This is a genomic window from Paraburkholderia sp. RL18-101-BIB-B (assembly GCF_046026985.1).
In the GTDB taxonomy this organism is placed as follows: Bacteria; Pseudomonadota; Gammaproteobacteria; order Burkholderiales; family Burkholderiaceae; genus Paraburkholderia.
The window spans coordinates 1-114,183 of the sequence record NZ_JARESV010000024.1 but is presented as its reverse complement, the minus strand read 5'-3'; the positions used below and the strand labels follow the sequence as shown (position 1 = coordinate 114,183).

The following is a 114,183-nucleotide window of genomic DNA, read 5'->3' as shown; positions in this document are numbered from 1 at the left end:
CGCTAGTGCTCGAGGCCATGAGACACAGATCGGCCAGAACCAGCCACCGAAACTTAATCTACGACCGTCCGTTTCCGATTCAGCTTAAGACGGCCGGTGAGGCTTACCTATCTTGCGTAGCAATCGAAACCGCTGATTAAACAGCTCGCGCTGGCGGGAACACTTTGGTGTTTGCATATGCAGGTAACCGACGCTGCCATCGCTTCGCTCTGGAGACTCGCTATACGCGGTCCCGTACAATGAGTCGTTTCGAATCCCGCGACAGATCGCACTTTGCTCCAGCCTCCAGCGCCATGAATCACGATATTGAACACGCTCTCGCCGCCGCGCAGGAGAACCTCATGGCCGGTCGGCTCGACGATGCCGCAGGTCTGCTGCTCGGCATTCTGGCGAGCGTCCCCGACCACGGCGAAGCTCTTGCAGGTCTCGGTTATATCGCCGCCAACCAGGGCGATCATGCATGCGCAGCGGAGTACCTGATGCAGGCATCGGCGCACATGTCAATGTCTATGGATCAGCTGAACTTCGCCGCGCAGGTGTGTCAATTGGCGCAGCGTCACGATGCTGCGATAGCGCTGTTCGAGCGCTGCCTGACCCAGTTTCCGAACCATGCCGCCTCGTTGTACGGTGTCGCAATGTCGCTGATACAGCTTGGCGAATCGCAGCGGGCACTTGAGCTGTTGGTGCATCTGTGCAAGATCCAGCCACAATCAGCCGAAGCGCATTACAACCGTGGAACGCTGCTCGGTACGATGGCACGCTATGAGGACGAACTGGATGCCTACCGGCAGGCGATCACGCTCAAGCCGCGTTTCGTACGCGCATACGTTAATCTCGGGGTCGCGTTGCGAGATCTCCGGCGCTTTGATGAGGCATTGCTTCAATTCAAGAAGGCGCTTTCGATCGATCCGAACGACGCCGGCGCGCGCACCAATCGAGCTCAGACGAATTTGCTGCTCGGCCAATTCGAACACGGCTGGCGCGAATACGAATGGCGTTGGCGCGATGGCACCTGCAGCCACGGTTTTTCGCAGAACACCCTATGGACTGGCACCCAACCGATAGACGGCAGGACAGTGCTCGTTCATCATGAGCAGGGGTTCGGCGACACGCTGCAATTCGTGCGTTTTGTGGATCGGCTCAGTGCAGCTGGCGCTCACGTCGTGTTGCGTGTTCAGGATGCCCTGTTGCCGCTCCTCCAAAATTATCGGGGTGCGGCCGAAGTCATCGGTGAGACAGGGCAAGTGCCACATTTCGACTATCACATTCCAACCCTGAGTCTGCCGTTTGCGCTCAAGGTTCGTGCACCCGATCTCGCGCTATCCGGTGCATATGTGCAGGCAGACGGTGCGCTTGTCCCTCAATGGGACGATTTTTTTACAGGCTCCATTCGACGGCCGAGCATTGGGATCGTGTGGTCGGGAAGCCGTACGCATCTGAATGATCACAATCGGTCCATTTCGCTTGAGCAACTGAAGCCGGTGTTCGATGCCGACGCGGATTTCTTCGCGTTGCAACCGGATGTACGCGACAGTGATCGCGCGTGCCTCGCGCAACTTGAGCAGCGCGGGGTGCTGCGCGATGTTTCCGGGCGGCTCACCACGTTCGCTGAGACTGCTGCGCTGATCGCTCGCCTCGACCTCGTCGTCAGCGTCGACACAGCTGTGGCGCATTTGGCGGGGGCGCTTGGGAAACCCGTATGGATTGCTCTGCCGTTCATGCCGGACTGGAGATGGCAACTCGACCGAAGCGATAGTCCGTGGTACCCAAAGGCGCGGTTGTTTCGACAAACGACGCGAGGCGATTGGACTGGCGTAGTTGCAGCGCTTCGCGCAGAGATCGACGCATTGCGGGGCGCCTGAATGGCGAGCCGCCCGACAGAGAGCGCCCCATCCACTGCTCGCTGCAAGTTCGGGTCGCAAATTTGGTCGCGCCTGCTCCGTCGTGCCCCTTGCCCGCTTTGAGCGACTAAGGCGCGTCGGATTGCCGGGTCCAGACAACGGAGAATACTTGCCGTCGATCGAGTGTCCAATTTGAAGCCCTCTTACGGACATTCGTCACGGTGATTCGACAGGCGGTTGCGGGTCGGTAGACCCGCAGTTCGCGGAAGAATGGGCCGATCTCGGCGTAGGGAAGCGCGGCGTGGTGGCCGTCCTTCTGTACCTTCGACGGCGAGGCCAGCAACTGATCCAAGTGACCGTTCCAGCGAGCTGGATTCTCGCCGGTACGCAGGCCGCTCACCTTGGCCCAGTCCATGATGTTCTCAATCCGGCCGCGCAGGCGCGATGCGGTCTCATTCTTCGTGAGCCAGATCGGTTGCAGGACTCGCATGACCAGGTCAGTGTCAACGTCGGCCGGCCGAAGTGTGCCAATGAACGGATACGCATACGTCGCAAGCGTGTTCTCCCACTGCTGGGTGTGCTTTGGATTTGCCCACTCGGCTCGACGGGCTTTAATGTATGCCTCTGCGCATTGTTTGAATGTCAGGGATCGGGCCGCTTCGACCTTGCGACGAACCTTCTCTTGCTTTCGTAGCGTGGCAGGATCGTCGCCACGCGAAACAGCCGCGCGGTGTTCATTGCGAGCCCCACGCGCTTGCTCTAGTGTGACGCGCGGATACGGGCCGATCTGAACCAGTCCTTCCCGACCGTCAGGCTTCGTGTATCGAAACTGCCAGTACTTCAATCCGGTGGGCTTGACTTGCAAAGCAAGGCCGCCACCGTCGTTGAGACGATACGTGCTGGCACGTGGCTTAGCTGAGCGGCATTGCAAATCGCGTAGAAGGCTCTCAGGCATCGTCGTCAAACCCGCGTCAAAAAGTACCCGAAAAAGTACCCGGGAAATTGCGGAATTTTACGACTTTTCTTGGATGCTTGTGGAGGTATCGAATCGCCGCAAAGCCTTATACGTCTTGGCTTTGCGGGACTTTCTGGAAACTTCTGAATGTTAATCCTGGCGGAGGCGGTGAGATTCGAACTCACGGAAAGATTGCTCCTTCGCCGGTTTTCAAGACCGGTGCCTTAAACCACTCGGCCACACCTCCAAGCCCTAAATTGTAACCTGAAAAAACGTCGCTGCGGCGCCCGGTCGATCCGCAATCACTGCGGATCTTTCAGAAACAGCTCTTGCAAATCGTTCAGGAACGCCTGGCCGAGCGGCGTCGGTGCAATCTTTTCGTGGTCGCGCGTGATCAGCTTGCGCCGTTCGGCTTCCTGCAAGGCCGGTTCGATCGACGTCATCGACATCCCCGTCCGCTCGATGAACCGATGCACCGGAAACCCTTCCACCAGCCGCAGCGCGTTCAGCATGAACTCGAACGGCAGATCGCGCGGCCCGACTTCATGCTCTTCCTGCACCGCCGTACCGGCCTTCGCCTGCTCGATGAAGGTGGTGGGATGCTTGTAGCGCGCCTGCCGCAGCACGCGATTCGGAAACGACAGCTTCGTATGCGCGCCCGCGCCGATGCCGAGATAGTCGCCGAAGCGCCAGTAGTTCAGATTGTGCTTGCTCTGCCGATGCGGCTGCGCATACGCCGACACCTCATAGCGCTCGTAACCGGCAACGAAGGTGCGCTCGTGAATCCAGTCCTGCATGTCGGCGGATGCATCGTCGTCGGGCAGGGCGGGCGGAAACTTCGCGAACAGCGTGTTCGGTTCGAGCGTCAGGTGATACAGCGACAAATGAGGCGGCGCGAACGACAACGCTGTCTCGACATCGGCCTGGCATTCGGCGAGCGTCTGCCCCGGCAGCGCGAACATCAGGTCGAGATTGAAGTTATCAAACGTGGTCGAGGCCACTTCGACGGCATGGCGCGCCTGCGCCGAGTCGTGAATGCGGCCGAGCGCCTTCAGATGAGCCTCGTTAAAACTCTGGATGCCCACCGAGAGCCGGTTCACGCCGCTCGCGCGAAACTGCGCGAACTTGGCGGCTTCGAAGGTGCCGGGATTGGCTTCGAGCGTGATTTCCGCGTCGGCGTCGAGCGGTAGTAGCGCGCGCACATCGGACAGCATGCGATCGAGCCCGGCCGCCGAAAGGAGGCTGGGCGTGCCGCCGCCGATGAACACCGTATGCACCTGGCGGCCCCAGACCAGCGGCAGCGCCATCTCGAGATCGGCGCGCAACGCGTCGAGATATTCGTTCTCGGGGAACGTGTCGCCTTTCCACTCGTGCGAGTTGAAATCGCAATACGGACACTTGCGCACGCACCACGGAAAATGCACGTACAACGCCAGCGGCGGTAGCGACGTCAGCCGGATGCTGCCCGGCGACGTGAAGGCCTTGATGACGCCGTTGCCGATATCGGCGGGCGCCGGTTTGATCGGAATCACGCTTCCTCCGTCAGACGCGCGAGCAGTTGCCGCAACGCAATCGCGCGATGGCTGCTGGCGTTCTTCACCGCCGGTTCGAGTTCGGCGGCGCTCGCATTCAGCGACGGCAGGAAGAAGTACGGGTCGTAGCCGAATCCATGTGCGCCGCGCGGTGCGTCCAGCATTTCGCCATGCCAGCGGCCTTCGGCGATCAGCGGCTCGGGATCGTCCGCGTGACGCACCAAAGCCAGCACGCAGAAATAGTAGGCGCGGCGATCGGTCTCGCCTTGCAACGCCGAGACGAGGCGCGCGTTATTCGCCGCGTCGCTCTTTTCGCCGCCGGCAAGTTGCGCGTACCGCGCCGAATAGACGCCCGGCGCGCCGCGCAGCGCGCGCACACAAAGGCCCGAGTCGTCGGCGAGCGCGGGCAGGCCGGTCAGTTTCGACGCATGGCGCGCCTTGGTCAGCGCGTTCTCGACGAAGGTCGGATGCGGCTCTTCGGCTTCCGGCACGTTCAACTCGCCTTGCGGAATCAGTTCGATGCCGGCCGCGCCGAGCAACGCCGCGAACTCGCGCAGCTTGCCGGCGTTGTTCGACGCCAGCACGACTCTCGTCAACGGCGAAGCGGACACGGCCGCGCCATTGTTTTGACTCACTTCATTCACCCTTTTTGCTCCAGCGCTGCTTTCTGCTTCGCGATCAGCGTATTGATGCCGTCGCTGGCCAGATCCAGCAGCGCGTTCATTTCGTCGCGCGAGAAGGCCACACCTTCAGCGGTGCCCTGAATTTCAACGAACCCGCCCGCGCCCGTCATCACGACGTTCATATCGGTGTCGCATTGCGAGTCTTCGTCGTAGTCGAGATCCAGCACCGGCAGGCCGTCGTACACGCCCACCGAAATCGCCGCGACATAATCAGCAATCGGCGAGCTTTCGATGCGGCCCGTGGCCAGCAGTTTGGCCACCGCATCGTGTGCCGCCACGAACGCGCCGGTGATGCTGGCCGTGCGCGTGCCGCCGTCGGCCTGGATCACGTCGCAATCGATATGCAGCGTGCGCGCGCCGAGCTTCTCCAGATCGAACACCGAGCGCAGCGCGCGGCCGATCAGCCGCTGGATTTCCTGGGTGCGGCCGGTCTGTTTGCCGCGTGCGGCTTCGCGGTCGCTGCGCGTGTGCGTGGCGCGCGGCAACATGCCGTATTCGGCGGTGAGCCAGCCCTGGCCTCGGTCGCGCAGAAACGACGGCACGCTCTCGGCAATGCTCGCGGTGCAGATCACTTTCGTATCGCCGAATTCGACCAGCACCGAGCCCTCCGCGTGCTTCGTGTAGTGGCGCGTGATGCGCACGTCGCGCAGCTGATTGGCCTTGCGGCCGCTGGGGCGTTGGGTGTCGTTGGTCATGTTGGGATCGGTCAGGAAGAAAAGCAGGAGGGAAAGCGCGATTTTACAGCCGATCGGCCGGGGCGGCTGCCCGCATGTGCGTTGGCTCTTCAAGGGGCGCCATCGCGGGGCGGCCTTTCCGCCAAAAATGGGATAATGCCGTTTCCCCGCCCCGCGTCTCGTACACGCCGGGCGATTCGACTCTCAGGCCATCGTCGAGCGCATGGCCACAATCGCGAGAAATACGATGATCTACAGCATGACTGGCTATGCGAGCGCCACGCGCGAACTCGTCGCGGCCTCGGGCACAGGTGGCGTGAGCGTATCGGTCGAACTGCGCACCGTGAACTCGCGCTTTCTCGATCTGAACTTCCGCATGCCGGAAGACGTGCGCGTGTGCGAACCCACGTTGCGCGAGATGCTGATGAACAAGCTGTCGCGCGGCAAGGTCGATATCCGCATCAACCTGCAACGCAGCGAACAGTCCGCCAACGCGGGTTCGATCAACCACGACGCGCTCACGCAACTCGCGCTGCTCGAACGCACGGTGCTCTCGACGTTTCCGGAAGCAGAGCGGCTGCGCACGGGCGAGATTCTGCGCTGGCCGGGCATTCTGGCCGAAAGCGGCGTGGCGCCTGAAGTGCTACGCGACGCCGTGCTCGCCTGCGGCAAGCAGGCCATCACGGACCTGATCGACGTGCGCGCCCGCGAAGGCGCGCAACTGGCGACCATGCTGATCGCCAACGTCACCGAAATGGAAACGATCGTCACGAAGATCACGCCGCTCGTGCCGGAACTGATCGCCAAGCATCAACAGAAGATTGTCGAACGCTTGCAGGAAGCGCTCGGCATCGCCGCGCCGGATACCGCCGCGACGATCGTCTCGCGTGAAGAGATCAACGAGCGGATTCGCCAGGAAGTGACGATGTACGGCATTCGTATCGATATCGCCGAAGAATTGTCGCGTCTCACGGCTCACCTGAACGAAACGCGTCACGTGATCCAGAAGGGCGGCAAGGTCGGCAAGCGCCTCGACTTCATGATGCAGGAGCTCAACCGCGAAGCGAACACGCTCGGTTCGAAGGCCGCCGCGAAGGAACTGGCGGATTCGTCGATGACCCTGAAGCTGCTCATCGAACAGATGCGCGAGCAAGTACAGAATCTGGAATAAGGCTGGAGCACCACCGACATGACCGACCATCACCACACACGCGAAACGCCGCGCAATCCGTACGCCGGTGCTTACCCCGGCAACCTGTTCATGGTCGTCGCGCCTTCGGGCGCGGGCAAGTCGACGCTCGTGAACGCGCTGCTCGCCGGCGACGACGCGATCCGTCTGTCGATCTCGTACACGACGCGTCCGCCGCGTCCGAAGGAGCAGGACGGCGAGCACTACCACTTCACCACCGTCGACGATTTCATGAAGCGTCACGATGCCGGCGAGTTTCTGGAAAGCGCGGAAGTGCACGGCAACTACTACGGCACCTCGCGTGTGTGGATCGAGGACCAGATGAAAAACGGCCATGACGTGCTGCTCGAAATCGACTGGCAGGGTGCGCAGCAGGTGAAAAAGCAGTTTCACAACGCGGTCGAAATTTTCATTTTGCCGCCATCGCTCGAAGCGCTCGAAGAGCGTCTGAAGAAGCGCGGCCAGGACGAGCCGAACGTGATCACACGCCGGCTGCTCGCGGCCGGCAGCGAGATGGCGCACGCGGCGGAAGCGGAGTACGTGGTGATCAACGAGAAGTTCGAACGCGCGCTCAGCGAACTGCAATGCCTCGTGGCCGCGACGCGTTCGCGCTTCGCCTCGCAATACGCGCGCCACACGCAGCTTTTCGTGCAGCTCGGCATTCACCTGCCACACGCGTAAGCGCGGCGGTGTACCGAGCACATAAGGTAGAATAAGCAACATACTGAGAAGGAACCCAACATGGCCCGCATTACCGTCGAAGACTGCCTCAAACAGATCCCGAACCGTTTCGAACTCGCGCTTGCCGCAACCTATCGCGCGCGTCAGCTCGCTCAAGGCCACACGCCGAAGATCGAAAGCCGCGACAAGCCCACTGTCGTCGCACTGCGCGAAATCGCAGCCGGCCAGGTTGGCGTCGAAATGCTGAAGAAGGTGCCTGTTTAAGTAAGGCGCACTGCTCCGGTTTCGATTACGCGTTTGCCATACCTGTTTGCGACACGCTTTTGCAACACCTTTGCCGCACGTAAGTGCATCAACGTGCAGACCGGCGTCCAACCCTAACCGCTACGGAGGCGAACATGAGTGCTACCCCGCCCACCGCCACGGAAGTGGAACACGACGCTGACTCGCCCTCGTCTGCACGGAAGTACATCGACGCGGTCCTCGAACAGTCGTTTCGCCATCTGTTCGGGCCGACCGCCACGCCGGAGCAACCGCGCCGGCATGACGTCGTCTCCATTGCCAAACTGACGTCCGCCTTGTCCGGCTATCTGCAGCCGGAAGAGATCAAGGACATCAAGTCGGCCTTCCATTTCAGCGACGAAGCCCACCTCGGCCAGTACCGCCAGAGCGGCGAGCCGTACATCACGCATCCTGTCGCCGTCGCGGAAATCTGCGCCGGCTGGAACCTCGACGCCCAGGCGCTCATGGCCGCGCTGCTGCACGACGTGATGGAAGACCAGGGCGTGACCAAGGCCGAACTCGCCGAGCGTTTCGGCGCGAAGGTCGCGGAACTGGTCGACGGCTTGTCGAAGTTGGACAAGATGGAGTTTCGCAATCGCGAGGAAGCGCAGGCGGAGAACTTCCGCAAAATGCTGCTCGCGATGGCGCGCGACGTCCGCGTGATTCTGGTCAAGCTCGCCGACCGGCTGCACAACATGCGCACGCTGGGCGCGGTGCCGCCGGAAAAGCGCCGCCGCGTGGCGCGCGAGACGCTGGATATCTACGCGCCGATCGCTCACCGGCTCGGCTTGAACAATACTTATCGCGAGCTGCAGGACCTGAGCTTCGCGAACTTCAACCCGCACCGGTACGCCACGCTTGAAAAAGCCGTCAAGGCGGCGCGCGGCAACCGGCGCGAAGTGGTCGGCAAGATTCTCGAATCGGTGCAGCGCGCAATTGCCGACGCGAAGCTCGACGCCGAAGTCACCGGCCGCGAGAAAACCATCTTCAGTATCTACAAGAAGATGCGCGACAAGCAGTTGTCGTTCTCGCAAGTGCTCGATGTGTACGGGTTCCGCGTCGTGGTGGACAGCGCGTTGGAGTGCTATACCTGCATCGGCGCCCTGCATGCGCTGTACAAGCCCGTGCCGGGCAAGTTCAAGGATTACATCGCGATCCCGAAGGTGAACGGCTATCAGTCGCTGCACACCACGCTGGTCGGCCCGTTCGGCGCACCGATCGAGTTTCAGGTGCGCACGCGCAAGATGCACGAGATCGCCGAAGCGGGCGTGGCCGCGCACTGGCTGTACAAGAACGGCGGCGCGGACCTGAACGACGTGCAGAAGCGCGCGCATCAGTGGCTCAAGTCGCTGCTCGATATTCAGAGCGAAGCGGGCGACTCGAGCGAATTCCTCGAACACGTCAAGATCGACCTGTTCCCGGACGCGGTCTACGTGTTTACGCCCAAGTCGAAGATCATGGCGCTGCCGCGCGGCGCCACGGCGCTCGACTTCGCGTATTCGATCCACAGCGACCTGGGCAACCAGTGCGTCGCGGTGAAGATCAACAACGAACTGTTGCCGCTGCGCACCGAGTTGAAGAGCGGCGACATCGTCGAAGTCATCACTGCGCCGTATTCGAAGCCGAATCCGGCGTGGCTCGGCTTCGTGCGTACCGGCAAGGCGCGCTCGGCGATCCGCCATTATCTGAAGACGATGCGGCTGAACGAGTCCGTTCAACTCGGCGAGCGTCTGGTCGACCAGGCGTTGAAGGGTTATGGGCTGGCGCTCTCGGATGTGACGCCGGAAGCGTGGGAAAAGCTCGTGCAATGGACGGGCAACAAGAACCGTCAGGAAATTTTCGCGGACATCGGTCTCGGCCGGCGTGTCGCGGCGGTCATGGCCAAGCGCATCGAAGTGCTGATGAGCGGCCGCGACGCCGACGACGACGGCTCGCGCTCCCACTCCGATTTGCCGCACGCGCCGCCGGTCGTCATTACCGGCACCGAGGGCATGTCGGTGCAACTGTCCGCGTGCTGCCGTCCGATTCCGGGCGACGACATCATGGGCTATATCGGCATCGGCCTCGGCATGGCGATCCACACCACGGATTGCCGCGTCGCGCAACGAATCCACCGGCGCGATCCGGGCCGCTGGATCGACGTCGCCTGGGCACCGCAACCGGGGCGTCTGTTCGACGTCGCCGTGAAGGTGCTGGTCAAGAACACCAAGGGCGTGTTCGCCCGCGTGGCGGCGGATATCACCTCGGCGGATGCCAACATCGTCCACATTGCAATGGACGAAGACCTGTCGCAGGAATCCACGGTGTTGCGCTTCGTGATCCAGGTCAGCGATCGTGTCCACTTGGCCAACGTCATGCGCCGGGTGCGCACGAACCCGGACGTCATGCGCATCGCGCGCGAGCGGCCGAGCGAGGAAGGCCATCACCGTCACGACGGCGGAATGCGCATCGACCGCGAGCGAGCGGATTACTGACCTTTCGTTTGACGCCTTGGGGTGGCCTCAGGGCGCTTCATTTCCCTCTTCAAATCTGAACGCACCGGCTACGCGCGTAGTCTCATCTGAAACTCAGGGAGAATGTTCGTGAACGTATCCGACCTCAACGGCCTGGCACTTGACTACTGGGTCGCCCGCAGCCTGCACGACTTCGTGCGCGAAATCTACTTTACCGACAGCGGCGAAACCGTGGCGGTTCGCGGCAACGACCGCGGACGTCCCTGGGATGGCCGTTTTACGCCTTCTACGTCATGGGAGGCTGCGGCGGCCGTGCTGGAGCGCGCGCAGCGGCTCGAAGTGCGTGAGCGCAGCCACCAGGGCGCGGCTCACTGCATCGCGGAATTCGAAGGCGGCCACCGAACCGTGGAAGGTCGGGGCGACTCGCTGCGGATCGCGCTGCTGCGGGCGTTCGTCGAGAGCCGTTATGGCGAAACCGTGGAGAATGTGCTGCATGAAGCACAGGCGCTGGCCGGCGATCGGGCGCAACCAATCGGTGAGCGGGAAATTGGCGGCGAGCAGGCGATGGCGGCTTCGTTCGGCGATGTGCCGAACCCGGATGGGCAAATCGGAGATATTCAGTCGGCGCCGCGATAAAGGGGCGTGTTTGGTTGCCGCCAAGGCCTTCGGGTGCAGCGGAACCCAAGCGAGGCCGGAACCGACGGACAAAAACAAAGGGCCTTCCGATCGGAAGGCCCTTTATAGGTGGTGCGGCTGGCAGGATTCGAACCCACGACCCCTTGGTTCGTAGCCAAGTACTCTATCCAACTGAGCTACAGCCGCACGCTAAACGGTGATGCTTACTGCACTGAAACTGGGGCAAAACGTAAGGGCCTCCCCAGAGGGAGGCCCTCGAATAAGTGGTGCGGCTGGCAGGATTCGAACCCACGACCCCTTGGTTCGTAGCCAAGTACTCTATCCAACTGAGCTACAGCCGCACGCAGAAACGAGATTATAGCAAAGGTTTCGAAAAAGGGAAGCATGTAACTGCGATTTGTCTCATAGTCGTGATCGTGTACCCTTGATAGGCAGTCGTTTGCTGCAGTTACCGGATCATCATGAACAAGGCCTTTGTCAAAGAGTCGAGCGAAGAGAATGACGACGATCTCGACGTCGCCCAGCCGGACGTTCCCGCTGGTACGAAAAACTACATCACGCCCGCCGGCTACCGGCGCATGCGCGATGAACTACTGCATCTGATCGACGTCGATCGGCCGGAAGTGGTCAAACTGGTGTCGTGGGCGGCCTCGAACGGCGATCGCTCCGAAAATGGCGATTACATCTATGGCAAGCGCCGGTTGCGCGAAATCGATCGGCGCATCCGTTTTCTGACCAAACGGCTGGATCTCGCTGAAGTCGTCGACAGCAGCAAGCAAGAGAATGTCGACCAGGTTTTCTTCGGCGCGGCTGTGGAGTATGCGACGGAGGACGGCGAAGAGCATATCGTGACGATCGTCGGCATCGACGAGGTCGATCTGGATATCGGCCACGTGAGCTGGATCTCGCCGATTGCGCGCGCGCTGCTGAAGGCGAAAGTCGGCGATACGGTCACGTTGTACACACCGGCCGGCCAGCAGCCGATCGACATACTCGACGTCAAATATCCGCCGCCTGATACGGGTGGTTAAGTCACGGCGGACAGGCTTCGTCTCGTTCTCGCCGATCATCTCCCGCCTTAGGCATAAAAAGGCACAAAAAAAGGCGCCGCGAACGGCGCCTTCGAGACCACGGGTGTAACCCGCAGCTTTAGAAGCGGTGACGCAGACCTGCGGTCACAGCGACTTGCTTGTTGTTGCCCGAAGCGGCCAGACCGTTGATATCGGCATCCACGACTGCGTTTTCGTTGACTTGCTGATACTCGCCTTGCAGGTACACGTCGGTACGCTTGGACAGCGCGTACGCGGTTTGCAGGTTGAACTGGTTCCAGTGCGGACGCGTGCCAGCCAGGCTCGCGCGGGTGTACGTGTACGAACCGGCAATGCTGACCGCCGGCGTCAGCGCATAGCGAGCGTTCGCTTCAAAGTTCTGGAAGTGAGCGCTGTTGTTGCCGAAGGCGATGCCGTTGGTTTGACCCGATGCGCCAGCGCCGATACCGGCCAGGCTCGACAGGTTCGTTTGCGAATACACGAGGCCGACTGTTGCCGGGCCGAACGCGTAGTTAGCACCCGCGCCCCACGTTTGCTGGCGGCCGGCGAAGAACGTGTTGTCGCTCGACACCGCGCCACCCGAATTGAATGCAGCAGCCGCGCCGGTCGCGCCGTTGCTGTTCAGTTGCAGGTAAGCGGCGGCGACGTTCAGGCCGCCCCAGTTGTACGACGCACCCGCGCTATAAGCGCGGTTGTTCGCGAAGCCGTCGGCCTGGTTCGAGAAGCCATACAACGCGCCGAACTTGAAGCCGCCGTAGTTGGCGCTCTGGTACTTGACCGAGTTGTTGACGCGGAACGAGTTGTTCAGGTTGTCGTTGTCGAACGGATGCGCGAACTGCGTGCCGCCGTATTGCGTGCCGGTCAATGCCAGCGGGGCGACGTAGTCGACCATGCTGTCGTATTGACGGCCCAAGGTGACGGCGCCGAACTGATCACTCGTCAAACCCACGAAGGCTTGACGGCCGAATTCGCGGCCGCCTTGCTTGAGCGTGCCGTCATTGATGCCGAAGCCGTTTTCCAACGTGAAGATGGCCTTGAGACCACCGCCCAGATCTTCAGATCCACGCAGGCCCCAGCGGCTGCCGTTCACCGAACCGCTTGTTTCCTGCCAGTTGCTGTGACCGTGCTGGTTGTTGGTATAGGTGATGCCGGCGTCGATCAAGCCGTACAACGTCACGCTGCTTTGCGCATGCGCGGCCGTTGCGAAGACGCCCGTGAGGGCGGCGACCATGAGTGTCTTTTTCATCTTGTAACTCCGAGAGCGAGAGTGGGCGTTGAACCCAGGCTTAGGGAGACCTTTCACGCGGGCGCTGCGAGAGGCGTAATCCGAGTGAGTTGCGCGCTCAACAAAATCGCGCTGGTTTCCGGTTAGGCAGAGTGTAGAGAGACACTTCGCGCAATGGACGTTCCGATTTCCGCAATAAAGTATTACGCGTTCGGAAACGATATGTGAATCTGGTTTAGGCCTTATAAATAAAGGCTTCCAGCGATTTTCACGAGAGGGCAGCGATGCGAGGATGGCGTTGCGTTGCTGATTCGCGACACTAATCGATGCAAAAAAACAACGTAATAAAACGTAAAATGAGATTGTTGTTGTTACTGAAATAGATGATTGTTGTTTATGTGAATAATCGAAATGGAGTCGAGCCGGTATACTGAAATTTCTGCTTTCCGAAGCGGACTTTTTCGTTGACGAAAAAGATCTCCAAACTTTTGTCGGCGCGACTTCCCAGTCGCGCTTTTTTTTCGCCTGTGTTCCGCCGATTGACGACGCGGTCAGTGGGCAGGCGCTGCGCCGTCCACTTCGTTCCAGTCGTCCGCTACCGGGACGCTCCAGTCTTCCATGACATAGCGCCGCGCATCCATGGGGGACGACAGCAGGTTCTGCCAATGATCTCCGTGCCACATGGGATCGATTTCGAAGATAGACGGCGTGGCCGCGACCGGTGTGGATTGTTCGGAAGCCGTGTTTGCGTGCGAGTGGGTCAGCCAGATAAAGAGGCGGCTGATTTGGTTGAACAGCATGGCAATCTCCCTAATGCGCGTTGCTACTACTACTGAATCCGATCTTCCTGCCGTGAGCGCGGTGCAGCAAGTCGGACAAACACTTACGGAAAACATCTTTTGTTACATATTTTCAACAATGTGCTGAAAATATCCCCGCTATAGCGCATTTCCGTAGTCAGATGGGTAATATTGACTTGGTCTGATTATTCGGATCGCAGTGAATCTATGCGCTCGGGATTTCTAAACCAAGAAGCGCAGGCTTATCGCATAGTGTGATAAGCGCATATCCAGAATTCGCTCGACGACAATTCTTCATTCCCCGTATAACGGCAATGCTGAATTTCGACCGCCGGATTTGATTGCGTGGCGCGGCCGTGATATTCGGCTGAGGGCAATGCCCGATATTGATAAATCCTCGAGGGAAACTGGAAAATGGAAACTGGTATCGTCAAATGGTTCAACGATGCTAAGGGCTTTGGCTTCATCACGTCGGATTCGGGCGGCGAGGATCTCTTCGCGCACTTTTCGGAGATTCGCGCGGAAGGGTTCAAGTCGCTGAAGGAAAACCAGCGCGTCTCGTTCGACGTCAAGGCCGGCCCGAAGGGCAAGCAGGCGGCGAATATCCAGCCGCTGTAAGCCTGTCAACGTGACTCGGCGCTCGGCCGGGCGGTAGAACGAACGAAAGCCTTCGCAAAACGCGAGGGCTTTTTTATGCCGAATTGTTGTTGGCCGCGGCAATCGTTTTTAACCATCTGGTTCGGAATGTTTTGAACGGCCGGCCAAAATCTCCCGAATGACTTCTCTGTCATTTCCCGGTGTCCGCCGTGAAAACATAATGATTTCTGCTTTGCGGGAGGCTTGCCGCTCACGCCAAAACAGGAACATTCCGCCTCAAGTCAGTTGACGTAATGCGATGCTATCCGGGTACTCGGCCGCCAACTGGTGCATACTTGCCGCAAAGCCACGCGTCCAAAGTCTCCTTTTCCATGTCTGAACAGTTTTTGCCGGAACCGGCCCTGGATGGTCCGATCGTCTTCGTCGACCTTGAAACCACTGGCGGCTCGACTGCCGAGCATCGCATCACCGAAGTCGGTGTGGTCGAAATAGGGCCTGCCGGCGTGTCGCGCTGGAGCAGTCTGGTCGACCCTCAGCAGCCGATTCCCTCATTCATCCAGCAGCTCACCGGCATCACGAATGCGATGGTGCGGGGCGCGCCGACCTTCGACGCGATCGCGCCGGCTCTCTTCGAGCGTCTGAACGGCAAACTGTTCGTCGCGCATAACGCCAGTTTCGATCGCGGTTTTCTGCGCGGCGAGTTTCGCCGGGTGGGGCTGGCGTTCGATCCGGACGTACTGTGCACCGTGCGCCTGTCGCGCGCGCTGTTTCCGGCGGAAAAGCGTCACGGTCTCGACGCTTTGGTCGAGCGTCATGCGCTCGTGCCGTCCGATCGCCACCGCGCGCTCGCCGACGCCGATCTGATCTGGCAGTTCTGGCAGCGTCTGCACGGCCTCGTGCCGCTCGACGTATTGCGCACGCAGATCGAGCGCACTACGCGGCGCTACCGGCTCGCGGGCGACATCACGGAAGATCTGCTCGACACGGCGCCGGCGGGTTGCGGCATCTACGCGTTCTATGGAGAAGAGGATTTGCCGCTGTATGTCGGGCGAAGCGTGCGCGTGCGCCAGCGGCTGCGTTCACATTTGACCGGCGAGCGGCGCTCGTCCAAAGATATCCGGCTTGCGCAGCAGGTGCGGCGCGTCGAGTGGCGCGCAACCGGCGGCGAATTGGGCGCCATGCTCGCGGAGGCGCAGTGGATCGCGACGTTGCGCCCCGGCCATAACCGGGTACCGCGTGTCGCCAAGAGCGATCCGGCGGACGCGCCCTGGCCGTTCGAGGGGCCGATCGTGTTCGAGGAGCGCGAGGAGGCGTCGCAGGCTCGTGCGTTTCATGTCGTCGACCGTTGGTGTTACGTGGGCCATGCGGCGTCGCTCGCGCAGGCTGCGGAGTTGCATGCGTCGAGCGCAGCGGGATCGTTCGAGCTGTCGACGTATCGCATCTTGCAGAGCCATCTCGCCCGCGGTTTGCGTGTGATGCCCTTGAGCGTGTCGAGCGGAACGGCGCTGGCGAGGCTTGCCTGACGGCGTTCGTCGGCTCGGCTTTCAGCGGCTTCGTTTTCAGCGGTTTGATGTTCAACCGATAGCCTGCCGTTCAAAGCGGATTCAAGCGCGCGCGCCAACACCGCGGCCAATAATCCCAGCCTGAGACCGTGCGCTTTACCCCACTCCGAACTAACCCGTCGCGCCCACACCGCCCGTTTCGCACACGTGCCCAAGCGCGCGAGTCAACGCGCTCGAATGAGCCGAGTCATAGCGAGTCAGCGATTTCCAGTTAGCCAGCGATTGCGCGACGCGCGACGGACAATCCTGCGCCGCACGCAACGGCTGCACGCGTGCAAGGCCGGCCACGAGCGATTGCGTCAGTCGGTCCAACTGCGGTCTCGTGCTGGTCGCCAGATCGGGAGCGGGTCCTTGCGGCGCCTGGCCGCCGCGCCATGTGGCGAACAGCGCGTTTTGCACCTCCTTGCTGGCGTCGATCTGATCCTGAAAGAAAGCACGGGCGAACGCCGGGTCGACGTTTGCGGCGACGGCGCGCTTTTCGACATCGGCGAGGAGGGCGTTCTCGCGCGGCGTGTCGGTAATGTCCTGGTGATTGACCCATTTCCAGCGCGCCACGGGTTCCGCGAGCGCGAGGCGTTGGGAGGCCAGCGCGATCAGATTGGTGAGCGCGGTATCGTCACCATCCGCGATGGCGGGAGCGGGCGCCAATGCAAGAGCAGCCAAAAGCGCGAGCGCGCATGACGCGCCGAAGCGGTACGAACGGTTCATGGAAGATGACAGTGGCCGAGCGGCCGCAGGGGAAAAACCAGAAGAATAGACGATGCGCCGAACGTGCGTCTGCGTTCCGGCGGAAATCTTCGGAAGGACGCTTGAATAGGCGAGCAAAAACACACGCCGGGCCGCACGGCCAGGCGTCGTCCGAATCAGACGGACTCACCCCGCGTCACGAATCGAGCCGAACACGAGCGGTCAGACGTGTGCATACAACCGCCGCGCGCCGGACGCGCGGACGTCGATGCTGCATCGCGCCACTGCCCCGTTACTTCGAGTCGCACGACTTGCGTTGTTCGTCGAAAAAGGCGCGAACGTGCTCCGGCAGTTCTGCACCCAAAAACTCGACGCCAGCGGGTTCCGGATCCGGGCAAAAAACTTTATCCGGGGTCGGAACTTTCGGTGGTTTGGCATCCATGATCTTTCTCCTTTACAAACCGATTATCGGCCTCGGTCCCCGTTTTGCACCAGCGCCTGATGCGGGCCACATGTTGTGTGTTGCTTTAACGGCACAGCCCGACAATGGAACGGAATGTTTGAATAGAATTTATCGGTTGACTGCTAATGCGCTGATTTCGCTTTCACCGGTCCCAGTCAGTCCGATACTTCCCGCTATTCCCTTCCTATCTTTGTCCCACGGGCTGTTCAGCAACCCGCCCTCGCTTTTGCGCACTCCACATTCATATTGGCCGATATGAATCCAATTGCCGTGGATTTTTGTGCACTGCCGCATCGGCAGGATTTTCTTCTTAAGTGGCCGAACGTTCGTTAATTACCGTTTCGTTCAGTACGCGCCATTCGGCCCCCTAATCTTTTGTAAACGAACCATTCTCGAATTTCGTTGACGGCTAAAAACATTTTTTAAGATTTTTTGCCTGAATAAGAAAACCTAACGTTCGGCAGCGAACGCTGGGCATTCGTCAGACGCTATTTCTACGCTGTCGGCACCGGGATTTTCACCGACGCGGAGTAAGCAGCCGGTTTATCAGTCACTTCGACCTGTCCGTGAATCCGCGCTTGATGACCGTCCGCAAACATGTAGTACGGGAATGGACGGGCCGGTTCCGACACGGCGTCGAGCCGCGCGATCAGTTCCGGCGCCAGCGTGAAGTCGAGCGAGCCGAGTGACTCCTGCAACTGCTCCGGCCGCGTCGCGCCGACGATGATGCTGGACACGCCGCGCTTCTGATGCAGCCAGTTCAGCGCGACTTGCGCCATCGGCCGGCCGGCGAGATTGGCGATGGACTCCAGTTCCGCCACGATGCGAAAGTTGCGTTCGGTCAGTTTGTCAAATCCCGGCGGCGGCGCGCTGGCCATGCTGGCGAGACGGCCGTCGCCGGAAAAACCGCCTGTCGCGCCGCTTTGCGAAGGCCGGTACTTGCCGGACAGCACGCCCATGCCGAGCGGACTCCACGGCACGAGCCCCATGCCGAGATTGGCGGCGAGATCGGCGAACTCATTTTCGGCATTGCGTTCGATCATCGAGTATTCGAGCTGCATGGCCGCGACCGGTTCGAAGCCGCGCCAGTCGGCGAGCGTCTGCGCGCGTCCGGCGAACCATGCGGGCGTATCCGACAAGCCGACATAGCGGATCTTGCCAGCGCGCACGGCGTCGTCCATTGCGCGCATGACTTCGTCCACCGGCGTGATGCGATCCCACGTGTGGAGGTAGTACAAGTCGATGTAGTCCGTGCCGAGCCGCTTGAGCGAGCCGTCCAGCGCGCGCAGCAGGTTCTTGCGATGGTTGCCGCCCGCGTTCGGGTTGCCGGTCTCGGCGTTGTAGCCGTACTTGGTCGCGATCACGAGCCGCTCGCGCAGGCCGCGCGCCGCGACGAACTTGCCCAGCCATTTCTCGCTCGTGCCCTCCGTGTAGAGGTCCGCGGTGTCGATGAAATTGCCGCCGGCATCCACGTACAGATCGAACAGCCGTTGCGCGGACTTTTCCTCGGCACCCCAGCCCCATTCGGTGCCGAAAGTCATCGTGCCGAGCGCGATCGGGCTAACGCGCAAGCCTGAACGGCCGAGCAGGGTATAGCGATTCATCGTCATGTCAGTCTCCTTGGGCGGTGTCGTAGGAAAAATTGAATCCATGGCCTATCGTGCGCCGATTCTTTTCGTGGAAAAATGCCGCTTGTCTGCAAGGATTGTGAAGTCCGGCTTAACAATGGAGGCGACGATGGATCCTGCGCAATTGCCGGCGTTGATGGCGTTCGTGAGCGTGGCGCGTCACGGTAGCTTCACGCACGCGGCCGCCGAGACCGGCGTGACGGCGTCGGCGCTGTCGCAAAGCATCCGCTCGCTCGAAACGCAATTGAATGTGCGTCTGTTCAACCGGACGACCCGGCGCGTAGCACTGACCGAAGCCGGCGCGCAGTTTCTCGCTCGCGTGCGACCGGCGCTGGGCGAACTCGAGGCCGCCTTCGAAGCGCTCGACGAAACCCGCGACCAGCCCGCCGGCAATTTGCGCATCAATTTGCCGCGGGTCGCGAGCGAACTGCTGGTGCTGCCGCATCTCGCGGAATTCACGCGCCGCTATCCGCAGATCCGTCTCGACATGACGCTCGACGACGGCATGGCCGATGTCGTCGGCGAAGGCTTCGATGCGGGCATTCGGCTCGGCGAACGGGTCGCGCAGGACATGGTGGCGGTGCCGTTGAGCGGCGAGATTCGCATTGCGGTGGCGGGCTCGCCGGGCTATTTCGAGCGCTATGCACCGCCCGCGACGCCAGCCGATCTTGCCGCGCATGACTGCCTGCGCTACCGCTTTGCGTCGAGCGGCGGCATCTATCGATGGGAGTTCGCGCCACCCGATGATCCGGCGCGCGTGTTCGAAGTCGAGACGCGCGGCGCGCTCGTCACCAACGACTTGCGCACGATGGTGCAAGCGGCCGAGCAGGGCGTGGGTCTGCTGCACGTCATCGAGGACTACGTACGCGATCAACTCGACGATGGCCGCCTAGTGCGCGTGCTCGACGCATGGTGTCCGAGCTTCCCCGGTTTCTATCTCTACACGGCGAGCCGCGCGCAGATGCCGCTCAAACTGCGCGCGCTGATCGATTTCCTGAAGGAGAAGCGCGGCGCTCGCTAGCGCGCACGCTTCTTTCGCCTTCACGCTGCGAGTTGTTGCCGCAGATACTCGGCGGTGCGGCTTTCCTTCACGCGCACGATCTCGGCCGGTGTGCCGTTCGCTACGATCTTGCCGCCGGCGTCGCCGGCGCCCGGGCCGACATCGATGACCCAGTCGCTTTGCGCCGCCACCCGCATGTCGTGTTCGACCACCACGACGGTATTGCCGGCATCCACGAGCCCCTGGAGTTGCACCATGAGCCGGTCGACGTCGGCGGGATGCAGGCCGGTGGTCGGCTCGTCGAGGATATAGAGCGTGTCGCCGCGTTGCGCGCGTTGCAATTCGGTGGCGAGTTTGATGCGTTGGGCTTCGCCGCCGGACAATTCGGTGGCGGGCTGACCGAGCCGCAGATAGCCGAGGCCGATGTCGCGCAACACTTTCAGCGCGCGCATCACGCTGGGCTCGTCGGCGAAGAAATCGCAGGCGGCGTCGACGGTCAGGCCGAGCACCTCGGCGATGTTTTTATCGCGCCATGTGACTTCCAGTGTCTGCGTGTTGTAGCGCGTGCCGTGACAGGTCGAGCAGGGCGCATAGACGCTTGGTAGAAACAACAGTTCGACGCTGACGAAGCCTTCGCCTTCGCAAGTCAGGCAACGGCCTTGCGCCACGTTGAACGAGAAGCGGCCTGCGCTGTAGCGGCGCTTGCGGGCGAGCGGCGTGTCGGCGAACAGCTTGCGCACGTGGTCGAAGAGGCCCGTGTAGGTAGCGAGGTTGGAACGCGGGGTGCGGCCGATCGGTTTCTGATCGACGCGTACGAGTCGCCGCAGCGCGCCCATGCCCTCGACGATGTGGCCGCCGGTCGGCGCGGTTGCGGCGGCGAGCAACGGGTCTTGTTCGTCGGCGTCCGGATTGTCGAACACGCGTCCAAGGTGGCTCGCGACGAGTTCCGGCAGCGCCTGGCTCACGAGGCTCGACTTGCCCGAGCCCGACACGCCCGTGACCGCAGTCAGGCAGCCGAGCGGAAACTCGGCGTCCAGTCCGTGCAGATTATTGCGCGTGATGCCCGCGAGCCGCAGCCAGCCAGCAGGTTCACGCGACGCGCGCTCGACAGGCGCGGGCGGCGCGAACAGATGCCGGCGCGTTTGCGACGCTTCGACCTTCGCGAGACCGGCGGGCGGCCCGCTATAGACCACATGGCCGCCTGCTTCGCCGGCCGCGGGACCGACGTCGACGAGCCAGTCGGCGCGCCGCATCATCTGCAAATCGTGTTCGACGACGAACAGCGAATTGCCCGCGGCCTTCAATCCCTGCAGCGCGCTGAAGAGCGCTTCGCCGTCGGCGGGATGCAGGCCGGCCGATGGCTCGTCGAGCACATACACGACGCCGAACAACTGCGACGACAACTGCGTGGCGAGCCGCAAGCGCTGCAATTCGCCCGATGACAGCGTAGGCGTACTGCGCTCTAGCGCGAGATAGCCCAGACCCAGATCGACCAATGTCGTCAGGCGTTCGAGCAACTCGGCTGCAATGCGCTGCGCGGCGACGCGTTTTTCTTCGGAGAGGTTAGGCGTGCGCCGCACGTCGGGCGAGGCTTTGTGCGCGGAACCACCGGCGGCGATCCGTTTGTCGACGGCATCGCGCATGGCGCTCTTGCTGAGCACACTGCCTTTGGCGGCGGTTTGGCCCGGGTGTGTTGCATCGGCTTGAGGCCATTCGCCGCGCGCGATCGGTTCGAGCATCTCGGCAAGCCTGGCGAGCGGCAACTGGGCAAACTCGCCGATATCGAGTCCGGCGAATTTCACCGACAGCGCTTCTTTCTTGAGCCGCTTGCCATGACACGTCGGACAGACGCTACCGACCATGAATTGCGACACGCGTTTTTTCATCAACGCGCTTTGAGTGTTCGCGAACGTGTGCAACACGTAGCGGCGCGCGCCGGTGAAGGTGCCCTGATAGCTCGGCTCGTCGCGGCGCTTGAACGCGGCGCGGGTTTCCTTAGGCGTGAGGCCGGCGTAGACGGGCGCGGTCGGCTGTTCGTCGGTGAAGAGAATCCAGTCGCGGTCTTTCTTCGGCAAGTCGCGCCACGGCTTATCGACGTCGTAGCCGAGCGTCACCAGAATGTCGCGCAGATTCTGTCCGTGCCAGGCGGGCGGCCATGCGGCGATCGCGCGCTCGCGAATGGTCAGCGAGTCGTCGGGCACCATCGATTTTTCGTTGACCTCGTACACGCGGCCGAGTCCGTGGCAAGTCGGGCAGGCGCCTTGCACGGTGTTCGGCGAGAAATCTTCGGCGAACAGCATGGGTTGCTTCGGCGGATAGTCGCCGGTGCGCGAATACAGCATGCGCACGAGGCTCGACAGCGTGGTCACGCTGCCCACCGACGAGCGCGCGCTCGGCGTGCCGCGCTGCTGCTGCAAGGCGACCGCGGGCGGCAGGCCTTCGATGGCGTCGACCTCGGGCACGCCGACCTGCTCGATCAGGCGTCGGGCATACGGCGCGACCGATTCGAAATAGCGCCGCTGTGCCTCGGCGTACAAGGTGCCGAATGCCAGCGACGATTTGCCCGAGCCGGACACGCCGGTGAAGACGACCAGAGCATCACGCGGAATCTGCACGTCGACGTTTTTCAGATTGTGTTCGCGAGCACCGCGCACGCGCACGAAGCCGGTGAATGCGGGGGCGTCGGGAGAGGGCGGTGTCGAGCGAGGCTTGCTGCGGATGGCGTCCATATCGATGAATAACGGATAAGCGCGGCCCGGCGGATCGGGCGAACGCTGGTGAGGTCGCACGGAACATGCCCGACGATGAAGTTGCGATGATGCCATTGACGGTGGCGCGCGCACTGAGTCAATCGAGCAATCGCCGCCTATCATTGAAGCGACTATCCGCGCCCAGAGTGCGGTGGATAACGGACGCGCCACGGCCGGCGCGGAAGATGGCAGTCTTCGCCCTTCAGAGAGTTCGCCATGGAAAACGCTGTGTACTGGAAAGGTCGTCAGGTCGGAATCGAGTGTGACGGCCGGATTTTGTGGTTCTCTTCGGCGCCGCAGGAAGCGGTCGCGGCCTACGGCACTCAGCAGGCAGAGCCGGCGCGAGCGGAAGATTCCGTTGTGGCACGCAACCTCGGCGTGACAGCGCAATTCGATCGGCTGGATTTTCGTGGGTGATCCGCGACACGAGCAGAATCGGAAAAGCACACGCAGAAAAACAAAAAGCCCAGTCGCGAGGACTGGGCTTTTTGCTTGAATCTTGTGGTGCCGGAAAGAGGAATCGAACCCCCGACCTTCGCATTACGAATGCGCTGCTCTACCGTCTGAGCTATTCCGGCATCAGGAGAAACGAGATTATAGGGACTTCTTTATCGGCTTGGCAAGCCCCTGAACTCACTTTTTTGTTTCGAGATGGTAGCGGGTCACGCGGTCCACCTCGTTCTTCGAGCCGAGGAACACCGCCACGCGCTCGTGCAGGCTTTTCGGCTGGATGTCCAGAATGCGCTTCTCGCCGTTGGTCGCGGCGCCGCCCGCCTGCTCGACGATGAACGCCATCGGATTCGCTTCGTACATCAGGCGCAGCTTGCCCGGCTTGTCCGGCGTGCGCTTGTCGGCCGGATACATGAAGATGCCGCCGCGATTCAGGATACGGTGCACGTCCGCCACCATCGACGCGATCCAGCGCATGTTGAAGTCGGCCTGGCGTGAACCGTCCGTGCCAGCCTTCAACTCGCCGATGTACTGCTGGACCGGCGGATACCAGTGACGCTCGTTCGAAGCGTTGATCGCGTATTCACGCGTTTCGACCGGAATGCGCATGTCGCTTTGCGTGAGCACCCACGAGCCGAGTTCGCGGTCGAGCGTGAAGCAGTTCACGCCGTTGCCGGTAGTCAGCACCAGCACCGTTTGCGGACCGTACACCGCGTAGCCCGCGGCGACCTGCTGCGTACCCGGTTGCAGGAACGACTGTTCGGTGGGCTGCTGGCCGTCCGGGCAGCGCAGCACTGAGAAGATCGTGCCGATCGACACATTGACGTCGATGTTCGACGAGCCGTCGAGCGGATCGAACACGAGCAGGTATTCGCCCTTCGGATAGTTCGCCGGGATCGGGAAGAACTGTTCCATTTCCTCGGACGCCATGCCGGCGAGGTTGCCGCCCCATTCATTCGCTTCGAGCAGGATTTCGTTCGACAGGATGTCGAGCTTCTTCTGCACTTCGCCTTGAACGTTCTCGCTGCCCGCCGTGCCGAGCGCATCGCCCAGCGCGCCCTTGCTGACGTGGTAGCTGATCGCTTTGCACGCACGCGCAACGACTTCGATCAAAAGGCGCAGATCGGCCGGCAGGTTGTTGGTTTCGCGCTGCTGCTCGATCAGGTACTTCGTGAGAGTGGTACGACGTTGCAAAGCCATGCTGTACTCCGGGAAGGCTTGAGGAATATTCCGATTTTAACCGTTCGTTGTGTCGCTTCCGTGCTTTTGCGCGAGAACCGTGTAGGGCGACGCCGCCGGGCACACCGGTGCGGCTGAAATTCAGGCTTTGCGGCGCGCCTTGCCGGCCGTGAGCTTGCCGCTCGCGCTCGCCGCGAGCGCTGCGGCACGGGCGTGTTCGGTCGAAACCTTCGGCATTTTCGGGCGGTCCGCCTTCGGCATGGGTTCGATCTCGCGTTCGATCTGTTCTCCGGCGGCCACGGTGGCGACGCGCAGGTCGTAGGCGATTTGCAGGTTGAGCCAGAACTGCGCGCTCGCGCCGAAGTAGCGCTCGAGCCGCAGCGCGGTGTCGGCCGAGACGGCGCGCTTGCCGCGCACCACGTCGTTGATGCGCGGAGCCGGTACGCGCAGCGCAAGCGCGAGCGCGTTGACGGACATGCCGAGCGGTTGGAGAAACTCGCTGCGCAGAATCTCGCCCGGATGGATTTCCGGGATGCTGTCGCCCGTGTCGATGTCCGAGAAATCGATGCTGCCCAGATCGGAGCGTTTGATGACCATGCCGGTCTCCCAATAATCAGTGATAGTCGACAATCTCGACATTCATCGCTTCCCCGTCGACGAAATGAAAACAGATGCGCCATTGCGCATTGATCCGAATACTCCATTGCCCGCTGCGCTGGCCTTGCAGCGCTTCCAGCCGGTTGCCGGGCGGCGCATGCAGGTCGCGGATGGACTTCGCGGCGTCGATCACAAACAGCTTGCGGCGCGCGAGCGCCTGCATGTGAAGCGGCAATGAGTACACGAATTTGCCCTGAAAGATTCTCGCCGTAGCTTTGTCGCCGAATGTCGTGATCATGGGATGATATAACGCATCGCGTTAAACGTAAACCGTTAAGTGATGCGTTTACTTTCACTCCGCCGACGCGAGTCGAACAGTCGTCCAGATGGCTAACGTGATTGCCGCGCGCCGCCGCGCCGGCGAACGCAGGACGAAAAAAAGCCGGCAACACGCGCCGGCTTTTCGATGCGACAAAGGCGCTCAGGCGAGCATCACGCCAACGCTTTCTCTACGATCTCGCGCACGTCGCGCGATTTCACCTGGGACGCCACTTTCTCCAGCGCCGCGCGCATGCCGTCGCGCAGTGTCGGCGTAAAGCGGCGCCACAATTCCAGCGAGCGGGCGAGGCGAGCGGCCACTTGCGGATTGATGGCGTCGAGCGCGATCACCTGATCGGCCCAGAACGCGTAGCCCGAGCCGTCTTCGGCATGGAACTGCGCCGGATTCGCCGCGCAGAAGCTGAAAATCAGCGAGCGCGCGCGGTTCGGGTTCTTCAGGTTGAAAGCCGGATGCGCCATCAGCTTGCGCACGATGTCGATCACCGTACGTTGCGCGCTGCCACGCTGCGTGGCCTGCAAGGCGAACCACTTGTCGATGACGAGCGGCTCCTTTTCGAAGCGCCGGTAGAAATCGTCCAGCGCCTGCTGCGCTTCGGCGCTGCCGCCATTGGCCGCCGACGCATTAAGCAGCGCGGAGAGCGCCGCCGAGCGGTCGGTCATGTTGTTCGCCGCATCGTATTGCGCGGACGCGAGACGCACGGCCTCGGCCGGATCGTCCAGTTCCGCGAGGTACGACAGCGCGAGGTTCTTCAGCGCGCGATGACCGGACGCTTCCGGCGTGGCCTCGTACGCGCCCGGCGTGCGGTGCTGCTCGTACACCTTGAGCCAGTCGCCCTTGAGCGCATTGGCGAGACGCTTGCGCACGAACTGCCGCGCGGCATGCACGGCCGCCGGATTCGATTCGGCCATCTGCTCGGCCAGATACGCTTCCGAAGGCAGCATCAACGCGAGTTCGCGGAACGAAGGCGAGAGGGTTTCGTCGGTCAGCACGCGTGCGAACGCGGCGACCACGGAGTCGTCGAGTTGCAGCGGCACGCCGGTGGCGGCGCGTCCGGCGAGCGTGAGCAGCTCGCGCGTGGCGAGCCGTTGGCCGGCTTCCCAGCGGTTGAACGGATCGCTGTCGTGGGCGAGCAGGAACGCCAGCTGTTCCGCCGAGTAGTCGTATTCGACGATCACCGGCGCCGAGAAATTGCGCAGCAGCGAAGGCAGCGGCTCCTGCGCCACGTTGACGAACGTAAAGGTCTGGTCCGTGTGCGTGAATTCGAGCACGCGCGTGGTGAAGGCCGAGGCCGTGTTTTCGCCCTGCAATTGCAGCGGCAGATCCTTGCCGTCCTTGCCGATCAGGCCGATCGCGAACGGAATCAGCAGCGGACCTTTTTGCGTTTCGCGCGCGGCCGGCGCGCCTTCGCCGTAGCCTTGCGTGAGCGTCACGCTGTAGCGTTGCTGCGCGGCGTCGTAGTGGGTGCGCACGGAAACGCGCGGCGTGCCGGCCTGGCTATACCAGCGCTCGAACTGCGTGAGATCGCGGCCGTTCGCGTCGGCGAGCGCGTGACGGAAATCGTCGCAGGTCACGGCCTGGCCGTCATGACGCTTGAAGTACAGGTCCATGCCCTTGCGGAAACCGTCGCGGCCGAACAGCGTCTGATACATCCGCACGACTTCCGAGCCTTTCTCGTAGACGGTCATCGTGTAGAAGTTGTTGATCTCGACGTAGCTTTCCGGGCGCACTGGATGCGCCATCGGACCCGCGTCTTCCGCGAACTGCATCTGGCGCAGCACGCGCACGTCCTCGATGCGCTTGGTGGCGCGCGCGGCTTCGTCCGTTGCACCGCCCGCCATGTCGGCCGAGAACTCCTGATCGCGGAACACCGTCAGGCCTTCTTTCAGGCTCAGCTGGAACCAGTCGCGGCACGTCACGCGGTTGCCGGTCCAGTTGTGGAAATACTCGTGGCCGACCACGGCCTCGATGTTCGCGAAGTCGGTGTCGGTGGCCGTTTCGGGGTTCGCCAGCACGTACTTCGTGTTGAAGACGTTGAGCCCCTTGTTCTCCATCGCGCCCATGTTGAAGTCGCTCACCGCGACGATCATGAAGCGGTCCAGATCGAGTTCGAGCCCGAAGCGCTCCTCGTCCCAGCGGATCGAATGGATCAGCGAATCCATCGCATGACGGGTCTTGTCGAGGTCGTGCGGCTCGACCCACACCTGCAGCAGCTTTTCCTTGCCCGAGCCGCTCTTCACGCGCTCTTCCAGGGCGACCAGCTTGCCGGCGACCAGCGCGAACAGATAGCTCGGCTTTCTGAACGGATCTTCCCAGCGCGCGAAGTGGCGGCCGTCCGGCAAATCGCCTTCTTCGAGCAGGTTGCCGTTCGACAGCAACACCGGATAATCGGCCTTGCTGGCGCGCAACGTGACCGTGAAGGTCGCCATCACGTCCGGACGGTCGAGGAAATAAGTAATGCGGCGAAAGCCCTCGGCCTCGCACTGCGTGAAGAAGTTGCCGCCCGACACATAAAGGCCCGACAGCGTGGTGTTCTCAGCCGGATTGCAGAGGCTCGTGAGCGTCAGTTCGAACTGGTCCGGCACGTTGTCGAGCAGCAGGCCGTGTTCGTGCGCGTGAGCGTTGGCGAACGGCTGGCCGTCGATCTCGGCGCTGACGAACTCCAGTTGTTCGCCCATCAATTCCAGATGCAAGGCGCGCGATGCCTCCGGATTGCGGCGCACGCGCATCGTGTTCCGGACAACCGTGCGTTCGGGGACGAGATCGAACTCCAGTGCGACGGTGTCGATCAGGAAGGCGGGCGGCGCGTAGTCGGCGCGGCGGATCACATTGGGCGTTGCGGTATCGGCCATGGCGTTCTGTAGTGTTGGAACTCGAGTCGGCGAGCGCGCTTCTGGCGTGCGGGCCGGGCATGTCGAGCCATTGTACAAAGCCTCGGAGAATTGTGCGGAGCGAACTTTTTACCGAGTCGCCTGGTCAGCGTATTATCGGGCGCCCGCGTGCGGGAAAGCCTGTGCGTCGACGAGGCCGGGTTTGGCGGAGAATACAGAGGCAATTCAAAAGCTTCACGAGGTAGACCATGAAAATCGATCGATGGACCCGCCGCGCCACGCTGCTGATAGCCGCGCTGACGGTGCTGCTGTCCGGCTGCACGACCTACGTGACCACCCAGGTCACGGCCTTCTCCGACTGGAGCGGGAACGACGCCACCCGAACCTATGCGTTCACGCGAGCGGCGGACCAGCAGAATAATCTCGAACTCAGCACCTACGAGCGCTTTGTCGCGAACGAACTCGCCACGCATTCGTTCCGCCAGGTCGACGCCGCGCAGGCGCGCTATCTGGTCGGGCTCTCGTATGGAATTCGTTCGGACATGGTGACGGTCTCGGAGCCGGTGTATTACAACCCGTGGCCGGCGCCGTACTGGGGTTGGGGCCGGCCGTTCGATCCGTGGGGCCCATGGGGCGGGTATTCGACCACCTACGTGAACCAGAGCTATCCGATCTTCACGCACCTGCTGGGCGTGCGGATAACCGAGCGGGCGAGCGGCAAGGAGGTCTACAACGTGACGGCGCGCAATACGGGCGGCGAGTCGTCGCTGGTTCGGGCCATGCCGTATCTGGCGCGTAGCGCGCTGGCCGATTTCCCGCTTGGCAACGGCGTGGTTCATACGGTGAAGATTCCGGTCGGCCAGAGCGGCGGGGCATCGAACGAAATGGTGGCGACCGGTACAGCGCCCGCCGCCGCACCGGTGCCGGCGTCCGATGCGAAAGTCGTTCAGTAAATAGTACCTGCGTGGCGGTGCGCGTCCAAATCGTGGCATCGGTAGCATGCAAACGGCTCGACAGTTCACCCTGCCGGGCCGTTCGGTTTTCAGCGCCGGAGAAAACGCGAAGCTCCGCGCCCGATACCGGATTTCGGCATCCGTGCCACGGCAATTTGCATCTCAGAAACGGCGCACTCGAACCGGCCATGCGATGCGCATTTCAGGACGAGGCCGGCTAACGACGCAAGCTGCTTCCAATCTGAAACACTTTTTAAGAAAGTAAATTGAAAGTATTGACGCATTTCGGCGAAATATTTCTTTGGCAGATCGGCGGCAAGCCGCGCTGCTGATGGGCAGAGGCTCCGTTCGAAATGCGGAAAATGGTGCCGGAGGTCCATGCCATCGCTATTCAGCCGGGCGTCGCATGTGAGATACGGATACAGATGGATACGTCTTTTGTGGCTGATTTATCCCAGAATATTCAGTATGATTCCGCCGACCATAGGGAGCCGGAGACAATCCTTCAGACTAATTGACAAAGGCGCCTAAATAATCGGGGCCAAGTGCCGTTAATTCGCTGAACCCTATATAAGAAGATTGGATTGACCCCGGCTGGAGATTGCCGGTCCGCGCGGCGCGTGCACGCTGTGACGGTGCCGTATTCCGTCAGGCGCTTCAGCCTCTCCTCGCTTCTACGCGCGAACACCGATATGCCCGATCTGCACTGGACCATTCCGGTCGCTCGCTGGTCTAGCTGGCCTGCTGCCGCATCTGCCGCACCCGATATCGGCTTCATCGAGCCGATCGTGCGGCGTCGTCTGAGCACTCTGTCGAGAGTGGCGCTGAAAGTTGCGCACGATTGTGTCGCCAAGGACGCGGTGCGGGTCGTGTTCGCCTCGCGCCACGGGGAATTGCGGCGCACGACGGACATTCTGCGCGCCATCAGCGCGGGCGAGCCGGTGTCGCCAACCGCGTTCAGCCTGTCGGTGCTCAACGCCATGACCGGCATATTCGGCATTGCCCGCAGCGACCGCTCCGCGGCGAGCGCGATCTCGGCCGGCGCGGAAACGCTCGGTTACGCGCTGCTGGAAGCGCACGCGCAATACGCCACGCAGCCGGATTCGCCCCTGCTGCTGGTGTACGCCGATGAACCGGCCGACCCGGCGTACGGCACGATCGAAGACGAAGTACAGGGCGGCGCGATCGCGATCCTGCTCGATAGCGAAACGGCGACGGGCGAGCTGGTGTGCACGGTATCGCGCACGGACCAGCCGGAATCCGAGCCGACGCACGAAGCGAGCGCAAGCGCCACCTCGGAAACCCTCTTCGCGACCCAGAGCCAGGCGCTGCAGCACTGCCTGGAAACCGGCCTGCCCACCGCCTGGCAAAACACCGGCGCCACCTGGCATTGGAGTTGGCATGACCGCGCGGCTTGATTATTTCTGGCGATTCTGCGCGACCGGCATGGCCTTCGTGGTCTTCGGCGTGTGCGGCGTGCTGTTCTCGGTGGTGGTTTTTCCGCTCGCATGGGTGTGGCCGCACCGCGCGTCGCGCCAATTTGCCGTGACGAGCGTGATCCACTGGTTTTTCCGCGCGCTGGTCGCGGTATTGCAACGCATCGGCGTGATGGAACTGGAAGTCTCGGGCGTGCAGGCGTTGCGCGCGGGCGGCCCGGCGATCGTAGTCGCGAATCACCCGACCTATCTCGACGTGATGGTGCTACTGTCGCTCACGCCGCATGCCTGCTGCGTGGTGAAAAACGCGCACTGGGGCAACCCGTGTTTCTGGGGCATCGTGCGCTCGGCCGAGTACGTCAGCAATGCCGATCCCGCGGAACTCGTCGAGGCCGGCGCGAAGCAACTGGCGGCAGGCTATACCATGATTATTTTTCCGGAAGGCACGCGCAGCCCGGCGCCGAACCGGCTGCATGCGTTTTCGCGCGGTTTCGCGCACATGGCGCTGAAGGTCGGCGCGCCGATCGTCCCAGTGCTGATGGATTGCGATCCGCCCGCATTCACCAAGCAGATGCGCTGGTACGACGTGCCGGCGCGCGCGTTCAGAATGCGCGTGAACGTGCTCGAACCGCTCGGCGTCGACCAGCTCGCGGCCCATGACACTCCACCGGCTCTCGCGGCGCGCAGCGTGACGAGCGCCGTCGAAGCACACATTACTCAGCACCTGTTCGATTATGGATTCTTTAAAACTGGAAATTAAACAGCTCCTGATCGAAGCTCTCGATCTGGAAGACCTGAGCCCGGCCGATATCGACGACGATGCACCGCTGTTCGATACCGACGGTATCGGTCTCGATTCGATCGATGCGCTCGAAATCGGCATCGTGCTGCGCAAACAATACCAACTGACCATCGCAGCGAACGACGAGCGCACGCGCGAACACTTCCGCTCGATCAGCACGCTGGCCGCGCTGGTGGCAAGCCAGCGCGAAGCGGTGCACGCTGTGAACGAAACAACCAGAAAGGGGGAGTAAATCGTGTCCGAGGCAGAGATTCTGGAGCGCATCCGCGCCATCTTCAAAGAGAACTTCGCAATCGAGCCCGAGCGCGTCACGCCGCAGGCGCATCTGTTCGAAGACCTCGATCTCGACAGCATCGACGCCGTCGACCTCGCGATCAAACTGCAGGAGATGACCGGACGCCGCATCAAGCCGGAAGAGTTCAAGTCGGTGCGCACCGTCGGCGACGTGATCGGTGCGGTCGAATCGCTGCTGGCGGCACAAGGCTGATGCCATCCGTGCGCTCGCGAACGCAAGCGGCGGCGGATCGGGCCGCCGATGCCTCGCCCGGCACTGAGCGCCACCTGGGCAAAACCGTCGTGCAGGTGCTGTTAAAGCTCGCGTACCCCGCGTTGATTCTGTGCGCGTGGAAATGGGACACGCCGCGCTACGTCGGCTGCATGCTGTTTGCGATCCTGTGGCTGCAGCGCTGGGCCGGCAGCGGCCCGGTCGCGACCTCGTTGCGGCGGCTTTCCACAATCGACTGGACCGTGGTCGGTTTGCTGAGCTGCGCGTCGGCGGCGATCGTGTTGACCAATAGCGAGCTGCTGCTGCGTCTTTACCCGTCGCTCGTCAATCTGGGCCTGTTGATCGCGTTCGGGGCGACGCTCGTGCGCGGGCCGTCGATGATCGAAAAGTTCGCGCGCCTCGGCAATCCGAACCTGCCGCCGGGCGCGGTGCGCCATACGCTGCGCGTGACCCAGGTGTGGTGTGCGTTCTTCGCACTGAACGGCGTGTTTTCCGCTTATACCGCGCTGTATTGGAGCCGCGCGAGCTGGTCGCTCTATAACGGCGCGATCGCGTATGTGCTGATCGGTGTGCTGCTGGTGGCCGAGGTCATCTGGCGTTATCTGGTCGTGCTGCCGCGCGCCGCGCGTTCGGAGGCGGCATGATCGCGTTGCATGATCTGTTGTCGGTAGCTGGTGGGACTGCCGTGGTGCATGCGCCCGTATGTCGTGACGGCGCCGCGCTGCTCGATCGCGCGGCGTTTCGCGCGCGCGTCGCCGGGCTGATCGCGCTCGTGCAAACGCAAGCTGCTCAACGCTACGCGTTGTGCATCGACGATCCGTTCGATTTTGCCTGCGCGCTCTTTGCGCTGTTCGCGTGCGGCAAGGAGCCGGTGATTCCGGCCAACTCGACGCCGGGCTATCTCGCCGATCTCGCCGACGCGTATGAAGTCGTGCTGACCGACGCGGATTTGCCGCCATTTGCAGCCGCTGTCGAAGGCAAGGCCGAAGCTGCTGCAGCGCATACGTTCCGCGCGACTTACGCAATCGACCCACAAGCTCCGCTCAGGCTCTACACCTCAGGCAGCAGCGGCCGCCCCAAGCCGATCCGCAAGACGCTCGCGCAATTCAACGCCGAAGTGCACACGCTTGAAAAGCAGTGGGGCGCGCTAGTCGGCGACGCGACGATGCTCGCGAGCGTGCCGCATCACCACATCTACGGTTTGCTGTTTCGCGTGCTCTGGCCGCTTGCAGCCGGCCGTGCCTTCGACCGCGCGGTCAGCATCGAGCCGTTGCATCTACAAGCGCAGATCGACCGATGCGGCGCAGCGGTGATCGTCTCGACGCCCGCACAACTGTCGCGCTGGCCCGCGCTGCCCGGCTTCGCCGACCTGACGCCGGCGCCGCGCGCGTTCTTTTCATCGGGCGGTCCGCTCGCGCTCGAAACCTCGCAGGAATACGCCGCAGCCTACGGCGCGGCGCCGCTCGAGATTTACGGCAGCACGGAAACCGGCGGCATCGCGTGGCGGCGCCAGGATCAGACCGATGCCTGGCAACCGGTGTCGGGCATCGAAGTGCGCCGCGACGAAGACGGCGCGCTGAATGTCCGCTCGCCGCATCTCGATCACGCCGGCTGGCATCGCACCGACGACAAGATCGCCTTCGACGCCGAGGGCCGCTTCCGCCTGCAAGGCCGGCTTGACCGCGTGCTCAAGCTCGACGGTAAGCGCGTCTCGCTGCCGGAACTGGAAGCGCGCCTCGCGCTGCATCCGTATGTGGCGCAAGCGGCGCTCGTGCCGCTGGAAGGCGCCTCGCGCGAGCGCGTCGGCGCCGTCGTGGCGCTGACCGAAGCGGGCGGCGCGGCCTTGCGCGACGACGGTCGCGTGGCGCTCGCGAAAGTCCTGCGCCGGCATCTCGCCGAATATTTCGACGTCGTGGTGCTGCCGCGCCACTGGCGTTTTCGCGTCACGCTGCCGTTCGACGCGCGCGGCAAACTGCCGGTGGCCGCCGTGGCGGCCGCGTTCGAACCGCGCGTCGAAGGCATGGAAGTGCTGGCCGAAGCGCGGAGTGGCGACACGCTGCACTACGAGTTGCGCGTGCCGCCGACGCTCGTGCATTTCGCCGGCCACTTTCCCCGCCTGCCGATTCTGCCCGGCGTCGTCCAGGTCGACTGGGCGATGCGTCTGGCCGCCGAGCATGTGCCAGCCGTGCGCGCGGTGGCGTCTATCGATCGTTTGAAGTTCATGGCGCCGGTGTCGCCGGGTGCGGTGCTCAAGCTCACGCTCGCGCACGACGCGGCGCGCCGGCGCGTGCAGTTCGCGTACCGCGTGAGCGGCCGCGACTGCGCGTCCGGCGTGATCGTCTACGGGGAGGGCGCGTGATGACCTTCTCTCCATGCATCGTCATTCCGATCTACAACCATAAGGACGCGATCGGCGCGACCGTCGCGCATCTGGCGGTTCACGGCCTGCCGTTGTTTGTCGTCGATGATGGCAGCGACGAGGCCACCCAGCAGGTGCTCGCCGCGCTCGCGCAGCAGTACGCGGGACAGCTCACGCTGCTGCGCCTGGCGGTCAACGGCGGCAAGGGCGCGGCGGTGATGGCGGGGCTGCGCGCCGCGCGCAAGGCGGGCTACACGCACGCGTTGCAGATCGACGCCGACGGCCAGCACGACGCCACCGACGTGCCGCGTTTCATCGAAGCGGCGCGCGCCGAACCGGGCGCGGTGATTCTCGGCCGCCCGGTCTACGACGAGAGCGTGCCGAAAGCGCGTCTCTACGGCCGTTACCTGACGCACGTCTGGGTGTGGATCGAAACGCTTTCGCTGACGATCCGCGACTCGATGTGCGGCTTTCGCTTGTATCCGCTGGCGCTCGCCTGCGATCTGATCGACAGCGTGCAACTGCCCACGCGCATGGACTTCGACATCGAGATTCTCGTGCGCCTGTATTGGCGGCGCGCCGCGTTCCGCTCGATTCCGACACGCGTCACCTATGCAAGCGACGGCGTCTCGCATTTCGACGTGCTGTGGGACAACGTTCGCATCAGCCGCAGTCATACGCGGCTCGTGTTCGGCATGCTGTGGCGTCTGCCGATGCTGCTCGCGCACAAGGTGATGCCGCGTCGTTCCGCACTCGCGGACGGGCAGGGCAACGAGAACCAACAGGACTGGTGGCGTATCGCCGAACGCGGCAGCCATCTCGGCATGTCGCTGCTCGCGCTCAGTTGCAAGCTGTTCGGCCGGCGCTTCACCGCGCTGTGGCTGCATCCGATCGTCGCGTATTTTCTGCTGACGGGGCGCGCCGCGCGCGAGGCCTCCAGCAACTACTTCAAGCATCTCGGCGAGGCCGCACCGCATGGCGATACGCCACGTCCGGGCTGGCTGTCCGCGTACCGCCATATGCTGGCGTTCGCGCAATCGGGCTTCGACAAGCTCGCGGCATGGTCGGGCCGCGTGAACAACGCCGACGTCAAATTCGAAGATCCTTCGGCATTCGAAGCGTTGGTGGCGAGCGGCAAGGGCGCGCTCGTGATCGGTGCGCATCTCGGCAATCTGGAAATGACCCGCGCGCTCGCCGCGCAGGGCGCTTATGCCAAGGTCACGGCGGTCGTCTACACGGAGCACGCGCGTCGCTTCAATAGCGTGCTGGCTTCGGCCAATAGCGGGTTCGCGAAGCATCTGCTCGAAGTCAGCGACTTCGGACCCGAGACCGCGATGATGATGCAGGAGCGCGTCGATGCCGGCGAGCTGCTGGTGATCGTCGGCGACCGCGTGCCCGCCCACGAAGCGGGGCGCACGACCGAAGCGCAATTTCTCGGCTCGACCGCGCCGTTCGCGCAAGGTCCGTATGTGCTCGCGCATGCGCTGGGCTGTCCGGTCTACCTGTTCTTCTGTCTGAAAGAGCGCGACGGCTACCGTCTCTATTTCGAACCGTTCGCCGAGCGCATCGACCTGCCGCGCCGCGAACGCGCGCAGCATCTCGCCGCGTGGGCGCAGCGCTATGCCGTGCGTCTCGAACACTATTGCCGCAAGGCACCTTACCAATGGTTCAACTTCTTCGATTTCTGGGCCAGCCCCAAGCGAGGCGCGAATGGCCGAACATGATCTGATCGATGTGCCGAACCCAGGCGCGAACGTGAACAACGCGGCAGTCGTAATAGGCGGGCGCAAGCTGACGATCGAAGAGGTCGTCGCGATTGCGCAGCATCGCGCGCCGGTCGCCTTGAGCGACGATCCGGCGTGGCGCGCGCGCATCCAGCGCGGCGCGGATTTTCTGCGCCGTCATCTGGCCGCGGGCGCGACCGTGTACGGCGTCAACACCGGTTACGGCGACGCCTGCGTGGTCGACGTGCCGATGGAACTGGTCGAAGCCTTGCCGTTGCAACTCACGCGCTATCACGGCTGCGGCATGGGCCAATATCTCGACGACGCGCAAACGCTCGCAGTGATCGCCGCGCGGCTCAACTCGCTCGCTTACGGTTTTTCCGGCGTGCGTCCGGTGTTGCTCGAACGTCTGGCCGATCTGGTCAATCATCGTGTGCTGCCGCGCATTCCGTCGGAAGGTTCGGTGGGCGCGAGCGGCGATCTCACGCCGCTCTCGTATGTGGCCGCCGCGCTTGCAGGTGAACGCGACGTGATGTTCGAAGGACATCTGCGCGACGTGCGCGAAGTGTGGACCGAACTCGGTCACACGCCGCTCACGCTCGCACCGAAAGAAGGGCTCGCGCTGATGAACGGCACCGCCGTGATGACGGGCCTCGCCTGTCTCGCGTTTGCGCGCGCCGATCATCTGACGCGGCTCACGGCGCGCCTGACGGCGTTGTGCACCGTCGCGCTCGACGGCCGCGCCGCGCACTTCGACGCGATGCTCTTCGAAGTGAAGCCGCACGCCGGCCAGGCCGAAGCGGCGGCATGGATTCGCGACGACCTGTCTGGCCGCGACGACACGCCGGGCCACCGTCTGCAGGACCGTTATTCGATTCGCTGCGCGCCGCATGTGATCGGCGTGGCGCGCGATGCGCTCTCGTGGGTGCGCCGCGACGTCGAGAACGAACTGAACAGCGCGAACGACAACCCGCTGATCGATCCGGACAACGAACGCGTGCTGCACGGCGGCAACTTCTACGGCGGCCATATCGCCTTTGCGATGGACTCGCTGAAGGTCGCGGTCGCCAATCTCGCCGATCTGATGGACCGGCAACTCGCACTGCTGGTCGACGTGAATTTCAACAATGGCTTGCCGCGCAATCTGTCGGGCGCGGGGCCCGCGCGTGCCGCGATCAATCACGGTTTCAAGGCGGTGCAGATTTCGTCGTCCGCATGGACCGCTGAAGCCTTGAAGAACACGATGCCCGCGAGCGTCTTTTCGCGCTCCACCGAGGCGCACAATCAGGACAAGGTCAGCATGGGCACGATCGCCGCGCGCGACTGCTTGCGCGTGCTGGAACTGACCGAGCAGGTCGCCGCCGCGCACACGCTCGCGACGGTGCAAGCCGCGCGTCTGCGCTTGAAGATCGACAGCGCGACGCCGGTGCCGGCGCCGCTGCAAGCGTTCATCGACAGCGTCGGCGCGCAGTCGCCGTTCGTCGACGAAGACCGCGCGCTCGAACACGAGTTGCGCGCGCTGACCGCGCGCATTGCCGCGTGCGATCTGGCGAGCGACTCTCGCGGAGGATCGAGCGCATGACCGGTTCCCGCAAAGTGCTGAGTGCGAGCGCGACAGTGGAAGTGCCGTTCCACGATGTCGACGCGATGAACGTGTGCTGGCACGGCCATTATCTGAAGTACTTCGAGATCGGCCGCGCGGCGCTGCTGCGCGCGTTCGACTACGACTATCGCGAGATGCAGGCTTCGGGTTATCTGTGGCCGATCGTGGAAGCGCATCTCAAGTACGTGAAGCCGGCCACCTACGGTCAGCAGATCGAAGTGCGCACGCAACTGCTCGAACACGAAAACCGCCTGAAAATAGGCTATGAAATCGTCGATTGCGCGACCGGCACGCGGCTGACCAAGGGTTATACGATCCAGGTCGCGGTCGATGCCGCCACTCAGGAGTTGCAGTTCGTCTCGCCGCCGGTCGTGTTCGACAAGCTGGAGCGCGTATGGGGACGATGAATCTGCGCGCTGCGATCGCCGGCACATTGAGTGCGCTGAGCGTGCTTGTCGCGACAGTCGTATGGATGGAGCCCGCATCGGCAGCGTCCGCCGCATCGACGAAAGAAGCCGCGCCTGGCAACCCCGCGCTCGTCTCGCAGATCGCCGCGCACCTCGCGCAGGCCAAGGGCGTGCGCGCGCAATTCACGCAGACGCAAACGCTCGCCGCGATGAAGCAGCCGCTCGTCAGCACCGGCTCGCTGCTGTTCTTCCGCGAGCGCGGCGTGGTCTGGCAGATCGACACGCCGTACAAAGCCACCTACGTGATCACCGATGCCGGCGTGACCGAAGTCAACGCCAACGGCCAGCGCGTCACGGCTCACAGCGCGCAGGGCACGCGCGGTGTCGCGCAAGTCTCGAAGATGATGCGCGCGATGCTCGGCGGCGATCTGTCGGCGCTCTACTCGCAATTCGACGTGCAGGCGGAAGGCAGCGCCGCGCAGTGGCGCATGCAACTCACGCCGAACCAGCCGCAGATCGCGCAGTCGATCAAAGGTCTGGAGATGAACGGTGGCGACTATCTGCAGCGTTTGCGCATTACGCTCGCGAACGGCGACGTCACCCAACTCGACTTCACGAAGAGCGCGGCCGTGACCGAACTCACCGCGGCTGAACGCGGTCTGCTCGGAGCGCCGTAATGGAAATGCTGCAACAGCGATCCGCGAAACAGGCGTGGGGCATGCGCACCGCGTGGCTGCTGCTCGCGCTCGTTGCCGCGCTGTATTGCGGCTGGCGGTTCGCGGGACCGTCGCCGCTGCAAACCAATCTGCTCGCGCTATTGCCGGCGACCGAGGCCGATCCGGTCGCCGAAAAGGCAGTCGATACGCTGGCGAGCGCGCTGGGCGACCGCACCGTTTTCCTCGTCACCAGCAACGACGACGCGCACGCGAAAGCCGCGGCGAAACAACTCGGCGCGTCGTTGCAGAAGAGCGGCGCGTTCGGTTCGGTGACGGCGGAATTGCCGCCGTTCGATCTGTCGCAGATCGCTGCGCTGTATATGCCGTATCGCTTCGGCTTGCTGGCGCCGGCGGACCGCGCATCGCTCTCAAACGGCGCGGCGAATACCACATTGCACGACACGCTCGCCCAGCGCATCTACAGCCCGCTGCGCGGCGGGCTCAGCACGCCGCTCGCCGACGATCCGTTCGGCTGGCTCGAACACTGGCTCGGCGGCCTGCCGCTCGCTACATCGAATCTCGAACTCGAAGACAACATGCTGGTTGCGCATCGCGGCGCCGCCACCAGCGTGCTGATCGTCGCGACATTGCCGGGCTCCGCGTACGAAACCAAGACGCAGCGCGCGGTACTCGCAGCGCTCGCACGAGGCGAAAGCGCATTGAAGCAAGCGTTCCCCGATGTCTCCGTGGCGCGAACCGGCGCCGTGTTTTACGCGGAATCGGCGCGCAGCGCATCGGAACATGAAGTGCATCTGATCGGCGTCGCGTCGCTGTGCGGCATCGCGCTTCTGATGATGTGGGTGTTCCGCTCACCGCGTCTGTTGCTGCTCGGTTTCGTATCGACCGCGCTCGGCATTGTCTGCGCGCTTGCGGTGACGATGCTGGTATTCGGCAAGCTGCATCTCTTGACGCTCGTGTTCGGCGCCAGCCTGATCGGCGAGGCCGTCGACTATTCGATTCAATACTTCGTGGTGTATCTCGGCGCGCAGCGCGGCTGGGACGCGGCTCGCGGCGCGCGCGCCGTGCGTCCCGCGTTGAGCGTGGCGCTCGCGACGAGCCTGCTCGGCTACGCGATTCTCACGTGGGTGCCGTTTCCCGCACTCAAGCAGATCGCCTGCTTCGCGATTGCCGGCATTACGACGGCGTTCGCCTCCGTGCTGTGGCTGCTGCCCGCGCTGCTCACGTGCGCGCCCAAACGCAGCCCGAAACGCGTGTTTGCAGGCGCGGCGCGCTTGCTGACAGTGTGGCATCGCACGATCGGCGGCAAGCGCGCGTGGTTGGTGGCTGCGCTGTTGCTGCTGCTGGCGATTCCCGGCTGGCTGCGTCTGACCAGCGACGACGACATCCACCTGCTGATCCAGCGCGATCCCGCGCTCGTCGCGCAGGAAGACAAGGTGCGCGAGGCCGTCGGCGTGGATAACAGCGCGCAGTTTTTCGTCGTGCGCGGCGAGACGCCGGAACTCGTGCTGCAACGCGCGGAAGCATTGGGCACGAAACTGGACGCGTTGAACGGCACTGCGAACAAGGTCGGCAGCTATCAGTCGGTCGCGCAGTTCGTGCCGTCCGCGAAACAGCAGAATGAAGACCGCGCGTTGCTCGCACAACACGTGTTCAACGACCGCGCCGCGTTGCGCGCCACGCTCCTGCAGGCCGGCTTCAAGGACGAAGTCGCCGACGCCTGGATCGCCTCATACGCCAAACCACAAGCGCCGCTCACGATCGACAGGTGGCTCGCGGCGCCGTGGTCGCAACCGTACAAACATCTCTGGCTCGGCGAAGTCGATGCATCGACGAAAGCCTATGCCGCGGTCGTCATTCCGCAGGGCGTGACGCCGCAGAATGAACCCGCGCTGATCGCGACCGCGCAGGGGTTGCCCGGCGTCATGTTCGTCGACAAGGCCGCCAGCGTGTCGAAGCTGTTCGGCGCGTATCGCGTGGATAGCGGCTGGTGGCTCGGCGGCGCGCTGGCCCTCGTGCTCGTTTTGCTGATGCTGCGCTACCGTGTGCGCGGCGGCATCGCCGTGACCTTGCCGGTGCTGCTCGCCGTTGGCGTCACGCTTGCCGTATTCGGCTACGCGCAGGTGCCGCTCAATCTGTTCAATTGGCTGGCGCTGATGCTCGTGCTCGGCGTGGGCGCAAACTATGCCGTGTTCCTGCGCGAAGGCTGCCTGCGCGCGGACGCGGATCTCGGCGCGGTGTGGACGGGCGTGCTGCTGTCGGCGGCCACCACGCTGTTGTCGTTCGGCATGCTCGGCATGAGCGCGATGCCCGCGCTGAAGAGTTTCGGCGCGACACTCGCGCTCGGCATCGCGGTATCGGTATTGCTCGCGCCGATCGGCATGCCATCGGAATCAAGGAGGGCCGCATGAAAGCCCCATCAGTTTATTTGCACGCGCTCGGCATGATCAACGCGCTCGGCGGCGACCTCGACAGCATTGTCCCGGCGCTTGCCGCCGGCCGTTCGCCCGGCATGGCGAACGCGCATACGGGGATCGGCGAGGCGTTCGTCGGCAGCGTGCTCGCGCCGCTCGACCTTGCGCCGCCCGCTGAACTCGCCCGTTACGACTGCCGCAACAACCGCTTGCTGCTCGCCGCGCTGGCGCAGATTGCCGCCGCTGTCGAAGCGGCGCGCGAGCGCTACGGCGCGCATCGCATCGGCGTGGTGCTCGGCACCAGCACGTCGGGCATCGAGGCCGCCGAAGCCGCGTTCGTCTATCAGGCGCAAGCGGGGGATCTACCCGCGAACTTCAACTACCGGCAAATGGAAATCGGCACGGCGGCGCCGTTCGCCGCCGCCGTGCTCGGCGTGCATGGTCCGGCGTTCACGATCTCGACCGCATGCACATCGAGCGCGAAAGCCTTCGCGTCGGCGCGCCGGCTGCTGCAGTTGCAACTGTGCGACGCCGTCGTGGTGGGTGGCGTCGATTCGCTGTGCGAGCTGACGGTGCAGGGTTTCGCCTCGCTTGAATCGACCAGCAACGTGCGCAGCAATCCGATGAGCCACAATCGTTGCGGGATCAATGTCGGCGAAGGCGCGGCGGTGTTCCTCATGAGCCGTGACGAAGCGGCGGTGCGGCTCGCGGGCGTCGGCGAATCGAGCGACGCGCATCACATTTCGTCGCCGGACCCGCGCGGCGTGGGCGGCGAACTCGCGCTGCGCGCGGCGCTCGCCGATGCGGGCATCGAGCCGTCGGCGATCGGCTATGTGAATCTGCACGCTACCGCCACGCGCAAGAACGACGAGATGGAAGCGGGTTTGATGTCGCGAGTGTTTGCACAAGGCGTAGCGACGAGCGGTACCAAGCCGTTGACCGGCCACCAGCTCGGCGCGGCGGGCGCGACTGAACTCGGCTTCACGTGGCTCGCGCTCGCGCATGACAACGTGCCGCTGCCGCGTCATCTGTGGGACGGCGAGGCCGATCCCGCGCTGCCTGCACTGGACCTGGTCGTTAGCGAACGCTTCATGCCGCGAGGCGGCGTGCAATACGCGATGAGCAATTCGTTTGCTTTCGGCGGCAGCAATGTCAGCCTCGTCCTTGCCCGATGAGTTGCCCGATGAGTTGCCCGATGAACCAAGCGATGAACCCGACGCCCACCGTTGACGAACTGGTCCAGCAGCCGATCGAAGCGATCATCCCGCATCGCGGCACCATGTTGCTGATCGACGCCGTGGACACGTTCAGCGAAGAAACGCTCAGCGCGCGCGCCACGGTGCGCGCGGACGCATGGTATGCCGACGCCGACGGCGCCATGCCCGCGTGGATCGGCATCGAACTGATGGCGCAGGCGATCGCCGCGCACGTCGCGTTGCTGGCCATGCGCGGCGGCGGCCGCGCGCGGCCCGGCGTGCTGCTCGGCTCGCGCAGCTACAAGGCATTGCAGCCGTCGTTCGCGGGCGGCGCGCAGCTCTCGATCCACGTCGCGGAACTGCTGCGCAGCGAAGAGGGCCACGGCGCTTACGAATGCACGATCCGGCACGGCGACGCGAGTTGCGCCGAAGCCGTCATCAAGGTTTTTCAACCGCGCGATTTTCAGTCATTCATCGAAGGGGGTTTCAGTTCATGAGCCGGCGTGTTCTCGTTACCGGCGCAAGCCGCGGCATCGGCCGCGCGATTGCGTACAAGTTGGCTGCCGACGGCTTCGCGGTATCCGTGCACTGCCGCACGGGACGCAGTGAAGCGGACGCGGTTGCGACGGGCATCGCCGCGCAGGGCGGCACGGCGCGCGTGCTGCAGTTCGACGTGCGCGAGCGCGCCGTGTGCCGCGAAGTACTCGAAGCGGACGTCGCGGCGCACGGCCCGTACTACGGCATCGTGTGCAGCGCGGGCGTGACGCGCGACGCCGCGTTCCCCGCGCTCACCGAGGAAGATTGGGACATCGTGATCGAAACCGGTCTCGACTCGTTCTATAACGTCGTCCATCCGTTGACCATGCCGATGGTGCGCGCCCGCAAGGGCGGCCGCATCGTCACCATCGCTTCGGTGTCCGGCGTGATGGGCAACCGCGGCCAGGTCAACTACAGCGCGGCGAAGGCCGGCCTGATCGGCGCGAGCAAGGCGCTCGCCGTCGAACTGGCGTCGCGCAACATCACCGTCAATTGCGTGGCGCCGGGTCTGATCGAGACCGGCATGCTCGACGAAATGCCGCTCGAGCAGGCGCTGAAAACGGTGCCGATGAACCGCGTCGGCCAGCCTGCCGAGGTGGCGTCCGTGGTCAGCTTCCTGATGTCGGATGCGGCCTCGTATGTCACGCGTCAGGTGATCGGCGTCAACGGCGGGATGATCTGATGAAGCGCGTCGTCATTACCGGCATGGGCGGCGTCACGGCGTTGGGCGATAGCTGGGACGTGATCGAAACGCGTTTGAAGAGCGGCGTGAACGCCGTGCGCCGCATGCCCGAGTGGGATTACTTCGAATCGCTGCATACGCGGCTCGCGTGTCCGTTGCCGGGTTTCACGGCGCCCGCGCATTATCCGCGCAAGAAGACCCGCTCGATGGGGCCGGTGTCGATGTATTCGGTGCGCGCCAGCGAACTGGCGCTCGCCGACGCGGGCCTCGCCGACGATGCCACCATCAAGGACGGCCGCATGGGCGTCGCGTATGGTTCGTCGTCCGGTTCGGTGCAGCCGATCCGCGCGTTCGGCACGATGCTAGAAACCGGCTCGATGAGCGACGTCACGTCGAACAGCTACGTGCAGATGATGCCGCACACCACCGCGGTCAACGTCAGCCTGTTCTGGGATCTGAAAGGGCGGATCATTCCGACCTCGTGTGCGTGCGCGTCGGGCAGCCAGGCGATCGGCTATGCGTACGAAGCGATCCAGAGCGGCAAGCAGACGCTGATGCTGGCCGGCGGCGCGGAGGAACTGTCAGGGCCGGCTGTCGCCGTGTTCGACACGCTTTACGCCACCAGCACGCGCAACGACGAACCGCATCTGACGCCGCGTCCGTTCGACGCCGCGCGTGACGGCCTCGTGGTCGGCGAAGGCGCGGCCACGCTGGTGCTCGAGGAATACGAGCATGCAATGGCGCGCGGTGCGCGGATTCACGCGGAGATCGTCGGTTTCGGCTGCAACTCGGACGGCGCGCATATGACCCAGCCGACCGCCGAAACCATGGCGCTAGCGATGCAACTCGCGCTCAACGACGCCCAACTGCCGCCTGAAGCGATCGAGTATGTGAACGCGCACGGCACCTCGACGGATCGCGGCGACATTGCCGAAAGCCATGCGACCGCACAGACCTTCGGCGCGCGCATGCCGATCAGCTCGCTCAAGAGCTATGTCGGCCACACGCTCGGCGCGTGCGGCGCGCTCGAAGCGTGGTGGACCATCGAGATGATGAAGCGCAACTGGTATGCGCCGACCTTGAACCTGGAGAACGTCGATCCGGCCTGCGCGTCGCTCGATTACATCGTCGGCACGGGGCGTGAGATGGACGCCGGATACGTGATGAGCAACAACTTCGCGTTCGGCGGCATCAACACGTCGCTGATTTTCAGGCGCGTTCGATGAGCGTGGCTTTGCAACGCGTGGTCGTGACCGGCATGGGCATCGTGTCGTGTCTCGGCAATACGCTCGATGAAGTCTCCGCTGCCTTGCGCGAGGGCCGCTCGCGGATCGAGCGGATCGACGCGTGGCGCGAGCGTGGCTTCGCCTCGCAGGTCGCAGGCGTCGCCTCGGTCGCGCACGAGCCGCCGTTCGAGCGCAAGCTCGAACGCTTCATGGGCGACACCGCGCGCTTCGCGTGTCATGCCGCGCGCAAGGCGATCGACGATGCGGGGCTCGACGCTGCGCAGTTGCGCTCGCCGCGCGTGGGCACGGTGATCGGTTCGGGCGTCGGCAACATGTCCACTTACGACGCGGCCATGGCGATCGCGCATGCCCGTGGCGTCGACAAAGTGCCGCCGTATACGGTGCCGCATGCGATGAGCAGCACCGCGTCGGCCAATGTCGCGCAGGTATTCGGGCTCGAAGGCGTCAGCTATTCACCGTCGTCGGCGTGCACGACTTCGGCGCTCGCGATCGGGCAGGCGATGCAATTGATCCAGACCGGCCGACAGCAGATCGTGCTGGCCGGCGGCAGCGAGTCGCTGCACGACAACATGACGCTGATGTTCGACGCGATGGGCGCGTTGTCGCGCCGCTTCAACGACACGCCGCAGAAGGCATCGCGTCCCTACGACACGGAGCGTGACGGTTTCGTGATCGCGTCGGGCGGCGGCGTGCTGGTGCTCGAATCGCTCGATCACGCGCTTGCACGCGGCGCGCGGATCTACGCGGAGCTCACCGGTTTCGGCGACTGCACGGACAGCGGCGGCATGGTCACGCCGCGCGCAGCGGGGATCGCGCGGGCCATGCGCGGCGCGCTGAACGAAGCGGGCAAACGGCCTGACTACGTCAACACGCACGCACCGTCGACACCGCTCGGCGACCTGGAAGAACTGCATGCGTTGAACGAGGTGTTCGGCGCGGCGTTCGATCATCGCGTGCCGGCGTTTTCGTCGACCAAGGGTATGACGGGGCATCCGCTCGGCGCGTGCGGCGCGCACGAGGCGATCTACACGCTGCTGATGATGCGCGACGGTTTCATCGCGGGCACGGCGGATATCGACACGCGGGAGCCGGCTCTCGACGGCATGCCGCTCGTGCGCACGACGCGCGAGGCGCGCATCGGCACGGCGATGTCGGTGTCGTACGGGTTCGGCGGCAGTTGCGCGAGCCTGATGTTCGAAGCATGACAGGGCGGCTGAAAACGGCCGCGACTTTATAAAAAAACGAGGGCGATAAGAATGAAAAGAGCAGGTGCATTGGGCGCGCTGGCAGTCATGGCGCTGACGCTGGCGGGTTGCGCCACGCAGGTGAAGTCGCTGCCGCTCGCGGCGGCGGGCGGCCAATCGCGCGGCAACGTGCCGGTGTATTTCGGTCAGCAGGACCACCCGGCGGTCAAGAGCCGGTTGGGCGACGTGTCGTACTCCGTGCGGATCGCGCGCAAGGTCGCCGGTCCCGACGACGCTTGCCACGAAGCGCTCGCCGACGCCGTGCAGAAGCTGCGCGCCGCGGCCAGCGAACGCCACGCCAATGCCGTGATCGATGTGTCGACGCGTTTTCATAGCACCGAGAGCAACTCGTCGACCGAATTCACTTGCGGCGTCAGTCCGAGCGCCGCCGCGATCGCCGTAAGCGGCCAGCTCGTCGTGCTGGAATCGAACTGAGCCGAATCGGGCCGATTGAAATAGAACTCACAGAGCAACAACAACCACCAAGGAGTCTCAATGAAACGCCATCTGCTGTTTGCCGCATTGTTTGCATCGTTTGCCACGCTGAGCGCCACGCCGGCTTTTGCCCGCGATACGGTCAACAACTATCCGGTCGATCAGGCCTTGCAAAGCGAACCCGGCAAAGTGAGCGAAGACATCGCACTGTACTTCGCGGGCCAACGCCATCCGTCTGTCGTGAAGACGATAGGCGAATTCGCGACCAACAAGAAGACCAACGCGTTCGGCAAGAGCGATTTGCAAGCCTGCCAACACGTGTTCCTCTCGGCGGTGATCGAGTTGCAGGAACGCGCGCGCAAGGAAGGCGGCAACGCGGTGATCAATATCAAGAGCAACTACAAGAACGAATTGCGTGAGAGCGCGACTGAGTACACCTGTGGCGCGGGCGCGGTGATCGCCGGTGTCGCGTTGACGGGCGAAGTGGTGACGTTGCGCAAGTAACACCTGGTCGGCGCAAGTCCGTACGGGGGTACGTATGCGCGCGAGGAAAGCTGGAAGGCGGCATGCGCGCCGCCGCCTCGCGCTGTTTTACCGCACCTGGCCCGCGCCTTGCTGCGCATTAACCGGCTTTGACCGCCGCCACATTGACCAGCGTTTCACGACGCTTGCCGGGTTGCGGATGGGTCAGGCCGAGCCGTTCGAGAAGACCGAAGTCTTTCGCGCGGCTCCACCAGAGGTAGGGCAGCGAGACATTGCGCTCGCTGAAGCTGAAGCCGCCGCGGCGGATCATGTCGAGGTAGCCGTCGGCGCTTTTTTGCACGTGCATCGGATGACGGAACAGCAGCCGGATCACCCACGATTTGATGTACGCGTCGGTGGATTCGGCGAACAGCAGCACGCCGCCCGGTTTGAGCACGCGGCGGAACTCGGCGAGCGCGCGGTCCTGTTCGACGAGGTGATGGAAGGTTTGATGGCAGAACACGATATCGGCGCTCGCGTCGGGCAGCGGCAGTTTCGCGCAGTCGCCGTGCAGCAGCTCGATCTCTGCTAGCTTGTCGCGGCAGGCGCTCGCTGCCTGAGCGGCAAGCGTCAACGACGGCTCGTGGAAGTCGATGCCGACGAGGCGGCGCGGCTTGAACGCCTCGGCGAGCAGACGGAAGGAAATGCCCTGGCCGCAGCCGACGTCGACGATCACCGACGCCTCGGGCAAGGGCGTGTCGATCAGGCGTTTGAGGTCGTTGATCGCGACCCGCAGCACATGATGTTCCCAGGTGTAGGTACGCAGGAACCAGATCCCGAAAGCGGTTTCCGGCACGAATGGCACACTGGATGTTTCGGATGGCGACACGCTGGGCTCCCCGGCGAAATAGCGTTCTTGCTGTGCCCCGCGAAGAGTCCCGTCGGGGCGTTGAAGTGCAATTGTAACGAGACGTAAGGATGCAGCGAAACGCTGCTCCGGGCAAGCCAAACGATTGAGGCAAATTTGAGTACACATTCGTCAAAGCGCACGACCGTCGATGTCGTGATCATCGGTGCCGGACCGGCAGGCGCGGTCGCGGCTGCATTGCTGCGCAAGTCCGGGCGTTCCGTGCTGGTGCTGGAGCGCCAGCACTTTCCGCGCTTTTCCATCGGCGAGAGCCTGCTGCCGCAGAGCATGGCCTATCTCGAAGAGGCCGGCATGCTGCAGGCCGTGGTCGAAGCGGGCTTCCAGTACAAGAACGGCGCGCATTTCGTGTATCGCGATCAGTCGTCGGCGTTCGACTTCCGCGACAAGCATTCGCCGGGTTGGGGCACCACCTACCAGGTCGAGCGCGCGGTATTCGACGATATTCTGATTCGCTGCGCGGCGGAGCAGGGTGCCGACGTGCGCTTCGGCCATACCGTGCGCGCGGTTCATCCGGGCGTCACGCCTTTGGTCGATGTGGTCGACGAAGCGGATCACGCCTATCAGATCGAAGCGCGTTTCGTGTTCGACGCAAGCGGCTTCGGGCGCGTTTTGCCGCGCCTGCTGAATCTCGAAGCGCCGACGCGGATGCCGACGCGCGCCGCGATCTTCACGCATGTGCAGGACGGCATTCCGGCCGGCATGACCGACCGCAACAAGATTTGCGTGGCGACGCATCCCGAACACCGCGATGTATGGTTCTGGATGATTCCGCTGGCGGGCGGACGTTCGTCGGTGGGCTGTGTCGCCGAGGCGAGTTTCCTCGACGTGCCGGAGGCGGAGCGCGATACGAAATTGCGCGCGCTGATCCAGCAGGAGCCGACGCTCAACCGCCTGATCGGCAACGCGCCGTTCCTGATGCCGGTGCGCCACATCGGTGGCTATGCGGCGAACGTTGAGCGTCTGCATGGGCCGGGGTACGCGCTGCTCGGCAATGCGGGCGAGTTTCTCGATCCGGTATTTTCGTCCGGCGTGACGATCGCGCTGCGCTCGGCGCAACTCGCGGTGCAGACCTTGAACCGGCAACTGGACGGCGCACAGGTCGACTGGTCGGCCGCTTACGACGTGCCGTTGCGCAAGGGGATCGATACGTTCCGCGCTTTCGTCGAGCGTTGGTATTCCGGTGCGTTGCAGGACATCATTTTTTATCCGGACCAGACGCCTTCGATTCGCCGCATGATCAGCGCGGTGCTGGCGGGTTATGCGTGGGATGAGTCGAATCCGTATGTCGCGGATCCGGTGCGTCGGTTGAATGCGTTGCATGAGGTTTGCATGCAGCGGTGAGCTAGCTGCGAAGGCTGGGCAAAAAAACGGCGCTTCGAAATTGAAGCGCCGTTTCTTCATTCAGCCGCGTAAATCACTCAGCTCAAGCCGCGATCCTGGCCGCGCTCGACGCATGCCGCCGCATATCGTCGCGACGATGCACGCGCTTGCCGGCGGCATACGTCTCATAGATCGCACGATCGTCGCCGAGCAGCGCGAACGCGAACAACAGTTCCTCCAGCGTTTCGGTGCGCGCGGTGCGGCGCGCGAGCAGCGGCGTCGCGCGCGGATCGAGCACGACGAAGTCCGCTTCCGACTTCGGCTTCAACGTGCCTACCTTGTCCGCCAGATCGAGCGCTTCGGCCGCGCCGGCCGTTGCCAGATAGAACATGCGCGTGGCCGTCAGATGATGGCCGCCCAGACGCGCGACCTTGTGCGCTTCGTTCATGGTTTGCAGCATCGAGAACGACGTGCCACCGCCGACGTCCGTCGCCAGTGCGATCGGCATGCCGGCTTCATCGGCCTTGTCGAAGTCGAACAGGCCGCTGCCGAGGAACAGGTTCGAGGTCGGGCAGTGCGAGGCGACCGTGCCGGTTTGCGCCATGCGTTTGCGGTCTTCCTCGTCGAGGTGAATGCAGTGGCCGTACACCGCGCGGCGGCGCAGCAGACCGTAGTGATCGTAGATGTCCAGATAGCTGCGGTGACCGGGGAACAGATCGGCGACCCATTTCACTTCATCGTGATTTTCCGCGACGTGGCTCTGGATGAAGATGTCCGGGTGCTTGCCCGCCAGCACGCCGCACGCTTCGAGTTGCGCTTCGGTCGAGGTCGGCGCGAAACGCGGCGTGAGCGCGTACATCTGGCGGCCGCGATTGTGCCAACGGCCGATCAGCTCGGCGCTGTCGTCGTAGCCCGATTGCGCGGTGTCGCGCAGGAACTCGGGGCAGTTGCGGTCCATCAGCACCTTGCCGGCCACCATGCGCAGATTACGCGCTTCGCTCTCGGTGAAAAGCGCGTCGGCCGATTCCTTATGGACCGTGCAATACACGAGCGCCGTGGTCGTGCCGCACGCCAGCAGTTCGTCGACGAAAAAGCTCGCGGTGTCGCGTGCATAGACCGCATCGGTGAAGCGGCGCTCGGTCGGGAACGTGTACGTCTCGAGCCACGGCAACAAACCCGGCGCCGGCGACGCGATCATGTCCGTCTGCGGATAGTGAATGTGCGTATCGATGAAACCCGGCACGATCAGCTTGTCGCGCATCTCCTGCACCTGGGTGCCGGGCGCGAGTTGCGGCGCGAGCGCGGCATAGGCGCCCGCCGCCACGACATGGCCGTCTTCGACGATCAGCAGGCCGTCCTCATTGAAGACCGCCGCGTTGGGCGATTGCGCGGGATCGCCGTTGAAGGTCAGCAGTTGCGCGCGGAATGCCGATTGGGCTGCTTTGGCCGGGTTGGCAGATTGAGTCATGGAAAAACCGTCTCCGATTGTGGAAAGCTGCACAGTCCGGGCGACGGTTCGATCATGGCTCTCACATGAGCTCATGCCGCCGCCGGCTGCGATACATCGGCCCGTCAGTGCGGACCGCTTGGGTGCCAGTGCGCGTCGAGCTTCGCGATCAGTTCGCTGCGTTGCTCGGGCGTGACGAACGACGCTTCGAAGCTGTTGCGGATGATCGTGTAGACCTCGGCATCGTTGAGCTTCAACGCGTCGATGGTGGCGAAATAGTTGGCGTTCACGTAGCCGCCGAAGTAAGCCGGATCGTCGGAATTGACCGTCACGGCCACGTCGCGATCGAGCAGGTCTTTCAGCGTGTGCTTGGTCAGGTCGTCGAACACGCACAGTTTCAGGTTCGACAGCGGACACACGGTCAACGCGACGCGCGAATCAGCGAGACGCGCGACGAGCGCCGGATCTTCGATGCTGCGCACGCCGTGATCGACGCGGTCCACTTTCAGCAGATCGAGCGCTTCATAGATATACGAGGGCGGGCCTTCTTCGCCCGCATGGGCGACGAGTTTCAGGCCGAGCGCGCGCGCCTTGGCGAACACGCGCTCGAACTTCGAAGGCGGATGGCCGCGTTCCGACGAATCGAGACCCACGCCGATCAGGCGATGCTTGTATTGATCGAACAAAGGCAGCGCTTCTTCGAAAGTGGCGAGTGCGTCTTCTTCGGACAGGTGGCGCAGGAAGCACAGAATCAGCTTGCTTGTCATGCCGCGCTTTTCCGCGTCGGCGAGCGCGCGTTCAATGCCGGCCACGACCGTCGCGATCGGCACGCCGCGCTCGGTGTGCGTCTGCGGGTCGAAGAAGATTTCGCTGTGAATTACGTTGTCGGCGAGGCAGCGCTCGACGTAGGCCATCGTCATGTCGTAGAAGTCCTGCTCGTGCAGCAGCACGCTCGCGCCCGCATAGTAGATGTCGAGGAACGATTGCAGGTCGGTGAACGCATAGGCGGCGCGCAAAGCTTCGATCGAGTCGTAGGTGAGCTTCACGCCGTTGCGCTCGGCGAGCGCGAAGATCAGTTCGGGTTCGAGCGAGCCCTCGATATGAATATGCAGTTCGGCCTTCGGTGCCAGGGCGGTTTTTTCGGCCAGCGGCGTGGGGGTAGCGGTCGTTGTAGTCATGGTCGGTCAGGTTTTCGTTGGAGTCGGTTCGGGCCGGATGCGTAAGCGTTGTGTCGACGTGCCGCGCTTCAAACCGTCTGCGTGGCGTGATGCATGCCCGCGTTCGCCTCGACGGCCTGAAGCACCTGTGCCGCCGCCGAGATCGCGATGATCTCCGGCGACTTGTCGACGATGCCGTCCACGCCGAGCGGGCACTTCATGCGCGCGATCAGCGACGGATCGAGACCGCGCGCGGCCAGCCGGTGTTCGAACTGCTTGCGCTTGCTGTGCGAGCCGATCATGCCGAAGAACGCGAAGTCCCCGCGCCGCAGAATGCGCTCGGCCAACTCGAGATCGAGCGCATGGTTGTGCGTCATCACGATGAAGTACGTGTTCGGCGCGGCCTGGTCGATGGCTTCGTCGGGGGCGTCGTTTGGATCGATCTTCACGTTCGGCGCATGCAGCGATTCCGCGGGCGGAAACTGCGCGTCGCGTTCGTCCACCCAGCGGACCACGCAAGGCAGCGTGGCCATCACGCGAACCAGCGCGGCGCCCACGTGACCGGCGCCGAACAGCACGACCGAGAAGTCGCCGGGCGCGATGGTTTCGGTGAGCAGCGCGCCGCTGTCGTCGAAACCCGCGCCGTCCCACAGCAGGCAGTCAGCGGCGTCGACGCCCGGCTCGGGGTCGGACAGCATCACCGCATCCGGTGCGGGGCCGAATGATACGCTACGCACCGTCGAAAGGCCGGCGGCCACGCGTTTCGCCAGCGACGTGATCCAGCCGAGGTCGCCCACGTCGAGCCGCTCGAACGCGACAATCACCGCGCCGCCGCAGCATTGCCCGAGGCTCGGGCCGAGCGCGAAGCGCTCCAGGCGGCGCATGTGCGGCGAGCGCATGCCGTCGCGCAGCACCTGGCGCGCGGTCTCGATGGCTTTCCATTCGAGGTGTCCGCCGCCGATGGTGTGCTTCGCCGAATCGCGCGTAACGATCATCTTGGTGCCGGCTTCGCGGGGCGCCGAACCTTCGACGCGCGCGACCGTCACCAGCACGGCGGCATCGCCGTGCGCGAGCAGTTGTTGCAGGTCAGGTAGCCAGGGCTGCATCCGGCGTTCTCCATACGTGGCCGCGCGGGGTGTCCGTGCGGCCGGTTGAGTGTGGCCTGGTGCGTTCGTGTCGCGTTAGGCCGCGGGTTATTTTCTCAAGCTGTCGTGTCGGTCGCCGCCGGTTCCGTTGCCGGTTGCGGCGCGGCCGGTGGCTGCAAGGCGTCCAGTGCGTCGAGAATCGCTTCGGGCGTGGCCGGTGCGCGCAATGCCGGCGCCTGTTGCGCGTCCGGCACGGCGGCCGCGATCGCGTCGCGAATCGCGAGGAACACCGAGAACGGCAACAGCAACGGCGGCTCGCCGACGGCCTTCGAGCGGAACACGGTCGGCTCGGCGTTGTGGTTCTGATAAAGCTGCACGTGGAACGCGGCGGGCGTGTCGCTCACCGCCGGAATCTTGTAGGTCGACGGCGCGTGCGTCATCAGACGGCCATCGCGGTTCCACCAGAGTTCCTCGGTGGTGAGCCAGCCCATGCCCTGAATGAAGCCGCCTTCCACCTGGCCGATGTCGATGGCCGGGTTGATCGATTGGCCGGCGTCGTGCAGCACGTCCGCGCGCACGAGTTTCCATTCGCCGGTCAGCGTGTCGATCACGACTTCCGAGACCGCCGCGCCATATGCGAAGTAATAAAACGGATGACCGGTCAGCGTTTTCGCGTCCCAATGCACTTTTGGCGTCGTGTAGAAACCGTCCGACCACAACTGCACGCGCGCCAGATAGGCGGCGCCGACCAGTTGTTCGAAGGGCATTGCTCCACCGTTCACCGACACCTCGCCGCTGGTGAATTGCACGTCGTTCGCCGCACCGCCGAGTTGTTTGGCCGCGAGTTCCGCGAGCCTGGCGCGAATCGTTTTCGCCGCGGCTTCGGCGGCTTTGCCGTTCAGGTCGCTGCCGGTGGAAGCCGCGGTCGCCGACGTGTTCGCGACCTTGGATGTATCGGTTGCCGTGACCCGCACGCGGGAGAGCGGCAAGCCGAACTCGTTGGCGACCACTTGCGCGACCTTGGTGTTGAGCCCCTGGCCCATCTCCGTGCCGCCGTGATTGACGAGCACCGAGCCGTCTTTGTACACATGCACCAGCGCGCCGGCCTGATTCAGAAACGGCACGTTGAACGAGATGCCGAACTTCACCGGCGAGAACGCGATGCCACGCTTGAGCACCGGACTGCTTGCGTTGAAGGCCGCGACCGCTTTGCGGCGCGCGCGATAGTCGCTGGTGCCGAGCAGTTCATCGGTCAACGGCGCGATGATGTTGTCTTCGACACGCTGTCCGTACGGCGTCGTGTCGCGCTCGCCAATGCCGTAGTAGTTGGCGAGGCGCACGTCGAGCGGATCGCAGTTCAACTGACGCGCGATGCTGTCGAGCATCACTTCCATCACGAGCGCGCCTTGCGGACCGCCGAAGCCGCGAAACGCGGTGTTCGACTGCGTGTTGGTCTTGCAGCACAGCGCGACGATGTCGACATCGGACAGGTAGTACGCGTTGTCGAAGTGGCAGACGGCGCGCGTGGCGACGGCGCCGGAGAGATCAGCGGAATAGCCCGCTCGCAACGCGATTTCGACGCGCGCGCCGAGAATGCGGCCGCTGTCGTCGAAGCCCGCTTCGTACGCGTAGACCGCGTCGTGGCGCTTGCCGGTGATCATGAAATCGTCGTCGCGGTCGGCGCGCAGTTTGACCGGACGGCGCAGCCGTTTCGCCGCTAGCGCTGCCACGCAGGCGAACAGCGCCGATTGCGATTCCTTGCCGCCGAAGCCGCCGCCCATGCGCCGGCATTCGCACACCACGTTATGTGCCGGCCAGTCGAGCATATGCGCGACCACCTGCTGCATTTCGCTCGGGTGCTGCGTCGAACTGTAGACGAGCATGCCGTCCATTTCCTTCGGCACGGCGTACGCGATCTGGCCTTCCAGATAGAACTGTTCCTGGCCGCCCACTTCAAACGTGGCGCTGATGCGATGCGGTGCGGCGGCGATCTTCGCATCCGGCTCGCCGCGTCTGAGATGCAGCGGCGGCAGCACGAATTGCTTCGCAGCCTTTGCATCAGCGGGCGTGAGGATGGCTTCGAGCGGTTCGTAGCGGACCACGTCGTCGCTTTTTGCCAGCGCGGCGGCACGGCGGGCGAGTTCATGGCTTTCGGCGATCACGGCGAACACCGGCTGGCCGAGATACAGCACTTCATCGACGGCGAGAATCGGGTCGTCGTGCAGCACCGGGCCGCAATTGTTCTCGCCGGGAATGTCTTCGGCGGTCAGCACGGCGATCACGCCCGGCGCTTTCCTGACCGCGTCGAGATCCATCGACACGATCCGCGCATGGGCATGGCGCGACAGGCCGAGCGCAGCATGCAGCGTGCCTTGCAACTCGGGTACATCGTCCGTGTAAGTGGCTTCGCCGCTCACATGCAGCGCGGCCGATTCATGCGGCAACGATACGCCGATCGATGCGTCGCTTTCGTGAGCGACGTGCCTCGCAGCGTGTTCGACGAAAGCATCGGTCCGGTTCATCACGACGGCTCCTTCGCAACGGCGGCGTCCGGCGCGCCGGCTTCGAACGCGAACGCATTCACGTCGAGGAGGGCGAGCGGCGCGTCATCGCGCGTTTCGAGGTGGAAACGCCACAGCAGGTTGCGCGCCACCTTCAGTCGATAGGCGCTCGAAGCTCGCATGTCGGTGAGCGGCTGGTAATCGGCGACGAGCGCATTCATGGCTTGCCGCGCGGTGCTTTCGTCCCATGTTGCGCCATTCAGGACGGCTTCGGTTTGCGCGGCGCGCTTCGGCGTGGCCGCCATGCCGCCGAACGCGATGCGCGCCTGCTGAATGGTCCCGTTTTCGCCGAGGTGCAGCGCGAATGCCGCGCACACGGCCGAGATGTCCTGATCGTAGCGCTTCGACACTTTGTAGGTGCGAAAGCGCAGATTGCCCGCCGGGCGCGGCACGCGCAGCGCTGCGACGAATTCCCCGGCGGCGAGTGCGGTCTTCTGATAGCCGAGGTAGAACGCGTCGAGCGGCAGCGTGCGCGTTTTCGGACCGTGGCGCAGCACGACTTCGGCGCCGAGCGCAAGCAGCGCCGGCATCGAGTCGCCGATCGGCGAGCCGTTCGCGACGTTGCCGCCGAGCGTGCCGGCATTGCGGATCGGCAGCGACGCGAAACGCGTCCACAGTTCGGCGAGTTCGGGGTAGTCGACGGCGAGCGCCGCGTACGCGTCTTCGAGCGTGACGGCCGCGCCGATCGTCAGCGTCTGCGCATCACGCTCGATCGTCTTCAATTCGGCGACGTTGCCGACATACAGAATGTCGCCGAGATCGCGGAATTGCTTGGTGACCCACAGGCCGACGTCGGTGCTGCCGGCGAGCAGCCGTGCGTGCGGATGTTCGGCGCGCAGCTTCGCGAAAGTATCGAGCGAAATCGGCGCATAAAAGGCGGGCGAGCCGAACGTGGCGCCGCGCGTGTCGGGCGCACGGTATTCGAAGGTGTCGCGCCGTTGCAGCTCGCGCAATTGATCCACCACGGCCCGACGGTCGAGCGTCACGCGCGGGTATTGCGGATAGTCGAACATCTTCTGCGAGGCGTCGACGATCGGCCGGTAGCCGGTGCAACGGCACAGATTGCCGGAGAGCGCGGCGTTGATTTCATCACGGGTGGGCAGACCGGCGGCGGCCGGCTGGTTTTCGTACAGCGCCCACATCGACATCACGAAGCCGGGCGTGCAGAAGCCGCATTGCGAACCGTGGCAGTCGACCATGGCCTGTTGCACGGGATGCAGCGCGCCGTCGGCGGCGCGCAGGTCTTCGACCGTGAAGAGCGCCTTGCCGTCCAGCGTCGGCAGGAACTGGATGCAGGCGTTGACCGCTTTCAGCGCGAGGTCGCCGTGCGCATCCAGTTCGCCGATGACGACCGTGCAGGCGCCGCAGTCGCCTTCCGCGCAGCCTTCCTTGGTGCCGGTGCAATGCAGATCCTCGCGCAGGTGCTGCAGCACGGTGCGCGACGCAGGGACGCCCGCGACCTCACGGACGGACCCCTGGTGATAAAAGCGGATGGTTTGCGTTGTCATGGCGAATCCGAAAGACAGTGCGGACCGGGCGCGCGTTACGCATGGGGTCGCGCCAAAGCCGGCCTCGCGCACGTAGATCGCCATCCAATTCCGAAGATAGCATTACCTTGTCCCAAAAATATTTCCCATGTCGTATGAAGCTTATTCGGAAGCGGTCATGAGATAAGTACGATTCGCGCTAAGGCGGGAAGTTGCGTGAGACGGGACGGAAGGCGGAAAGCCAGGCGGGGTGGGGTGTTGCGGGGGAAACGGGCGGTCATTGCACCGCTAAACACGGTTGTTGCGGGCAAAAAAACGCCGAATTTCGGGCCGCCTTGTTTGGCGGCACGCAATCCGGCGTTATCTCTTGCGGCAAAGCAGGGCAAAAAACCGCTAATCAGGCGATCCGGCGACGATTGCGGACCAGCGTCAGCGCCAACGGGATGAAAGCGATCACGAATGCGACCAGCGACCATTGCGGCAGCGTCAGACCCAGGATCGGCGGATAGGCCGTTTCGCACAGCCCGGCGACCTTGAACACGCCCGGCAGCCAATGCGCGGGCGGCAAGCTGTCGACCAGCGGCTGCAGCGCGTCGAAGCCGCAGCTAAAGCCCGGATTCGCCTGAACATACACATGGCGCGCGGCCGTCACGATACCGGCCAGCGCCGACAAGGCCGCCATCACTTCCAGCAGACGCACGCCGCGCCAGCTGTTAAAACGCGCGCCGAGGAACGCGAAGATCGCAATCAGCAGGAAGAAATACCGCTGGATGATGCACAACGGGCACGGGTCTTCGTGCAGAAAATACTGCAGATACAGCGCGCCGCCCACGAGGGCAACGCAGATCAGGCCAAGCAGAACCAGCAGGGAGCGCTCGCGGCGCAGCATTGCAGTGTCGTTATTCATGGATCGTGTGGCTGTCTCGAAACGGAAAGGGCGGGTGCCCGCGATTCTAGCGCGAACCCCCGCCCCCCAGCTTATCCTGCTTTTACGACGTATTTCCTGATCAGCGAATCGACTTGAGCACCGCTTCGGCGCCGCGGCCGATGGCCAGCAAGGCGTCGTCGGCGTGCGGCGCGCCGGCCAGCATCAGGCCGACCGGTGCGTCGCCGCGCAGATGGCACGGCAGCGACAGCGCGCAGGTGTCGAGGAAGTTGAACACGCTCGGATTGCGCAGGATCAGCGCGTTGGTGCGGCCAAAGGCGTCATCGTCGTCGACCAGTTCGGCGACGCGCGGCGGCACCACCGGCACCGTCGGCGCCACGACCGCGTCGAAACGCTGCCACAGCGTGCGGGCGGCCTCGGCGAGCATCGTCTCGCGTTCGGCGAGCAGGTCCAGATAGTCGGCGGCGCTGGCCGGCTGGCCCTTCAGAATGCGCACTAGCACGCGCGGATCGTATAAGTCGCGATGCTTTTCCAGCAACGGACGATGCCACGCATACGCTTCGATCGGCGAGAACCCGAAGCGGTTGATCTCGGGCAAACGGTCGAGCGGCGCGAAACGAACTTCGCTGACGATCGCGCCGGCCGCTTCCAGATGCTTGAGCGCCGTGTCGATCGCCGCAGCGACCGCCGGCTCGACGCCGTCCGTGACGAAATTGGTCAGCACGCCGAGGCGCACGCCTTCGAGCGGACGGGCGGTCGGAATGCGCGGTTCGAGCCCGGCCAGCATGCGGTCGACCAGTGCGCAGCACGCCACGGAAACGCCGATCGGCCCGAACGAATCGAGGGTCGACGAAAGCGGCACGCCGCCCTGTTTGGGAATCCGGTCGGCGGTCGGCTTGAAGCCGGTCAGGCCGCACAGGGCAGCCGGAATGCGGATCGACCCGCCGGTGTCGGTGCCGAGCGCGACGGCCGCCATGCCGTCCGCGACGGAAGCCGCCGCGCCCGACGACGAACCGCCCGAAATCCGCTCGTCGCCCTTCACTCCGCGCTGGTACGGCGACAGCGGGTTGCCGTAGTGCGGGTTCAGGCCAAGTCCGGAAAACGCGAACTCGCTCATATTGGTCCGGCCGACGATCACGGCGCCCGCGCGCTTCAAACGCGCGACCGCGACGGCGTCCGTCTTGGCGGCGGGGGCGTCGGCGAGCACCGCGGAACCGGCGCGGGTCGGTTGGCCTTCGATATCGAACAGGTCTTTGACCGACACCGGAATCCCGGCGAGCGGCGAAAGCACGGTGCCGGCGGCGCGCAGACGGTCGTGCGCGTCGGCGGCGGCGCGGGCGCTGTCGGCATCGACATGCATGAAGACGGCGGCGCCCTGGCCGGCCGGATCGGCGATCCGTTCGAGCGCAGTCTCGACGAGCGCGCGGCTCGTGGTGCGGCCGGTGGCGAGGTCGGCGGCAAGTTGGGCTAGCGGCGGAAAGGGTGTGAATTCAGTGGCCATGATGTCGGTAGAAATCCGGTTGAACCGGGCAATGCCGGTCATTGGGCTAGATGCGTGAGCTTGGATGCGGTGGCTTGAATGCGGTCGATCACATGCGATTGAAGAGTGTCGCGCGAAACGCTTCGATATGCTTTTGCACCGATTGCCGCGCGCCTTCGGCATCGCGTTCGCGCAGCAGACCAAACAGTTCGAGATGTTCCTCGTGCACGTCTTCCAGATGATGCGGCTCGGACAGCGAAATGAACCAGAAGCGCAGCGAGCGCTCGTGTAGCCCGCGCAGGATGTCGGCCAGCACCGGGTTGCGCGAGGCGGCTGAGATCGCCAGATGAAACTCGCGGTCGATATCCATCATGCCTTCGATATCGTGCGCGGCGACGCACACGGCCGAGCGGTCCAGCAGCGCCTGCATCGCGTCGTAGTCGTGCTGTTGCGCGTGGCGCGCGGCCAGCTCGACGCAGTAGCTTTCGTTCACGAGGCGCACGTCGATGATCGCCAGCACGTCGTCGAGCGAGACCGGACGGACCATGATGCCCTTGCGCGGCATGATGGTCAGCATGCCTTCGTGCACCAGCCGATGCAGCGCTTGATGCACCGGCGTCCTGCCGATGCCGGTCAGCGCCATCAGTTCCGCTTCGTTGAGCACCTCGCTCGGCCGCAGGCGCATGGTGATGATCTCGCGCTTGACGAACGCATAGGCCTGCTCGGCGAGACTCGCGGCAGCGGTCGCGCGGGCGGGCGTGGAAGGGCGGGCAGTCTGCAAAAGCGTCATGTGAAGTGGAAGCGGGCGATGTCGTCCGCATTGTAGAGCAAGGTTTTGCGTGTACGACGCGGGCAAATCAGGCGCGGCTCGGCGAAACCGTCGCCGCATGCTGCACCTTCACACGCGGCATCATCAGCGTGACCAGCCCGCCGACGATCAGCGCCCCCGCGATCAGCACGAGCCCGAACGTCACGCTATGCGTCGCGTCCTTGACGATGCCGAGCACATACGGGCTCACATAGCCCGCCAGGTTCGCGATCGAATTGATCACGGCAATCCCGGCGACCGCGGCCGAGCCTTGCAGGAAGGTCGTCGACATCGACCAGAAGATGCCGAAGCCCGCCAGAATGCCGATATACGCGATCGACAAGCCCGTGACCGCGAGCGGAATCGAATTGGTCACCGAGGCGCTGCCGAGCAGGCCCGCCGCGCCGATGAAGCAGCACACGGCGTAGTGCCAGCGCCGCTCGCCGGTGATGTCCGACGAGCGCCCGATCAGGATCATGCCGATGCCCGCCGCCAGATACGGAATCGCGGTGACGAAGCCATTGGTGACGAGGTTCGTCACGCCCAGATCCTTGACGATCTGCGGCAGCCAGAACGAAAAGCCCGCATTGCCCGTGACGAGACAGAAATAGATCAGCGTGAGCAGCCAGAAGCGGCCCGAACGCAACGCCACCGAGAGGCTATGCTCCGCGCCGGCCGCCGCGGCAGCGGTGTTTTCCCGCGCGAGACGGCCGAGAATCACGCGCTTTTCGTCGTCGCTGAGCCAGGCGGCTTCGGCGGGCGTGTTACGCAGCACGGCGAGCGCCCAGAAACCGGCAAGAATGGACGGAATGCCTTCGATCAGGAACATCCACTGCCAGCCACGCAAACCGTGCGCTTCATGCAGCGCCGACATCAGAAAGCCCGACAACGGCGCGCCGATGATGCCCGCCACCGGAATCGCCGCCATGAACACGGCCACCATGCGCGCGCGTCGGTCCGACGGAAACCAGAAGGTCAGATAGAGCACCACGCCCGGCACCAGACCGGCTTCGGCGACGCCAAGGAAAAAGCGCAGCACGTAGAACATCGTTTCCGAGCGCACGAACATCATCAGACACGACAGCAGGCCCCACAGCATCGTGATGCGGGCGATCGTGGCGCGCGCGCCGAACTTCTTCAGCAGCAGATTGCTCGGCACTTCGAACACGAAGTAGCCGAAGAAAAAGATCCCCGCGCCGAGTCCGTACGCCGCGTTCGACAGGCCGAGGTCGCCGGTGAACTGCAGCTTCGCGTAACCGATGTTGACGCGGTCCAGATACGACAGCACGTAGACGAGAAACAGGAACGGCATGATGCGCCACGTGATCTTGCGCAGGGCGGCGGCTTCGAGCCACGCGTCGGAAGACGCGTCGGCGGCGGATAGCGAAGGGGAATTCATGGGTGCCTCATTCGACAATAGGTAGCGCGCGCACGCGATAGGCGTGGCGCAGCGTGCGGTTCAGGACGGGATCGTGCAATTCGAGTTCGAGCGCGTCGCCGTCGGCCATGCCGACGATGCCACCCTGTACCGCCAGCGTGCCGCAGAACATCGCCGCGCCTTGCGCGAGCGGCGCGCGCGTGAGCAGATCGGCGGCCGGCAGCAGCGATGCCACGCTGCCTTGCTGATAGACGCGCCGCTCGCCGTTTGTCACTGCGTAAGCGCGCAGTTCGAGCTGGTCCCAGTGACCGGACACATCGTCGAAACGCCAGGCGTCGCGCGACACCGGCTTGGGGCAGATCTGTTTGGAGACGGTGACGCCATAGGCCTCGACTTCGCGGTCGGTGTGGTCCGAACCGACGCTGACGAGCAGGCCCGCTTTCGAATGCACCAGCACGCATTCGGCTTCGCCGCTCGACTTCACGCCGACCACGTCGATCTGTTCGGCCTGCGTCAGTAATTCCGCGCCGAGGCGGTAGAAGCACGGCGTGGTGGACGGCCGCTTCACGCCGAGTTCAGCCAGTTCGGCGATGTGATGCTCAATCGCGGCCTGATCGCGGCCGGCCCAACCGGCAATAGTCAGACGATTCACCTCGGCGATCGCGGCGCGACTGCCGCCGGACCGGTCTACAACATTGAAGGACACCTGCTGCATTGCTCGACTCCAAAGGAAATATGCTGCAAATATTATTGTGATATTTCACAGGAGTCCAGCGTGTCAAAAACATTCTTCTGCGTGGCGGATGAGATGTGCGGCTCGGCGGCAGTCCGATGCCGTACGGACGTTGGCGCGCGGCGGCTTGTCGTGCTGGTTTGTTAAACTGCGTTTTTCAACATTACTTTTTGTAAGGAACGCATCCATGCACCATGGCATCGGCTTCATTCAGGACCTGGCGGTCGTGATGGCGCTCGCCGGCGTCGTCACCGTGCTGTTCCATCGCCTGAAACAGCCGGTGGTGCTCGGCTACATCGCGGCCGGCGTGATCATCGGGCCGTACACGCCGCCGTTTCAGCTGATCCACGACGAGCAGACCATTCAGACGCTCGGCGAACTCGGCGTGGTGTTCCTGATGTTTTCGCTCGGCCTCGAATTCAGCCTGCGCAAACTCTTCAAGGTCGGCGCGACGGCGATCGTCGCAGCACTCTCCGAGATCGTGCTGATGCTGTGGATCGGTTACGAGATCGGCAGCGCGTTCGGCTGGAGTTCGATGGATTCGCTGTTCCTCGGCGCGATCCTCGCCATCTCGTCGACCACCATCATCGTCAAGGCGCTCTCCGAACTGGGCCTGAAACGCGAGAGCTTCGCGCAACTGGTGTTCGGCATTCTGATCGTCGAGGACATTCTTGCCATCGCGATGCTGGTGCTGCTGTCAGGTATCGCGCAGACGGGGCAATTGAGCGCGGGCGTCGCCATGGTCACGCTCGGCAAGCTGCTGCTGTTCATGACGGTGTCGCTGGTGGTCGGCATTCTGGTCGTGCCGCGCGCCTTGAACTACGTGGCGCGCGCGAAGAGCGACGAGATGCTGCTCGTCTCGGTGCTCGGGTTCTGCTTCGGCTTCTGTCTGCTGGTCGTGAAGCTCGACTACAGCATCGCGCTCGGCGCGTTCCTGATCGGCGCGATCATGGCCGAATCACGCCATCTGCATCGGATCGAGCATCTGATCGCACCGCTGCGCGACGCGTTTTCCGCGATCTTCTTCGTGACGATCGGCTTGATGCTGAATCCGGCCGTGCTGGTCGACTACGCGTGGCCGATCGCGGTGATCACGGTCGCGGTGATCGTCGGCAAGATCGTGTCGTGCGGGCTCGGCACTTTTCTCGCCGGCAAGGACGGACGCACGGCGATGCGCGTCGGCATGACCGTCTCGCAGATCGGCGAGTTCTCGTTCATCATCGCGTCGCTCGGTTTGACGCTGAAGGTGACAAGCGCGTTTCTGTATCCGATCGCGGTGGCGGTGTCCGCGTTGACCACGCTGTTCACGCCGTATCTGATCCGCGCGGCCGACCCGCTGACGCAGCGCCTCGGTCACGCCATGCCGCGCACGCTCGCTAACGTGTTCGGCATGTATGGACAATGGCTGCGTAGCTTGAGCACGGGAAGCGGTGAACCCACTTTGTTCAGCATGACGCGGCGGATCATTCTGCAGATCGCCGTCAATCTGGCGCTCGTCGCCGCTATTTTTCTGACCGTGTCGTATAGCGCGCCTTATACCAGCGCGTGGCTCGCGCACTGGTTGAGTTCCGAGCCGATGCAGCGCGTGGTGTTATGGAGCGTCGCGCTGGTCGTGTCGATGCCGTTTCTGGTGGCGGTGTACCGCAAGACCAAGTCGCTCGCCTTGCTGCTCGCCGAAGTCAGCGTGCAACCGGCAACGGCGGGGCGCTTCACGAGCGCGATCCGCTACGCGATCTCCGATCTGGTGCCGGTGGTCTCGATGGTCGGCGTGTTTCTGCTGGTCGCGGCGCTTTCCGGCGGCATTCTGCCGCCGACCGGCCTGCTTGCCGCGGTGCTGGTCTGCGCCGCGTTGCTGCTGGCGCTGGTCTGGCGCTGGTGCGTGAAAATCCACGCGGCGATGCAGATCGCCTTGCGCGAGACATTTGAAGAGCAGCCGGATCCTTAAGTCAAACTTGCCGGCGGTTCTCCAGGTTGGGTTCCTCATGGCCCCGCAACAATGTGAGCAATTGTGTGCGGGTTTGCGGCGCTTGCCTCGCTAGCGGATAATCAGGGCATATTCATTCGTTCGCGTGAAGGCGCCTGTCTGACTGTCATGAGCGAAAACAAACCTGAAAATGCCGGCAAGCCCGGCAATCCAACGCCGCCTTCGCCGTCGCCCGCGCCGTCCGGAACGCCCGGCGTGTCGACACCCGGCTCCACGCCGGCCGATCCGGCAGCCTCGCTACCCCTCTCGCACGAAGATGCCATCCGGTCTCCAATCAAAGACAAGGTAACGCCGCCGGGTGCTCCAGCCGCTCCTACGCCCGCTGCGTCCACCGCGACGCCGGCCGCCGAGGCGGCTGCCGTGCGATCGTCGACGGACGATCCCAACAGCGCGTCGGCCGTCACGCCCACCGATCCGCAAACGGCGCGGCGACGCGATGCGGCCGAAGCACGCAGCGCGGCTGCGGCATCCACCGCGAAGCAGGAGGCGGCGGTTCATGAACATGAAGCGCGGCGTGCCGGTGTCCATGCGATGAGACCGCCGCCGACGGTCGGAAGCAGCGAACCTGTCGACGGCGAACTGGTCAGTTCCGTTGAAGACGCTACCGTGGTCGAAGAGGTCTCGGCCTCGTCCGAACGTCGGGCTGGCTCGCCGCCGCCGGGGTTCGGCGCGGCGCCAGACTTCACCGCGTCCAACCCGCCGCCGCCCAATGCATTGCCGCCGTCGCCGCCACGCTATCTGAAGCACAATGATTCGGCGTGGACCGTGTTCGGCCGGATCGTCGCGGCGCGCGCGCGTCAGTTGTTCGATCGTGCCGGCCAGCGGATTACGCAGCGTACGCTGCGCATCGGCGTGTCGGCGCGCATCTTCCATCCGGAGCCGGGCGCGAAGGGTCTGCGGGGCAAGACGCTGCAGTATCTCGAGGAATCGATCGCGCACTGGGTGATGTCGCGCGACGTGCTGGTGTTCATGATCCCGACGGTCGGTCATCAGGGCATGCTGCATCCGAGCAATATCCGTTTGCGCGATTATGCGAAGCATCTCGACGGGCTGCTGCTGCAAGGCGGCGCCGACGTCTCGCCGCAGTCTTACGCGGAACAGGCAACCAGCCACGAGTGGCCCGGCGACCGCGTGCGCGACATGTACGAACTCGAACTGCTGCATGAGTTCGTCGAATCGGGCAAGCCGGTGCTCGGCGTGTGCCGTGGCTGTCAACTGATCAACGTGGCGTTCGGCGGGACCTTGTATCAGGACATCGCCACCGATGTGCCGACCGCGGGTACGCACGTCAATGAGAACTACGATCAGCATCGGCACGGGATCCACTTTCCGGACGGTTCGACGCTCGCCAACATGTTCCCGGGCCGGCGCGATGCGATCGTCAACTCGATCCACCATCAGGCGGTCAAAACGCTCGGCCGCGATCTCAATATCGAAGCGGTGTCGGCGTCAGATGGCATCATCGAAGCCGTGCGCTACCGGCGCGCGCCGTTCGTGATGGGCGTGCAATGGCATCCGGAGTTTCATCGCGCGGGCGGTCCGGAGTTGCTCGACTGCACGCCGTTGCTCGATACGTTCCTGCGCGTGGCGCGCGAGACGCGGTTTTGAGGTTGCGGGGCTGGTGAGTTGGGGTTGGATGGCCGAATGTTTGGTTTGTTAGAGGCGCGCCGCTGCGGTTTGCAGCGGTGCGCCTTTTGTGTTTTTCTCTTGCTGTTTTTGATGGCTGGCTTCTCGCTGGCCGTTTGTATCAGTCTGCTAATTCGTGCGGCATTTCTAGTTTTCGGAGTCGCGGACATCTCGCCGATATCGGGATAGATAGTCAGGAATGCGAGGTTTTTATTGACCCGAGTGCGCGCATCTCAGTATCAGTCACTCTATCTCCATATTGCGAATTCACTTACGGCTGAATTCGTACAACCTTAGCGTAAATTCCGATTCGTCCGCACGAGACGGAACGTCGCATTTTCGTCTTATCCGAACTCGTTTATTTCGCGATGGATGGGCCGACTTGATCAAATCATTCGCTGGCGATTTATCTCGATTTAAAGTCCGTCCGTGTGGCATTTGAATGCTTCGCTTAAAGGGGAATCCGCGCGATAATCTGCGGCTGTTTTGGATTCGCATGGAGCATGCACGTATGAAGTATCCCTTATTAGTACGGCGCGCCATGCTGCTCGCGACCTCGTGTGCGCTGTTGCAGCAGGGCGGTTTCGTGCTGGCCGCGCAAGGCGACGAGGCCGCGCCGATGGTCGGCACACGGCCGGCCATCAACACCCTGACGCCGCAGCCCGTGGCAGATGCGCTGCGCAACGCGGCATCAGCCACGTCGGCCGCGCCGGCCACGGCCGGCGATGCGCAAGGTAACGTCGCCGAACTGATGCAGATGATTCACGATGCGAAGCTGAGCGAACTACGCACCACGTATAACGGCAGCTACGGCGCCAGTCTGTTTTTCTATCCGCGGGAAATGACGTATTACGTAGCGTTATTTCAGGACAAGCATTTCTGGCGGGTGATCAAGTCCGAGGACGCGGCGCGCGCGGAAGCGATCTATGCGGGCTTTGCCCAGCAGACCGCGCAACTCGCGGATGTCGAGATTCGCCGCACGCAGTTGCAGGCGCAGAAGGCATACATCGAAGACGTCATTGCGATGTCCGAAGATCGCGCGAAACGCTTGCAAGCCGATCTCGACGTGGCGCGCACCCAGCAGGCCAAGGTCAACGACTATCAGCGTCAAACGCAAGGTGAAGTGGCCGCGCTGCACGCGGACAAGGAAAGGGCGCAGGCGCAGTTGCGCCAGGTGCAGGGCGAAGTGATGCAATTGCAGCGGCAAACCGAAATGGGATTGCCGATTCAGAAGTAAATGCATCAACGCAAAAAAGCCCGGCCATTCGTGAATTCGTGAATTCGTGAATGTCCGGGCTTTTTTTGTACTACGCCACCTGTCCGATCGTGTCGTGCCTACTTTGCGAATTGATCCGGAACGTCGGTCACGCGTCGCTGTGAAAGATGGTTCATCCATTCGGTCCCGCTGGTGCCGGACGCATGGATTGACGAGCCGGTGCGCGGCATCGGCGCCGTATCGCGGACGTGTGTTGCAGCGGACATCGTTACCCCCGCGTATTCGTCGACACCGAGCCGAGCCGGGCCGAGAGGTGAATAGGCTCCGGCAGCCGACGGCTTCAGCGACACGTTTGCCGCGACTTTCGGGAGCGCGCCGCGTGCGATGTCATCAGCAATTGCCGCTGCGTGCGACGTTTGGTCTGCGGCGGCGAACCGCGCGGTGCGCGGGGGGATTGCGCCGTATTGCCTGCCGCTCTTCTCGCGAATGAGCTTACGGCGATGTGAGACGGCTTTGTCAGCGAAGCCATGCGCCGGAGCGAAGCGCAATGCGGGCGCTGAAGTCGAAGCAGGTATCGGCACTGTCGCGGCCGCAGGACTGGATGCCGCCGCGAACCGAGGAGCCGCGCTCGGGAGTGCAGGCATTGATGCCGCGACTGCCGCAGACGTGCCTGCCGCAGCGCTATCCACTGCGCGAGCGGTAACTGCCGCCGGTGGCTGAAATTTCGCCGGCTGCGAGTCGCGTTTGTCCGAGGCCTTGCCCGCGAAATCCACATGAGTGGCCGTGTCACGATGCATCAGATGATCGAACCCGATCCATCCCAGCATCGCAGCGCCGCCGAGCACGCATGCACCGCCCGCCAACGCACTCCAATGATGGCCGGACCCGCGCGCCGCCGTCGCGTACGCATGCAGCGGAAACGGCGGGACGGCCGCAGCGGACGCAGCCATTTGCGCAGCGGCTTCGAATGGTGTTTCAAGCACCGGAGCCGGCGCCGCAGTTGCGCGCCGCTCGTCCGACGGCGACCATCGGCAAAGCGAGCGAATGGCCTGATCGCTCATGCAGAACGTGCGCAGCATGGCGGCGTAGAGTGCCTTGAGTTCCGCCCGCAAACTGTAGCCAGGCGGAAGCAGTGCCCAGTCCCGGCCGAACGACGCCGGCACATGACCGAGCGGACGCGAGCGCGGCATGGCCAGGTAGCCTTGGATCGGGGTGAAAGGAATGGTGGACATCGGTCTTTTCCAGCGCCTCTTAAAGGGGCCGCCGATCGGCGGTCCCGGGATCTGCGGGGGACTCGGGCCTCGGTGCGATGCGCGTTGGAATACCAGACATGCACGCCGTACGTCGACGCCGAACCGCAGCATTGCGCTCTGGACGAGCACACGGGCGCATGGGCGTGTCACTGTGAAGCCGTAGGGGTGCGAAGGATGATACTTCGATGCGCCCGACTTACTGACTGGAAATCTCCGAAGAGATCCGCCGATTCGTCCGGGTTTAAGTTAAACCCGGACGACGCTCAACCGGGCCACGCTTGTCCTATCGATCGAGCCTGTAAACGTAGCGCAACGCTGTAATATCCACGCCGCCCATATGATCCGGTTCGGCGCCGACGAACTGCCAGCCTTGCCGTTCATAGAAGCCGATCGCCGGCGTATTCCCTTCGAGCACATACAGATAGAGTTGCGTCTCGCCCTGCGCGCGAGCCCAGTCCTCGGCGGCATGCATCAGCAGCTTGCCGACGCCGATGCCCTGATAGTCCGGCAGCGTGTGCAGGTTATCGAGCAGCACGCCCCACGCAGATTCCGGTTGACGTTCGACACAAACAAAACCCGTCGGCTCGCCCGCGAGTTCGGCGATCAGGACGATGCGGCGTTCGCCGCCGGGCGCGCTCAGGCGCGCTTCCCAATAGGCTGCGCGCTCGCGCGTGACCTGGCCGTCGAGAAATGCGTCGGGCAACAGGCTGCGATAGGTGGCCTGCCAACTTGTGCTGTGGATCGAAGCAATGAGCGCGGCATCCGCGAGAGTTGCGGGGCGCAGCGAAAGAGCGGGGGTGGTTCGCATCGGGGTAGTGATCTGCGGAAATGCCTGACTGCAAATGTTAGCGCGACGGCCGGCGACACGTGTAAGGAAACTGTATGCATTACGCGACAGCGGCTTCAACGGTAACATTACGTGGAGCGGGCGCCGCATGATTCACAACGTTTACCCTGATACCGTGAGAATGCGTTCAGCATGAAAATGCAGCGCCCCCGGGCGCGTTGTTCTATCCGCCCGAGGCATCCGCTTTGCCGAACCCAGTGGATCGTTTCAACTGCCTGCCCGCCACCGGTTCTTTCGTGGCGACAGGCCCATCAGAGAATGTCATGTCTACTGCGTCACACGCCACTTCCTCATCCCAAGAATCCAAGGTCAAGACAGTATTCCGCGTTGTCAGCGGTAACTTTCTTGAGATGTACGACTTCATGGTCTACGGCTATTACGCTTCGGCGATCGCCAAGACCTACTTTCCGAGCGGCAACGAATTCGCCTCGCTGATGCTGTCGCTGTCGGTGTTCGGCGCGGGCTTCCTGATGCGACCGCTCGGCGCGATCGTGCTCGGCGCATACATCGATCATCACGGCCGGCGCAAAGGCCTGATCCTCACCCTCGGTTTGATGGCGCTCGGCACGCTCACGGTCGCGTCGATTCCAGGTTACGCGACGATCGGCTTGCTCGCGCCAGTGCTCGTTCTGGGCGGCCGGCTGTTGCAAGGTTTCTCCGCCGGGGTCGAACTGGGCGGCGTGTCGGTGTATCTGTCGGAGATCGCCACCAAGGGCAACAAGGGCTTCTACTGCGCGTGGCAGTCGGGCAGCCAGCAGGTTGCCGTGGTGTTCGCCGCGCTGATCGGTGTGTTCCTGAACAAGCTGTTGCCGGCTGACCAGATGACCGCGTGGGGCTGGCGCGTGCCCTTCCTGATCGGCTGCCTGATCGTGCCGTTCCTGTTCCTGATCCGCCGTTCGCTGCAGGAAACCGAGGAATTCAAGGCGCGCAAGCATCATCCGAAGATGGGCGAGATCATGAAGACGATGGCCGCCAACTGGGGCATCGTGCTGGGCGGCATGGGCATGGTGATCATGACCACCGTGTCGTTCTACATGATCACGGCGTACACGCCGACCTTCGGCAAGGAAGTGCTGAAGCTGTCGTCGATCGACACGCTCGTCGTCACGGTCTGTATCGGCCTGTCGAATCTGATCTGGCTGCCGCTCGCGGGCGCGCTGTCCGACCGTATCGGACGGCGTCCGGTGCTGCTGGCGTTCACGATTCTGACCATCATCACCGCGTATCCGGCGCTGCAGTGGCTGGTGGCGGACCCGTCGTTCGCGCGTCTGCTGGAGGTCGAACTGTGGCTGTCGTTCCTGTACGGCAGCTATAACGGCGGGATGGTCGTGGCGCTGACTGAAGTCATGCCGGTCGAAGTGCGGACCGCCGGTTTCTCGCTCGCCTACAGCCTCGCCACGACGATAGGCGGTTTCACGCCGGCCATCTCGACGCTGTTGATTCACACTACCGGCAACAAGGCGGCGCCGGGTCTGTTCCTGGGCGTGGCGGCGATTTGCGGGTTGATCGCGACGTTGGTGCTGTATCGCACGCCGGAATCGCGCAATCAATATCGGACGGCCTGAGCTTCACCGTTCACGATTCGGCCGGGCAAGTAAAAAACCCCGCGTTCTCACGAACGCGGGGTTTTTGTTTTTTGGCACGGCGGCGGGGTGACGGCTGATTTCGCCGAGCGGCGTTTGCGCTAACCGTTGCGCAATTCGTTCGCCACGGCCTCGACGACGTCGCCCCACGCGCCGGGTTGCGGTTGACGCACCAGCGACGCGCCCGGATACCACGGGCTGCGTGTCTCGCCGGCAAACCAGCGCCAGTCCGCGGCGAACGGCAGCATCAGCCAGAGCGGCTTGCGCAGCGCGCCGGCCAGGTGCGCGATGGACGTATCGATCGACACCACCGCATCGAGCCGTTCGATGATCGCCGCCGTGTCCGCGAAGTCGCCGATCCGCTTGTCGAAGCGATGAATCGACGCCGCGCGCGGATGCGCGTCGAGCGCCGCGCGTTCGTCGGCGCTCAAGGCGGGCTGCAGCACGATCCAGTCGATGCCTTCGAGTGCGAACAGCGGATCGAGCGCGGCGAGCGGCATCGAACGCGTTTCGTTTTGCTGGATGCGTCCCGACCACGCAATGCCGATCTTGCGCTTCGCCTGGCCGCCGAGCGAGCCGCGCCATTTGCGGCCATAGGCGCTCGGCACGCTGAGGTAGGGCGTGCGCTCCGGAATGGTGTCGAAGGTCGTGCCGAGTGCGAGCGGCAGGCTCAGCAGCGGGCATTGCAGATCGGCGGCGGGGCGCGGCGCGCCCTGGGCGATCAGCGTCACGCGCCAGGCTTGCGCGGCAGGGGTCAGCAAGGGCAGCAGCTGCGGCTGCACTTCGAGCACGACGCGCGCCGCGCGCTGCGCGACGAGGGGGACGAAGCGCACGAATTGCAGCGTGTCGCCGAAACCTTGTTCGGCATGGACCAGCAGCGTACGTTGCGCGATCGGCTCGCCGTGCCAGCGCGGCAGCGTCTGGATCACCGGCTGTGCCATGGTTTGCAGACGCCATTCGTACTCCGGCAGCCCGCGTGGGAAGTCGCGCAACGCGAGCCACGCGAGCGCGCGGTTCAGGTGCGCGGAGGCGAGCTCGGGGCGCAGACGCAGCGCCTGATCGAAAGCGCGCACGGCCGGGCTATGCGCACCCAGGGCCTGGTGCGCGGTGCCCAGACTCAGCCACGCGAGCGCGAATTGCGGATCGAGACCGACGGCGCGTTCGAGATACGGCAGCGCCTCGGCGTGGCGTCCCATTGCCGCGAGCGCGTTACCCATGCCGAAGATGGCTGGCGGCAGGTTCGGCTGCAAGGCCAGCGCCGCCCTGAACGATGCAACCGCGTCGGCATGGCGGCCGGTGGCGTCGAACGTGTTGGCGAGATTGAAGTGCGCGGCGACGAAGCGCGGCTCGGCCGCCAACGCCGTCTCGAAACACGGCACCGCCTCTTCCGCGCGACCGAGCGCGTTCAGCGACATGCCCATGTTATTGAGCGCGCCGGCATGACCGGGACGCAATTCGAGCGTGCGCCGGAACGCGGCGATGGCTTCCGTGTGGCGTCCGAGCGCGTGCAGCGCGTTGCCGAGGTTGTTATGCGACGAAGCGTCGTTCGGTTGCAGGCGCAACGACTTTTCGAACGCGTCGGCGGCGTCTTCATGACGGCCCGCGGCGGCGTATGCATTGCCCAGGTTGTAGTGCGCCATCGGAAACGATGGCGCGAGTGTCAGCGCATTGCGGAACTGTTCGATGGCGCCGTCGATCTGGCCCAGCGCCTTCAGCGCGTTGCCCAGGTTCAGTTGCAGCGCGGCGTCTTCCGGGCGCAGGTTCACCGCGCGCCGCACGAGCTCGGCGGCTTCGGCGTGCTGGCCCTGCTGGTGGCGCAGGACGCCCAGCAGGTGCAACGCATCGACGTGCGCGGGATTGCCGTCGAGCGTCGCGCGGTAGCCGCGTTCGGCGTCGTCGAGGCGGCCGTCACGATGCGCCGCGAAAGCGCGGTCAAATACAGGTTGCATGACGGGGGATGGCATTCGGGTGAGGCAGAGGCCGCATTTTCCCACACTCGCCGGACCGCACTCCGATTTGACCGGTTGTCTCAATATCTATAACATATGAATACATGTTCATATGTACTGCCGCAACGCCACCTGTCATGGCTTCTTCACTCGCGTCCGCCACTTCCACCACTTCGTTTGCCAGCTTTGACGATCGCTCGGTCGACACGATCGTGCCGCTGGCCGACCTGTTTCGCCTGCTCGGCGACCCGACGCGCCTACGCATCGTGCTGGCGTGCCTGGACGAGCGGCGCGCTGTCGGGGCGATTGCCCAGGCGCTGGGTTTGTCGCCGTCGCTGGTGAGCCATCACTTGCGGCTGCTTCGCGCGGCGCGGATCGTGCGCGCGGAGCGGCAGGGCAAGCAGGTCTTCTACGTCGCCGCCGACCGCCATATCAGCGCGATGCTGGCGGGCATGCTCGAACACGTGGCCGAACCGGCCGGCGATGAATCTCTGGACGCGTCATGAAGAAAAACGAGCACGACCACGAAGGGCATGGCCACGTCGGCCATGCACATGCCCACGGTCACACCCACAGTCATAGTCACGGCCACGCCGGCCACCACCACGCCCACGCCCCCGTCGCGGGCCACGGCCGCGCGTTCGCGCTCGCCGTCGTGTTGAACATCGCCATCGTGGTGGCCCAAGCCGTCTACGGCGTGCTCGCCCATTCCACCGCGCTGCTCGCCGACGCCGGCCACAACCTCTCCGACGTCCTCGGCCTGCTGCTCGCCTGGGGCGCCGCCTGGCTCGCCACGCGTCGTCCGTCGGCGCGCTACACGTTCGGTTATGGCAGCTCGTCGATCCTCGCCTCGCTCGTCAATGCGGGGCTGTTGCTGTTCGCGTGCGGCGTGATCGTCGCCGAAGCCATCGGGCGGCTGATGAATCCGGCGCCGGTGGCAGGGCTCGCGGTGTTCGTCGTCGCGACGGTCGGCGTGGTGGTCAACGGGATTTCCGCGTGGCTCTTCATGCGCGGGCAGAAAGAAGACCTGAACATTCGCGGTGCCTTCCTGCATATGGCGGCGGATGCCGGCATCTCGGCGGCGGTTGCGGTGAGCGGCCTCGTGATTCTCTACACCAACTGGACGTGGCTCGACCCGGTGATGAGCCTGCTGGTGGTGGCGGTCGTGGTGGTCGGCACGTGGGGGCTGTTACGCGATTCGGTGCGCCTCGCGCTCGACGCCGTGCCGCCCGGCGTCGATCTGCAAAGCATCCGCGACTATCTGGCGGGGCAGCCCGGCGTCGTCGATGTGCATGATCTGCACGTGTGGGCCCTGTCGACCACCGGCAATGCGCTCAGCGCGCATCTGGTGATGCCGGCCGGCCACCCCGGCGACGAGTCGCTAGACGGCATCGTCGTCATGCTGCGCGAACGCTTTTCGATGCAGCACGCGACGCTGCAAGTCGACCTTGGCACCACGCAGCACCGGTGCGCAATGGATCATGCGCCGCACGCGCGTTGAGGCAAACTGGCACGCGCAGCAAGTTCACAGCGAGCCCAGGCCAATCGCGTGATTGATGCAGCGCACCGTCAGCCCATTGCTGGCGGCGTTCCAAGGCGACTTCCTCCGGGCGTACACTAGAACGCATTGTTGTTTCCGGAGTTCCGCATGGACGCTGCCGCAAACGATGTGCCGCCGGTGCTGATCGTCGGGGCGGGGCCCACGGGGCTCGCCGCGGCGATGAGTCTGGCGCGTGCCCACATCCCCGTGCGTCTGATCGACAAAGCCATGCAACCGAACCCGTATTCGCGGGCCATCGGCATCCAGGCGCGCACGCTCGAGTTGCTCGAGCAGCATCGGCTGGTCGAACCGTTTCTCGAACTCGGCCATCGCGCGCGCATTGCCAATCTGTTTTCGAACGGCATGCGTCTCGCGCAACTCGATTTCGATCCGCTTCACACGCGCTATCCGTATCTGCTGTTTCTCGACCAGTCCGTGACGGAGCGGTTGCTGACGGAACATCTCGCGACGCTCGGCGTAACGGTCGAGCGCGGTGTCGAGCTGACGATGTTCGCGCAAGGCTCCGCCAGCATTCAGGCGACGTTGCGCCGCGCGGACGGCCACACGGAGACGATGCGTCCGTCGTACGTGATCGCCGCGGACGGTGCGCACAGCACGATCCGTCACCGGCTGGGTCTGAGCTTCGAAGGCAAGACCTTCGAGCAGACTTTCCTGCTCGCCGATCTGCACGCCGAAACCGATTGGCCCGAAGACGAGTTTCACATCTTCGCGTCAGGCGAAGGACTGGTGGCGCTGTTTCCGATGGGCCACGGCCGGCATCGTCTGATCGCGGATCATGCCGTCGAGCCTGCCGCCGTCGCGCCGTCCGCGACGCCCGCCGTGCTGGGCGAACCGCCGCTGAACAAGGTGCCGGCGCCGTCGCTCGAGGAGTGCAAGGCGCTGATCGCGAGGCGCGTGCGCGAGCGGGTCGACGTGTCGGATCTGGCGTGGTCCTCGTATTTCCATGTGAATAACCGCATGGTGGACCGGTTGCGTGTCGGCCGAATTTTTCTTGCAGGCGACGCCGCGCATGTGCACAGCCCGGCCGGCGCACAAGGTATGAACACCGGCATTCAGGAAGCGTTCAACCTCGGCTGGAAGCTGGCGCGGGTCTTGAAGAGCGCGGCGCCCGATCGCCTGCTCGATACCTATTACCTTGAACGTCATCCGATCGAACGTGACGTGCTGCGGCAGACCGGCTTCATCACGCATATGGCCGAGGCCGATCACGGACCGCTCAAGCTGCTGCGCGAACGCGTGATGCCGGTCCTCGCCGCGCTGGGTCCACTGCGCGACGCCGCACGCGCCACTATCAGCGAACTGTCGATCCAGTACCGGCGCAGTCCGCTGACGCTCGAACGTGTGCTCGACGGCGGACCGCGTGCCGGCGAACGTGCGCCCGACGCGCTGGTGCATGTGGTGGACGGACCGCTTGGCCGCGCGCCCGGCGTCGGCTGCATTTTCGATCTGCACGATCCGGCGTTCTTCTCGCTATTCCTGCTCGTGCCGCCGCTGCCCGTCGACGAAAAGCCGCTCGATCCCGCGGCGAAGCATGCGCCGCCGCCGGACGCGGAAATGGAACGCGTGGCGGCGGAAGTCGAGCGATTGCTGCCGGGTGCGGTGCGCATCTGGCGCATCACGGATACCACCGGCGATGGCGGCCCGGCGCTCTCCGAATCGTATGGCCGCACGCGGCCGTCGTTCTATCTGGTGCGGCCCGACGGCTATATCAGCGCGCGCGGACGCACCGGCTCCGATCTGCACGGCCTGTTGCGGCATTGCGAAGCCTGGTTCACGGTAAGTGGCGAGATACCGGAGCAGGCGGCCCTGTGACGCGGGCCGCCCGAGTATCGATTGCGCAAGCGCGTGAGCGCTGCCCCCGCTCACACCGTCGTAGGCGCGGCCGGTGTCAGCTGCTCGCGATGTTTGATGAGCGCTTCCTCGACGATGCCCGACATCTCAATACCGCTCGCATCCGGCTCATCGAGCGCCGCCAGCAACGCGCGCCGCATGCGTGGCTCCCAGAAACGGCGGATATGGTCGGCAATGCCGGCGAGCGCTTCCTCGCGGTCGGGCATCGAATCGAAAAAATCGCCGATCCGATTGGCCATGTCGATCAGGTTCTGATTGTCCATGCCTGACCTCACTTGCCCGATGTCGCGTTGGCCAGCTCGCGCTGCTTCAGCAGATCGAGCTGTTCGGTGTTGAAACGCGAATAGTCTTTCTGCCATTGCGACGGCTGTTCGACCGGCATCACCTGCACCGCGGTCACTTTGTACTCCGGACAGTTGGTCGCCCAATCCGAGCTATCGGTGGTGATCACGTTCGCGCCCGATTCGGGGAAGTGGAACGTCGTATAGACGACGCCCGGCTGCATGCGCTCGGTCACCTTCGCGCGCAACACGGTTTGCCCCGCGCGCGATTCGATGCCGACCCAGTCGTCGGTCTTGATGCCGCGCTCTTCGGCATCGTGCGGATGAATTTCCAGCCGGTCTTCGTCGTGCCAGCGCGAATTCTCCGTGCGGCGCGTTTGCGCGCCCACGTTGTATTGCGACAGGATGCGGCCCGTGGTGAGCAGCATCGGGAATTTGCGCGTGACTTTCTCGGGCGTCGCGATGAACTTCGTAATCACGAACTTGCCCTTGCCGCGCACGAACGTGTCGATGTGCATGGTCGGCGTGCCGTCCGGCGCCTCTTCGTTGCACGGCCACTGGATGCTGCCCAGCTCGTCGAGCTTCTTGTACGAGACGCCGTGGAAGGTCGGCGTGAGACGCGCGATCTCGTCCATGATCTGCGACGGATGCGTGTAGTCCATTTCATAGCCGAGCGCGCGTGCGAGCAGCACCGTGACTTCCCAGTCGGCGTAACCCGGCACCGGCGGCATGACCTTGCGCACGCGCGAGATGCGGCGCTCCGCGTTGGTGAACGTGCCGTCCTTTTCGAGGAACGACGAACCGGGCAGCAGCACGTGCGCATACTTGGCGGTCTCGTTCAGGAAAATGTCCTGCACGACGATGCATTCCATCGACGACAGCGCGGCCGACACGTGATGCGTATTCGGATCCGACTGCACGATGTCTTCGCCCTGGCAGTACAGACCCTTGAAGGTGCCATGCACGGCGGCGTCGAACATGTTCGGAATGCGCAGGCCCGGCTCCGGTTGCAGCGTGACATTCCAGGCTTCTTCGAACAGCGTGCGCGTGACCGTGTCGCTGATGTGGCGATAGCCCGGCAGTTCGTGCGGGAACGAGCCCATGTCGCACGAACCCTGCACGTTGTTCTGGCCGCGCAGCGGATTCACGCCCACGCCTTCGCGGCCGATGTTGCCCGTCGCCATCGCGAGGTTGGCGATGCCCATCACCATCGTCGAGCCTTGCGCGTGTTCGGTGACGCCGAGACCGTAGTAGATTGCGGCGTTGCCGCCGGTCGCATAGATGCGGGCGGCTTCGCGCACGAATTGAGCCGGCACGCCTGTCACTGCTTCGGTCGCCTCCGGCGCGTTCTCGGGCAGCGCGACGAAATCGCGCCATTGCTCGAACGCGCGGGTTTCGCAGCGCTCGGCGACGAACGCTTCGTTGACGAGGCCTTCCGTGACGATCACATGCGCCAGCGCGTTCACGACGGCCACGTTCGTGCCGGGCAGCAATTGCAGATGATGCGAGGCCTTCACGTGCGGCGTGTCGACGATATCGATGCGGCGCGGATCCACGACGATCAGCTTCGCGCCTTCACGCACGCGGCGCTTCAGGCGCGAGCCGAACACCGGGTGGCCGTCGGTCGGATTCGCGCCGATCACCATGATCACGTCGGCTTTATCCACGGACGCAAAAGTCTGCGTGCCCGCCGATTCGCCGAGCGTGGTCTTCAATCCATAGCCGGTCGGCGAGTGGCAAACACGCGCGCAGGTGTCGACGTTGTTGTTGCCGAACGCGGCGCGCACGAGCTTTTGCACCAGATACGTTTCTTCGTTCGTGCAACGCGACGACGTGATGCCGCCGATCGAATCGCGGCCGTGTTTCGCCTGAATGCGGCGGAATTCCGACGCCGCATACGTGAGCGCTTCTTCCCAGCTGACTTCGCGCCACGGATCGGTGATCTTCGCGCGGATCATCGGCTTGGTGATGCGGTCCTTGTGCGTCGCGTAGCCCCAGGCAAAGCGGCCCTTCACGCAGGCGTGGCCTTCATTGGCCTGGCCGTTCTTGTGCGGCACCATGCGCACGACCTCGTTGCCCTTCATCTCCGCCTTGAACGAGCAGCCGACACCGCAATACGCGCACGTTGTGACGACCGAATGCTCGGCCTGGCCGAGCATGATGACGGTCTTTTCCTGCAAGGTCGCGGTCGGGCACGCGGCCACACACGCGCCGCACGACACGCATTCCGATTCCATGAACGGCACGTTTTCGCTGGCCGCCACGCGCGATTCGAAACCGCGCCCGGTGATGGTCAGCGCGAAGGTGCCTTGCGTTTCTTCGCACGCGCGCACGCAGCGATTGCAGACGATGCACTTCGACGGGTCGTAGGTGAAGTACGGGTTCGACTCGTCTTTCTTGTCCTTCAGGTGATTCGCGCCGTCAAAGCCGTAGCGCACTTCGCGCAAGCCCGTGACGCCCGCCATGTCCTGCAGTTCGCAGTCGCCATTGGCGGGGCAGGTGAGACAGTCGAGCGGGTGATCGGAGATGTACAACTCCATCACATTGCGGCGCAGCGACTGCAGACGATCCGTTTGCGTGCGGACCTTCATGCCGGCTTCGACCGGCGTCGTGCACGAGGCGGGATAGCCGCGCTTGCCTTCGATTTCCACGAGACACAAACGGCACGAGCCGAACGGTTCCAGCGAATCGGTCGCGCAAAGCTTCGGCACGTTGACGCCCGCTTCGACGGCGGCGCGCATCACCGAGGTGCCGGCCGGAACAGTGACGGATTGGCCGTCGATTTCCAGCGTGACGTCGACATCGGCATGCCGCGCGGGCGTGCCGAAATCGGTGTCGTCGAAAAACGATCGGGTGGCGCGCTGCTGCGCCTGCGACTTGCATGCGCAGTTGCCTGAGCCGCAGCCGCCGGCAGGGGAGTTGAGCAGGTCGGACATGGTTTGGCTCCTGGGTCAGGCCGCTTTCGGCGCGTGATGAGACACGTTGGCGAGACCGAAGTCTTCGGGGAAATGATCGAGCGCGGACAGCACCGGGAACGGCGTCATGCCGCCCATCGCGCAGAGCGAACCGGACACCATCGTGTCGCAAAGATCACGCAGCAACTGCACCTGGCGTGTGGACGTATCGCCGTTGCGAATCCGGCCGATCACTTCGACGCCGCGCGTCGAGCCGATCCGGCACGGCGTGCATTTGCCGCACGATTCGAGCGCGCAAAAGTGCATGGCGTACTGCGCGAGTTCGGCGAGATTCGAGGTGTCGTCATGCACGACGAGGCCGCCGTGGCCTACCACCGCGCCGACTGCCGCGTACGCCTCGTAGTCCATCGGGATGTCCCACTGGCTTTCCGGCAGATACGTGCCGAGCGGGCCGCCCACTTGCACCGCGCGCGCCGGCCGGCCGCTCGCCGTGCCGCCGCCGTAGTCGTAGAGCAATTCGCGCAGCGTGACGCCGAACGCGAGTTCGACCAGGCCGCCTTGCTTCACATTGCCCGCGAGCTGGAACGGCAGCGTGCCGCGCGAGCGGCCCATGCCGAAGTCTTTGTAGAACGCCGCGCCGCGCGCGAAGATGATCGGCACCGTGGCGAGCGTGATGACGTTATTGATCACGGTCGGCTGGCCGTACAGGCCGACGAGCGCCGGCACTGGCGGCTTGGCGCGCACGATGCCGCGCTTGCCTTCGAGCGATTCGAGCAGCGCCGTTTCCTCGCCGCACACATAGGCGCCGGCGCCTTTGGCGACGAACAGTTCGAAGCGATGCGTTGTCGAGAGCACGCTGTCGCCGAGCCAGCCGGCGGCGCGTGCTTTCGCGATCGCCGCTTCGAGCGTTGCGATCGAATGCGGATACTCGCTGCGCACATAGATATGGCCGACCGTCGCGCCCGTCACGATGCCCGCGATGATCATCCCCTCGATCAGCACGTACGGATCGCTTTCCATCACGAGGCGATCGGAGAAGGTGCCGGAATCGCCTTCGTCCGCGTTGCAGACGATGTATTTCTGCGCCGCCTTGGCGCCGCGCACCGTGCGCCATTTGATGCCGGCCGGAAAGGCCGCGCCGCCACGTCCGCGCAGGCCGGATTCGATCAAGGCTTCACAGGCGGCGTCGCCGTCGGTTTGCAAAGCCTTGCGCAAGCCTTCGAGGCCGCCGTGGGCGACGTAATCGTCGATGGAAAGCGGATCCGTGATGCCGATGCGCGCGAAGGTCAGGCGCTGCTGCTTCTTCAGATACGGAATGTCGTCGACCACGCCGACGCGCCGTGCATGCGCGCCGCCTTCGACGAAGCCGGCGTCGAACAACGCGGCGACGTCGCCGGCTTCGATGTTCGCGTAGCCGATGCGGCCTTCAGGCGTCTGAACCTCGACCAGCGGTTCGAGCCACAGCAGGCCGCGCGAACCGTTGCGAACCAGTTCGACTTCGAGGCCGCGGCGTGCGGCTTCGGCTTCGATCGCCTGAGCGAGCGCGTCAGCGCCGAGCGCCAAAGCCGACGAATCACGGGGAACGTAGATGCGCGTCATGCCGTCACCTCCACGCACTTGCTGGCGGCCGCGAAGATCGCGTCGAACTTTTGCGGCGTGACTCGGGCGTGCAAGGTGCCGTTGAGCATCAGCGCCGGCGACAGCGCACATTGGCCGAGGCAATACACCGATTCTAGTTCGACTGTCGCGCCGTGCTGGTGTTCGCCGTCGAAGCGGCAGCCGGTGTGCGCCTCGATATGCTGCGCGAGTGCTTCGGTGCCCATGCTGCGGCAGGCTTCCGCGCGGCACAGTTGCACCGTGACGGGCGCGGCCGGTTGCGTGCGGAAGTGGTGGTAATAGGTGATGACGCCGTGCACTTCCGCGCGCGACAGGTTCATGGCACGCGCTAGCGGTGCGACCGCGGCGGGCGGCACGTAACCGACTTCGTCCTGAATCGCGTGCAAGACCGCTAGCAACGACACGCCCGGCCGCGCGTGACGCTGTACGAGTTGATCCGGCGCGATGGCGATGGAATCGTCCAAGTGGGGGCTCCTCCAAAGTCATATATGCACTTGTTATTCATAATGCGTGCACTTATGCTTCGTTTATTCAGTATGGGATAGCCGAACAATAGGCGGGCGATTCAGCCGATGCAATAGGAAAGAGTTCAACATATATGATCAGAATCGAGTGTCAGGCACAGCTGGTGGTGAAGGGTCCGGACGGCCGCGAGGCAAGCCTGTCGGACGTGGTGCCGCTGCTCGCGCTGGTGGATGAATCCGGCAGCATCGCGCAGGCGGCGACGCTTAAGGGTTTGTCCTACCGTCACGCGTGGGGTTTACTGCGCAGCATCGAAGAGCGTTTGGGCGGTCCGCTGATCGCGAAGGAGCGTGGCCGCGGCTCGGTGCTCTCCGAACTCGGGCAAGCGGTATTGCGTGCGCAGCGTCTGTGCGGCGAGCGGCTCGACGGCAACATGCAGGCACTCGCCAGCGAAGTGGCGAGCGATCTGAACCGCTGGCTGGCACCGCCCGCCGACGACGTGCGCATCTTCGCGTCGCACGGCTATGCGGTGGCCGCGCTCGTGACGGCGTTGGTCGCCAACGATCTGCCGGTCGACATCAAGTATCGCGACAGCGCGGACGCCGTCAGCGCGCTCGCGCGCGGCGAATGCGATCTGGCCGGCTTCCATTTGCCGCTCGGCGAGTTTCGCGCGGCGTGCGCGGATGCGTATCGGCGCTGGCTCGATCCGCAGCGTCACGTGCTCGTGCATCTCACGCGACGCAAGCAAGGACTCTTTCTCGGCAAGGGCAATCCGAAGGGAATCGCCGGCCTCGGCGATCTCGCACGCGACGATATCCGCTTCGTGAATCGACAGCCGGGCTCCGGCACGCGCATGTTGCTCGATCTCGCGCTACGGAAAGTCGGAGTCGATCCAGATCGGGTCAATGGATATGCGTCGGCCGAACTCACGCATTCGGCGATTGCGGCGTTCGTCGCGAGCGGTATGGCGGATGTGGGTTTCGGCGTGGAGCCCGCGGCGCATCACTTCGGTCTGGACTTCGTTCCGGTCGTCGACGAAGACTATTACTTTGCCTGTGACCGCGCGCGCCTCGAACGTGCGCCGCTCGCGACGGTGCTCGAATTGCTACGCGGCGACGCGTTTCGCCATAACGTCGATCAGCTCGAAGGCTATGACCCGCAGGACTGCGGCAAGGTGGTCGATCTGGAGGAGGGCTTGGGCGAAGCGGTGGCGTAAGCCGCGGTAAACATCAGGCTGTGTTTGGCGCTGCGTATGGCGTCCGTTTGGGATACTCTCTAAGCTTCCGCTTCCGTCTTAACCGCGCGTTACGTCGCGCCGATCGATATGAAAGTCATTCTTCACGCATGTGCTGCCGTTGCGACCGCTGGTGTGCTCCTCGCCACCGCGTCAATTGCTCTCGCACAGAATTCGCCGGGTGTTCCGGGCGGCATTCTGCAAGATCAGTTCCGTCTTGCCGAGCATCCGCAAATGCCGTTTGCGGCGTCGGCGCCCACGGACAAATACCAGACCGGCAAAAAATCGGCCATGCGCAAGCGAGGCGATATGGGCGATCCGAATGGCTGCAATCTGCAGTGCCCTAAAGACGAATAAGCGGACGCACGGGTCCGTTGTGGGTGCGACGCCGGCGTTCTGCCGGCGTCTTCCTTTTGGCTCTCAGGTTCAGCTTGGCGTTGTTGCCTTGCGCGTGGCGCTTAAGGCTTGGCCGTATGCCACATGTCCTTGAAGCCTTCTCCCTTCATGTCTCCCGCCTGCTTGTCCGCTGCGTAGCGATACAGCGGGTGGCCCTTGTACGCCCATTGCTGCTTGCCGTCCGCGCCATTGATCAAGGTCCAGTCGCCGGACGGTTTGTCCGACGCACTAGCCGTGGCCGCGGGCCAATAGTTCATGCAGCCGCCGGTGCAGGCGCTCACGCCGGGTGTGGTGTCCTTGTCGAAGGTATAGAGCGTCATGCCGTCTGCAGTGACGAAGCGCCCGTCGACGATTTTCGGTGCTTCGGCGAAAGCGCTTTGTTGCAGTGCGAGGAGGGCGAGGCAGAAGAGAGTCTTGCGCATGATGTCGGCTCCTAGTTTTAGTGTTGGTCTCACGCGAGGCACAACGTGCGTGCGCGTGAGGATCAAACGACTGAGCGGATGCCTTTATTCCAATCACTGCTTCGCGAGAGGATCGGGTTAGGGTCCGTCAGGGAACAGCCAGGGGATGAGATAAGAAAAGGATAGTGCGGGAAAGAGCGCAGCGGGAAGGACGCGGGGAATAAGAAAAAACCCGCAAGCAGCAGGCCGCTTACGGGTTTCCGGGGAGACTTGATGGTGCAGCGTAAAACGTGTTCTGGTGGAGGCGGCGGGAATCGAACCCGCGTCCAGAAGCACTCTACGACCAGTTCTACATGTTTAGTTCTGTCATTTGATTTAACCGTAGCGACGCGGACGAACACGCTGCACTACGGCGATTCACTAGGTTTTCGACCCGGACGTCGTGACACCGCCAAGGCTTAACTGACGTATATGACCTCTGTCGGTATTGCTACCGGTCTTGCGACACTAGCCCGTCAGTGAACTAGGCAGAGGACGGCGGCCCTTAGGCTGCCAGTGCGAACGTATCGTCGTTTGCAGTTACGTTTTTCCCATTGATTAACGAGGTGACGGGTCCTCGACATGCCCTAGCCGCTTCGCAACCCCTGTCGAAACCAGGTCGCCCCCGCGGTTCGTTGCTCAAGTTTCTGAGCCAAGCATCAATTTTACAATAGATTGACGGCCACGTCCTGACTGATCGGCGCTGCCGGCTTTGCTTTTGCCCGCCGCCCGCGTTTCAGCCGAGGTCGCGCAGCAGCCTGTGCAATTCAGCCGGCGATTGGACGACGTGTTGGGCGTGCCATTGGGTCGGCGGAATATCGTTGCCGCAGTAGCCGTACGCCGCCGCGACCGTCTTCATGCCGGCGGCGAAACCCGCCTGCACGTCGCGCAGATCGTCGCCGACGTAGACGATGCGCTCCGGCACCACGTCCAGCTCGCGCGCGGCGTGCAGCAACGGCGCCGGATGCGGTTTGGAATGCGGCGTCGTGTCGCCGCTCACGACACAACCGGCGCGCTCTTCGAGGCCGAGCTGCGCGACCAGCGGCTCGGTGAGCCGCGCGACCTTGTTCGTGACGATGCCCCAGCGCACGCCGCGTGCGTCGAGTTCGTCGAGTATTTCCTGAATGCCGGGGAACAGCGTGGTCTCGATGCACAGGTCCGCTTCATAGTTGGCGAGGAACTCCTCGCGCATCGACGCGAACTCGTGACTATCGGGGCCGATCCCGAACGCACCGCCGATCAGCCCGCGCGCGCCCGCGGACGCAAGCGGGCGCAGATCTTCGAGCGGCACCATCTCCAGCCCGCGATCGTGGCGCATCTTGTTGACGGCGGCCGCGAGGTCGGGCGCCGTGTCGGCTAGCGTGCCGTCGAGGTCGAACAGGACGGCTTGGCAAAGACCGAGTGCGTCTTCGTTGTCTTCGCGTTGGGGCAGGGGCGTGGGATCGCTCATTGATTCGATAGGTCCGGCAGGTCGGGGCGGATCAGACGTCGCGTCGGCAGGCGAGCATGTAGTTCACGCTCGTGTCGGCGGACAGCGTGAAATGCTTGCTGAGCGGGTTATAGACGATGCCTTTGATATCGGCCGTGCGCAATTCGGCGGCGCGCACGAAGCTCGCCAATTCCGACGGGCGAATGAAGCGCGCGTAGTCGTGCGTGCCCTTGGGCAGCATTCGCGCGATGTATTCGGCGCCGATCACGGCGAACAGGTACGACTTCACGTTGCGGTTCAGCGTGGAAAAGAACACCCAGCCGCCGGGTTTCACCAGCGTCTTGCACGCCTCGACTATGGCGGCAGGCCGCGGCACGTGCTCCAGCATTTCCATGCAGGTCACGACGTCGTACGTGCCCGGCTCGCGGGCAGCGAGCGCCTCGGCGGCGATTTCTTCGTAATCGACTGTTACACCACTTTCAAGGCTGTGAAGATCGGCTACGCCCAAAGCCTGGGTCGACAAGTCAATGCCCTTCACGTGCGCACCCAGGCTAGCCATCGACTCGGACAGAATGCCGCCACCGCAGCCGATATCCAGCACGGTCTTGCCCGCGAGATGCGCGTGCGTGTCGATCCAGTTCAGGCGAATCGGATTGAGCTCGTGTAACGGCTTGAATTCGGCGTTCGGGTCCCACCAACGATGCGCAAGGTCGCTAAATTTCTGCAGTTCGTGGGGATCGGCGTTGGTCATGGCGGAAGCTGCCTCGAAGAGAGCGGTGAGCGGGCGCTCGAGGATAAACCCTGAGTATATAGGTCGAGGGACGGAGCGGCAAAATGCCCCCGCTCGAGGTCCGGCTGGTGGAGGCGCGCGGCATCACGCCGTGGTCGGACATAAAAAAAGCCCCGCCGAAGCGGGGCTTTGATACTGCGGTAATTTGTTGCTTACTGCTTCGAAGTACCGACAACTTCGACTTCCACGCGACGATCCGGTGCGAGGCAGGCGATGAGTTGCTTGTGGTTCTTCTGGTTGCAACCGGTCGTGACCGGGTTGCGCTTGCCCTTGCCTTCCGTATAGATACGGTTGGATTCGATGCCCTTGCTGACCAGGTATGCCTTCACAGCTTGAGCACGGCGCAACGACAGACGGTCGTTGTACTTGTCCGAACCGATACGGTCCGTGTAACCCGTTGCAACGACGACTTCCAGGTTCAGCGCGCCGATCTTCGATGCCAGATCGTCCAGCTTTTCCTTGCCAGCCGGCTTCAGGATTGCCTTGTCAAAGTCGAACAGTGCGTCAGCTTGATACGTAATCTTCTGGCTCGTAATAGCCGGTGCAGGTGCGACCGGAGCCGGCGGAGTCGGAGCTTGAGCAACCAGAGCGCCATCGCACTTTGCGTTGGCCGTTGCCGGCGTCCAGAATGCATCGCGCCAGCACAGCTCGTTCGTGCCGTTCATCCACACGTATTCGCCGGTACCATTCACCCAGTTGTCGTTCGTAGCTTGTCGCGACGCCGGCACCGACTGTGCCATGGCGGATGCAGCCATAACCGCGGTAGCTGCAATGAACGCGAGCTTTGAAAGTTTATTCATATTTCTCCTCTCGAAATTGAGATTACCGCAGGTTTACTGCGAGCCTGTTGACGAAGACAAGTCATACATTGCTCGAAGTATAACATCGGTGTAGAACAAAAAACGTGCTGTGTAGACTTCGAGCAGTGTCTAACTCTTTGTGCGTTGGCATTTTGCCATATCGTTCCCTTCCAACGATAAAAAAATCTGCCCCCGATCGAATCGCCCTCCAATTGTGGTGCATGCGCAACAAAAGCAATTCCCTGGAGGCTCCGCCAGTCATGGCTGAGCGGCGAATTGCCCCACGCACGAATCGAGCCTGACCCGGCTCAAAAATGGGCGCCCAGGAACGCTTCGCGTGCGTTCCACTAATAGGTATACGTAGGTTCGTCGGGAGCGGATTCGCGGCATGTTAGAATCGCGTGATGCGTTGCGCCTGCAATGCTTACGCGAAGGCGCGGCGAAGTGAAGTTAAGCCGTCGTCTTGGCACGTAAAAGATACGGATAATGGATCAATTCGCCAAAGAGACTCTGCCAATCTCCCTAGAGGAGGAAATGCGCCGTTCGTATCTCGATTACGCGATGAGCGTGATCGTAGGGCGTGCGCTTCCCGATGTTCGCGATGGCCTGAAGCCGGTGCACCGGCGCGTGCTGTACGCGATGCACGAACTGAACAACGACTGGAACCGGGCGTACAAGAAGTCGGCGCGTATTGTCGGCGACGTCATCGGTAAGTACCACCCGCACGGCGACACGGCTGTTTACGACACCATCGTCCGGATGGCGCAAGACTTTTCGCTGCGCTACATGCTGGTGGACGGTCAGGGCAACTTCGGTTCGGTCGACGGCGACAATGCCGCGGCAATGCGGTACACCGAAATCCGCATGGCGAAGATCGGCCACGAACTGCTGGCCGACATCGACAAGGAAACGGTCGACTTCACGCCGAACTACGACGGCAGTGAAAACGAACCGGCCATCCTGCCGGCGCGCATTCCCAATCTGCTGATCAATGGCTCGTCCGGCATCGCGGTCGGCATGGCGACCAACATTCCGCCGCACAACCTCAACGAGGTTGTCGACGCCTGCCAGCATCTGCTCAAGAACCCGGAAGCTACGATCGACGAACTGATCGAGATCATTCCGGCGCCCGACTTCCCGACCGCCGGCATCATCTACGGCGTGGCCGGCGTGCGCGACGGCTACCGCACCGGCCGTGGCCGCGTGGTGATGCGCGCGCTCACGCACTTCGAGGAAATCGATCGCGGCCAGCGCATGGCGATCATCGTCGACGAATTGCCGTACCAGGTGAACAAGCGCTCACTTCTGGAGCGCATCGCCGAACTGGTCAACGAGAAGAAGCTCGAAGGCATTTCCGACATCCGCGATGAGTCCGACAAGAGCGGCATGCGCGTCGTGATCGAGCTCAAGCGCGGCGAAGTGCCGGAAGTCGTTCTCAACAATCTGTATAAGGCGACCCAGCTTCAGGACACCTTCGGCATGAACATGGTCGCGCTGGTCGACGGCCAGCCGAAGCTGCTGAACCTGAAGGAAATGCTGTCGTGCTTCCTGTCGCATCGCCGGGAAGTGCTGACGCGGCGCACTGTATACGAACTGCGCAAGGCGCGCGAACGCGGCCACGTGCTCGAAGGTCTGGCGGTCGCGCTCGCCAACATCGACGAGTTCATCGCGATCATCAAAGCCGCGCCGACTCCGCCGATCGCCAAGCAGGAATTGATGGCGCGTCCGTGGGATTCGTCGTTGGTGCGCGAAATGTTGGCGCGCGCTGAGACGGAAAATGCCTCGGCGGGTGGCCGTGAAGCCTACCGTCCTGACGGGCTGAATCCGTCGTTCGGTATGCAGACTGACGGCCTCTACCGTCTGTCCGACACCCAGGCTCAGGAAATTCTGCAGATGCGTCTGCAGCGACTGACTGGCCTGGAGCAGGACAAGATCATCGGCGAGTACCGCGAAGTCATGGCGCAAATCGCCGACCTGCTGGACATTCTGGCTCGGCCGGAACGCATTACGGCGATCATCGTCGGCGAACTGACCTCGATCAAAGCCGAATTCGGCGACGCGCGCCGCTCGAAGATCGAGCTGAACGCCACCGAACTGAACACCGAAGATCTGATCACGCCGCAAGAGATGGTCGTGACCATGTCGCACGCCGGCTACGTGAAATCGCAGCCGCTGTCCGAATATAGTGCGCAGAAGCGGGGTGGCCGCGGCAAGCAGGCCACGGCAATGAAGGAAGACGACTGGATCGACACGCTGTTCATCGCGAACACGCACGATCACATTCTGTGCTTCTCGAATCGCGGTCGCGTCTACAGCGTGAAGGTTTACGAAGTGCCGCAAGGTTCGCGGAACTCGCGCGGCCGTCCGATCGTGAATATCTTCCCGCTTCAGGACGGCGAGAAGATTACGGTTGTCTTGCCGGTGAAGGAATTTTCGGCTGACAAATTCGTCTTTATGGGCACCGCGTTAGGAACCGTAAAAAAGACGCCGCTGGAAGCCTTTGGCCGTGTGTTGCGCAAGGGTATTATTGCGGTCGGTCTGGATGAGGGCGACTACCTGATCGGCGCCGCCATTACTGATGGCCAGCACGACGTCATGCTGTTCTCGGATTCGGGCAAGGCGGTTCGCTTCGACGAGAACGACGTGCGTCCGATGGGCCGTGAAGCGCGCGGTGTGCGCGGCATGCAGCTCGAAGACGGGCAAAACGTGATCGCGCTGCTAGTGGCCGGCGACGAGCAGGAGTCGGTGCTCACCGCAACCGAGAACGGTTTTGGCAAGCGCACGCCGATCACCGAGTACACCCGTCACGGTCGCGGTACGAAGGGCATGATCGCGATCCAGACGTCGGAACGTAACGGCAAGGTCGTCGCCGCCACGCTGGTGGATCAGGAAGCGCAGATCATGCTGATCACCAATACTGGCGTGCTGATCCGTACGCGGGTGTCGGAAATCCGTGAAATGGGACGCGCAACCCAAGGTGTTACACTCATCAGCCTTGACGAAGGGACCAAGCTTTCAGGTCTGCAACAGGTTGCTGAGGCGGAAGCAGAAGCTGATGCTGAAGGCGACGCCGAAGGTCCCGCAGAAGGTGACAACGGGGGCGAAGAGGGCGGTGCGGCCTGATTTGCGTCAGCGTCTTACAGTCTCAGTGATTAGTTGAAAGCTGCGCCGGGAATAATGGCGTGTCGGGCCGATACGTGTCCCGCGCGGCTTGCTGCTCAAGTTCATTTCTATTAGGGAGTAATGATGCAAAAACGATTCAAACAACTGATGTTGCTGGCTGCCCTCGTGCCGACCTTTGCCATGGCTCAAGCGCTTCAAAGCCAGGCTCCGGCGGCTCCGGCTGCTGCCGCGGCACCGGTTGATCCGGCCAAGCAGGCTGCAATCAAGGACCTGTTGGACGCAATCGACGCGCAGAAGCTCGTCGGCGCGATCGGCAACAGCGCCCAGATGCAAGCCAAGCAGCTGGTTCCGGCAATCCTGTCGGACGCGCTGAGCGAAAACAAGACGATGACGGACAAGCAGAAGCAGGCTTCCGTCCCGACGCTGCAAAAGAACGCAGTGCCGAAACTGGTTGACGGCGCAGGCCAGGTGTTCGCAACGGACAGTTTCCGTCAGGACGCCATGCAAGCTCAGTACGACGCTTACGCGAAGTACTACAGCACGTCGGAAATCAAGGATCTGACGACGTTCTACAAGAGCCCGACCGGCCGCAAGTTCATCCAGGTGCAAGACCAGGTTGGCCGCGACGTCGTGAACGGCTTGATGCAAAAGTACATGCCGCAATCGATCAAGGCAACGCGTGACCAGGCTGACAAGGAAGTCGCCTCGGTCAAGCCGGCTAAGTAAAAGCCAAGGTCGACAGGCTGCGCTGACATCGCGCCAGCTACCGTCCGGCAGGCCCGCCTCGTAGGCTGATGGCGCGCCGGGTTTGGCGGCTTGGCGGTGACAATGCGATAATGGCCGTTTGCGCACACGCGCAAACGGCCATTTTCTTTTTCGGCGCGAAATGGTCCGAAACCCGCGTCAGAACATCGCGTCGGCAAAATCGGGTTGTCAGCGTCACGGTGGTTGTTCGCCCGGCTGCCCACTTCGCCGATCTTTGCGCGATCTTCATTTTTTTTGCGCCTGCTTCCAGGATCTCACGATGCGCGTCTTTAATTTCTCCGCCGGCCCCGCGGCCATGCCCGAAGAAGTGCTGCGTCAAGCCGCCGACGAAATGCTCGACTGGCAGGGCAGTGGCATGAGCGTGATGGAAATGAGCCATCGCGGGAAAGAGTTCATGTCGATCCACGAGGAAGCGCTCGTCGATCTGCGCGACTTGCTCGAGGTGCCCGCCAGCCATCGCATCCTGTTCCTGCAGGGCGGTGGTCTCGGCGAGAACGCGATCGTGCCGATGAATCTGATGGGCGCGAAGCCTCGCGCGGATTTCGTGGTGACGGGTTCCTGGTCGCAGAAGTCGTTCAAGGAAGCGCAGAAGTACGGCACCGTGCATCTGGCGGCGAGCGGTCAGACGGCCGACGGCTTCACCCGCGCGCCGGCGCGCTCCGAATGGCAACTGTCTGACGACCCGGCTTACGTGCATCTGTGCACGAACGAGACGATCCACGGCGTCGAGACGTTCGAGATTCCCGATCTCGGCGATATTCCGCTCGTGGCCGACGCCTCGTCGCACATCCTGTCGCGTCCCATGGACATCGCCAAATACGGCGTGCTGTTTGGTGGCGCGCAGAAGAATATCGGCATGGCCGGCGTGACGGTGGTGGTCGTGCGCGAAGACATGCTGGATCGCGCGCAGTCGATTTGCCCGTCGGCGTTCGAATGGAAGACCGTCGCCGAGAACAATTCGATGTACAACACGCCGCCCACTTATGCGATCTACATCGCCGGGTTGGTGTTCAAGTGGTTGAAGAAGCAGGGCGGCCTTGCCGCGATGGAAGCGCGTAATCTCGAGAAGTCGAAGTTGCTGTACGACGCGATCGACTCGAGCAGCTTCTATCTGAACAAGGTCGAACGTGGCTCGCGCTCGCGGATGAACGTACCGTTCTTCCTCGCCGACGAGTCGCGCAACGAAGATTTCCTGGCCGGCGCGAAAGCGCGGGGAATGGTGCAGCTAAAGGGCCACAAGTCCGTCGGCGGCATGCGGGCGTCGATTTATAACGCCGTCCCGCTCGAGGGCGTCAAAGCGCTTGTCGAATACATGAAGGAATTCGAACAGCGCGGTGCCTGAGCCACATTGGCTTGCGGGCGCGCGCATCCTTTCCAGCACGCATTTTTGCAGCAGCTACCGGCAGGGCCGTTTTCACGTATGGACGACGAACTCAATACCCGACTCAAACCCCTTCGCGAACGCATCGACGCACTCGACGCGCAGTTGATCGCGCTTCTCAACCAGCGCGCCGCGGTGGCGCTCGAAGTGGGCGAGGTCAAGAAGCATTTCAACGCGCCGGTGTTCCGGCCCGAGCGCGAGCAGCAGGTGATCGCGCGTCTGCAGGACATGAGCGAAGGGCCGCTCGCGAGCGAGCATATCAGCGCGATCTGGCGCGAGATCATGGCCGCGAGCCGCGCGCTCGAGAAGACCATCAAGGCCGCGTATCTCGGCCCGGTCGGCACCTACAGCGAACAGGCGATGCATGAGTACTTCGGTCAGTCGATCGAAGGCCTGCCGTGTCCGTCGATCGACGAAGTGTTCCGTTCGGTTGAGGCCGGCGCCGCCGAATTCGGCGTCGTGCCGGTCGAGAATTCGACCGAAGGCGCGGTGTCGCGCACGCTCGATCTGCTGCTGCAAACGCAACTCACGATTGGCGGGGAACTGGCTTTGCCGATCCACCACAATCTGTTGACGCTGAACGGTGGCCTCACGGGCGTGACGCGCGTGTGCGCGCACGCGCAGGCGCTCGCCCAGTGCCAGCGCTGGCTGTCGACCAACGCGCCGCATCTCGAGCGCCAGGCGGTGTCGAGCAATGCCGAAGCGGCGCGCATGGCCGCTGAAGATCCGACCGTGGCGGCGATCGCTGGCGATCGCGCGGCGACCCATTACGGCTTGCAAGTGGCGTACGCGCTGATCCAGGACGATCCGCACAACCGCACGCGCTTCGTGATGATCGGCAAGCAGCCGGCCGGCCCGAGCGGTTATGACCAGACGTCGCTGATCGTGTCGGTGGTGAACGAACCGGGCGCGATGGTCAAGCTGCTGGAGCCGCTGGCGCGGCACAGCGTGTCCATGACCCGCTTCGAATCGCGTCCGGCGCGCGTCGGCACGTGGGAGTACTACTTCTACATCGACGTCGAAGGCCATCGCGACGATCCGGCGGTCGCCGCCGCGCTCACCGAACTCGGCGAGAAGGCAGCATTTCTGAAGATTCTGGGCTCGTATCCGCGCGCCCGTTGATGACATTCAAGCGGCGACTCGCGGCATCGCGCTGCGGCCGCCGCGCATTCAATTATTAATAGTCGTTCGGAGATTCTCATGACAGCGTCTTTCGGTCCTTCCTACGTGCGCGCCATTGCGCCTTACATCGCAGGCAAACCGATTTCGGAAGTGGCCCGCGAATTCGGTCTGGACGAAGCGACCATCGTGAAACTCGCATCGAACGAGAATCCCCTCGGCATGCCGGAGTCGGCGCAGCGCGCCATGGCGCAGGCCGCGAGCGAACTGGGCCGCTACCCGGACGCGAATGCGTTCGAGTTGAAGGCGGCGCTGAGCGAGCGCTACGGCGTGCCGGCCGACTGGGTCACGCTCGGCAACGGCAGCAACGACATCCTCGAAATCGCCGCGCATGCGTTTGTGGAAAAGGGCCAGTCGATCGTCTATGCACAGTACTCGTTCGCGGTTTACGCGTTGGCCACGCAGGGCCTAGGCGCGCGCGCGATCGTCGTGCCGGCTGTCAAATACGGTCACGACCTCGACGCGATGCTCGCGGCCATCACCGACGATACGCGCCTGATTTTCGTCGCCAATCCGAATAACCCGACCGGCACGTTCATCGAAGGCCCGAAGCTCGAGGCGTTTCTCGACAAGGTGCCGCGCAACGTGGCCGTCGTGCTCGACGAGGCGTATACGGAATATCTGCCGGAAGAGAAGCGCTACGACTCGATCGCGTGGGTGCGCCGCTACCCGAACCTGCTGGTGTCGCGCACGTTCTCGAAGGCCTTCGGCCTCGCCGGATTGCGCGTGGGTTTCGCGATCGCGCAACCTGAGCTGACCGATTTGCTGAATCGCTTGCGTCAGCCGTTCAATGTGAACACGCTCGCGCAAGCCGCGGCGATCGCTGCGCTGAACGACAAGGCGTTTCTGGAAAAGAGCGCGGCGTTGAACGCGCAAGGCTATCGCCGTTTGACTGAAGCGTTCGACAAGCTCGGTCTGGAGTATGTGCCGTCGGATGGCAATTTCGTGCTGGTGCGTGTCGGCAACGACGACGCGGCCGGCAACCGCGTCAACCTCGAATTGCTGAAGCAGGGCGTGATCGTGCGTCCCGTCGGCAACTACGGTTTGCCGCAGTGGCTGCGCATCACGATCGGCCTGCCCGAAGAAAACGAAGCATTCATCGCGGCGCTCGAAAAGACGCTCGCCACCGCGTAAGCGGTAATCCTTGACCCGCGCGCCTCGTCGGCATGAAAGGCGCGCTTTTTCTGTGACCGACGTGGCCGCGTTTTCATTTAACAAGCTGGTAATTTTCGGTGTCGGCCTGATCGGCGGATCGCTCGCGCGCGCGTTGCGCGAGCGGGGCGAGACCGAGGGCGCGCGCAAACTGATCGGTGTGGGGCGTTCGTCCGCGTCGACTGAACGCGCTCTGGAACTGGGTGTGATCGACGGCTCGGCGGCGCTGAACGACGACGCCTCGCTACGTGAAGCGCTATCCGGCGCCGACTTCGTGCTGCTGGCCGCGCCCGTCGCGCAGACGCAGCCGCTGCTCGAGCGCATCGCGCCGTTTCTCGAAGACGCCACGATCGTCACCGACGCCGGCAGCACCAAGTCAGACGTGGTCGCCGCCGCCCGCGCGGCGCTTGGCGCGCGCATCGGCCAGTTCGTGCCTGGCCATCCGATTGCCGGTCGCGAGGCGAGCGGCGTGGAAGCAGCCTTGCCCGACCTGTATGTCGGCCGCAATGTCGTGCTGTGTCCGCTGCCTGAAAATGCGCCGGCAAATGTGGAGCGTGTCGCGGCGATGTGGCGCGCCACCGGCGCGCTCGTGCGCAACATGGCGCCCGAGCAGCACGACCGCGTGTTCGCCTCGGTCAGCCATTTGCCGCACGTGCTCTCGTTCGCGCTGGTCGAGCAGATTCTCAATTCGCCCGACGCCGCGCTGAAATTCTCCTTCGCGGCGGGCGGTTTCCGCGACTTCACGCGGATCGCCGCGTCGAGCCCGGAAATGTGGCGCGACGTGTGCGTCGCCAATCGCGTCGCGCTGCTCGACGAACTCGACGCCTACACGGCAGTGCTCGCGCGCTTGCGCGCGGCCATCGAAGCCGCTGACGGCGCCGCCCTCGAAGCCGTATTCGCGCGCTCGCGCGTGGCGCGCACGGAATGGCAGGAACAGCGCGCGGCCGGCGTCGCCAATAGTGACGCGTCGAAATAACCGGAAACTGGACTCAATCATGGAATTCCTCGATCTCGGACCGTTTTCCCGCGCGTCCGGCACGGTTCGTCTGCCTGGCTCGAAGAGCATTTCGAACCGGGTGTTGCTGCTCGCGGCGCTCGCCGAAGGCGAAACGACGATCACGAACCTGCTCGACTCCGACGACACCCGCGTGATGCTCGACGCGCTCGAAAAGCTCGGTGTGCGTCTGAAGCGCGACGGCGACACCTGCGTCGTGACCGGCACGCGCGGCGCGTTCACGGCGCGCACGGCCGATCTGTTTCTCGGCAACGCCGGCACGGCGGTGCGTCCGCTGACGGCGGCGCTGGCGGTCAATGGCGGCGACTACCGCATTCACGGCGTGCCGCGCATGCACGAGCGGCCGATCGGCGACCTGGTCGACGGGCTGCGCCAGCTCGGCGCCAAGGTCGACTATGAAGAGAACGAAGGCTATCCGCCGCTGCGGATTCGTCCGGGGCAGATCAACGCCGACGCGCCGATTACCGTGCGCGGCGATGTGTCGAGCCAGTTCCTCACGTCGCTGCTCATGACGCTGCCACTGTTGCGCACCGAGAGCGGTGTGAGCACCGTGCAGGTGGACGGCGAATTGATCTCGAAGCCGTACATCGAGATCACCATCAAGTTGATGGAGCGTTTCGGCATCAAGGTTGAACGCAACGGCTGGCATCAGTTCGTCGTGCCGGCTGGGCAGCGCTATCAGTCGCCGGGCGCGATCATGGTGGAGGGCGACGCGTCGTCCGCTTCGTATTTCCTCGCGGCCGGCGCGCTCGGCGGCGGGCCGCTGAAGGTGGAGGGTGTCGGCCGGGCCAGCATCCAGGGCGACGTCGGCTTTGCCGATGCGCTCATCAAGATGGGCGCGAACCTGCAGATGGGCGACGACTGGATCGAAGTGCGCGGCGTCGGCCACGACAGCGGCAAGCTCGAGCCGATCGACATGGACTGCAACCTGATTCCCGATGCCGCGATGACGATCGCCGTCGCGGCGTTGTTCGCGGACGGCGCGACCACGCTGCGCAATATCGCCAGCTGGCGCGTGAAGGAAACCGACCGGCTCGCCGCGATGGCGACGGAGCTGCGCAAGGTCGGCGCCAAGGTGCAGGAAGGCGAGGATTTCCTCGTCATCGAACCGCCTGAAAAGTTGATTCCGAACGCCGCCATCGACACCTACGACGATCACCGCATGGCCATGTGCTTTTCGTTGGTGAGTCTCGGCGGCGTGCCGGTGCGCATCAACGACCCGAAGTGCGTCGGCAAGACGTTTCCCGATTATTTCGAGCGCTTCACCGCGCTCGCCCAACCCTGATTCGACCCCGAATCGACTGACGTGCGACTTTTTCGATGAAACCGACCCGTCCCTTTCACCAGACGCCCGTCATTACGATCGACGGCCCGAGTGCCTCCGGCAAAGGCACCGTGGCCGCGCTGGTTGCCGCGAGCCTCGGCTTCCACTTGCTGGATAGCGGCGCGCTGTACCGTCTCGCCGCGCTTGCCAGCCTGCGCTACAACATCGAGGCGGCCGACGCCGACGCCCTTGCAAAACTGATCGACGATCTGCACATCACGTTTCGCGAGGGGCTGGCGCAGCTCGACGGTGTCGACGTCTCGGCCGAGATCCGCGCCGAGGAAGTCGGCGGCCGCGCCTCGGCGATCGCCGTGCATGCGCCGGTGCGCACCGCGCTGGTGGCGCGTCAGCGGGCTTTCCGTAAGGAACCGGGACTGGTTGCGGACGGCCGCGATATGGGCACCGTGATCTTCCAGGACGCCGTGCTGAAGGTGTTCATGACCGCCAGCGTCGAGGCCCGCGCGGCGCGCCGGCATAAGCAATTGATCCAAAAAGGATTTTCTGCTAATATAGATGACTTGCTCCGGGATTTGCGTGAGCGCGATGAGCGTGACAGTCAGCGCGCAGCCGCGCCACTCAAGCCCGCAGCGGATGCAAAGCTGCTTGATACCTCCGCCTTGTCGGTCGACCAGGCGGTCGACCAAGTGGTGCAGTGGTATGAAGCTTTAGTCCCGCATGCCTGATGAAAGTACGAGTTGTGCTTCAGGTGTGGGCGCAGTAGAAGTCCGTTGTCAGTAGGTGCTTCGCGATTGTCGCGAAGCGTTGTGTTAACCCTTTAACCCCGTGTGGCATTCGCATTCTTGGCCGTTGTTGCTGACCGTCCGGCCAGCCGGGCACCGCGAGAACCATGCAAATTTTGATTTTTATGTCCGACCTGCAAACCTCTACCCCGAATACCGAATCTTTTGCGGCTCTGTTCGAAGAGTCGCTGACCAAGCAAGACATGCGCGCCGGCGAAGTGATCTCCGCCGAAGTCGTGCGTGTTGACCACAACTTCGTGGTCGTCAACGCTGGTCTCAAGTCCGAAGCCTACATCCCGCTCGAAGAGTTCCTGAACGACGCGGGCGAGGTAGAAGTGCAGGCGGGCGACTTCGTTTCCGTCGCGATCGACGCGCTGGAAAACGGCTATGGCGACACGATCCTGTCGCGCGACAAGGCGAAGCGCCTGGCTTCGTGGCTGTCGCTGGAAAAGGCTCTCGACAACAACGAACTCGTGACCGGCACGATCACGGGCAAGGTCAAGGGCGGCATGACCGTTATGGTCAACGGCATCCGCGCATTCCTGCCGGGTTCGCTGGTCGACACGCGTCCGGTCAAGGACACGACCCCGTACGAAGGCAAGACGCTGGAATTCCGCGTCATCAAGCTCGACCGCAAGCGTAACAACGTCGTGCTGTCGCGTCGTGCCGTGATCGAAGCGACCCAAGGCGAAGAGCGCGCAAAGCTGCTCGAAACGCTGAAGGAAGGCGCGATCGTGGAAGGCGTGGTGAAGAACATCACGGATTACGGCGCGTTCGTGGACCTCGGCGGTATCGACGGCCTGCTGCACATCACCGACATCGCATGGCGTCGTGTGCGTCACCCGAGCGAAGTGCTGTCGGTTGGCCAAGAAGTCACCGCGAAGATCCTCAAGTTCGATCAAGAGAAGAACCGCGTTTCGCTGGGCATCAAGCAACTGGGCGACGATCCGTGGGAAGGCATTTCGCGCCGTTACCCGTCGGGTACGCGCCTGTTCGGTAAGGTCACCAACATCACCGACTACGGCGCATTCGTCGAAGTCGAATCGGGTATCGAAGGCCTGGTTCACGTGTCGGAAATGGACTGGACGAACAAGAACGTTGCACCGTCGAAGGTTGTGCAACTGGGTGACGAAGTCGAAGTCATGGTTCTCGAAATCGACGAAGACCGCCGCCGTATCAGCCTCGGCATGAAGCAATGCAAGCCGAACCCGTGGGACGACTTCAGCCGCAACTTCAAGAAGGGCGACAAGCTGCAAGGCGCAATCAAGTCGATCACCGACTTCGGCGTCTTCATCGGTCTGCCGGGCGGCATCGACGGTCTGGTTCACCTGTCGGACCTGTCGTGGAGCGAAACGGGCGAAGAAGCAGTTCGCAAGTACAAGAAGGGCGACGAAGTGGAAGCGATCGTTCTCGGCATCGACGTCGAGAAGGAACGCATTTCGCTGGGCATCAAGCAGCTCGAAGGCGACCCGTTCAGCAACTTCGTTGCCATGAACGACAAGGGTTCGATCGTCGACGGCGTGGTCAAGTCGGTGGACGCGAAGGGTGCTGTGGTTCAGCTGTCGGCAGAAGTCGAAGGCTACCTGCGCGCTTCGGAAATCGCACAAGACCGCGTGGAAGATGCTCGCAACGTGCTGAAGGACGGCGACAAGGTCAACGCGATGATCATCAACATCGATCGCAAGTCGCGTGGTATCAACCTGTCGATCAAGGCCAAGGATTCGGCTGAGCAACAGGAAGCGATTCGCGGCCTGGCTTCGTCGGACTCGAGCTCGGCTGCCACCGGCACGACGAACCTCGGCGCGCTGTTGAAGGCCAAGCTCGACGGCCAGAACCAGTAAGCCTGAGAGGTCTGCTGCAGTATGACCAAATCGGAATTGGTCGCCCAGCTGGCTGCGCGATTTCCGCAACTTGTCCTTAAAGATGCGGATTTCGCGGTGAAGACGATGCTTGATGCGATGTCGGAGGCACTTGCCAACGGTCATCGCATCGAAATTCGCGGCTTCGGCAGCTTCGGCCTTAACCGCCGTCCCTCCCGCGTCGGGCGTAATCCCAAGTCGGGCGAGAAGGTGCTGGTACCTGAGAAGTACGTACCGCACTTCAAGCCGGGCAAGGAATTGCGCGAGCGGGTAGATCGTCGCGCGGGTGAGCCGTTGAAGGCCGAAGAGCCGGATGACGACCTGTAAATGCTTCGCTGCGCTATTTGCAGCGTGGCATTGGTAGCGTCAGCGGCCAAAGCCAGTCGGCAAAAGACCAGAAAAAGCGCCTTCGGGCGCTTTTTTTTCGTCTGTACGTCTGGCGTTTTTGCGCCGCGACGTTCGTCTGGCCTGACGCGTGGCCCACAAGCACGGCCCGCAGGCGCGATCGCCGAATCCAGACAAACTGACCCACGCACCCGCCTACCCGCCTACCCGCCTACCCGCCTACCCGCCTACCCGCCTACCCGCCTGCGGCAAGATAAAACCGCCTAAGCCCGCAATCCGCCAGTTCCTGCCCAGCCGCGAGGGCTTCAATTACAATACGGGTCACTTCGGCGCGGGCAACACCGTGGCGCGACGCGTCATCAAGCCGGCGTCACCCCGCAACTGCCGTCAAGAGACCTATTCATGAAATTTATCGTCTGGCTGATCCGTGTGCTGGTGTTCGTGCTGCTGCTGGTGCTGGCGCTCTCCAATACACAACCTGCTACGCTGAATTTCCTCGCCGGCTACGCATGGTCGGCGCCGTTGATCCTGATCGGCCTCGCGTTCTTCGTGGTGGGGCTGCTGGCCGGGTTGGTTTCGTCGATGCCGGCCATGCTGCGCTTGCGCATGGAAAATGGCCGGCTCAAGCGCGAGTTGCGGGTGGCGCGCGAAACCCCGGTCGTGGTCGAACAACCGCCCATGCCGCCGTTGATCTGAATTTCTTCGGCCGCGCATCGTGAGCGCGGCTTTCCGTCTTCGCTTTCCCGCACATTTGCATTAATCGCATGGATCTAGACTTCTGGTGGCTGCTTGTCATACCCGTCGCTTTCGCGTTCGGCTGGATGGCTGCGCGCTACGACCTCAAGACGTTGCTGTCCGAAAGCGCCAACTTGCCGCGTTCGTATTTTCGCGGCCTGAACTTCCTGCTCAACGAGCAGCCGGACCAGGCGATCGATGCCTTCATCGAAGTGGTCAAGCTCGATCCGGAAACGGTCGAGTTGCACTTCGCGCTGGGCAATCTGTTCCGTCGCCGCGGTGAAACGGATCGCGCGATTCGCGTGCATCAGAATCTGTTGAGCCGCGCCGACCTGCCGGTCAGCGAGCGCGATCACGCGCTTTACGAGTTGGGGCAAGACTTCCTGAAGGCGGGTCTGCTCGATCGCGCGGAAGAAACGTTCCGCTCGCTCGAAACCGGCGACTACGCGTTGGGCGCGCAACGCGCGCTCCTCACCATCTACGAAATCGAGAAGGACTGGGTCAAGTCCATCGATACCGCGCGTCATCTGGAAACGATGGGCGCGGAGTCGCTCGACAAGGAAATTGCGCAGTTCCACTGCGAACTCGCGCAGGAAGCGCTACAACAGAAGAAGCCGGACGAAGCCCGCCGCCAGCTCGGCTTCGCGCTGAAGGCGAACCCAACCAACGTGCGCGCCACGATCCTGTTCGGCGACGTCGACGCGGCCGGCGGCGCGCAGGAAGCGGCCATCGCCCAATGGCGGCGCGTGGAGGAGCAGAATCCGGCCTACCTGCCGCTGGTCGCGGAAAAGCTGATGAAGGCCTACGAGGCGCTCGGCCGCCCGCAGGATGGCGCCGATTTGCTCACCACGTGGGTGGACCGCTATCCGACCAACGATCTGCTCGATGTTGCCTATCAGCACGTCGCATCGCTGCGCGGACCTGACGCCGCCCATGCGCTGGCGCGCTCGCAAATGCAGAAGTCGCCGAATCTGGCGGGCATGACACGGTTGCTCGAGGCGCAGGAAGCCGTGGCGGAAGAGCCACGGCGCAGCGAACTCGAACTGATGCGCACGCTGATCCGTCAGCGCACCAAAAATTTGCCACGGTATACGTGCCAGAATTGCGGTTTCAGGGCGCGGCTTTTCTACTGGCAGTGCCCGGGTTGCAGCGGTTGGGAAACCTATGCGCCGCGTCGCGTCGAGCCGATCACCGCGTCGAACTGACGCTTTGATGGCCGCGGCGGCATCGGCTGCGCGGTCGCGCCGCCGCCCGGCGTGTGGCAACCGCCCCAGCGCGGGCGGATTTCGCAACGTGTTTCTGACCGGCCTTATCGCCGGGAATCATCACCGGAACCCTCTACCGGAAAGCGTATGAAAATCACCATTATCGGCACGGGCTATGTGGGTCTTGTCACTGGCGCGTGTCTCGCCGAGATCGGTCACGACGTTTTCTGTCTCGACGTCGATCCGCGCAAGATCGAAATCCTCAACAACGGCGGCGTGCCCATTCACGAGCCCGGTTTGCAGGAGATGATCGCCCGCACGCGTGCGGCGCGCCGCATCACGTTTTCCACGGATGTCGAAGCCAGCGTCGCGCACGGCGACGTGCAGTTCATCGCTGTCGGCACGCCGCCTGACGAAGACGGCTCGGCGGATCTGCAATACGTGCTCGAAGCGGCGCGCAACATCGGCCGCACGATGAACGGCTTCAAGGTGATCGTCGACAAGTCGACAGTGCCGGTCGGCACCGCGCAGCGCGTACGCACGGTGGTCGAAGAAGAGCTGGCTAAACGCGGGCTCGCCGCCAGCGCGCAGCATCGCTTCTCGGTGGTGTCCAATCCCGAGTTCCTGAAGGAAGGCGCGGCGGTCGACGACTTCATGCGTCCCGACCGCATCGTGATCGGCATTGACGAAGACGAACCCGGCATGCGCGCGCGCGAATTGATGAAGCGTCTGTACGCGCCGTTCAACCGCAATCACGAACGCACTTTGTACATGGACGTGCGCTCGGCCGAATTCACGAAATACGCGGCCAATGCCATGCTCGCCACGCGCATCTCGTTCATGAACGAGATGTCGAATCTGGCGGACCGCGTCGGCGCGGATATCGAAGCCGTGCGCCGCGGCATCGGCTCGGATCCGCGGATCGGCTATCACTTCCTGTACGCCGGCTGCGGCTACGGCGGCTCGTGCTTCCCGAAGGACGTGCAGGCGCTGATCCGCACGGCCAGCGAGAGCGGTCACAATCTGCGCATCCTCGAAGCGGTCGAGGAAGTGAACCACAAGCAGAAAGACGTGCTGGTGCACAAGATCACGGACAAACTCGGCGACGATCTGAGCGGCCGCACGTTCGCCGTGTGGGGCCTCGCGTTCAAGCCCAACACCGACGACATGCGCGAGGCGCCGAGCCGTCGCCTGATCGCGGAACTGCTGGCGCGCGGCGCCCAGGTGCGCGCGTACGATCCGGTCGCGGTGACCGAAGCGCGCCGCGTGTTCGCCATCGACCTGCATGACGCACCGGACCAGTTCGCGCGTCTGAGCTTCACGAGCACGCAGGACGAAACGCTCACCGGCGCCGACGCCCTAGTGATCGTGACGGAATGGAAAGAATTCAAGAGTCCGGATTTCGTTCATCTGAAATCGGTGCTGAAGTCGCCGTTGATTTTCGACGGCCGCAACCTGTATGAACCGGACGCGATGACCGAACTCGGCATCGACTACCACTCGATTGGACGCCCCTATGCCCAACCCTCTGAACTTCCGGCCGTTGCCTGAGACCGTGCCCGGCGCCGCGCCGTCCACGCCCGCAGCGCCGCTCACCGTCGTGCCGCGCGAACAGCTCGGCGCGGCGCGCGTGCTGGTGGTGGGCGACGTCATGCTCGATCGCTACTGGTTCGGCGACGTGAACCGCATTTCGCCGGAAGCGCCGGTACCGGTGGTGCACGTGCAGCGTCAGGAAGACCGTCTCGGCGGCGCGGCGAACGTCGCGCGCAACGCGGTCGCGCTCGGCGCGCAAGCCGGCTTGCTGTGCGTGGTGGGCCATGACGAACCCGGCGAGCGCATCGTGCAGCTGCTCGGCGAAAGCGGCGTGAAGCCGCATCTCGAGCGCGATCCGGCGCTGCTCACCACGATCAAGCTGCGCGTGCTGTCGCGCCAGCAACAGTTGCTGCGCGTCGACTTCGAAAACTCGCCGGCGCACGAAGTGCTGCTCGCGGGTCTCGCCCGATTCGACGAACTGCTGCCGTCGCACGACGTGATTCTGATGTCCGACTACGCGAAGGGCGGCCTGACCCACGTCACGCAAATGATCTCGAAGGCGAATGCCGCGGGCAAGCCCGTGCTGGTCGATCCGAAGGGCGACGACTGGGAACGCTATCAGGGCGCCACGCTGATTACGCCGAACCGCGCCGAGTTGCGCGAGGTGGTCGGTCAGTGGAAATCGGAAGAAGATCTGCTCGCGCGCGTGACGAAACTGCGCACCGATCTGCAGTTCAAGGCGCTGCTGCTGACGCGTTCGGAAGAGGGCATGACGCTCTTCACGGACGACGGCATCCTGCACGCTTCGGCTGTCGCGCGCGAAGTGTATGATGTCTCGGGCGCGGGCGACACCGTGATCGCCACGCTCGCCGCCATGCTCGGCGCGGGTCTCACGCTGATCGAGGCGGTCGGGCTCGCGAATCGCGCGGCCGGCATCGTGGTCGGCAAACTCGGCACCGCCACTGTCGACTACGACGAACTTTTTCATTGATGCGGCCCGCCGGATTCCTCGCTGTGCGCCCGTGAGTGGCGCGTAAAAGGGATTCGCGGGGCGTCAACTGGACCTGTCGATCGGAGCTAGTGCAGAGTACTTGCTCCGATCCCATGCAAAGCTCTTTACCGCAGGCTCATCATGACCCTCATCGTCACCGGCGCGGCCGGTTTTATCGGCAGCAATCTCGTGAAGGCGCTCAACGAGCGCGGTGAACAACGCATCATCGCCGTGGACAACCTCACGCGTGCCGACAAGTTCAAGAATCTCGTCGACTGCGAGATCGACGACTACCTCGACAAGACCGAGTTCGTCGAACGCTTCAAGCGCGGCGACTTCGGCAAGGTGCGCGCGATTTTCCACGAAGGCGCCTGTTCGGACACGATGGAAACCGACGGCCGCTACATGATGGACAACAATTTCCGCTATAGCCGCGACGTGCTCGATGTGTGCCTCGCGCAGAACATCCAGTTCCTGTACGCGTCGTCGGCGGCAACGTATGGCGGCTCGAGCCGTTTCGTCGAAGAGCGCGAGGTCGAGCAGCCGCTCAACGTGTACGGCTACTCGAAGTTCCTGTTCGATCAGGTGATTCGCCGCGTGCTGCCCACTGCGAAGAGCCAGATTGCCGGCTTCCGTTATTTCAATGTCTACGGGCCGCGCGAAACGCATAAGGCGCGCATGGCGTCGGTGGCGTTTCACAACTTCAACCAGTTCCGCGCCGAGGGCAAGGTCAAGCTGTTCGGCGAATACAACGGCTACGCCGCGGGCGAGCAGACGCGCGACTTCGTCTCCGTGGAAGACGTGGTGAAGGTCAACCTGTTCTTCTTCGACAATCCGGACAAGTCGGGCATCTTCAATCTGGGCAGCGGCCGCGCGCAACCGTTCAACGACATCGCCAGCACGGTGGTCAACACGCTGCGCTCGCTGAACAACGAACCGGCGCTGTCGCTCGCGGATCAGGTGCAGCGCGGGTTGATCGAATACATTCCGTTTCCCGATGCGTTGCGCGGCAAGTACCAGTGCTTCACGCAAGCGGATCAGTCGAAGCTGCGCGCAGCCGGCTACGACGCGCCGTTCCTGAGCGTTCAGGAAGGTGTCGATCGTTACGTGCGTTGGCTATTCGGCCAGGTGTAAATCTTTCGGATCCCTCTTTAAACTGGAATCTCCCGGTTGGTGATGGTCGCCAACCGGTTGTACGAGGGAGATTCCATATGTTTCGAAAAATTCTGGTTACCGCGGCCATGCTGGCCGCTTTCGGCCACGCTTATGCGGCGGTCGACGTCAACACGGCCAATGAGGATGCGCTGCGCGGCATCAAGGGCATCGGTCCTGCCAAAGCGAAAGCCATTCTCGACGAGCGTGCAGCGCATGGTCCGTTCAAGGACCCGGCCGACCTCGGCAAGCGCGTCAAAGGCATGGGCGGGCATACCGTCGAGCGCCTGCAGGCGGAGGGTCTCGCTGTCGGTCCGACTGGCGCGGCTGCTAACCCGCAGGCTGCGGCGTCTGCACAGACCAAAGGCGCGGCCGTTCCGGCCGCCACGCCAAAGAACAGCGCCACGGTGGCAGTGAAGAAATAGCCTTACGCGGACTTTGCGTGTGGGCCTCGTGACCCGCGCGCGGAGTCCGTCCCCGTCGTTCCCCTTCATGGTCGGAGTTGGCAGTAACACTCCTTCAGCTGTCATGCAGATGACTGGCTCCCGCGGTTTTCAGCCGCGGGCTTTTTGCGTTGCGGGCGCTCGCTGACGGGGCGCCTGCATCCATGCGGGCAGAAGGGCCGCACGGCAGCCGCGGGCACGGTGGTTTAGAATCGATGGATTGAAGACTCCGCGCATCGACAGCACCAGAACCGATATGGCTTACAAAACGATTGAAGACACGATCGGCAATACGCCGCTCGTACAACTCGTCCGGCTCCCCGACGACGAGATCCGCAGCCGCAATAACGTGATCCTTGCGAAACTCGAAGGCAATAACCCGGCGGGCTCGGTGAAGGATCGCCCGGCGTTGTCGATGATCAAGAAAGCGGAAGCGCGTGGCCGCATCAAACCCGGCGACACGCTGATCGAATCGACCAGCGGCAACACGGGCATCGCGCTCGCCATGGCGGCAGCGGTCCGTGGCTATAAAATGGTCCTGATCATGCCGGAGGATCTGTCGGTGGAACGCCGTCAGAGCATGGCCGCGTATGGCGCGCAGATCGTGCTCACGCCGGTCACGGGCGGCATGGAGTACGCACGCGATCTCGCCGAGCAGATGCAGCGCGAAGGCAAGGGCATCATCCTCGATCAGTTTGCCAATCCCGACAATCCGGCCTCGCACGTCGAGGGTACGGGCCCGGAAATCTGGCGCGACACCGAAGGGCGCATTACCCACTTCGTGTCGTCGATGGGCACGACCGGCACGATCATGGGCGTGTCCACTTATCTGAAAGAACAGAATCAGGCTATCGAGATCATCGGCGCGCAACCTGAAGAAGGGTCGCGTATTCCGGGCATCCGCAAATGGCCGGAAGCCTATCTGCCGAAGATTTTCGATCGCAGCCGCGTCGACCGTGTCGAGAACGTGAGCCAGGCCGCCGCGGAAGCGATGGCGCGCCGCATGGCGTCGGTGGAAGGGATTTTTGCCGGCATCTCGTCGGGCGGCGCCTGCGAAGTGGCGCTGCGCGTCGCGCGGCAGGTCGAGAACGCGACGATCGTGTTCATCGTCTGCGATCGCGGCGACCGTTATCTGTCGACCGGTGTGTTTCCCGCATAAACGCGTCGTCGCTCAGAGTGTCGCTCGCCAACGAAAAAGCGCCGGTTCAAACCGGCGCTTTTTCATTTTGTCGGCTCGTGAGGCGCACCCGGCGCCCGCATTGCCGACTATTGCGAAGCCGCAACCGGCGGCGCCGCGTTGTTGACAGCGTTGTTCGTGGCGTCGCCGGCTTCCATCTGCGCCTTGACCCGCTGGCCCAACTGATACACCGCGAGCGCGTAGAAGAAACTGCGGTTATAGCGCGTCAGCACGTAGAAGTTCTTCAGGCCCAGCATGAACTCGGTGCCACGTCCCGGTGAGGGCAGATCCACCACCGTCACCGGCGTGCCGGCCTCCGACGCGATATCGACGTCCGGTTCGTTCAGCAGCAACCCGGCGCGCAGCAACTGACTGAGCGGCCAGTGCGGCTCCGGCTGGCCGTCGGCGGCTGCTTGCGCGACGCCCAGGCTGCCGGCGTCCGAGCCGATCTTCCACACCACCGGCCGGCCGTTTTCCCAACCGTTCTGACGCAGATAATTCGCCACGCTGCCGATCGCGTCCGCCTGGCTCGTGCGCAGGTCGATCTGTTTGTTGCCGTCGTAGCTCACCGCGTATTGGACGATGCTGCTCGGCAGAAACTGCGGAATGCCGATCGCGCCGGTGTATGAGCCGAGCACCGTGGTCGGATCGATCTGCGAGTCGCGCGTCCACACCAAATAGTCTTCGAGATTCTTGCGGAAGGTTGCCTGGCGATCCGCGCGATTGGCGGTGTTCGGATAGTCGAAGCTGAGCGTGGTCAGCGCGTCGAGCACGCGGAAGTTGCCCATGAAGCGGCCATAAATCGTCTCCACGCCGATGATGCCGACGATCACTTCCGGCGGCACGCCGAACTCTTCATAGGCGCGTTGCAGCGTGGCCTGGTTCGCGCGCCAGAAGCGCACGCCGGCATTGATGCGGACCTGGTCGAGGAAACGCGACTGATACACGCGCCAGTTCTTGACCGACGGCGAAGGCGACGGCGTCACGAGCTTGACCGCGGTCGCCGAATAGCTCACGCCGGCAAAGAGTGAGTGCAGCGCGGATTCGTCAAAGTCGTAGCGCGCGACCATGTCATTGATGAACGCATTGACATCGGCATTGTTCGCGTAGCGCTGCGGGATGATCTCTTCTTCAAACGTTTGCCCTTGTGGCACCGCGGGTTGCGGTTGGCCCTGCGCGAGCAGCACCGGCGGTTTCTTGCCGGCGCTTTGCGCGATCGCCGGACTGGTTGCCATGAACATGCACGATGCGACGGATAGTGCGGCGGCCATGGTTCTGGTACGTAGCCGGTTTCGTGCAGACAGAGCAAGCTTGACGGTCATAGTGAGCTAAAGGCGCGTGGCGCAGGAGACAAGGGAAAGACGGGGAAAAACCGATCGGGGCAGTATACCCGACGCCTCTGCGCAAAACTGTGCCTGACGCGTGACAGCCGCATCGTGTGGTAACTTGATGCATGTTGGCGCGCCGAGGGCGCGCGTCCCTGGATGGAGACATGCCGCGCGCGCTTCGAAGGCGTGACGCCGCAGAAAGAGAATCATGGCAACAGGCTTCTATTCCCACGCCGACTGTCTGCTGCACGATATGGGGCAATGGCATCCCGAATGCCCCGCGCGTCTGCAGGCAATCGAAGATCAGTTGATCGCGAGCCGCATCGACTCGCTGATCGAGCGCGAGTCGCCGCCACTCGCCGACGATGCCGCGCTGCTGCGCGTGCATACGCAAGCTCACGTCGATTACATCCGCAGCCGCTCGCCGGCTGAAGGCATGGCCGAAATCGATCCCGATACGACGATGAACCCGCACACCTTGCAGGCCGCATTGCGCGCGGCGGGCGCCGCGGTCGCCGCGACCGATGCGGTGATCGAAGGCCGCTACGACAACGCCTTCTGCAGCGTGCGCCCGCCTGGCCACCATGCGGAGCCGGCGCGCGCCATGGGTTTCTGCTTCTTCAACAACGTCGCGATCGCCGCGCGTCATGCGCTCGAAGTGCACGGCTTGCAGCGCGTCGCGATCATCGACTTCGACGTGCATCACGGCAACGGCACCGAAGCGGCTTTCTCGGGCGACTCGCGCGTGCTGATGTGCAGCATCTTCCAGCATCCGTTCTATCCGTTCACGGGCGCCGACAACCAGGCGCCCAACATGTGCAACGTGCCGATGCCGGCGCGCTCGAAAGGCATGGCGGTGCGCGAGGCGGTAGACCTGCTGTGGCTGCCGCGCCTGCATGATTTCAAGCCGGAGATGCTGTTCATCTCGGCCGGTTTCGACGCGCATCGCGAAGACGACCTCGGCAACATGGGCCTCGTCGAAGACGATTACGCCTGGATCACCGATCAGATGCGCGAGATCGCGAAGCGTTATGCGCATGGACGGATAGTCAGTTGCCTCGAAGGCGGCTACAACCTGTCCGCGTTGGGGCGCAGCGTGGTCGCCCACGTGCGTTCGCTGGCCGGGATCTGAGCCGCCAAGCCGCTGCGCCGGTGCCGCGCGCGGCGCCATCCACTCAAAACGCATTAGGAGCGAGCCATGAACGCCGATGCGCGCAACAACGCTTCACTGGTCGAAATCGAGCACGGCGCGTACGGGGTGCCGGGCGTCGTGCGTTTGACGATGAATCGTCCCGACGCCTTCAACGCGCTCTCCGAAGCCTTGCTCGACGACCTGCAGACCGCATTGAGCGAAATCGGGCGGTCGGACGCGCGCGTGGTGGTGATCGCCGGCGCGGGCAGGGCGTTCTGCGCGGGACACGATCTGAAGGAAATGCGCGCGGCACCTTCGTTGGCGTATTACCAGGCGCTGTTCGCCCGCTGCACGAAACTCATGATGACGATCCAGCGCTTGCCGCAACCCGTGATCGCGCGCGTGCAGGGCATCGCGACGGCGGCCGGCTGTCAACTCGTCGCGATGTGCGATCTGGCTGTCGCCGCCGACACGGCGCGGTTTGCCGTCTCGGGTGTGAACCTCGGGCTCTTCTGCGCGACACCCTCTGTGCCGCTGTCGCGCAACCTGTCGCGCAAAGCGGCGCTTGAAATGCTGCTGACGGGCGATTTCATCGATGCCGCCGAAGCGAAGCAGCAGGGTCTCGTGAACCGTGTGGTTCCAGCAGATGCGCTCGACCCGGAAATCGCGCGGCTCGCCACCAGCATTTGCGCGAAACCCGTCGAAGCCGTGAGCGCCGGCAAAGGCCTCTTCTATCGTCAGTTGGAGATGGGTATCGAAGCGGCTTACCAACTCGCCGGCCAGACCATGGCCTGCAATATGATGGACGAATCAGCGCTCGAAGGCGTGCAGGCGTTCATCGACAAACGGGCGCCCGGCTGGAAGCGTGACGCGAGCTAGTCGCGCGTCGCTCAGGCTTTAAGCACCACCCGTTTTTCAATCCACTCGATCAACGCGCCGATCACCCGATCGCGGTCGATGTCGTTCATCGTCTCGTGATAGCTGCCTTCGTGCAGCGTAAGCGTCTTATCCGGCGAGCCTGCGTGTTCACCGAATTCGCGGCTGCCTTCGGGTTCGGTGAGCTTATCGGCGGTGCCGTGATAAACCAGCAGCGGTACCCGCAAGCCCACACGGCCGCGTTCGATGCGCGCCATCGCCAGCAACAGTTCCGCGCCGGTGCGCGCGGGAATCGCGCCGTGATGCACGAGCGGATCGTTGCGATTGGCGTTCACCACGGGCTGAAGGCGCGAGAGCAAAGCGGCGTCGATTTTCATCGCCGGGAAGCTCGGGTAGAGACGGCTGATCACCTGGCTCAGCTTCAGCATCCAGCGCGGCACGTCGCGGCCGGGCGCAAGCGCCGGGCTCGACAGGATCAGGCCGTTCAGGCGCCGGCCGCTCGCCTCGAGGCGCTCGATCGTATACAGCGCGGCCACGGCGCCGCCCATGCTGTGGCCCATCAGGAAGAGCGGGGCGCAACTTTGCGCTGCGGCGTCGAGCAAGGCTTGTGCGTCCAGCAGATAGTCGTCGAAGCGCTTCACGTACGACCGCTTGCCGGGCGCCTGGCCGTGGCCGCGCAGATCGATCGCCACCAGTTCGATGCCGGCCGCGTTCAGCCGCGCGGCCAGCGCCGCATAGCGGCCGGCGTGCTCAGCGAGCCCGTGGAGCAACGCGACCGTGGCGCGCAGCGGTGCGGCGGCCGGCCAGCGGTACAGCGGCAGGTCCATGCCATCGCTGGTCGTGACCGACGAGCGCTGCGGCTCGCCAGCGTTGCGGTTGCCCGCGACTGGCCGCGGATTGCTGCGTTGAGATGTCTCCATGGCTGCGCGCTTATCCTGATTTTGTTCCGCCCGATCATAGTCGCAGCGATAGTGCGCGCGCGAGCATCTCGCGCGGAGCGAGCCTCTAATGCCCACAGGTTATGAAAAGATCGTAATTGATTATTAAAGGGAATGACGACGCTGCGGTAGAATTGCGGGCTCAAATCCCAATAAAAGTAACGGCGGCCGCTTGTCGGGAGCACACAACGCTCGCTGACAGACTCCGCCGTTTCGTTTTTCCATGATCGAAATACGCAATATCTCCCAGCGGTTCGCCGGGCCCCGGGGCTGGGTCGAGGCGCTGCACAACGTCAATCTGTCGATTCCGGCGGGCGAGGTGTTCGGCATCATCGGCCGCAGCGGTGCGGGCAAGAGTACGCTCGTGCGCACCCTGAACCTGCTGACCCGCCCGAGCGAAGGCAATATCGTCGTCAACGGCCGCGATCTGACTACGCTGCCCGCCGCGCAATTGCGCGAGGCGCGTCGCGAGATCGGCATGATTTTCCAGCACTTCAATTTGCTGTCGTCGCGCACGGTCTACGAGAACGTCGCGCTGCCGCTCGAACTCGCCGGCATGAAGCGCGATGAGATCGAAGCGAACGTGCTGCCGCTGCTCGAACTGGTCGGCCTGTCGGCGCAGAAGGACCGGTATCCGGCGCAGATCAGCGGCGGCCAGAAACAGCGCGTCGGCATTGCACGCGCGTTGGCGAGCAAGCCCAAAGTGCTGCTTTCCGACGAAGCGACCTCCGCGCTCGATCCCGAAACCACGCGCGCGATTCTCGACCTGCTCAAGCGCATCAATCGCGAACTGAACCTCACCATCGTGCTGATCACGCACCAGATGGACGTGATCAAGCAGGTCTGCGACCGCGTCGCCGTGCTGGACGCGGGCCGTGTGGTCGAAGAAGGCAAGGTGATCGACGTGTTCCTGCAACCGCATCACGAAGTCACGCGCGCCTTGATCGGCGACGTGATCGCGCAGGAACTGCCGCCCGCCATGAAGGCGCGCGTCGCGGAGCGCCTGAAGACCGGCAGCGGTCACTTGCTGCGCCTCGCGTTCACCGGCTCGGGCGTCGATCAGCCGATCCTGTCGGAAACGATTCGCCGCTACGAACTCGACTTCAACATCCTGCACGGCCAGATCGATGAGATCCAGGGGCAGGCGTTCGGCTCGCTCGCGGTGCTCGCGGGCGGCGAACCGACGAAGGTAGCGCAGGCGCTGACGTATCTGCGTGAACAGGGCGTGGTGGTGGAGGAGTTGTCGTATGTTGAGTGAAATGTTCGATATGTTCGTCCAGTCATTCTGGGAAACGCTCGTGATGGTGGGCATTTCCGGACTGGTCGGCGCTTTGGTGGGTTTGCCGCTCGGCGTGCTGCTGTATCTGACGGACCGCCAGGGCGTATTGCAGAACATCGCCGTGAATCGCGTGATGGGCGTCATTGTGAATGCGGTGCGTTCCACGCCGTTCATCATCCTGCTGGTCGCCGTGATTCCGTTCACGCGTCTCGTGGTGGGTTCGTCGATCGGAACCGCCGCCGCTGTCGTGCCGCTGACGATCGCTGCCGCGCCGTTCATCGCGCGCCTGGTCGAGACCGCGCTGCGCGAAGTGGATCGCGGCCTGATCGAAGCAGCGCAAGCGATGGGTGCGACCACCAGCCAGATCGTCTTCAAGGTGTTGCTGCCGGAATCGCTGCCGGGCGTGGTCGCCGGCCTGACGATCACGTTCGTCTCGCTGGTGGGCTATTCGGCGATGGCCGGCGCGATTGGGGGCGGCGGGCTTGGCGATCTCGGGATTCGCTATGGGTATCAGCGGTTCCTGCCGGAAGTGATGTTGACGGTCGTGGTGATCCTGATCGTCTTCGTGCAGTTGGTGCAGTCGTTCGGGGATTGGCTCGTGCGTCGTTTGAGCCATAAGTAAAACAACAAAGTCGATAGTTTCGGAAAGGTCCATCATGCAACGTCGTTTCATTCTCAAGCTGGCGGCCGTGCTCGGCGCCGCATCGCTGTTCGCCGCCAACGCGGCTCACGCTGAAGACACGATCAAGGTCGGCGTCACCGGCGGTCCGCACGCGCAGATCATGGAAGTCGTGAAAACAGTCGCGGCGAAGAACGGTCTGAACATCAAGATCGTCGAGTTCTCCGACTACGTGCAGCCGAACGCCGCGCTCGCCGGCGGCGATCTGGATGCGAACAGCTACCAGCACGACCCGTATCTGCAGGCGCAGGTGAAGGATCGCGGCTACAAGCTGATCCGTATCGCAGACACGGTCACGTACCCGATGGGCATCTATTCGAAGAAAGTGAAGACGCTGGCCGAGCTGCAGCCGGGCGCGAAGATCGCGGTGCCGAATGATCCGACCAACGGTGGCCGCGCGCTGCTGTTGCTGCAAAAGCAGGGTCTGCTGAAACTGCGCGCCGACGCGGGCCTGAAGGCGACGCCGCTCGACATCGTCGACAATCCGAAGAAGCTGAAGATCGTCGAACTCGACGCCGCGCAGATTCCGCGCTCGCTGAACGACGTGGACGCCGCTGCAATCAACACGAACTTCGCTATGGAAGCGGGTCTGAAGCCCAAGCAGGACGCCATTGCGATGGAAGACCCGAAAGGCCCCTACGTGAACATCATCGCAATCCGCGAGGCGGATAAGAATAAGCCGTGGGTCGCCAAGCTGGTCGCGGCGTATCATTCGCCGGAAGTGAAGCAGTTCATTGAAAGTAAATTCGGCGGGTCGGTCATCACCGCGTGGTGAGCCGGCGGCCTCCAGAACAAGCAAGATACGACGGCGATGCAAAATTTGAGTCGTAGGTCTTAACCCGGGGTTGCCACCCGGGTTTTTTCGAGATTAAAATAGAACGACCGTTCGATATTGCCGTCACGCCACTGAGGAGCGATATCCTCCTGCTAGAGCGCCCGCGACAGGGCTGCCACGAGGGCAGTCGTTATAATGTTCGTTGGGTTGACGTATTCGTAACTTTGGAGCGTGTGCATGAAAATCCTGGTGCCAGTCAAAAGAGTGGTCGATTACAACGTGAAAGTCCGGGTGAAGTCGGACGGCACGGGCGTCGACATCGCGAACGTGAAGATGTCGATGAATCCGTTCGATGAAATCGCGGTTGAAGAAGCGGTGCGGTTGAAAGAAGCGGGCGTGGCGACGGAAGTGATCGCCGTGTCGGCGGGCGTGACGCAATCGCAGGAAACGCTGCGTACGGCGCTGGCGATCGGCGCGGATCGCGCGATCCTGATCGAGTCTTCAGTGGAACTGCAGCCGTTGGCAGTCGCGAAGCTGCTGAAGGCGCTGGTCGACAAGGAGCAGCCGCAGCTGGTCATTCTCGGCAAGCAGGCGATTGACGACGATTCGAACCAGACCGGCCAGATGCTGGCTGCGCTGGCTGGTTTGCCGCAAGCAACGTTTGCCTCGAAGGTTGTTGTTGCCGACGGCAAGGCGACCGTTTCGCGTGAAGTGGACGGCGGTGCTGAGACGCTGTCTTTAAAGCTCCCCGCGGTCATCACCACGGACTTGCGCCTGAACGAGCCGCGCTAT

At 63.4% G+C, this 114,183-nt stretch carries 102 protein-coding genes, 4 tRNA genes and 1 other RNA gene; 63 read left to right on the top strand and 44 right to left on the bottom strand.

Annotated features, from left to right (window positions below; genetic code table 11):
* The first annotated feature begins 293 nt into the window (after positions 1-293).
* Complete coding sequence (locus tag P0D73_RS28525) at positions 294-1,862, top strand: tetratricopeptide repeat protein (RefSeq protein ID WP_408433757.1); 1,569 nt, start codon at positions 294-296, stop codon at positions 1,860-1,862.
* A gap of 106 nt (positions 1,863-1,968) precedes the next feature.
* On the opposite strand, the gene P0D73_RS28520 is transcribed toward P0D73_RS28525, so the two are convergent.
* The 5 genes from P0D73_RS28520 to rph form a co-directional block, all read right to left on the bottom strand.
* Positions 1,969-2,796, bottom strand: a complete 828-nt coding sequence (locus tag P0D73_RS28520) for a tyrosine-type recombinase/integrase (protein WP_408433769.1) — start codon at positions 2,794-2,796, stop codon at positions 1,969-1,971.
* A gap of 157 nt (positions 2,797-2,953) precedes the next feature.
* Positions 2,954-3,043 (bottom strand) — tRNA-Ser (locus P0D73_RS28515).
* Between the two features lie 55 nt (positions 3,044-3,098).
* Entirely contained in the window at positions 3,099-4,328 is a 1,230-nt protein-coding gene (hemW, locus tag P0D73_RS28510) for a radical SAM family heme chaperone HemW (protein WP_408433754.1), read from the bottom strand.
* Complete coding sequence (gene rdgB, locus P0D73_RS28505) at positions 4,325-4,972, bottom strand: RdgB/HAM1 family non-canonical purine NTP pyrophosphatase (RefSeq protein WP_408182432.1); 648 nt, start codon at positions 4,970-4,972, stop codon at positions 4,325-4,327. The genes hemW and rdgB overlap by 4 nt, the downstream gene beginning before the upstream one ends.
* Positions 4,969-5,706, bottom strand: coding sequence for a ribonuclease PH (gene rph / locus P0D73_RS28500; protein ID WP_408182431.1), 738 nt, complete (start codon positions 5,704-5,706; stop codon positions 4,969-4,971). The genes rdgB and rph overlap by 4 nt, the downstream gene beginning before the upstream one ends.
* A 226-nt stretch (positions 5,707-5,932) precedes the next feature.
* Here rph and P0D73_RS28495 point away from each other — a divergent pair, with 226 nt between their 5' ends.
* From P0D73_RS28495 to P0D73_RS28475, 5 genes are all read left to right on the top strand, one after another.
* Positions 5,933-6,856: a YicC/YloC family endoribonuclease gene (locus P0D73_RS28495; protein ID WP_132373445.1), complete on the top strand. Its 924-nt coding sequence runs from the start codon at positions 5,933-5,935 to the stop codon at positions 6,854-6,856.
* Positions 6,857-6,874: 18 nt separating this feature from the next.
* On the top strand, positions 6,875-7,555 hold the full coding sequence (gene gmk / locus P0D73_RS28490) for a guanylate kinase (protein ID WP_132373446.1): 681 nt from the start codon (positions 6,875-6,877) through the stop codon (positions 7,553-7,555).
* A 60-nt stretch (positions 7,556-7,615) separates the two neighbouring features.
* Positions 7,616-7,819, top strand: coding sequence for a DNA-directed RNA polymerase subunit omega (rpoZ, locus tag P0D73_RS28485; RefSeq protein WP_006025620.1), 204 nt, complete (start codon positions 7,616-7,618; stop codon positions 7,817-7,819).
* Between the two features lie 134 nt (positions 7,820-7,953).
* Positions 7,954-10,311, top strand: a complete 2,358-nt coding sequence (locus P0D73_RS28480; protein ID WP_132373447.1) for a RelA/SpoT family protein — start codon at positions 7,954-7,956, stop codon at positions 10,309-10,311.
* 108 nt (positions 10,312-10,419) lie between these two features.
* Entirely contained in the window at positions 10,420-10,926 is a 507-nt protein-coding gene (locus P0D73_RS28475; protein ID WP_408182459.1) for a phage protein NinX family protein, read from the top strand.
* A 109-nt stretch (positions 10,927-11,035) separates the two neighbouring features.
* Here P0D73_RS28475 and P0D73_RS28470 read toward each other — a convergent pair.
* Positions 11,036-11,112: transfer RNA gene (locus P0D73_RS28470), tRNA-Arg, on the bottom strand.
* Positions 11,113-11,190: 78 nt separating this feature from the next.
* Positions 11,191-11,267 (bottom strand) — tRNA-Arg (locus P0D73_RS28465).
* Between the two features lie 120 nt (positions 11,268-11,387).
* Here P0D73_RS28465 and greB point away from each other — a divergent pair.
* The gene (gene greB / locus P0D73_RS28460; protein ID WP_408317100.1) at positions 11,388-11,957 is read left to right on the top strand and encodes a transcription elongation factor GreB; all 570 of its coding nucleotides are present in this window, start codon (positions 11,388-11,390) and stop codon (positions 11,955-11,957) included.
* Between the two features lie 118 nt (positions 11,958-12,075).
* Here the strand turns inward: greB and P0D73_RS28455 are convergent, their stop codons facing one another.
* Both P0D73_RS28455 and P0D73_RS28450 read right to left on the bottom strand, forming a co-directional pair.
* Positions 12,076-13,221: a porin gene (locus P0D73_RS28455; protein ID WP_408182428.1), complete on the bottom strand. Its 1,146-nt coding sequence runs from the start codon at positions 13,219-13,221 to the stop codon at positions 12,076-12,078.
* Between the two features lie 530 nt (positions 13,222-13,751).
* Positions 13,752-14,000, bottom strand: a complete 249-nt coding sequence (locus tag P0D73_RS28450; RefSeq protein WP_408433749.1) for a hypothetical protein — start codon at positions 13,998-14,000, stop codon at positions 13,752-13,754.
* A 414-nt stretch (positions 14,001-14,414) separates the two neighbouring features.
* Here P0D73_RS28450 and P0D73_RS28445 point away from each other — a divergent pair, with 414 nt between their 5' ends.
* Entirely contained in the window at positions 14,415-14,618 is a 204-nt protein-coding gene (locus P0D73_RS28445) for a cold-shock protein (RefSeq protein ID WP_064268598.1), read from the top strand.
* 350 nt (positions 14,619-14,968) lie between these two features.
* On the top strand, positions 14,969-16,120 hold the full coding sequence (locus P0D73_RS28440) for an exonuclease domain-containing protein (RefSeq protein ID WP_408433746.1): 1,152 nt from the start codon (positions 14,969-14,971) through the stop codon (positions 16,118-16,120).
* Between the two features lie 150 nt (positions 16,121-16,270).
* Here P0D73_RS28440 and P0D73_RS28435 read toward each other — a convergent pair whose 3' ends face one another.
* The 3 genes from P0D73_RS28435 to P0D73_RS28425 all read right to left on the bottom strand — a co-directional run bounded on the left by P0D73_RS28435 (position 16,271) and on the right by P0D73_RS28425 (position 18,919).
* A complete protein-coding gene (locus tag P0D73_RS28435) occupies positions 16,271-16,867 on the bottom strand; it encodes a chorismate mutase (protein WP_408433743.1) in 597 nt (198 codons plus the stop codon).
* 271 nt (positions 16,868-17,138) lie between these two features.
* Complete coding sequence (locus P0D73_RS28430) at positions 17,139-17,288, bottom strand: hypothetical protein (RefSeq protein ID WP_007180815.1); 150 nt, start codon at positions 17,286-17,288, stop codon at positions 17,139-17,141.
* Positions 17,289-17,803: 515 nt separating this feature from the next.
* Positions 17,804-18,919 (bottom strand): aldo/keto reductase, encoded by a 1,116-nt coding sequence (locus P0D73_RS28425; protein WP_408317106.1) that lies wholly within the window; start codon positions 18,917-18,919, stop codon positions 17,804-17,806.
* A 127-nt stretch (positions 18,920-19,046) separates the two neighbouring features.
* On the opposite strand from P0D73_RS28425, the gene P0D73_RS28420 reads away from it, so the two are divergent.
* Positions 19,047-19,958: a LysR family transcriptional regulator gene (locus P0D73_RS28420; protein ID WP_408180555.1), complete on the top strand. Its 912-nt coding sequence runs from the start codon at positions 19,047-19,049 to the stop codon at positions 19,956-19,958.
* A gap of 20 nt (positions 19,959-19,978) precedes the next feature.
* On the opposite strand, the gene P0D73_RS28415 is transcribed toward P0D73_RS28420, so the two are convergent.
* Positions 19,979-22,666, bottom strand: coding sequence for an excinuclease ABC subunit UvrA (locus tag P0D73_RS28415; RefSeq protein ID WP_408433766.1), 2,688 nt, complete (start codon positions 22,664-22,666; stop codon positions 19,979-19,981).
* A 237-nt stretch (positions 22,667-22,903) separates the two neighbouring features.
* Between P0D73_RS28415 and P0D73_RS28410 the strand changes: the two genes are divergently transcribed.
* Complete coding sequence (locus P0D73_RS28410) at positions 22,904-23,104, top strand: hypothetical protein (protein WP_132373455.1); 201 nt, start codon at positions 22,904-22,906, stop codon at positions 23,102-23,104.
* An 85-nt stretch (positions 23,105-23,189) separates the two neighbouring features.
* Here P0D73_RS28410 and P0D73_RS28405 read toward each other — a convergent pair.
* From P0D73_RS28405 to pepN, 5 genes are all read right to left on the bottom strand, one after another.
* A tRNA-Thr gene (locus P0D73_RS28405) sits at positions 23,190-23,265 on the bottom strand.
* Between the two features lie 55 nt (positions 23,266-23,320).
* Positions 23,321-24,337, bottom strand: a complete 1,017-nt coding sequence (locus tag P0D73_RS28400) for a class 1 fructose-bisphosphatase (protein WP_132373456.1) — start codon at positions 24,335-24,337, stop codon at positions 23,321-23,323.
* Positions 24,338-24,457: 120 nt separating this feature from the next.
* Positions 24,458-24,913, bottom strand: coding sequence for a HigA family addiction module antitoxin (locus P0D73_RS28395; protein ID WP_408433738.1), 456 nt, complete (start codon positions 24,911-24,913; stop codon positions 24,458-24,460).
* A gap of 16 nt (positions 24,914-24,929) precedes the next feature.
* On the bottom strand, positions 24,930-25,211 hold the full coding sequence (locus P0D73_RS28390) for a type II toxin-antitoxin system RelE/ParE family toxin (RefSeq protein WP_408180557.1): 282 nt from the start codon (positions 25,209-25,211) through the stop codon (positions 24,930-24,932).
* A 194-nt stretch (positions 25,212-25,405) separates the two neighbouring features.
* On the bottom strand, positions 25,406-28,102 hold the full coding sequence (gene pepN, locus P0D73_RS28385) for an aminopeptidase N (protein ID WP_408433734.1): 2,697 nt from the start codon (positions 28,100-28,102) through the stop codon (positions 25,406-25,408).
* A 227-nt stretch (positions 28,103-28,329) separates the two neighbouring features.
* Here pepN and P0D73_RS28380 point away from each other — a divergent pair, with 227 nt between their 5' ends.
* On the top strand, positions 28,330-29,034 hold the full coding sequence (locus P0D73_RS28380) for a DUF4136 domain-containing protein (protein WP_408180559.1): 705 nt from the start codon (positions 28,330-28,332) through the stop codon (positions 29,032-29,034).
* Between the two features lie 89 nt (positions 29,035-29,123).
* Here the strand turns inward: P0D73_RS28380 and P0D73_RS28375 are convergent, their stop codons facing one another.
* On the bottom strand, positions 29,124-29,414 hold the full coding sequence (locus P0D73_RS28375) for a hypothetical protein (RefSeq protein ID WP_408433730.1): 291 nt from the start codon (positions 29,412-29,414) through the stop codon (positions 29,124-29,126).
* Positions 29,415-29,726: 312 nt separating this feature from the next.
* On the opposite strand from P0D73_RS28375, the gene P0D73_RS28370 reads away from it, so the two are divergent.
* The 18 genes from P0D73_RS28370 to P0D73_RS28285 are packed head-to-tail and all read left to right on the top strand — an operon-like array spanning position 29,727 to position 46,803.
* Entirely contained in the window at positions 29,727-30,452 is a 726-nt protein-coding gene (locus P0D73_RS28370) for a beta-ketoacyl synthase chain length factor (RefSeq protein WP_408433727.1), read from the top strand.
* Positions 30,436-31,230 (top strand): lysophospholipid acyltransferase family protein, encoded by a 795-nt coding sequence (locus tag P0D73_RS28365; RefSeq protein WP_342960349.1) that lies wholly within the window; start codon positions 30,436-30,438, stop codon positions 31,228-31,230. Before P0D73_RS28370 ends, P0D73_RS28365 begins: the two co-directional genes overlap by 17 nt.
* A complete protein-coding gene (locus P0D73_RS28360; RefSeq protein WP_106283313.1) occupies positions 31,205-31,504 on the top strand; it encodes a phosphopantetheine-binding protein in 300 nt (99 codons plus the stop codon). Before P0D73_RS28365 ends, P0D73_RS28360 begins: the two co-directional genes overlap by 26 nt.
* A gap of 3 nt (positions 31,505-31,507) precedes the next feature.
* On the top strand, positions 31,508-31,759 hold the full coding sequence (locus P0D73_RS28355) for an acyl carrier protein (protein WP_408286894.1): 252 nt from the start codon (positions 31,508-31,510) through the stop codon (positions 31,757-31,759).
* Positions 31,759-32,421, top strand: a complete 663-nt coding sequence (locus P0D73_RS28350; RefSeq protein ID WP_408216193.1) for a COG4648 family protein — start codon at positions 31,759-31,761, stop codon at positions 32,419-32,421. The genes P0D73_RS28355 and P0D73_RS28350 overlap by 1 nt, the downstream gene beginning before the upstream one ends.
* Positions 32,418-34,136, top strand: coding sequence for an ApeI family dehydratase (locus P0D73_RS28345; protein WP_408433724.1), 1,719 nt, complete (start codon positions 32,418-32,420; stop codon positions 34,134-34,136). The genes P0D73_RS28350 and P0D73_RS28345 overlap by 4 nt, the downstream gene beginning before the upstream one ends.
* A complete protein-coding gene (locus P0D73_RS28340) occupies positions 34,136-35,860 on the top strand; it encodes a glycosyltransferase family 2 protein (protein ID WP_408433721.1) in 1,725 nt (574 codons plus the stop codon). Before P0D73_RS28345 ends, P0D73_RS28340 begins: the two co-directional genes overlap by 1 nt.
* Positions 35,847-37,442: an HAL/PAL/TAL family ammonia-lyase gene (locus P0D73_RS28335; RefSeq protein WP_408433718.1), complete on the top strand. Its 1,596-nt coding sequence runs from the start codon at positions 35,847-35,849 to the stop codon at positions 37,440-37,442. The genes P0D73_RS28340 and P0D73_RS28335 overlap by 14 nt, the downstream gene beginning before the upstream one ends.
* Positions 37,439-37,870 carry an acyl-CoA thioesterase gene (locus tag P0D73_RS28330; protein ID WP_132373468.1) on the top strand — a complete coding sequence of 144 codons (432 nt, stop codon included), beginning with the start codon at positions 37,439-37,441 and terminating at the stop codon, positions 37,868-37,870. Before P0D73_RS28335 ends, P0D73_RS28330 begins: the two co-directional genes overlap by 4 nt.
* On the top strand, positions 37,858-38,547 hold the full coding sequence (locus P0D73_RS28325) for an outer membrane lipoprotein carrier protein LolA (protein WP_408433715.1): 690 nt from the start codon (positions 37,858-37,860) through the stop codon (positions 38,545-38,547). Before P0D73_RS28330 ends, P0D73_RS28325 begins: the two co-directional genes overlap by 13 nt.
* The gene (locus P0D73_RS28320; RefSeq protein WP_408433713.1) at positions 38,547-40,955 is read left to right on the top strand and encodes an MMPL family transporter; all 2,409 of its coding nucleotides are present in this window, start codon (positions 38,547-38,549) and stop codon (positions 40,953-40,955) included. Before P0D73_RS28325 ends, P0D73_RS28320 begins: the two co-directional genes overlap by 1 nt.
* Positions 40,952-42,133, top strand: a complete 1,182-nt coding sequence (locus P0D73_RS28315) for a beta-ketoacyl-[acyl-carrier-protein] synthase family protein (protein WP_408433711.1) — start codon at positions 40,952-40,954, stop codon at positions 42,131-42,133. Before P0D73_RS28320 ends, P0D73_RS28315 begins: the two co-directional genes overlap by 4 nt.
* A 32-nt stretch (positions 42,134-42,165) precedes the next feature.
* A complete protein-coding gene (locus P0D73_RS28310) occupies positions 42,166-42,651 on the top strand; it encodes a hotdog family protein (RefSeq protein ID WP_408433763.1) in 486 nt (161 codons plus the stop codon).
* Positions 42,648-43,373, top strand: coding sequence for a 3-ketoacyl-ACP reductase FabG2 (locus P0D73_RS28305; protein ID WP_012434023.1), 726 nt, complete (start codon positions 42,648-42,650; stop codon positions 43,371-43,373). Before P0D73_RS28310 ends, P0D73_RS28305 begins: the two co-directional genes overlap by 4 nt.
* Positions 43,373-44,599, top strand: a complete 1,227-nt coding sequence (locus P0D73_RS28300) for a beta-ketoacyl-ACP synthase (RefSeq protein WP_408317132.1) — start codon at positions 43,373-43,375, stop codon at positions 44,597-44,599. The genes P0D73_RS28305 and P0D73_RS28300 overlap by 1 nt, the downstream gene beginning before the upstream one ends.
* Positions 44,596-45,825 (top strand): beta-ketoacyl-[acyl-carrier-protein] synthase family protein, encoded by a 1,230-nt coding sequence (locus P0D73_RS28295; protein WP_408433708.1) that lies wholly within the window; start codon positions 44,596-44,598, stop codon positions 45,823-45,825. Before P0D73_RS28300 ends, P0D73_RS28295 begins: the two co-directional genes overlap by 4 nt.
* 51 nt (positions 45,826-45,876) lie before the next feature.
* Positions 45,877-46,299: a signal peptidase gene (locus P0D73_RS28290; RefSeq protein WP_408180570.1), complete on the top strand. Its 423-nt coding sequence runs from the start codon at positions 45,877-45,879 to the stop codon at positions 46,297-46,299.
* Positions 46,300-46,359: 60 nt separating this feature from the next.
* A complete protein-coding gene (locus P0D73_RS28285) occupies positions 46,360-46,803 on the top strand; it encodes an excinuclease ABC subunit A (RefSeq protein ID WP_408180571.1) in 444 nt (147 codons plus the stop codon).
* A gap of 118 nt (positions 46,804-46,921) precedes the next feature.
* On the opposite strand, the gene P0D73_RS28280 is transcribed toward P0D73_RS28285, so the two are convergent.
* Positions 46,922-47,650 (bottom strand): class I SAM-dependent methyltransferase, encoded by a 729-nt coding sequence (locus P0D73_RS28280; protein WP_408433705.1) that lies wholly within the window; start codon positions 47,648-47,650, stop codon positions 46,922-46,924.
* A gap of 135 nt (positions 47,651-47,785) precedes the next feature.
* Between P0D73_RS28280 and P0D73_RS28275 the strand changes: the two genes are divergently transcribed.
* Entirely contained in the window at positions 47,786-49,030 is a 1,245-nt protein-coding gene (locus P0D73_RS28275; RefSeq protein ID WP_132373476.1) for an NAD(P)/FAD-dependent oxidoreductase, read from the top strand.
* Between the two features lie 82 nt (positions 49,031-49,112).
* Here the strand turns inward: P0D73_RS28275 and guaD are convergent, their stop codons facing one another.
* The 10 genes from guaD to P0D73_RS28225 form a co-directional block, all read right to left on the bottom strand.
* Positions 49,113-50,477, bottom strand: a complete 1,365-nt coding sequence (gene guaD / locus P0D73_RS28270; protein ID WP_408317138.1) for a guanine deaminase — start codon at positions 50,475-50,477, stop codon at positions 49,113-49,115.
* 104 nt (positions 50,478-50,581) lie between these two features.
* Positions 50,582-51,634 (bottom strand): adenosine deaminase, encoded by a 1,053-nt coding sequence (locus P0D73_RS28265; protein WP_408433701.1) that lies wholly within the window; start codon positions 51,632-51,634, stop codon positions 50,582-50,584.
* Between the two features lie 68 nt (positions 51,635-51,702).
* On the bottom strand, positions 51,703-52,719 hold the full coding sequence (gene xdhC, locus P0D73_RS28260) for a xanthine dehydrogenase accessory protein XdhC (protein WP_408317139.1): 1,017 nt from the start codon (positions 52,717-52,719) through the stop codon (positions 51,703-51,705).
* Positions 52,720-52,814: 95 nt separating this feature from the next.
* Positions 52,815-55,220 carry a xanthine dehydrogenase molybdopterin binding subunit gene (gene xdhB / locus P0D73_RS28255; RefSeq protein WP_408433698.1) on the bottom strand — a complete coding sequence of 802 codons (2,406 nt, stop codon included), beginning with the start codon at positions 55,218-55,220 and terminating at the stop codon, positions 52,815-52,817.
* Positions 55,220-56,767 carry a xanthine dehydrogenase small subunit gene (gene xdhA / locus P0D73_RS28250; protein WP_408317143.1) on the bottom strand — a complete coding sequence of 516 codons (1,548 nt, stop codon included), beginning with the start codon at positions 56,765-56,767 and terminating at the stop codon, positions 55,220-55,222. The genes xdhB and xdhA overlap by 1 nt, the downstream gene beginning before the upstream one ends.
* A gap of 376 nt (positions 56,768-57,143) precedes the next feature.
* Complete coding sequence (locus tag P0D73_RS28245; protein ID WP_132373482.1) at positions 57,144-57,653, bottom strand: disulfide bond formation protein B; 510 nt, start codon at positions 57,651-57,653, stop codon at positions 57,144-57,146.
* A gap of 100 nt (positions 57,654-57,753) precedes the next feature.
* Positions 57,754-59,133 carry an amidase gene (locus tag P0D73_RS28240; protein WP_408317182.1) on the bottom strand — a complete coding sequence of 460 codons (1,380 nt, stop codon included), beginning with the start codon at positions 59,131-59,133 and terminating at the stop codon, positions 57,754-57,756.
* 88 nt (positions 59,134-59,221) lie between these two features.
* The gene (locus tag P0D73_RS28235; RefSeq protein ID WP_132373483.1) at positions 59,222-59,902 is read right to left on the bottom strand and encodes a GntR family transcriptional regulator; all 681 of its coding nucleotides are present in this window, start codon (positions 59,900-59,902) and stop codon (positions 59,222-59,224) included.
* Positions 59,903-59,969: 67 nt separating this feature from the next.
* On the bottom strand, positions 59,970-61,319 hold the full coding sequence (locus P0D73_RS28230) for an MFS transporter (RefSeq protein ID WP_408433695.1): 1,350 nt from the start codon (positions 61,317-61,319) through the stop codon (positions 59,970-59,972).
* Between the two features lie 7 nt (positions 61,320-61,326).
* Complete coding sequence (locus P0D73_RS28225; RefSeq protein ID WP_408433692.1) at positions 61,327-62,013, bottom strand: DUF2848 domain-containing protein; 687 nt, start codon at positions 62,011-62,013, stop codon at positions 61,327-61,329.
* A gap of 205 nt (positions 62,014-62,218) precedes the next feature.
* Here P0D73_RS28225 and P0D73_RS28220 point away from each other — a divergent pair, with 205 nt between their 5' ends.
* The 3 genes from P0D73_RS28220 to P0D73_RS28210 all read left to right on the top strand — a co-directional run bounded on the left by P0D73_RS28220 (position 62,219) and on the right by P0D73_RS28210 (position 66,878).
* Positions 62,219-63,976 (top strand): cation:proton antiporter, encoded by a 1,758-nt coding sequence (locus P0D73_RS28220; protein WP_132373486.1) that lies wholly within the window; start codon positions 62,219-62,221, stop codon positions 63,974-63,976.
* A 147-nt stretch (positions 63,977-64,123) separates the two neighbouring features.
* Positions 64,124-65,623: a gamma-glutamyl-gamma-aminobutyrate hydrolase family protein gene (locus P0D73_RS28215; RefSeq protein ID WP_408433689.1), complete on the top strand. Its 1,500-nt coding sequence runs from the start codon at positions 64,124-64,126 to the stop codon at positions 65,621-65,623.
* 529 nt (positions 65,624-66,152) lie between these two features.
* A complete protein-coding gene (locus P0D73_RS28210; RefSeq protein ID WP_408433687.1) occupies positions 66,153-66,878 on the top strand; it encodes a DUF2968 domain-containing protein in 726 nt (241 codons plus the stop codon).
* Between the two features lie 98 nt (positions 66,879-66,976).
* Here the strand turns inward: P0D73_RS28210 and P0D73_RS28205 are convergent, their stop codons facing one another.
* Positions 66,977-68,089 carry a hypothetical protein gene (locus tag P0D73_RS28205; RefSeq protein WP_408180582.1) on the bottom strand — a complete coding sequence of 371 codons (1,113 nt, stop codon included), beginning with the start codon at positions 68,087-68,089 and terminating at the stop codon, positions 66,977-66,979.
* Between the two features lie 304 nt (positions 68,090-68,393).
* Positions 68,394-68,918 carry a GNAT family N-acetyltransferase gene (locus tag P0D73_RS28200; RefSeq protein WP_132373490.1) on the bottom strand — a complete coding sequence of 175 codons (525 nt, stop codon included), beginning with the start codon at positions 68,916-68,918 and terminating at the stop codon, positions 68,394-68,396.
* 302 nt (positions 68,919-69,220) lie between these two features.
* Here P0D73_RS28200 and P0D73_RS28195 point away from each other — a divergent pair, with 302 nt between their 5' ends.
* Entirely contained in the window at positions 69,221-70,522 is a 1,302-nt protein-coding gene (locus P0D73_RS28195) for an MFS transporter (protein WP_132373491.1), read from the top strand.
* A gap of 119 nt (positions 70,523-70,641) precedes the next feature.
* Here P0D73_RS28195 and P0D73_RS28190 read toward each other — a convergent pair whose 3' ends face one another.
* A complete protein-coding gene (locus P0D73_RS28190; RefSeq protein WP_132373492.1) occupies positions 70,642-72,489 on the bottom strand; it encodes a tetratricopeptide repeat protein in 1,848 nt (615 codons plus the stop codon).
* A gap of 104 nt (positions 72,490-72,593) precedes the next feature.
* Between P0D73_RS28190 and P0D73_RS28185 the strand changes: the two genes are divergently transcribed.
* From P0D73_RS28185 to P0D73_RS28175, 3 genes are all read left to right on the top strand, one after another.
* Entirely contained in the window at positions 72,594-72,995 is a 402-nt protein-coding gene (locus tag P0D73_RS28185; protein ID WP_408317156.1) for an ArsR/SmtB family transcription factor, read from the top strand.
* Positions 72,992-73,990, top strand: a complete 999-nt coding sequence (locus tag P0D73_RS28180) for a cation diffusion facilitator family transporter (RefSeq protein ID WP_408317158.1) — start codon at positions 72,992-72,994, stop codon at positions 73,988-73,990. Before P0D73_RS28185 ends, P0D73_RS28180 begins: the two co-directional genes overlap by 4 nt.
* 147 nt (positions 73,991-74,137) lie before the next feature.
* Positions 74,138-75,862, top strand: coding sequence for an FAD-dependent monooxygenase (locus P0D73_RS28175; protein WP_408180587.1), 1,725 nt, complete (start codon positions 74,138-74,140; stop codon positions 75,860-75,862).
* Between the two features lie 50 nt (positions 75,863-75,912).
* Here the strand turns inward: P0D73_RS28175 and P0D73_RS28170 are convergent, their stop codons facing one another.
* From P0D73_RS28170 to P0D73_RS28155, 4 genes are read right to left on the bottom strand one after another with little or no spacing between them, the layout of a single operon-like run.
* Positions 75,913-76,164 (bottom strand): formate dehydrogenase subunit delta, encoded by a 252-nt coding sequence (locus tag P0D73_RS28170; RefSeq protein WP_408180588.1) that lies wholly within the window; start codon positions 76,162-76,164, stop codon positions 75,913-75,915.
* Positions 76,165-76,172: 8 nt separating this feature from the next.
* Positions 76,173-79,118 carry a formate dehydrogenase subunit alpha gene (gene fdhF / locus P0D73_RS28165; RefSeq protein WP_408180589.1) on the bottom strand — a complete coding sequence of 982 codons (2,946 nt, stop codon included), beginning with the start codon at positions 79,116-79,118 and terminating at the stop codon, positions 76,173-76,175.
* Between the two features lie 15 nt (positions 79,119-79,133).
* Positions 79,134-80,696 carry a formate dehydrogenase beta subunit gene (locus tag P0D73_RS28160; protein WP_408180590.1) on the bottom strand — a complete coding sequence of 521 codons (1,563 nt, stop codon included), beginning with the start codon at positions 80,694-80,696 and terminating at the stop codon, positions 79,134-79,136.
* Positions 80,693-81,178, bottom strand: a complete 486-nt coding sequence (locus tag P0D73_RS28155; RefSeq protein ID WP_408290186.1) for an NAD(P)H-dependent oxidoreductase subunit E — start codon at positions 81,176-81,178, stop codon at positions 80,693-80,695. The genes P0D73_RS28160 and P0D73_RS28155 overlap by 4 nt, the downstream gene beginning before the upstream one ends.
* A gap of 134 nt (positions 81,179-81,312) precedes the next feature.
* Here P0D73_RS28155 and P0D73_RS28150 point away from each other — a divergent pair, with 134 nt between their 5' ends.
* Positions 81,313-82,392: a substrate-binding domain-containing protein gene (locus P0D73_RS28150; RefSeq protein ID WP_408290184.1), complete on the top strand. Its 1,080-nt coding sequence runs from the start codon at positions 81,313-81,315 to the stop codon at positions 82,390-82,392.
* 108 nt (positions 82,393-82,500) lie between these two features.
* Positions 82,501-82,767 carry a hypothetical protein gene (locus tag P0D73_RS28145; RefSeq protein WP_408290182.1) on the top strand — a complete coding sequence of 89 codons (267 nt, stop codon included), beginning with the start codon at positions 82,501-82,503 and terminating at the stop codon, positions 82,765-82,767.
* 101 nt (positions 82,768-82,868) lie between these two features.
* Here P0D73_RS28145 and P0D73_RS28140 read toward each other — a convergent pair whose 3' ends face one another.
* The 5 genes from P0D73_RS28140 to ompA form a co-directional block, all read right to left on the bottom strand.
* Positions 82,869-83,228, bottom strand: coding sequence for a COG4315 family predicted lipoprotein (locus P0D73_RS28140; protein WP_132373500.1), 360 nt, complete (start codon positions 83,226-83,228; stop codon positions 82,869-82,871).
* Between the two features lie 275 nt (positions 83,229-83,503).
* Positions 83,504-83,873, bottom strand: a transfer-messenger RNA (tmRNA) gene (ssrA, locus tag P0D73_RS28135).
* Between the two features lie 109 nt (positions 83,874-83,982).
* The gene (gph, locus tag P0D73_RS28130; protein ID WP_132373501.1) at positions 83,983-84,696 is read right to left on the bottom strand and encodes a phosphoglycolate phosphatase; all 714 of its coding nucleotides are present in this window, start codon (positions 84,694-84,696) and stop codon (positions 83,983-83,985) included.
* A 31-nt stretch (positions 84,697-84,727) separates the two neighbouring features.
* Positions 84,728-85,426, bottom strand: a complete 699-nt coding sequence (ubiG, locus tag P0D73_RS28125; protein ID WP_132373502.1) for a bifunctional 2-polyprenyl-6-hydroxyphenol methylase/3-demethylubiquinol 3-O-methyltransferase UbiG — start codon at positions 85,424-85,426, stop codon at positions 84,728-84,730.
* Positions 85,427-85,617: 191 nt separating this feature from the next.
* Positions 85,618-86,265: an outer membrane protein OmpA gene (gene ompA / locus P0D73_RS28120; protein ID WP_028200089.1), complete on the bottom strand. Its 648-nt coding sequence runs from the start codon at positions 86,263-86,265 to the stop codon at positions 85,618-85,620.
* Between the two features lie 486 nt (positions 86,266-86,751).
* Here ompA and gyrA point away from each other — a divergent pair, with 486 nt between their 5' ends.
* From gyrA to cysM, 17 genes are all read left to right on the top strand, one after another.
* Entirely contained in the window at positions 86,752-89,388 is a 2,637-nt protein-coding gene (gyrA, locus tag P0D73_RS28115) for a DNA gyrase subunit A (RefSeq protein ID WP_408248358.1), read from the top strand.
* Between the two features lie 123 nt (positions 89,389-89,511).
* Positions 89,512-90,114, top strand: a complete 603-nt coding sequence (locus tag P0D73_RS28110; RefSeq protein ID WP_011489486.1) for a DUF2059 domain-containing protein — start codon at positions 89,512-89,514, stop codon at positions 90,112-90,114.
* Between the two features lie 298 nt (positions 90,115-90,412).
* A complete protein-coding gene (gene serC, locus P0D73_RS28105; protein WP_132373504.1) occupies positions 90,413-91,495 on the top strand; it encodes a 3-phosphoserine/phosphohydroxythreonine transaminase in 1,083 nt (360 codons plus the stop codon).
* Positions 91,496-91,573: 78 nt separating this feature from the next.
* Entirely contained in the window at positions 91,574-92,656 is a 1,083-nt protein-coding gene (gene pheA, locus P0D73_RS28100) for a prephenate dehydratase (protein WP_012433979.1), read from the top strand.
* Between the two features lie 78 nt (positions 92,657-92,734).
* On the top strand, positions 92,735-93,847 hold the full coding sequence (gene hisC / locus P0D73_RS28095) for a histidinol-phosphate transaminase (protein ID WP_408180595.1): 1,113 nt from the start codon (positions 92,735-92,737) through the stop codon (positions 93,845-93,847).
* Positions 93,848-93,899: 52 nt separating this feature from the next.
* Entirely contained in the window at positions 93,900-94,841 is a 942-nt protein-coding gene (locus tag P0D73_RS28090) for a prephenate dehydrogenase (RefSeq protein ID WP_408290175.1), read from the top strand.
* 19 nt (positions 94,842-94,860) lie between these two features.
* Positions 94,861-96,165, top strand: a complete 1,305-nt coding sequence (gene aroA / locus P0D73_RS28085) for a 3-phosphoshikimate 1-carboxyvinyltransferase (protein ID WP_408180597.1) — start codon at positions 94,861-94,863, stop codon at positions 96,163-96,165.
* A 35-nt stretch (positions 96,166-96,200) separates the two neighbouring features.
* The gene (gene cmk, locus P0D73_RS28080) at positions 96,201-96,887 is read left to right on the top strand and encodes a (d)CMP kinase (protein ID WP_408433680.1); all 687 of its coding nucleotides are present in this window, start codon (positions 96,201-96,203) and stop codon (positions 96,885-96,887) included.
* A 164-nt stretch (positions 96,888-97,051) separates the two neighbouring features.
* Positions 97,052-98,785, top strand: a complete 1,734-nt coding sequence (gene rpsA, locus P0D73_RS28075) for a 30S ribosomal protein S1 (RefSeq protein WP_091800091.1) — start codon at positions 97,052-97,054, stop codon at positions 98,783-98,785.
* A gap of 21 nt (positions 98,786-98,806) precedes the next feature.
* The gene (locus P0D73_RS28070) at positions 98,807-99,130 is read left to right on the top strand and encodes an integration host factor subunit beta (RefSeq protein ID WP_012433973.1); all 324 of its coding nucleotides are present in this window, start codon (positions 98,807-98,809) and stop codon (positions 99,128-99,130) included.
* 420 nt (positions 99,131-99,550) lie between these two features.
* Complete coding sequence (locus tag P0D73_RS28065; RefSeq protein WP_095418546.1) at positions 99,551-99,844, top strand: LapA family protein; 294 nt, start codon at positions 99,551-99,553, stop codon at positions 99,842-99,844.
* A gap of 68 nt (positions 99,845-99,912) precedes the next feature.
* Positions 99,913-101,088, top strand: coding sequence for a lipopolysaccharide assembly protein LapB (lapB, locus tag P0D73_RS28060; RefSeq protein ID WP_106313802.1), 1,176 nt, complete (start codon positions 99,913-99,915; stop codon positions 101,086-101,088).
* A gap of 147 nt (positions 101,089-101,235) precedes the next feature.
* Complete coding sequence (locus tag P0D73_RS28055) at positions 101,236-102,639, top strand: UDP-glucose dehydrogenase family protein (RefSeq protein WP_408180599.1); 1,404 nt, start codon at positions 101,236-101,238, stop codon at positions 102,637-102,639.
* Positions 102,605-103,612: a D-glycero-beta-D-manno-heptose-7-phosphate kinase gene (gene rfaE1 / locus P0D73_RS28050; protein ID WP_132373510.1), complete on the top strand. Its 1,008-nt coding sequence runs from the start codon at positions 102,605-102,607 to the stop codon at positions 103,610-103,612. Before P0D73_RS28055 ends, rfaE1 begins: the two co-directional genes overlap by 35 nt.
* Positions 103,613-103,753: 141 nt before the next feature.
* Positions 103,754-104,746: an ADP-glyceromanno-heptose 6-epimerase gene (gene rfaD, locus P0D73_RS28045; protein ID WP_106283259.1), complete on the top strand. Its 993-nt coding sequence runs from the start codon at positions 103,754-103,756 to the stop codon at positions 104,744-104,746.
* A gap of 77 nt (positions 104,747-104,823) precedes the next feature.
* Positions 104,824-105,189 (top strand): ComEA family DNA-binding protein, encoded by a 366-nt coding sequence (locus P0D73_RS28040; RefSeq protein WP_408180601.1) that lies wholly within the window; start codon positions 104,824-104,826, stop codon positions 105,187-105,189.
* A 274-nt stretch (positions 105,190-105,463) separates the two neighbouring features.
* Positions 105,464-106,366 carry a cysteine synthase CysM gene (gene cysM, locus P0D73_RS28035; protein ID WP_106283257.1) on the top strand — a complete coding sequence of 301 codons (903 nt, stop codon included), beginning with the start codon at positions 105,464-105,466 and terminating at the stop codon, positions 106,364-106,366.
* A 107-nt stretch (positions 106,367-106,473) separates the two neighbouring features.
* Here cysM and mltB read toward each other — a convergent pair whose 3' ends face one another.
* On the bottom strand, positions 106,474-107,625 hold the full coding sequence (mltB, locus tag P0D73_RS28030; protein WP_408180602.1) for a lytic murein transglycosylase B: 1,152 nt from the start codon (positions 107,623-107,625) through the stop codon (positions 106,474-106,476).
* 295 nt (positions 107,626-107,920) lie between these two features.
* Between mltB and P0D73_RS28025 the strand changes: the two genes are divergently transcribed.
* Together P0D73_RS28025 and P0D73_RS28020 are read left to right on the top strand one after the other, a co-directional pair.
* Positions 107,921-108,844 (top strand): histone deacetylase family protein, encoded by a 924-nt coding sequence (locus P0D73_RS28025; protein ID WP_132373513.1) that lies wholly within the window; start codon positions 107,921-107,923, stop codon positions 108,842-108,844.
* Between the two features lie 66 nt (positions 108,845-108,910).
* A complete protein-coding gene (locus P0D73_RS28020; protein ID WP_408433675.1) occupies positions 108,911-109,723 on the top strand; it encodes an enoyl-CoA hydratase in 813 nt (270 codons plus the stop codon).
* Between the two features lie 11 nt (positions 109,724-109,734).
* On the opposite strand, the gene P0D73_RS28015 is transcribed toward P0D73_RS28020, so the two are convergent.
* On the bottom strand, positions 109,735-110,640 hold the full coding sequence (locus tag P0D73_RS28015; RefSeq protein WP_408180604.1) for an alpha/beta hydrolase: 906 nt from the start codon (positions 110,638-110,640) through the stop codon (positions 109,735-109,737).
* A gap of 241 nt (positions 110,641-110,881) precedes the next feature.
* On the opposite strand from P0D73_RS28015, the gene P0D73_RS28010 reads away from it, so the two are divergent.
* From P0D73_RS28010 to P0D73_RS27995, 4 genes are all read left to right on the top strand, one after another.
* Entirely contained in the window at positions 110,882-111,916 is a 1,035-nt protein-coding gene (locus P0D73_RS28010) for a methionine ABC transporter ATP-binding protein (protein ID WP_132373516.1), read from the top strand.
* Positions 111,906-112,559 carry a methionine ABC transporter permease gene (locus tag P0D73_RS28005; RefSeq protein WP_132373517.1) on the top strand — a complete coding sequence of 218 codons (654 nt, stop codon included), beginning with the start codon at positions 111,906-111,908 and terminating at the stop codon, positions 112,557-112,559. The genes P0D73_RS28010 and P0D73_RS28005 overlap by 11 nt, the downstream gene beginning before the upstream one ends.
* A gap of 34 nt (positions 112,560-112,593) precedes the next feature.
* A complete protein-coding gene (locus tag P0D73_RS28000; RefSeq protein ID WP_132373518.1) occupies positions 112,594-113,391 on the top strand; it encodes a MetQ/NlpA family ABC transporter substrate-binding protein in 798 nt (265 codons plus the stop codon).
* 237 nt (positions 113,392-113,628) lie between these two features.
* The coding region (locus tag P0D73_RS27995; protein WP_408317177.1) for an electron transfer flavoprotein subunit beta/FixA family protein at positions 113,629-114,183 on the top strand (555 nt) is incomplete at its 3' end.

Excerpts from the sequence above, each read along its gene's own strand:
- P0D73_RS28450 (WP_408433749.1), bottom strand. The coding sequence starts at position 14,000 with ATGCTGTTCAACCAAATCAGCCGCCTCTTTATCTGGCTGACCCACTCG.
- rpsA (WP_091800091.1), top strand. The coding sequence starts at position 97,052 with ATGCAAATTTTGATTTTTATGTCCGACCTGCAAACCTCTACCCCGAAT.
- serC (WP_132373504.1), top strand. The coding sequence starts at position 90,413 with ATGCGCGTCTTTAATTTCTCCGCCGGCCCCGCGGCCATGCCCGAAGAA.
- P0D73_RS28240 (WP_408317182.1), bottom strand. The coding sequence starts at position 59,133 with ATGGCCACTGAATTCACACCCTTTCCGCCGCTAGCCCAACTTGCCGCC.
- P0D73_RS28200 (WP_132373490.1), bottom strand. The coding sequence starts at position 68,918 with ATGCGAACCACCCCCGCTCTTTCGCTGCGCCCCGCAACTCTCGCGGAT.
- xdhC (WP_408317139.1), bottom strand. The coding sequence starts at position 52,719 with ATGCAGCCCTGGCTACCTGACCTGCAACAACTGCTCGCGCACGGCGAT.
- P0D73_RS28320 (WP_408433713.1), top strand. The coding sequence starts at position 38,547 with ATGGAAATGCTGCAACAGCGATCCGCGAAACAGGCGTGGGGCATGCGC.
- P0D73_RS28265 (WP_408433701.1), bottom strand. The coding sequence starts at position 51,634 with ATGACTACAACGACCGCTACCCCCACGCCGCTGGCCGAAAAAACCGCC.
- P0D73_RS28360 (WP_106283313.1), top strand. The coding sequence starts at position 31,205 with ATGGATTCTTTAAAACTGGAAATTAAACAGCTCCTGATCGAAGCTCTC.
- P0D73_RS28435 (WP_408433743.1), bottom strand. The coding sequence starts at position 16,867 with ATGAACCGTTCGTACCGCTTCGGCGCGTCATGCGCGCTCGCGCTTTTG.
- P0D73_RS28220 (WP_132373486.1), top strand. The coding sequence starts at position 62,219 with ATGCACCATGGCATCGGCTTCATTCAGGACCTGGCGGTCGTGATGGCG.
- P0D73_RS28180 (WP_408317158.1), top strand. The coding sequence starts at position 72,992 with ATGAAGAAAAACGAGCACGACCACGAAGGGCATGGCCACGTCGGCCAT.
- xdhA (WP_408317143.1), bottom strand. The coding sequence starts at position 56,767 with ATGACAACGCAAACCATCCGCTTTTATCACCAGGGGTCCGTCCGTGAG.
- P0D73_RS28325 (WP_408433715.1), top strand. The coding sequence starts at position 37,858 with ATGGGGACGATGAATCTGCGCGCTGCGATCGCCGGCACATTGAGTGCG.
- P0D73_RS28380 (WP_408180559.1), top strand. The coding sequence starts at position 28,330 with ATGAAAATCGATCGATGGACCCGCCGCGCCACGCTGCTGATAGCCGCG.
- cmk (WP_408433680.1), top strand. The coding sequence starts at position 96,201 with ATGAAACCGACCCGTCCCTTTCACCAGACGCCCGTCATTACGATCGAC.
- P0D73_RS28230 (WP_408433695.1), bottom strand. The coding sequence starts at position 61,319 with ATGAATTCCCCTTCGCTATCCGCCGCCGACGCGTCTTCCGACGCGTGG.
- P0D73_RS28445 (WP_064268598.1), top strand. The coding sequence starts at position 14,415 with ATGGAAACTGGTATCGTCAAATGGTTCAACGATGCTAAGGGCTTTGGC.
- P0D73_RS28195 (WP_132373491.1), top strand. The coding sequence starts at position 69,221 with ATGTCTACTGCGTCACACGCCACTTCCTCATCCCAAGAATCCAAGGTC.
- lapB (WP_106313802.1), top strand. The coding sequence starts at position 99,913 with ATGGATCTAGACTTCTGGTGGCTGCTTGTCATACCCGTCGCTTTCGCG.
- P0D73_RS28285 (WP_408180571.1), top strand. The coding sequence starts at position 46,360 with ATGAAACGCCATCTGCTGTTTGCCGCATTGTTTGCATCGTTTGCCACG.
- P0D73_RS28400 (WP_132373456.1), bottom strand. The coding sequence starts at position 24,337 with ATGGCTTTGCAACGTCGTACCACTCTCACGAAGTACCTGATCGAGCAG.
- P0D73_RS28175 (WP_408180587.1), top strand. The coding sequence starts at position 74,138 with ATGGACGCTGCCGCAAACGATGTGCCGCCGGTGCTGATCGTCGGGGCG.
- aroA (WP_408180597.1), top strand. The coding sequence starts at position 94,861 with ATGGAATTCCTCGATCTCGGACCGTTTTCCCGCGCGTCCGGCACGGTT.
- P0D73_RS28160 (WP_408180590.1), bottom strand. The coding sequence starts at position 80,696 with ATGACGCGCATCTACGTTCCCCGTGATTCGTCGGCTTTGGCGCTCGGC.
- guaD (WP_408317138.1), bottom strand. The coding sequence starts at position 50,477 with ATGACTCAATCTGCCAACCCGGCCAAAGCAGCCCAATCGGCATTCCGC.
- hisC (WP_408180595.1), top strand. The coding sequence starts at position 92,735 with ATGACAGCGTCTTTCGGTCCTTCCTACGTGCGCGCCATTGCGCCTTAC.
- xdhB (WP_408433698.1), bottom strand. The coding sequence starts at position 55,220 with ATGAACCGGACCGATGCTTTCGTCGAACACGCTGCGAGGCACGTCGCT.
- rfaD (WP_106283259.1), top strand. The coding sequence starts at position 103,754 with ATGACCCTCATCGTCACCGGCGCGGCCGGTTTTATCGGCAGCAATCTC.
- P0D73_RS28290 (WP_408180570.1), top strand. The coding sequence starts at position 45,877 with ATGAAAAGAGCAGGTGCATTGGGCGCGCTGGCAGTCATGGCGCTGACG.
- P0D73_RS28170 (WP_408180588.1), bottom strand. The coding sequence starts at position 76,164 with ATGGACAATCAGAACCTGATCGACATGGCCAATCGGATCGGCGATTTT.
- P0D73_RS28245 (WP_132373482.1), bottom strand. The coding sequence starts at position 57,653 with ATGAATAACGACACTGCAATGCTGCGCCGCGAGCGCTCCCTGCTGGTT.
- P0D73_RS28330 (WP_132373468.1), top strand. The coding sequence starts at position 37,439 with ATGACCGGTTCCCGCAAAGTGCTGAGTGCGAGCGCGACAGTGGAAGTG.
- P0D73_RS28440 (WP_408433746.1), top strand. The coding sequence starts at position 14,969 with ATGTCTGAACAGTTTTTGCCGGAACCGGCCCTGGATGGTCCGATCGTC.
- P0D73_RS28350 (WP_408216193.1), top strand. The coding sequence starts at position 31,759 with ATGCCATCCGTGCGCTCGCGAACGCAAGCGGCGGCGGATCGGGCCGCC.
- P0D73_RS28015 (WP_408180604.1), bottom strand. The coding sequence starts at position 110,640 with ATGGAGACATCTCAACGCAGCAATCCGCGGCCAGTCGCGGGCAACCGC.
- P0D73_RS28430 (WP_007180815.1), bottom strand. The coding sequence starts at position 17,288 with ATGGATGCCAAACCACCGAAAGTTCCGACCCCGGATAAAGTTTTTTGC.
- P0D73_RS28300 (WP_408317132.1), top strand. The coding sequence starts at position 43,373 with ATGAAGCGCGTCGTCATTACCGGCATGGGCGGCGTCACGGCGTTGGGC.
- P0D73_RS28070 (WP_012433973.1), top strand. The coding sequence starts at position 98,807 with ATGACCAAATCGGAATTGGTCGCCCAGCTGGCTGCGCGATTTCCGCAA.
- gyrA (WP_408248358.1), top strand. The coding sequence starts at position 86,752 with ATGGATCAATTCGCCAAAGAGACTCTGCCAATCTCCCTAGAGGAGGAA.
- gmk (WP_132373446.1), top strand. The coding sequence starts at position 6,875 with ATGACCGACCATCACCACACACGCGAAACGCCGCGCAATCCGTACGCC.
- gph (WP_132373501.1), bottom strand. The coding sequence starts at position 84,696 with ATGAGCGATCCCACGCCCCTGCCCCAACGCGAAGACAACGAAGACGCA.
- P0D73_RS28000 (WP_132373518.1), top strand. The coding sequence starts at position 112,594 with ATGCAACGTCGTTTCATTCTCAAGCTGGCGGCCGTGCTCGGCGCCGCA.
- P0D73_RS28055 (WP_408180599.1), top strand. The coding sequence starts at position 101,236 with ATGAAAATCACCATTATCGGCACGGGCTATGTGGGTCTTGTCACTGGC.
- P0D73_RS28205 (WP_408180582.1), bottom strand. The coding sequence starts at position 68,089 with ATGTCCACCATTCCTTTCACCCCGATCCAAGGCTACCTGGCCATGCCG.
- P0D73_RS28210 (WP_408433687.1), top strand. The coding sequence starts at position 66,153 with ATGAAGTATCCCTTATTAGTACGGCGCGCCATGCTGCTCGCGACCTCG.
- ubiG (WP_132373502.1), bottom strand. The coding sequence starts at position 85,426 with ATGACCAACGCCGATCCCCACGAACTGCAGAAATTTAGCGACCTTGCG.
- pheA (WP_012433979.1), top strand. The coding sequence starts at position 91,574 with ATGGACGACGAACTCAATACCCGACTCAAACCCCTTCGCGAACGCATC.
- P0D73_RS28390 (WP_408180557.1), bottom strand. The coding sequence starts at position 25,211 with ATGATCACGACATTCGGCGACAAAGCTACGGCGAGAATCTTTCAGGGC.
- P0D73_RS28375 (WP_408433730.1), bottom strand. The coding sequence starts at position 29,414 with ATGGACCTCCGGCACCATTTTCCGCATTTCGAACGGAGCCTCTGCCCA.
- P0D73_RS28335 (WP_408433718.1), top strand. The coding sequence starts at position 35,847 with ATGGCCGAACATGATCTGATCGATGTGCCGAACCCAGGCGCGAACGTG.
- mltB (WP_408180602.1), bottom strand. The coding sequence starts at position 107,625 with ATGTTCATGGCAACCAGTCCGGCGATCGCGCAAAGCGCCGGCAAGAAA.
- P0D73_RS28395 (WP_408433738.1), bottom strand. The coding sequence starts at position 24,913 with ATGGTCATCAAACGCTCCGATCTGGGCAGCATCGATTTCTCGGACATC.
- P0D73_RS28185 (WP_408317156.1), top strand. The coding sequence starts at position 72,594 with ATGTTCATATGTACTGCCGCAACGCCACCTGTCATGGCTTCTTCACTC.
- P0D73_RS28455 (WP_408182428.1), bottom strand. The coding sequence starts at position 13,221 with ATGAAAAAGACACTCATGGTCGCCGCCCTCACGGGCGTCTTCGCAACG.
- rph (WP_408182431.1), bottom strand. The coding sequence starts at position 5,706 with ATGACCAACGACACCCAACGCCCCAGCGGCCGCAAGGCCAATCAGCTG.
- P0D73_RS28365 (WP_342960349.1), top strand. The coding sequence starts at position 30,436 with ATGACCGCGCGGCTTGATTATTTCTGGCGATTCTGCGCGACCGGCATG.
- P0D73_RS28145 (WP_408290182.1), top strand. The coding sequence starts at position 82,501 with ATGAAAGTCATTCTTCACGCATGTGCTGCCGTTGCGACCGCTGGTGTG.
- P0D73_RS28525 (WP_408433757.1), top strand. The coding sequence starts at position 294 with ATGAATCACGATATTGAACACGCTCTCGCCGCCGCGCAGGAGAACCTC.
- P0D73_RS28025 (WP_132373513.1), top strand. The coding sequence starts at position 107,921 with ATGGCAACAGGCTTCTATTCCCACGCCGACTGTCTGCTGCACGATATG.
- P0D73_RS28110 (WP_011489486.1), top strand. The coding sequence starts at position 89,512 with ATGCAAAAACGATTCAAACAACTGATGTTGCTGGCTGCCCTCGTGCCG.
- P0D73_RS28065 (WP_095418546.1), top strand. The coding sequence starts at position 99,551 with ATGAAATTTATCGTCTGGCTGATCCGTGTGCTGGTGTTCGTGCTGCTG.
- P0D73_RS28305 (WP_012434023.1), top strand. The coding sequence starts at position 42,648 with ATGAGCCGGCGTGTTCTCGTTACCGGCGCAAGCCGCGGCATCGGCCGC.
- P0D73_RS28345 (WP_408433724.1), top strand. The coding sequence starts at position 32,418 with ATGATCGCGTTGCATGATCTGTTGTCGGTAGCTGGTGGGACTGCCGTG.
- P0D73_RS28425 (WP_408317106.1), bottom strand. The coding sequence starts at position 18,919 with ATGACGATGAATCGCTATACCCTGCTCGGCCGTTCAGGCTTGCGCGTT.
- P0D73_RS28420 (WP_408180555.1), top strand. The coding sequence starts at position 19,047 with ATGGATCCTGCGCAATTGCCGGCGTTGATGGCGTTCGTGAGCGTGGCG.
- P0D73_RS28480 (WP_132373447.1), top strand. The coding sequence starts at position 7,954 with ATGAGTGCTACCCCGCCCACCGCCACGGAAGTGGAACACGACGCTGAC.
- rfaE1 (WP_132373510.1), top strand. The coding sequence starts at position 102,605 with ATGCCCAACCCTCTGAACTTCCGGCCGTTGCCTGAGACCGTGCCCGGC.
- P0D73_RS28315 (WP_408433711.1), top strand. The coding sequence starts at position 40,952 with ATGAAAGCCCCATCAGTTTATTTGCACGCGCTCGGCATGATCAACGCG.
- P0D73_RS28020 (WP_408433675.1), top strand. The coding sequence starts at position 108,911 with ATGAACGCCGATGCGCGCAACAACGCTTCACTGGTCGAAATCGAGCAC.
- P0D73_RS28215 (WP_408433689.1), top strand. The coding sequence starts at position 64,124 with ATGAGCGAAAACAAACCTGAAAATGCCGGCAAGCCCGGCAATCCAACG.
- P0D73_RS28150 (WP_408290184.1), top strand. The coding sequence starts at position 81,313 with ATGATCAGAATCGAGTGTCAGGCACAGCTGGTGGTGAAGGGTCCGGAC.
- P0D73_RS28235 (WP_132373483.1), bottom strand. The coding sequence starts at position 59,902 with ATGACGCTTTTGCAGACTGCCCGCCCTTCCACGCCCGCCCGCGCGACC.
- P0D73_RS28520 (WP_408433769.1), bottom strand. The coding sequence starts at position 2,796 with ATGCCTGAGAGCCTTCTACGCGATTTGCAATGCCGCTCAGCTAAGCCA.
- cysM (WP_106283257.1), top strand. The coding sequence starts at position 105,464 with ATGGCTTACAAAACGATTGAAGACACGATCGGCAATACGCCGCTCGTA.
- P0D73_RS28225 (WP_408433692.1), bottom strand. The coding sequence starts at position 62,013 with ATGCAGCAGGTGTCCTTCAATGTTGTAGACCGGTCCGGCGGCAGTCGC.
- greB (WP_408317100.1), top strand. The coding sequence starts at position 11,388 with ATGAACAAGGCCTTTGTCAAAGAGTCGAGCGAAGAGAATGACGACGAT.
- ompA (WP_028200089.1), bottom strand. The coding sequence starts at position 86,265 with ATGAATAAACTTTCAAAGCTCGCGTTCATTGCAGCTACCGCGGTTATG.
- P0D73_RS28040 (WP_408180601.1), top strand. The coding sequence starts at position 104,824 with ATGTTTCGAAAAATTCTGGTTACCGCGGCCATGCTGGCCGCTTTCGGC.
- P0D73_RS28295 (WP_408433708.1), top strand. The coding sequence starts at position 44,596 with ATGAGCGTGGCTTTGCAACGCGTGGTCGTGACCGGCATGGGCATCGTG.
- P0D73_RS28005 (WP_132373517.1), top strand. The coding sequence starts at position 111,906 with ATGTTGAGTGAAATGTTCGATATGTTCGTCCAGTCATTCTGGGAAACG.
- P0D73_RS28495 (WP_132373445.1), top strand. The coding sequence starts at position 5,933 with ATGATCTACAGCATGACTGGCTATGCGAGCGCCACGCGCGAACTCGTC.
- pepN (WP_408433734.1), bottom strand. The coding sequence starts at position 28,102 with ATGGCCGATACCGCAACGCCCAATGTGATCCGCCGCGCCGACTACGCG.
- P0D73_RS28415 (WP_408433766.1), bottom strand. The coding sequence starts at position 22,666 with ATGGACGCCATCCGCAGCAAGCCTCGCTCGACACCGCCCTCTCCCGAC.
- P0D73_RS28140 (WP_132373500.1), bottom strand. The coding sequence starts at position 83,228 with ATGCGCAAGACTCTCTTCTGCCTCGCCCTCCTCGCACTGCAACAAAGC.
- fdhF (WP_408180589.1), bottom strand. The coding sequence starts at position 79,118 with ATGTCCGACCTGCTCAACTCCCCTGCCGGCGGCTGCGGCTCAGGCAAC.
- rpoZ (WP_006025620.1), top strand. The coding sequence starts at position 7,616 with ATGGCCCGCATTACCGTCGAAGACTGCCTCAAACAGATCCCGAACCGT.
- P0D73_RS28340 (WP_408433721.1), top strand. The coding sequence starts at position 34,136 with ATGACCTTCTCTCCATGCATCGTCATTCCGATCTACAACCATAAGGAC.
- P0D73_RS28370 (WP_408433727.1), top strand. The coding sequence starts at position 29,727 with ATGCCCGATCTGCACTGGACCATTCCGGTCGCTCGCTGGTCTAGCTGG.
- P0D73_RS28410 (WP_132373455.1), top strand. The coding sequence starts at position 22,904 with ATGGAAAACGCTGTGTACTGGAAAGGTCGTCAGGTCGGAATCGAGTGT.
- P0D73_RS28310 (WP_408433763.1), top strand. The coding sequence starts at position 42,166 with ATGAACCCGACGCCCACCGTTGACGAACTGGTCCAGCAGCCGATCGAA.
- P0D73_RS28190 (WP_132373492.1), bottom strand. The coding sequence starts at position 72,489 with ATGCAACCTGTATTTGACCGCGCTTTCGCGGCGCATCGTGACGGCCGC.
- P0D73_RS28010 (WP_132373516.1), top strand. The coding sequence starts at position 110,882 with ATGATCGAAATACGCAATATCTCCCAGCGGTTCGCCGGGCCCCGGGGC.